Origin of the sequence: Pedobacter sp. UYP30, assembly GCF_040547165.1 — a bacterium.
In the GTDB taxonomy this organism is placed as follows: domain Bacteria; phylum Bacteroidota; class Bacteroidia; order Sphingobacteriales; family Sphingobacteriaceae; genus Pedobacter.
On the sequence record NZ_JBEPPD010000013.1, the window covers coordinates 1 to 115,343 of the forward strand.

The 115,343-nt window shown below is 36.6% G+C and carries 99 protein-coding genes, 2 tRNA genes and 2 pseudogenes (1 of these 103 running past the window's edge); 34 read left to right on the forward strand and 69 right to left on the reverse strand.

From position 1 onward, the window contains the following. Positions 1-68: 68 nt before the first annotated feature. The 5 genes from ABIB40_RS14130 to ABIB40_RS14150 form a co-directional block, all read right to left on the reverse strand. Positions 69-407: a JAB domain-containing protein gene (locus tag ABIB40_RS14130; RefSeq protein WP_354360031.1), complete on the reverse strand. Its 339-nt coding sequence runs from the start codon at positions 405-407 to the stop codon at positions 69-71. Positions 408-739: 332 nt separating this feature from the next. Next, entirely contained in the window at positions 740-1,777 is a 1,038-nt protein-coding gene (locus ABIB40_RS14135) for a DUF932 domain-containing protein (RefSeq protein WP_354360032.1), read from the reverse strand. A gap of 4 nt (positions 1,778-1,781) precedes the next feature. Further along, positions 1,782-1,910 carry a hypothetical protein gene (locus ABIB40_RS14140; protein ID WP_354360033.1) on the reverse strand — a complete coding sequence of 43 codons (129 nt, stop codon included), beginning with the start codon at positions 1,908-1,910 and terminating at the stop codon, positions 1,782-1,784. 60 nt (positions 1,911-1,970) lie between these two features. Beyond that, a complete protein-coding gene (locus tag ABIB40_RS14145; RefSeq protein WP_354360034.1) occupies positions 1,971-2,483 on the reverse strand; it encodes a hypothetical protein in 513 nt (170 codons plus the stop codon). Between the two features lie 1,367 nt (positions 2,484-3,850). Beyond that, positions 3,851-5,536, reverse strand: a complete 1,686-nt coding sequence (locus ABIB40_RS14150; RefSeq protein WP_354360035.1) for a glycosyltransferase family 32 protein — start codon at positions 5,534-5,536, stop codon at positions 3,851-3,853. 217 nt (positions 5,537-5,753) lie between these two features. Here ABIB40_RS14150 and ABIB40_RS14155 point away from each other — a divergent pair, with 217 nt between their 5' ends. Beyond that, entirely contained in the window at positions 5,754-6,491 is a 738-nt protein-coding gene (locus ABIB40_RS14155) for a LytR/AlgR family response regulator transcription factor (RefSeq protein ID WP_354360036.1), read from the forward strand. A gap of 224 nt (positions 6,492-6,715) precedes the next feature. After that, the gene (locus ABIB40_RS14160; RefSeq protein ID WP_354360037.1) at positions 6,716-7,846 is read left to right on the forward strand and encodes a sensor histidine kinase; all 1,131 of its coding nucleotides are present in this window, start codon (positions 6,716-6,718) and stop codon (positions 7,844-7,846) included. Here ABIB40_RS14160 and ABIB40_RS14165 read toward each other — a convergent pair. The 18 genes and pseudogenes from ABIB40_RS14165 to ABIB40_RS14250 all read right to left on the reverse strand — a co-directional run bounded on the left by ABIB40_RS14165 (position 7,835) and on the right by ABIB40_RS14250 (position 31,661). Further along, positions 7,835-8,785 carry an FkbM family methyltransferase gene (locus ABIB40_RS14165; RefSeq protein WP_354360038.1) on the reverse strand — a complete coding sequence of 317 codons (951 nt, stop codon included), beginning with the start codon at positions 8,783-8,785 and terminating at the stop codon, positions 7,835-7,837. The two genes, ABIB40_RS14160 and ABIB40_RS14165, sit on opposite strands and share 12 nt — an antisense overlap. Before the next feature lie 11 nt (positions 8,786-8,796). Beyond that, entirely contained in the window at positions 8,797-9,948 is a 1,152-nt protein-coding gene (locus tag ABIB40_RS14170) for an alpha-mannosyltransferase (RefSeq protein ID WP_354360039.1), read from the reverse strand. 79 nt (positions 9,949-10,027) lie between these two features. After that, positions 10,028-11,404: a glycosyltransferase gene (locus tag ABIB40_RS14175; RefSeq protein WP_354360040.1), complete on the reverse strand. Its 1,377-nt coding sequence runs from the start codon at positions 11,402-11,404 to the stop codon at positions 10,028-10,030. Positions 11,405-11,416: 12 nt separating this feature from the next. Then, positions 11,417-12,724, reverse strand: coding sequence for a beta-barrel domain-containing protein (locus ABIB40_RS14180; protein ID WP_354360041.1), 1,308 nt, complete (start codon positions 12,722-12,724; stop codon positions 11,417-11,419). A 12-nt stretch (positions 12,725-12,736) separates the two neighbouring features. After that, complete coding sequence (locus ABIB40_RS14185; RefSeq protein ID WP_354360042.1) at positions 12,737-14,944, reverse strand: peptidase domain-containing ABC transporter; 2,208 nt, start codon at positions 14,942-14,944, stop codon at positions 12,737-12,739. Between the two features lie 28 nt (positions 14,945-14,972). Continuing rightward, on the reverse strand, positions 14,973-15,857 hold the full coding sequence (locus ABIB40_RS14190) for a beta-1,6-N-acetylglucosaminyltransferase (protein WP_354360043.1): 885 nt from the start codon (positions 15,855-15,857) through the stop codon (positions 14,973-14,975). A gap of 68 nt (positions 15,858-15,925) precedes the next feature. Beyond that, complete coding sequence (locus ABIB40_RS14195; RefSeq protein WP_354360044.1) at positions 15,926-16,861, reverse strand: lanthionine synthetase LanC family protein; 936 nt, start codon at positions 16,859-16,861, stop codon at positions 15,926-15,928. Between the two features lie 25 nt (positions 16,862-16,886). Further along, positions 16,887-18,596: a galactosyltransferase-related protein gene (locus ABIB40_RS14200; RefSeq protein WP_354360045.1), complete on the reverse strand. Its 1,710-nt coding sequence runs from the start codon at positions 18,594-18,596 to the stop codon at positions 16,887-16,889. Between the two features lie 604 nt (positions 18,597-19,200). Continuing rightward, positions 19,201-19,725 carry a hypothetical protein gene (locus ABIB40_RS14205; protein ID WP_354360046.1) on the reverse strand — a complete coding sequence of 175 codons (525 nt, stop codon included), beginning with the start codon at positions 19,723-19,725 and terminating at the stop codon, positions 19,201-19,203. 20 nt (positions 19,726-19,745) lie between these two features. Further along, positions 19,746-20,024 carry a DUF4369 domain-containing protein gene (locus tag ABIB40_RS14210; RefSeq protein ID WP_354360047.1) on the reverse strand — a complete coding sequence of 93 codons (279 nt, stop codon included), beginning with the start codon at positions 20,022-20,024 and terminating at the stop codon, positions 19,746-19,748. 1,114 nt (positions 20,025-21,138) lie between these two features. Continuing rightward, positions 21,139-22,329 (reverse strand): redoxin domain-containing protein, encoded by a 1,191-nt coding sequence (locus ABIB40_RS14215; protein WP_354360048.1) that lies wholly within the window; start codon positions 22,327-22,329, stop codon positions 21,139-21,141. Positions 22,330-22,759: 430 nt separating this feature from the next. Beyond that, a complete protein-coding gene (locus tag ABIB40_RS14220; RefSeq protein ID WP_354360049.1) occupies positions 22,760-24,343 on the reverse strand; it encodes a vitamin K epoxide reductase family protein in 1,584 nt (527 codons plus the stop codon). Positions 24,344-24,918: 575 nt separating this feature from the next. Further along, positions 24,919-25,611: a class I SAM-dependent methyltransferase gene (locus tag ABIB40_RS14225; protein ID WP_354360050.1), complete on the reverse strand. Its 693-nt coding sequence runs from the start codon at positions 25,609-25,611 to the stop codon at positions 24,919-24,921. Positions 25,612-27,369: 1,758 nt separating this feature from the next. Further along, positions 27,370-27,528, reverse strand: a pseudogene (locus ABIB40_RS14230) (JAB domain-containing protein); the annotation flags it as partial. A 190-nt stretch (positions 27,529-27,718) separates the two neighbouring features. Further along, on the reverse strand, positions 27,719-28,756 hold the full coding sequence (locus tag ABIB40_RS14235; RefSeq protein ID WP_354360051.1) for a DUF932 domain-containing protein: 1,038 nt from the start codon (positions 28,754-28,756) through the stop codon (positions 27,719-27,721). Between the two features lie 4 nt (positions 28,757-28,760). Beyond that, the gene (locus ABIB40_RS14240) at positions 28,761-28,889 is read right to left on the reverse strand and encodes a hypothetical protein (protein ID WP_354360052.1); all 129 of its coding nucleotides are present in this window, start codon (positions 28,887-28,889) and stop codon (positions 28,761-28,763) included. Between the two features lie 60 nt (positions 28,890-28,949). Continuing rightward, positions 28,950-29,465: a hypothetical protein gene (locus ABIB40_RS14245; protein WP_354360053.1), complete on the reverse strand. Its 516-nt coding sequence runs from the start codon at positions 29,463-29,465 to the stop codon at positions 28,950-28,952. Between the two features lie 1,284 nt (positions 29,466-30,749). Next, positions 30,750-31,661 (reverse strand): hypothetical protein, encoded by a 912-nt coding sequence (locus tag ABIB40_RS14250; protein ID WP_354360054.1) that lies wholly within the window; start codon positions 31,659-31,661, stop codon positions 30,750-30,752. Between the two features lie 172 nt (positions 31,662-31,833). On the opposite strand from ABIB40_RS14250, the gene ABIB40_RS14255 reads away from it, so the two are divergent. Both ABIB40_RS14255 and ABIB40_RS14260 read left to right on the forward strand, forming a co-directional pair. Continuing rightward, a complete protein-coding gene (locus tag ABIB40_RS14255) occupies positions 31,834-33,783 on the forward strand; it encodes an AbiJ-related protein (RefSeq protein WP_354360055.1) in 1,950 nt (649 codons plus the stop codon). Further along, a complete protein-coding gene (locus ABIB40_RS14260) occupies positions 33,780-34,622 on the forward strand; it encodes a hypothetical protein (RefSeq protein ID WP_354360056.1) in 843 nt (280 codons plus the stop codon). Before ABIB40_RS14255 ends, ABIB40_RS14260 begins: the two co-directional genes overlap by 4 nt. 91 nt (positions 34,623-34,713) lie before the next feature. On the opposite strand, the gene ABIB40_RS14265 is transcribed toward ABIB40_RS14260, so the two are convergent. From ABIB40_RS14265 to ABIB40_RS14325, 13 genes are all read right to left on the reverse strand, one after another. Next, positions 34,714-35,244, reverse strand: coding sequence for a hypothetical protein (locus ABIB40_RS14265; protein ID WP_354360057.1), 531 nt, complete (start codon positions 35,242-35,244; stop codon positions 34,714-34,716). A gap of 117 nt (positions 35,245-35,361) precedes the next feature. Further along, positions 35,362-36,411, reverse strand: a complete 1,050-nt coding sequence (locus ABIB40_RS14270) for a hypothetical protein (RefSeq protein WP_354360058.1) — start codon at positions 36,409-36,411, stop codon at positions 35,362-35,364. Between the two features lie 3 nt (positions 36,412-36,414). Beyond that, positions 36,415-37,197 (reverse strand): DUF4138 domain-containing protein, encoded by a 783-nt coding sequence (locus ABIB40_RS14275; protein ID WP_354360059.1) that lies wholly within the window; start codon positions 37,195-37,197, stop codon positions 36,415-36,417. A 10-nt stretch (positions 37,198-37,207) separates the two neighbouring features. Beyond that, positions 37,208-38,365: a conjugative transposon protein TraM gene (traM, locus tag ABIB40_RS14280; protein WP_354360060.1), complete on the reverse strand. Its 1,158-nt coding sequence runs from the start codon at positions 38,363-38,365 to the stop codon at positions 37,208-37,210. A gap of 262 nt (positions 38,366-38,627) precedes the next feature. Beyond that, a complete protein-coding gene (traK, locus tag ABIB40_RS14285; protein ID WP_354360061.1) occupies positions 38,628-39,242 on the reverse strand; it encodes a conjugative transposon protein TraK in 615 nt (204 codons plus the stop codon). 18 nt (positions 39,243-39,260) lie between these two features. Next, positions 39,261-40,469 carry a conjugative transposon protein TraJ gene (gene traJ, locus ABIB40_RS14290; RefSeq protein WP_354360062.1) on the reverse strand — a complete coding sequence of 403 codons (1,209 nt, stop codon included), beginning with the start codon at positions 40,467-40,469 and terminating at the stop codon, positions 39,261-39,263. Positions 40,470-40,479: 10 nt separating this feature from the next. Then, positions 40,480-41,106 carry a TerB family tellurite resistance protein gene (locus ABIB40_RS14295; protein ID WP_354360063.1) on the reverse strand — a complete coding sequence of 209 codons (627 nt, stop codon included), beginning with the start codon at positions 41,104-41,106 and terminating at the stop codon, positions 40,480-40,482. A 6-nt stretch (positions 41,107-41,112) separates the two neighbouring features. After that, on the reverse strand, positions 41,113-41,742 hold the full coding sequence (locus ABIB40_RS14300) for a hypothetical protein (protein WP_354360064.1): 630 nt from the start codon (positions 41,740-41,742) through the stop codon (positions 41,113-41,115). 1 nt (position 41,743) lies between these two features. Further along, positions 41,744-42,433: a conjugal transfer protein TraI gene (locus ABIB40_RS14305; RefSeq protein ID WP_354360065.1), complete on the reverse strand. Its 690-nt coding sequence runs from the start codon at positions 42,431-42,433 to the stop codon at positions 41,744-41,746. 17 nt (positions 42,434-42,450) lie between these two features. Then, entirely contained in the window at positions 42,451-44,940 is a 2,490-nt protein-coding gene (locus ABIB40_RS14310) for a TraG family conjugative transposon ATPase (RefSeq protein WP_354360066.1), read from the reverse strand. Then, the gene (locus ABIB40_RS14315; RefSeq protein WP_354360067.1) at positions 44,933-45,286 is read right to left on the reverse strand and encodes a DUF4133 domain-containing protein; all 354 of its coding nucleotides are present in this window, start codon (positions 45,284-45,286) and stop codon (positions 44,933-44,935) included. Before ABIB40_RS14315 ends, ABIB40_RS14310 begins: the two co-directional genes overlap by 8 nt. Positions 45,287-45,289: 3 nt before the next feature. Further along, positions 45,290-45,625, reverse strand: a complete 336-nt coding sequence (locus ABIB40_RS14320) for a DUF4134 domain-containing protein (RefSeq protein ID WP_502931064.1) — start codon at positions 45,623-45,625, stop codon at positions 45,290-45,292. A gap of 10 nt (positions 45,626-45,635) precedes the next feature. Beyond that, a complete protein-coding gene (locus ABIB40_RS14325; RefSeq protein ID WP_354360068.1) occupies positions 45,636-45,908 on the reverse strand; it encodes a hypothetical protein in 273 nt (90 codons plus the stop codon). 334 nt (positions 45,909-46,242) lie between these two features. Here ABIB40_RS14325 and ABIB40_RS14330 point away from each other — a divergent pair, with 334 nt between their 5' ends. Continuing rightward, positions 46,243-48,492, forward strand: a complete 2,250-nt coding sequence (locus tag ABIB40_RS14330) for a S41 family peptidase (RefSeq protein WP_354360069.1) — start codon at positions 46,243-46,245, stop codon at positions 48,490-48,492. A 36-nt stretch (positions 48,493-48,528) separates the two neighbouring features. Here the strand turns inward: ABIB40_RS14330 and ABIB40_RS14335 are convergent, their stop codons facing one another. The 9 genes from ABIB40_RS14335 to ABIB40_RS14375 form a co-directional block, all read right to left on the reverse strand. Next, the gene (locus ABIB40_RS14335) at positions 48,529-50,127 is read right to left on the reverse strand and encodes an RICIN domain-containing protein (protein WP_354360070.1); all 1,599 of its coding nucleotides are present in this window, start codon (positions 50,125-50,127) and stop codon (positions 48,529-48,531) included. Between the two features lie 324 nt (positions 50,128-50,451). Continuing rightward, positions 50,452-51,309: an RteC domain-containing protein gene (locus ABIB40_RS14340; protein WP_354360071.1), complete on the reverse strand. Its 858-nt coding sequence runs from the start codon at positions 51,307-51,309 to the stop codon at positions 50,452-50,454. A 210-nt stretch (positions 51,310-51,519) separates the two neighbouring features. Then, on the reverse strand, positions 51,520-52,437 hold the full coding sequence (locus ABIB40_RS14345; protein ID WP_354360072.1) for a response regulator transcription factor: 918 nt from the start codon (positions 52,435-52,437) through the stop codon (positions 51,520-51,522). 4 nt (positions 52,438-52,441) lie between these two features. Beyond that, entirely contained in the window at positions 52,442-53,023 is a 582-nt protein-coding gene (locus ABIB40_RS14350; protein ID WP_354360073.1) for a GNAT family N-acetyltransferase, read from the reverse strand. Between the two features lie 95 nt (positions 53,024-53,118). Continuing rightward, positions 53,119-55,119 carry a conjugal transfer protein MobC gene (mobC, locus tag ABIB40_RS14355; RefSeq protein ID WP_354360074.1) on the reverse strand — a complete coding sequence of 667 codons (2,001 nt, stop codon included), beginning with the start codon at positions 55,117-55,119 and terminating at the stop codon, positions 53,119-53,121. Positions 55,120-55,133: 14 nt separating this feature from the next. After that, positions 55,134-56,372: a relaxase/mobilization nuclease domain-containing protein gene (locus tag ABIB40_RS14360; protein WP_354360075.1), complete on the reverse strand. Its 1,239-nt coding sequence runs from the start codon at positions 56,370-56,372 to the stop codon at positions 55,134-55,136. Next, complete coding sequence (locus ABIB40_RS14365; protein ID WP_354360076.1) at positions 56,327-56,749, reverse strand: plasmid mobilization protein; 423 nt, start codon at positions 56,747-56,749, stop codon at positions 56,327-56,329. Before ABIB40_RS14365 ends, ABIB40_RS14360 begins: the two co-directional genes overlap by 46 nt. A 322-nt stretch (positions 56,750-57,071) precedes the next feature. Next, positions 57,072-57,311, reverse strand: a complete 240-nt coding sequence (locus ABIB40_RS14370) for a hypothetical protein (RefSeq protein ID WP_354360077.1) — start codon at positions 57,309-57,311, stop codon at positions 57,072-57,074. 2 nt (positions 57,312-57,313) lie between these two features. After that, positions 57,314-57,655, reverse strand: coding sequence for a helix-turn-helix domain-containing protein (locus ABIB40_RS14375; protein WP_354360078.1), 342 nt, complete (start codon positions 57,653-57,655; stop codon positions 57,314-57,316). A gap of 132 nt (positions 57,656-57,787) precedes the next feature. On the opposite strand from ABIB40_RS14375, the gene ABIB40_RS14380 reads away from it, so the two are divergent. The 4 genes from ABIB40_RS14380 to qatD are packed head-to-tail and all read left to right on the forward strand — an operon-like array spanning position 57,788 to position 62,518. Beyond that, on the forward strand, positions 57,788-59,686 hold the full coding sequence (locus tag ABIB40_RS14380; protein WP_354360079.1) for a KAP family P-loop NTPase fold protein: 1,899 nt from the start codon (positions 57,788-57,790) through the stop codon (positions 59,684-59,686). A 2-nt stretch (positions 59,687-59,688) separates the two neighbouring features. Next, positions 59,689-60,429, forward strand: a complete 741-nt coding sequence (locus tag ABIB40_RS14385) for a Qat anti-phage system associated protein QatB (RefSeq protein ID WP_354360080.1) — start codon at positions 59,689-59,691, stop codon at positions 60,427-60,429. 2 nt (positions 60,430-60,431) lie between these two features. Then, a complete protein-coding gene (gene qatC, locus ABIB40_RS14390; RefSeq protein WP_354360081.1) occupies positions 60,432-61,790 on the forward strand; it encodes a Qat anti-phage system QueC-like protein QatC in 1,359 nt (452 codons plus the stop codon). Then, positions 61,787-62,518, forward strand: coding sequence for a Qat anti-phage system TatD family nuclease QatD (gene qatD, locus ABIB40_RS14395; RefSeq protein ID WP_354360082.1), 732 nt, complete (start codon positions 61,787-61,789; stop codon positions 62,516-62,518). The genes qatC and qatD overlap by 4 nt, the downstream gene beginning before the upstream one ends. A gap of 25 nt (positions 62,519-62,543) precedes the next feature. On the opposite strand, the gene ABIB40_RS14400 is transcribed toward qatD, so the two are convergent. The 4 genes from ABIB40_RS14400 to ABIB40_RS14415 form a co-directional block, all read right to left on the reverse strand. Further along, positions 62,544-63,572 carry a PDDEXK nuclease domain-containing protein gene (locus ABIB40_RS14400; RefSeq protein WP_354360083.1) on the reverse strand — a complete coding sequence of 343 codons (1,029 nt, stop codon included), beginning with the start codon at positions 63,570-63,572 and terminating at the stop codon, positions 62,544-62,546. Continuing rightward, on the reverse strand, positions 63,572-64,831 hold the full coding sequence (locus ABIB40_RS14405) for a site-specific integrase (RefSeq protein ID WP_354360084.1): 1,260 nt from the start codon (positions 64,829-64,831) through the stop codon (positions 63,572-63,574). Before ABIB40_RS14405 ends, ABIB40_RS14400 begins: the two co-directional genes overlap by 1 nt. Before the next feature lie 292 nt (positions 64,832-65,123). Further along, positions 65,124-65,200 (reverse strand) — tRNA-Pro (locus tag ABIB40_RS14410). Positions 65,201-65,812: 612 nt separating this feature from the next. Continuing rightward, positions 65,813-65,886: transfer RNA gene (locus ABIB40_RS14415), tRNA-His, on the reverse strand. 172 nt (positions 65,887-66,058) lie between these two features. Between ABIB40_RS14415 and rnhA the strand changes: the two genes are divergently transcribed. Further along, positions 66,059-66,541, forward strand: coding sequence for a ribonuclease HI (rnhA, locus tag ABIB40_RS14420; RefSeq protein WP_354360085.1), 483 nt, complete (start codon positions 66,059-66,061; stop codon positions 66,539-66,541). 95 nt (positions 66,542-66,636) lie between these two features. Here rnhA and ABIB40_RS14425 read toward each other — a convergent pair whose 3' ends face one another. From ABIB40_RS14425 to ABIB40_RS14435, 3 genes are all read right to left on the reverse strand, one after another. Next, positions 66,637-67,020 carry a VOC family protein gene (locus ABIB40_RS14425; protein ID WP_354360086.1) on the reverse strand — a complete coding sequence of 128 codons (384 nt, stop codon included), beginning with the start codon at positions 67,018-67,020 and terminating at the stop codon, positions 66,637-66,639. A gap of 349 nt (positions 67,021-67,369) precedes the next feature. Continuing rightward, entirely contained in the window at positions 67,370-67,861 is a 492-nt protein-coding gene (locus ABIB40_RS14430) for a metallophosphoesterase family protein (protein WP_354360087.1), read from the reverse strand. A 130-nt stretch (positions 67,862-67,991) separates the two neighbouring features. Then, positions 67,992-68,702 (reverse strand): tRNA1(Val) (adenine(37)-N6)-methyltransferase, encoded by a 711-nt coding sequence (locus ABIB40_RS14435; protein WP_354360088.1) that lies wholly within the window; start codon positions 68,700-68,702, stop codon positions 67,992-67,994. 128 nt (positions 68,703-68,830) lie between these two features. Here ABIB40_RS14435 and purL point away from each other — a divergent pair, with 128 nt between their 5' ends. From purL to ABIB40_RS14450, 3 genes are all read left to right on the forward strand, one after another. Continuing rightward, on the forward strand, positions 68,831-72,532 hold the full coding sequence (purL, locus tag ABIB40_RS14440; protein WP_354360089.1) for a phosphoribosylformylglycinamidine synthase: 3,702 nt from the start codon (positions 68,831-68,833) through the stop codon (positions 72,530-72,532). Positions 72,533-73,236: 704 nt separating this feature from the next. Beyond that, on the forward strand, positions 73,237-75,411 hold the full coding sequence (locus tag ABIB40_RS14445) for a glutamine synthetase III family protein (protein ID WP_354360090.1): 2,175 nt from the start codon (positions 73,237-73,239) through the stop codon (positions 75,409-75,411). A 1,217-nt stretch (positions 75,412-76,628) separates the two neighbouring features. After that, positions 76,629-77,825, forward strand: a complete 1,197-nt coding sequence (locus ABIB40_RS14450; RefSeq protein WP_354360091.1) for an AIR synthase related protein — start codon at positions 76,629-76,631, stop codon at positions 77,823-77,825. Between the two features lie 47 nt (positions 77,826-77,872). Here ABIB40_RS14450 and ABIB40_RS14455 read toward each other — a convergent pair whose 3' ends face one another. The 3 genes and pseudogenes from ABIB40_RS14455 to ABIB40_RS14465 form a co-directional block, all read right to left on the reverse strand. Then, entirely contained in the window at positions 77,873-78,283 is a 411-nt protein-coding gene (locus ABIB40_RS14455; protein ID WP_354360136.1) for a pentapeptide repeat-containing protein, read from the reverse strand. 12 nt (positions 78,284-78,295) lie between these two features. After that, a pseudogene (locus ABIB40_RS14460) lies at positions 78,296-78,460 on the reverse strand (pentapeptide repeat-containing protein); the annotation flags it as partial. A 240-nt stretch (positions 78,461-78,700) separates the two neighbouring features. Beyond that, the gene (locus tag ABIB40_RS14465) at positions 78,701-81,991 is read right to left on the reverse strand and encodes a TonB-dependent receptor (protein ID WP_354360092.1); all 3,291 of its coding nucleotides are present in this window, start codon (positions 81,989-81,991) and stop codon (positions 78,701-78,703) included. A gap of 414 nt (positions 81,992-82,405) precedes the next feature. Between ABIB40_RS14465 and lpdA the strand changes: the two genes are divergently transcribed. After that, positions 82,406-83,794, forward strand: a complete 1,389-nt coding sequence (gene lpdA, locus ABIB40_RS14470; protein ID WP_354360137.1) for a dihydrolipoyl dehydrogenase — start codon at positions 82,406-82,408, stop codon at positions 83,792-83,794. 186 nt (positions 83,795-83,980) lie between these two features. Then, entirely contained in the window at positions 83,981-84,820 is an 840-nt protein-coding gene (locus ABIB40_RS14475) for an MBL fold metallo-hydrolase (protein ID WP_354360093.1), read from the forward strand. 144 nt (positions 84,821-84,964) lie between these two features. Here ABIB40_RS14475 and ABIB40_RS14480 read toward each other — a convergent pair whose 3' ends face one another. From ABIB40_RS14480 to ABIB40_RS14495, 4 genes are all read right to left on the reverse strand, one after another. Continuing rightward, positions 84,965-85,765, reverse strand: coding sequence for a M48 family metallopeptidase (locus ABIB40_RS14480; protein WP_354360138.1), 801 nt, complete (start codon positions 85,763-85,765; stop codon positions 84,965-84,967). A gap of 90 nt (positions 85,766-85,855) precedes the next feature. Further along, on the reverse strand, positions 85,856-86,503 hold the full coding sequence (gene plsY / locus ABIB40_RS14485; RefSeq protein ID WP_354360094.1) for a glycerol-3-phosphate 1-O-acyltransferase PlsY: 648 nt from the start codon (positions 86,501-86,503) through the stop codon (positions 85,856-85,858). A 49-nt stretch (positions 86,504-86,552) separates the two neighbouring features. Next, the gene (gene nadC / locus ABIB40_RS14490) at positions 86,553-87,398 is read right to left on the reverse strand and encodes a carboxylating nicotinate-nucleotide diphosphorylase (protein ID WP_354360095.1); all 846 of its coding nucleotides are present in this window, start codon (positions 87,396-87,398) and stop codon (positions 86,553-86,555) included. Positions 87,399-87,472: 74 nt separating this feature from the next. Then, complete coding sequence (locus ABIB40_RS14495) at positions 87,473-87,874, reverse strand: DUF4783 domain-containing protein (protein ID WP_354360096.1); 402 nt, start codon at positions 87,872-87,874, stop codon at positions 87,473-87,475. Positions 87,875-88,035: 161 nt separating this feature from the next. Between ABIB40_RS14495 and gpmI the strand changes: the two genes are divergently transcribed. Then, entirely contained in the window at positions 88,036-89,559 is a 1,524-nt protein-coding gene (gpmI, locus tag ABIB40_RS14500; protein ID WP_354360097.1) for a 2,3-bisphosphoglycerate-independent phosphoglycerate mutase, read from the forward strand. Beyond that, a complete protein-coding gene (locus tag ABIB40_RS14505) occupies positions 89,559-90,089 on the forward strand; it encodes a hypothetical protein (protein ID WP_354360098.1) in 531 nt (176 codons plus the stop codon). Before gpmI ends, ABIB40_RS14505 begins: the two co-directional genes overlap by 1 nt. A gap of 249 nt (positions 90,090-90,338) precedes the next feature. On the opposite strand, the gene ABIB40_RS14510 is transcribed toward ABIB40_RS14505, so the two are convergent. The 3 genes from ABIB40_RS14510 to ABIB40_RS14520 all read right to left on the reverse strand — a co-directional run bounded on the left by ABIB40_RS14510 (position 90,339) and on the right by ABIB40_RS14520 (position 95,375). Continuing rightward, positions 90,339-91,364 carry an SMP-30/gluconolactonase/LRE family protein gene (locus tag ABIB40_RS14510; RefSeq protein WP_354360099.1) on the reverse strand — a complete coding sequence of 342 codons (1,026 nt, stop codon included), beginning with the start codon at positions 91,362-91,364 and terminating at the stop codon, positions 90,339-90,341. A 530-nt stretch (positions 91,365-91,894) separates the two neighbouring features. Beyond that, on the reverse strand, positions 91,895-93,655 hold the full coding sequence (locus ABIB40_RS14515; RefSeq protein ID WP_354360100.1) for an ABC transporter ATP-binding protein: 1,761 nt from the start codon (positions 93,653-93,655) through the stop codon (positions 91,895-91,897). Beyond that, complete coding sequence (locus tag ABIB40_RS14520) at positions 93,639-95,375, reverse strand: ABC transporter ATP-binding protein (protein WP_354360101.1); 1,737 nt, start codon at positions 95,373-95,375, stop codon at positions 93,639-93,641. Before ABIB40_RS14520 ends, ABIB40_RS14515 begins: the two co-directional genes overlap by 17 nt. 202 nt (positions 95,376-95,577) lie before the next feature. Here ABIB40_RS14520 and ABIB40_RS14525 point away from each other — a divergent pair, with 202 nt between their 5' ends. From ABIB40_RS14525 to clpB, 11 genes are all read left to right on the forward strand, one after another. Continuing rightward, positions 95,578-96,414 carry a CvfB family protein gene (locus ABIB40_RS14525; protein ID WP_354360102.1) on the forward strand — a complete coding sequence of 279 codons (837 nt, stop codon included), beginning with the start codon at positions 95,578-95,580 and terminating at the stop codon, positions 96,412-96,414. A gap of 190 nt (positions 96,415-96,604) precedes the next feature. Further along, positions 96,605-96,955 (forward strand): hypothetical protein, encoded by a 351-nt coding sequence (locus tag ABIB40_RS14530; protein WP_354360103.1) that lies wholly within the window; start codon positions 96,605-96,607, stop codon positions 96,953-96,955. Positions 96,956-97,157: 202 nt separating this feature from the next. After that, positions 97,158-97,946: a TlpA family protein disulfide reductase gene (locus ABIB40_RS14535; protein ID WP_354360104.1), complete on the forward strand. Its 789-nt coding sequence runs from the start codon at positions 97,158-97,160 to the stop codon at positions 97,944-97,946. A 62-nt stretch (positions 97,947-98,008) separates the two neighbouring features. Then, on the forward strand, positions 98,009-98,548 hold the full coding sequence (locus tag ABIB40_RS14540) for an NADPH-dependent FMN reductase (protein ID WP_354360105.1): 540 nt from the start codon (positions 98,009-98,011) through the stop codon (positions 98,546-98,548). Positions 98,549-98,811: 263 nt separating this feature from the next. Beyond that, positions 98,812-99,099, forward strand: a complete 288-nt coding sequence (locus ABIB40_RS14545; RefSeq protein WP_354360106.1) for a hypothetical protein — start codon at positions 98,812-98,814, stop codon at positions 99,097-99,099. Between the two features lie 67 nt (positions 99,100-99,166). After that, the gene (locus tag ABIB40_RS14550) at positions 99,167-99,673 is read left to right on the forward strand and encodes a hypothetical protein (RefSeq protein ID WP_354360107.1); all 507 of its coding nucleotides are present in this window, start codon (positions 99,167-99,169) and stop codon (positions 99,671-99,673) included. 141 nt (positions 99,674-99,814) lie between these two features. Beyond that, complete coding sequence (gene cls / locus ABIB40_RS14555) at positions 99,815-101,266, forward strand: cardiolipin synthase (protein ID WP_354360108.1); 1,452 nt, start codon at positions 99,815-99,817, stop codon at positions 101,264-101,266. Positions 101,267-101,579: 313 nt separating this feature from the next. Next, positions 101,580-102,152, forward strand: a complete 573-nt coding sequence (locus tag ABIB40_RS14560) for a Crp/Fnr family transcriptional regulator (RefSeq protein ID WP_354360109.1) — start codon at positions 101,580-101,582, stop codon at positions 102,150-102,152. 150 nt (positions 102,153-102,302) lie between these two features. Continuing rightward, entirely contained in the window at positions 102,303-102,830 is a 528-nt protein-coding gene (locus tag ABIB40_RS14565) for a GlcG/HbpS family heme-binding protein (protein WP_354360110.1), read from the forward strand. 24 nt (positions 102,831-102,854) lie between these two features. Beyond that, positions 102,855-103,262, forward strand: a complete 408-nt coding sequence (uraH, locus tag ABIB40_RS14570) for a hydroxyisourate hydrolase (protein ID WP_354360111.1) — start codon at positions 102,855-102,857, stop codon at positions 103,260-103,262. Between the two features lie 322 nt (positions 103,263-103,584). Next, positions 103,585-106,188, forward strand: coding sequence for an ATP-dependent chaperone ClpB (clpB, locus tag ABIB40_RS14575; protein ID WP_354360112.1), 2,604 nt, complete (start codon positions 103,585-103,587; stop codon positions 106,186-106,188). Positions 106,189-106,258: 70 nt separating this feature from the next. On the opposite strand, the gene ABIB40_RS14580 is transcribed toward clpB, so the two are convergent. Further along, positions 106,259-106,975, reverse strand: coding sequence for a TylF/MycF/NovP-related O-methyltransferase (locus ABIB40_RS14580; protein ID WP_354360113.1), 717 nt, complete (start codon positions 106,973-106,975; stop codon positions 106,259-106,261). A 190-nt stretch (positions 106,976-107,165) separates the two neighbouring features. Here ABIB40_RS14580 and ABIB40_RS14585 point away from each other — a divergent pair, with 190 nt between their 5' ends. The 5 genes from ABIB40_RS14585 to ABIB40_RS14605 all read left to right on the forward strand — a co-directional run bounded on the left by ABIB40_RS14585 (position 107,166) and on the right by ABIB40_RS14605 (position 111,486). Beyond that, positions 107,166-107,573 carry a cupin domain-containing protein gene (locus ABIB40_RS14585; RefSeq protein ID WP_354360114.1) on the forward strand — a complete coding sequence of 136 codons (408 nt, stop codon included), beginning with the start codon at positions 107,166-107,168 and terminating at the stop codon, positions 107,571-107,573. A 9-nt stretch (positions 107,574-107,582) separates the two neighbouring features. After that, a complete protein-coding gene (locus tag ABIB40_RS14590) occupies positions 107,583-108,359 on the forward strand; it encodes a class I SAM-dependent methyltransferase (protein ID WP_354360115.1) in 777 nt (258 codons plus the stop codon). A 167-nt stretch (positions 108,360-108,526) separates the two neighbouring features. Beyond that, a complete protein-coding gene (locus ABIB40_RS14595) occupies positions 108,527-109,177 on the forward strand; it encodes a hypothetical protein (protein WP_354360116.1) in 651 nt (216 codons plus the stop codon). A gap of 99 nt (positions 109,178-109,276) precedes the next feature. Then, positions 109,277-110,155, forward strand: coding sequence for a polysaccharide deacetylase family protein (locus ABIB40_RS14600; protein WP_354360117.1), 879 nt, complete (start codon positions 109,277-109,279; stop codon positions 110,153-110,155). Positions 110,156-110,319: 164 nt separating this feature from the next. After that, the gene (locus tag ABIB40_RS14605) at positions 110,320-111,486 is read left to right on the forward strand and encodes an RsiV family protein (RefSeq protein ID WP_354360118.1); all 1,167 of its coding nucleotides are present in this window, start codon (positions 110,320-110,322) and stop codon (positions 111,484-111,486) included. Positions 111,487-111,516: 30 nt separating this feature from the next. On the opposite strand, the gene ABIB40_RS14610 is transcribed toward ABIB40_RS14605, so the two are convergent. The 6 genes from ABIB40_RS14610 to ABIB40_RS14635 form a co-directional block, all read right to left on the reverse strand. Beyond that, positions 111,517-111,978, reverse strand: a complete 462-nt coding sequence (locus ABIB40_RS14610; RefSeq protein WP_354360119.1) for a 3-oxoacyl-ACP synthase — start codon at positions 111,976-111,978, stop codon at positions 111,517-111,519. Between the two features lie 29 nt (positions 111,979-112,007). Next, entirely contained in the window at positions 112,008-112,589 is a 582-nt protein-coding gene (locus ABIB40_RS14615) for a HEAT-like fold family protein (protein ID WP_354360120.1), read from the reverse strand. 18 nt (positions 112,590-112,607) lie between these two features. Further along, positions 112,608-113,123 (reverse strand): GNAT family N-acetyltransferase, encoded by a 516-nt coding sequence (locus ABIB40_RS14620; protein WP_354360121.1) that lies wholly within the window; start codon positions 113,121-113,123, stop codon positions 112,608-112,610. A gap of 227 nt (positions 113,124-113,350) precedes the next feature. Further along, positions 113,351-113,725, reverse strand: coding sequence for a hypothetical protein (locus tag ABIB40_RS14625; protein WP_354360122.1), 375 nt, complete (start codon positions 113,723-113,725; stop codon positions 113,351-113,353). 68 nt (positions 113,726-113,793) lie between these two features. After that, a complete protein-coding gene (locus ABIB40_RS14630; protein ID WP_354360123.1) occupies positions 113,794-114,024 on the reverse strand; it encodes a type II toxin-antitoxin system HicA family toxin in 231 nt (76 codons plus the stop codon). A gap of 5 nt (positions 114,025-114,029) precedes the next feature. Further along, positions 114,030-114,413, reverse strand: a complete 384-nt coding sequence (locus tag ABIB40_RS14635; protein WP_354360124.1) for a hypothetical protein — start codon at positions 114,411-114,413, stop codon at positions 114,030-114,032. Positions 114,414-115,083: 670 nt separating this feature from the next. Here ABIB40_RS14635 and ABIB40_RS14640 point away from each other — a divergent pair. Next, positions 115,084-115,343: the 5' end (the start) of an ABC-F family ATP-binding cassette domain-containing protein gene (locus ABIB40_RS14640; RefSeq protein ID WP_354360125.1), read on the forward strand. Its footprint extends 1,363 nt past the window's final position; only the first 260 of its 1,623 coding nucleotides appear in the window; the start codon lies at positions 115,084-115,086; the stop codon falls past the right edge of the window.

A 115,343-nucleotide genomic window follows, 5' to 3' on the forward strand; every position in this document is an offset into this window, starting at 1 on the left:
TATGTAAAGTGATATAACCAAAAATTATGCAGTAACGCCCAACTAAAGCCGCATTATTGTTTATCACTTTACATAACTAATTGCTTTGCATAATGACTTAGAATTATTCCGCTAGCACAACATTTTAAAGCGGTGCTAAAAATTAGCTTTGGATCAGCTAATGTACCTGCCATTCCGCCAGAAGAAACTTCATAAATCCCTATCACTCTATTCGCTCTGTTTAGCAATACAATTTTAAACTGTTCTTGAAGTTCCAGTCTATCTAAATCCCAATTGTTATATAGGATATTGAAAACGTCTTTTGATGAAGACACTTTTGGTCTTTCAGACGCTTTAAACTTTGGTTTGTAACTTACGTTGATTTCTGATACTTGAAATAATGAAACTTGATCAATGCGCTTTTCCATAATTTTTGAATTTTAATAGTTAAAAATTAATTATGGTGAGCCATAAGCCTATATGCAACACTAAAGGCAAGGTGGAGATTTTAAAAATGTGGAGGCTCCCCTTTCTTGGGATACCCATTTTTTAAATACTACCTTGATGCAAATGAACATGTGTGGGGCATAGAGGCTAAATTGTACGATAATTGATGCTTACACAACTCGCTTTACATTTTCAAAAGAAGTCCTCCACTCTAATCAGCCCCGCATTTTTCGTTTTTATGAACTCATAAGCAATAGCGAAAAATGCGGGGCTCGCGGCGATTTTTTTAAAAAAAAGGGCTCTCGCCCTTCTCTCAATTATTCAGATATAAACCATGCTCATTTTTAGCAAAGCTTTGGCAAAGTTTAAATGCCTGCTGGGTTTTATTTAAACCTGTACCAAACTGTATCGATTTAAATTTACTTTCTTCATTCTTAAATTCCTTTACATTTTGGTAATAGCCAGTTATGGCATTATAAGCGCCAAATAATGTTCCTTTAGTGGTTGGCGTTTGTTGGGTCTGACTAGAAAAAGCGTATTCACACACATTAGAACAAACATTATTAAAATAAGTAGAGTATTCATTTTCATTACCATCTAACACATTTTGCAAAACTTCTTTAGATGGCGCCATTGCTTTTTGGATTAGCTTTAATACTTCTTTATCTGTTATCCTAACTTTTGCCCAATGGTTAAAAATTTGACTTAGTTCATCAGAAAGGCTGTTTGTTATACCCATAACTTTATGCGCTTGGCGCAATTTATCTTGTGCACTCTGCGTATGCCTAATTTTAATGCAATTGGTCATATTTGTTAAAGCTGCGTTTAAGGTATTGTTGCACACAATCCTAACTGGGGTAAATGCGGCTGTAATACTTCCCGAACCGTCATGCGAGGTGGTAAGAAATAAATATTTCTCAATTAAATCATCATAGCCTACGCGGATATAATCGGGCAATTTCGCGGTAATAAAAATTCGTTCGCCTTTTCCTAAAGCCCCCGCGGTTTCATAAAGAATACCATCTTTACCACCTACAATTGAATCGAAAAAAGTAAAAGCATCTGTATTCTGCACCACCTCATAATCTGGGCCTAATTTATCGCCCAATATTTCAAGGCTATCCGTTCTATAGGTAAAATAAGAAGCGTTTGAAATATCAATTTTTCCATCTGGGAAATGATGTCTGTTAGGCAGTTTTAATACCTTGTAGTCTAATCCTGCAAATTTAATTGCTTCCGCACTGGTCGGATAATCAGCTACCACTTGTCCTAAGTTGTGCCAGGCTTTTTCTTTGGTAGAAAAAAAACTGTGTTTTCCTGTTTGCTCGTTGAAATTTATGTTGTGTGCCATCGTCTTAAAATTTATACTGTTTTAAAAATTCGTCTAACTCCATTTGAAATCTTTGCGGATCGTTCTCTGCAAGTTGTTCTGCGTAACCTTCCCAAAAAATTTGGTTTGTTACTTCTATAAATACTTCAATCATTGCTATCTGCCTTTAATATGAGTGAAAAAATGCCCCGACAGAACGCCGGGGCGAAGCCTTTTAGGGGCGAGGAAAAACAATATTTGCCTCTATCTCACCTAATTTTGCAAGACAAGCTGAATGAATAAATTCAGCGACTAATCTTATTAAACCTGCGGTTCGGGTTACAAATTTTCTACCCTTATCATCGCTAATAATCAACTGGCAACCTTGAAAATGATTTGTTTCCAATTCGTCACCCTCTTCAATTAGGGCGATTTCAAAATCTTCTAATTGATTTATTCTGCTTAATAAATTAACTCTTTGAATACTCCTGCGGTGTAAATCATCAACTACTTTTAAAGTCGCTTCAAGATTTAATACTGGCTTAAATTCTTTTGACTTTTCGGTTTCCTTAACTTCGTTGACTACCTCCACTTTTTTACCCTCTGCCGCTTTCACAGCATCGTTTTTACTTTTGGCTTCGATTGCTCCGTTTGGACTTTTTCCATTTAATGAAGGATTTAAAATCACTTCATCTTTTCTTTCTGTGGTGCTTTGCACACTTCCGTTACTTTTTTCTGCTACTTTCATTTTTTTAAAGTTTTAATTGTTAAAAAATCTGTTATACCAATTCGGCAAAACCGCCCATTTGGCTTTTGATAGAGGCAGAAAAATTGTGCGTTGGACTGGTGAGGCAAGGCTTTGAGGCAAAAAAATACTACCCGCAGCGAAGCAAGGTGTGGAGATTTATTTGTCCAAACCCGAAGGGTGCGGCCTTGCCTGCCGAAGAGGTTTAAATTTGCCTCAGCAAAAGCCAAAATGAAGTCTTATACAATGATGGATTTACAGCATCGCTGTTGAGTAAAGTCTAAATTTTTCTCATTAACTCTTAAATGCTGAGAAAAGTGAAACGGAAAGAAGTTTTTAAATGGCAGTCTTAGCCTTTCCATCAAAACTGCTTATTCCAGCATAGGCTGGAACGCAGCACCCGAAGGGCTAAAATTTCTTTGAGGCACGAAAAGTGATTTTTGGTTTTGGATGGAGAGGTGGAATAATAAATCTAAGAGAATGATCAATCTATATCATCGCTGTTAAGTAAAGTCTAAATTTTTCTCATTAACTTATAAATGCTGAGTAGAGTGCAACGGAACGAAGCTTTTAAATGGCAGTCTTAGCCTTTCCATCAAAACTGCTTATCCCAGTGCAGACTGGAACGCAGCATCCGAAGGGCAAAAATTTCTTTGAGGAACGAAAAGTGATTTTTGGTTTTAGATGGAAAGTTGAAATAATAGATCTAAGAGAATGATGAGCTTATATCATCCTTGTTAAAAGAAGTCTATGGATTATTGCCATACATGCTGAGAAAAGTGAAACGGAACAAAGCTTTTGATTAGCGCTCTTAACCTTTCCATTAAAACTGCTTATTCTAGTGCAGACTGGAACGCTGCACCCGAAGGGCAAAAACTTCTTTGGCGTAGGAGAAGTTGTTTTTGGTTTTGGTTGGAAAGGTGAAACAATAGATCTAATGCAATGAGCAAATTATATCAGCTTTGTTAAAGAAGGACAAAATAGTTCCTGATATTCGACATTGAATGTAAAACGTTTTATACTGATTTGAAGCATTTTAATGTGGCATCTACGGTCTTTTAGTAGCCATATTTACTTATCGTCAAATAGGCTTTAATGCATCAGGACTATTTCCAATTTTAATTAAATTCCTATCCACGCGAAACGCAGCCATTTTGCTGTCGTCACAAGGTTCCATTAAGTGAATGATTTCTGGTTGAAAAGCCCGATTCTAAGTAACACATTAAATTCGGTGTGAACGATACAATCTACAAGGCGGGCAATCGGTTGTTATTTATTAAATCGGTAACTTTGCGGACATTCGAAAATCAAAATGCATCAATAATCATTACTGTCAAATTTAACTAATTATTCCCATTCTTTTGAAATTATCAACTAGTTTCATGCTTTTCTATGATGTATCGCATTTGCTGTTGCGTCTCTCCTATTTCAAATCTATCTTCTATATATCGACTGCCTTTAGCAGCTAATTTTGCATAATAATCATAATTTCGATAAAATTCTTCTATGAGCTGAACCATCCTATTTGCATTATAAGGTTCAAGGTTTTGATGGTTCCAATTATGCCAAATATAATACTTACGCAATCTAGTATCCAGAAAGCTTCGGTCATTTACGATAACTGTTGGTATAGCGAAATGCAGTCCGATCAAATGTATATTTGATAATCTCTCTCCATGTGGTAAATCAATTACGCAATGCACATCTCGATACCATTTTGATATCGATTCCTCACGACTCATTTTCCCCCTAAAAACTTTTAGTCGTCGGCTAGTCGAAATATCTGAATTATTATCTAACAGATGGAGCTTTATTCTGATTTCCGGAATTGCAGATTTTGATAATCTTTGAACAGCTCGGATTATTGTCTCTGCATAGCAAATATTTTCATCAAAGCATACAATTGCTATGGTAAAATACGGACTGTCTATTTCCTCATAAATATTCCGAGCATATTTAGGAAACCCTAATGTGACCATTGAAATAGGAATCTTGACCCCATCTTTTAATAGTAGTCTGTAAGAAGTTTTATCGGCGACAACGCAAAGGTCATAGTTAGCATTTATCGTTTTTGCCCATCCAAAAACCCTATCCTTTTCATAATAAACGGTATAGAGAATTCTAAGAGTATTTTTATTAGTAAATTTTGAAAATGTGGGATTCCCAACCACAATTAACGTTCTTTGGGTCACTTTTGAATTCATCATATTTGATATCGATTCGAATAATATCTGGAACTCACTGTTTTCAAAATAATTTCTTTGGATAATGATACCGTTTCGTCTATTATCATTTTTTTTTAGCAAATCATCAATATAAATTTGTAAGCACTTCAATTGCTCAGGTGATGAAAACTCTTTGAAAATCGATTGACTGATTTGTCCGCCCCCCCACCGCCATGTTCCCTGATGGAGATGTGCTGCAAAATTCCCAAAATAACATGAAACCTGCCTGTGGTCGGGAAGCATGCATATCCTATCCTTGTTCGACAGAACCAACAAGTCTCCATATTCCTTCCTGTATTTGGAATACAGATTACTCATAAGTCCAGGCCCCGTATTTTCCAAGATGTCATTTTCTGTCTGTATTTTCTCTGAGTGTTTTTCGATAGAATGCCTTATAAAAAGAAGCCAGAAACTGTAGCCAGGCCGACTCCCAAACATATAATTCGCAATCCTAAGACGATGCTTTAGATTGAGGGTTTTAGCTTCCATAACAGAAACCGTCTTTTCCTCTGCTATCACTGCGCAGTTTGAACAAAGTTCATCAAGTGGTTTAAGACACAACATATCCATATCAAGGTAAAATCCTCCAAATAGATAGACGAGCAATACCCTTAATATATCTGCTCTTTGCACAGTGTGGGCATAACTCATATAAATCGGTAAGAGTTGAGGAATGTGTGACCGAATGATTTCTAGCGCGTTATCCTCATTATAAAACCTGATATCCCATGATGAATGTAGTCTCTTTATTTGAAGAATACACTTTTTAAAGACATCTGGGTAAATTTCGTTCTTATTTAAAAAAACAAGATGTATGATTTTTGGAATCATTTATTTTCGGTTTTAGTTGAATTATGAATAGAGACAAGACTTTTCGCCTGAAAATTAGAGCGGTTATAAATTTCTTTAATTTTTATGTCATTTGCATGCATTTCTTTCGATTTTTCTAGTACCTTTAAATCAATCAAACAATCTCTCATGCCAAGTAACCTTCTTATAATTAGACTATTTTCTTATTTTACTATTAAAATCAAAATCTCAAAACACTATGCCCTTTAACTGTATTGTTATAGATGATGAAGTTGCAGCTATTGAAGAAATCTCGGAGTATATCATTGATAGCCCTCATTTAGAATTATTAAGAGCGTTTACTATGCCTCAGGAAGCCTTGTCTTTCATCAAGTCTACTTCCAATATTGACATAGTCTTTTTAGATATGAACATGCCTTTTATGAACGGTAGCGAACTTGGGTTTTTGATTAGAGAGAATACTGATTTATTGATTTTCACTACATCACATGCTAAGTCTGCCCTAGATGCTTTTGAGGTTAGCGCCGACGCATTCTTGTTGAAACCATTCAACTTTCCAAAGTTCATTTCAGTCGTTCAAAGAGCTTGCGACCGGCTTGATTCGAAGAGAATTAAGAATGATAGTCTGGAATATATTTTTGTCAAGAATAAGGACGATAATCTAAAACTCGTAAAGATATTCCTAGCTGATATTGTTGCTATCGAAAGCTTGTTAAATTATATTCGAATTTATACTTTGCACGGAAAACTAGTTACTCATCTTAGCCTAAAAGAGGCTAAAGATTCATTCAACCTCAATAGAGGCTTTATCCAAATGCACCGAAGCTTTATTATTTCGGAAAGACATATCGTATCACTTGAAAACTGTAAAGTTACTATGAGCGATGGGAGCACTTTTAATATTGGGAACAACTTTAAGAATCAGCTCAACGATATTCTAACAAAACATCTGCTCAAATCAAGCCATAAAACCTAGACGGAAGAAATCTACTTTGTCATTTTGGAGGGCGCCCTGTGACTGTAAAGGTTAAGGAAGTAAACGTCGGATCAGTGTCTTCGGTTGCATGTCGAACTTTTCTTTTAAATACAAAGACAGTGCGCTTGATAATCGTGTTATTTCTCATAATATTAATTTTCAATGAAATTAACATCCTCAATAACAATAGAAAAATGGTTGGGACTTACTAATAAATAAATGGTATGGAAAGATATTTTTTTAGGACGAATACTATCCGCTTATGGTTGTTAAAGAACCGCTATCACGTCATATGCTGGGTTAGTTATGTAACTTACGAATCTGTTCTCACAGGTATTTTTGCAAATGAATTTGGAGCGCTCGAAAACTATGTAGTACATTATAGCTTAAATATCGGGCTTTTTTATTTCCACTTATTTGCTATGCAAAAACTCGATTTATGGAAAAACCGGCTTACTTATCTTCTATTGATTCCAACAATCCTATCGGAGATCTTATTGTATATTGTGTTCTTGGCAGTATTAAACCATTACTTTACCAGTTACAATCATGAAAGTTTTTCTGAGCTTTTCGGTGTCAATCCCCATTTTATCATCGGCGCCATTTATAGATCATTCTTTTTCATCATGATATCCTCAGGCTACTTCTTCCTTAGGAGTTTTATCCGGGAACAGCGAAACCTCCAGGAACTGACGGTTAGAAGCTTAAATGAGCGTATTTTAAAAGACGCTGTTGAAAGAGATTTAGTAAAAGCACAGAATGCATATCTCAGAGCACAAGTCAGCCCACACCTGTTTTTCAATGCTCTAAGCTTTATCCATCGAAAAATTAGAAAAATAGATCAAACATCTGGATATATGATTGTGTGCTTGGCCGATATGATGAGATATGCAATAGATAACACCAGCCATAGAAATATTTCAACTCTTGATGAGGAAATAGAACAGGCGAAAAATTTAGTTCAAATCCTTCAAGCCATTCATCAAGAAAAACTAAACCTCGACTTGGTATATGATGGACCTCAGAATAAAGGCTTATATATTATCCCGATGATACTAATCACGTTAACTGAAAACATGTATAAGCATGGTGATTTAAGCCGCCCAGAATTACCTGGCAAAATCAATATTCTGGTTCAAAATAATATTATCACCATAACTACAGAAAACCTTATTTCTAAGAAATCATCCACGCCAACCTTAAATACAGGTCTTTCAAATCTAAAAGAGCGGCTGGAGAATTTCTATAAAGATAACGCTGAGATTTTATGGCAGGAAAAAGAAAATATATTTTATCTAATCCTTACCTTGCATTCCGCTTGTAAACCGGTAAGCTATGTCAGTTCAACTAAATGATTTCTTTTGCATAATAATCCCATCCTCACAAATGTCCTGATCATAAAGATATGACAGAAGATAGCCGAAATCGACTTTTGCCACCTTTATGTTCCTCAAGGGCCAGAACATGGTATCGAAAGCGGCCAACATTTTTACAAACTCATCTATGCTTACCCCACTAACATTACGGATATGGTGGGGGACAAATTCGAATATAAGATTTTTTGCTAGACTAAGTATTTTCTGCATCCCCTTCATTGCGAAATATTCTGAACCTTCTATATCCATGAGGATTAAATCAAAACACTGCTCACCGAGAAAACCGTCAAGCGCTTTTCCATCAACAGAAACTTCTTTGGGATGATCGTAAATGTACATGTATTTATTAGCTATAGGCTTTCTTTTGCTTCCACCTGAATTGACCGTATTTAATAAAAAGCTAAGCTTACCATCATCGTCACTAGCCGCAATATTGTAACATTCACAGTTTAAAATATTGTTAATCTTCAAATTCATCTCAAGCAACCTGAATGTGTCAGGATTAGCTTCGAATGCGGTTACTTTATTTACGTTTTTAGCTATCGGGATGAGCAGCGCGCCAACATGTGCACCGACGATTAATACGCTGCTACTTTTATCTACTATCGACAAAATTCGCTCCAATTCTACGGTTCCATACTCCCCTGTGTTTCTTAGGGTAAGCCCTACTCCCTGGTCCCTAATATCGACATTAAGCAGGCCATTTTGGCTGTCAACTATTATAGACCTGGAGAAGTCGCCCAGCATGATTGCAGTAGCTTGCGAATCGTTAACAGAGTTTGAAAGTTGCTCTGAAACCACTACATCTTCTGAATTTCTGCATGGCAATTTTTGATACATTGCAAAAAAAAGTTCGGTCTGCTCTTTTGGCGATAATGTGGCAACATTTTTCAGTATACTTAAAATTGCTTTTTTCATAATCATAATATTTACATAAAGGATTTTGTTTTATAATGTCGAAATCCTTTCAAGGAAAAAACGACATCGTGCCTGAACCTGTTTTTAGACAAGTGGCTATATAAAAAAAGATCTTGATAACCTTGTGTCGACCGCCAATAGCTTAAAATAGACATACACTCGTCTTCCATGGCAACGATATTTTGATCGCAATCCTCTAAGGTAACATCTTCTTGAAGATCCAATGCGAGACCTCCATTTGGACCAGGTTTTAAGATTACTTTTTTATCTTTAAAATCGTGATTTAGATACTTTATTTGTTTCCAGCATCGTTCATCGTCTGATGTAATGTCCCATTTTAAAAGATTTCGATGAAGAAAAAGCAATTCTCCTTTTGGAGAATACTGCACCATTGTCGTACCATGAAATTCTCCAGCATGGAGATATCCACATGAAGCTACGTCGCTCCTTATCATATGAAAAGAAGTTTTGGTAGCGAGCCACGCAAATTTAAAAGTATCCTTATCACCATGAAGTATGAGATAGTAAAATTCTGATAATTTATTAAAGTATAGGCAGAGCTGGAGCGCGTTCCAGCATTTTCTCTTATCGACTAGAATCTGCCCACTTTCTTGTTCAGGATCCGAGTTTGCGATGGTCTGGGTTATAGCCCATATCGGATTTTTTCCATCTGTCCTCCAATAATCTGGCCAAAAAAGCGCCCCGTTGCAAAGGTACTCAGCGCAGTCAAATAAGAATGAAGGATCTGTTACACAGTTGTTATCTGCATCCAAATATAATACTTCTTGAAAAGAACTGTTGATTATTGCCAACGGTTTCAGCATAACGCCTGTGAGATTGCCATCCAACTCCAAGAAATCTCTGAACTCAACATTAAGGGAACTAAACGAGTCCATGATTTCTTCGGGAATTTCATTCCCTCTATGCCAAATTTCTACGGGTAAATCACAACCCAGTCTTCGAAGATACGTGATTGATACATAGGCACAGGTTATATATGAAACTCCTCCTGCAGTATACACAATTCCTCTCCCAGAAAATGATTTACTGGGGTAGACATTTCGCTTTCTGGAAAAGGATTTCCAGTCACTTTTTAATATTTCAATTTCCTTTTTTTTAAAGGTGTGTTCCGAATAGCGGATCCCGCTAACTTCAAATCTCATAATTTATGGTTGCTAGATAAATTTTTAATATGCCATTCTCTGTCAAAAAGAGAAATATAATCGTAAAAAAACTATAAGTTTAAGATATGTTAGAATACCAAGTTCCAAAGAAATAGTGAATTGCATAAGCCTTATCTATCTTTTCCTGCATATGCTCATCCACATCTTCATCAAACGCTCGCCGTGCCTCATTAACGCTAAGAGGATACACAGTTGCTGATGGTAAGATCGTTATTTCCTTTTTATCGGTATATTCATCATAGATTCTTGTCAATGCAAATGGCCCTGTCGAGGAGAGAATTTCCTCTATAAAGTTTTTTCCAGTAACTATGGATGGTCGCATTGAATCACAGACCTTCCCCATAAAGTTATTGCCAGGACGACAGGCCATGAAAGCATTGCAGATTATTTTATCCATCCCAAACTGTTTACAATGGTCGTCAGGCTCCATTGCAAAAACAACCTCACATCCCCGAATTATGGGTTCGATATTTTCGACACATTCAAAATCGGCATCAACGAATACTCCACCTATCTTATACATAATAAAATATCTGACTGCGTCTACTCTTTGGATATTTGATTTATATGAATCGTAACATACTAGAAAATGAGGAAAATAAGCCGAGATAAACGCCCTGTTCATCTCATCTGTCCAAAGTAAATAAGCCCAGTCAAGATGACGTTCTTTCCACGTTTGAGCTAACAATTCTAAATCGTCCGGTAATGGTATTTCCTTCCAAGTCTGATGGATAATTTTAGGTATTCCACTTGAAGTGTAGGGTAGAGAATCAAGAATGACTGCTAATGAGTGTTTTATTTCAAGAAACTTCCGGGGATGGTGTATACCTTTCGTTTTCCGACCGTCAACAAGCTCTTGCGTGTTCCTCCAGCTTATTGATCTACTCACTACCGGATTTGTGATGGGTTCGAAGCCGAGCATCACTGCGACAGTCGCGAACCTAAGTTCGCTATTGAGGCCGAGATAGCATGGATTCAAAATCTCTTCACAGATTTTGTCCATTGCTTTTTGAGAAACCATTATGCCGCAAAAGGGAACAATACCTGTGGCATAAGGCTGTATTTCCATAGGCATCTGGCTAATGGTACTAAACCAATACCACTCATCTCGCTTTGGATATTTAATGCAAGGGCCAACAACGTCACAATCCCATACTCTTTTAAAATAGTCGTGGAGATTTAAATCGCACCAAGCATCCCATTCAACGAGAACAAAACGTTCACATACAGGCCTGTTCAAGGCATACCAGTGGAAAATTGACAAGTCTGTACTTAACCAAGCTTGGTTCGGCTCATTAAAGTGACTCATCACAGTTATGACCTCAACACCTGGGTTACTCATCTTAAAAGTACGTTTGTTCTGTTCAAAGCAAACAATCTTGCCGATGTCCGATTCCTGATGCCAAGCAATCAATATTGTAAGGTCTTTTTTCATTTTTAAACATTGCTAATTACTGTTAAGCATCTTTGTAAAATTTCTGAGAAATCTCTCTAAGAGTGAGCTTTCTTCGGTAATTATTTCCGCACTAGCCAACATGCCGTTCTTCAGCACTATTCTGTGTGCAGTGTCCCTATTTTCAAATTTCTCGAAATTAACTTTTGCAACAAATACACTGTCATGGAAAGCAACATCTGAAATATAGCTGATTTCCCCTCTAATTAGACCATATTGTTCATATGGAAAGCTTTGCATCTTAACCAGTACCTTTTGGCCTACATTAACCCTACCCATATTGTACTGAGGAATGAGTACCTCGCCAAAAAAATTAAGGTTGGATGGGTTAACGACGAAAACTTCTTGATTGGCGAGAATTGTTTGATTCTCCTGAATGACACCTGCATAGCTCAATTTCCCTGCTAATGGAGCCGTCAACACGTATTTGGCTTGCCATGCTTTTATCTGGGATAGCATATTGCTTAAAGACTGTCGGAACTTAGCCCTAACCTCGGCTATAGTGTGCTTAAGGTCTAAGATATCCTTGTTTTTCTGGGCAGAAGCATTGCCATTATCTAACAAGACTGTTGTGCTTTCCAGCAAGGGGTATTTTCCAGAGAGATAACTGTTTTCTTGTTGCCTAAACTCATTGCGAGAAATTATTCCTTTTTGGTAAAGTTTTTTATAAGCTTTAAACTGCTCCTCCACATTACGAAACTCCTGCTCACGTATTTGTTGTTGTATCCTAATTTGCCTCCTGAGGATTTCTAATTGCTTGAGATCCTTTTCCAAAAAATTACGCTGTCCAATAAAATATCCATCATTTTCGGTAGCAGTGTATTCAAGATAAACAACAACGAACTGCTGATAATCAGACTGTAGTTCACCCAAATTCAGACCGACAAGCTTTAATGAATGAAGTTTTTTATGGTCGATCAAACTGCGGTTCATTTCTTCTAGCGAATCTCTTAACATAAGGACATCATTATGAGTGGCTGTGCTCTCAATGAAAGCCAAAGACTGCCCTTTGCGTACCACTTCCCCCTCTTTGGCTAGAATTGTTACAAGCTTTCCAGATTCCTTCGAGAATACACCTTTGGGAGCATTAAGCGAGTTAACTTTAAGCCCGGTCTTAATCACATCTGGATACCTAATTAAACGTGATATCATTACAATTATCAATAAAATAGAGAATACAATTGTGATTCCCCACCTTAATATCCAAGATGGAACAGCCGTTATAATGTCCTGTACTTCCTCACTATTAATCTCATGACCATCAAGTGTACTTAGAATCTCTTCATTTTGTTCAGTTTTCATAAAATGTTAATATTAGCCTCCTAACTCCAACTGGTTTTTAACGAGCTCAAAGTATGCACCCCTTGCATTCGTGAGCTCACTATGGCTACCTTGTTCGATTATTACACCTTTCTCAAGCACCAATATATTATCAGCATTCTTAACTGTGCTCAACCGATGTGCCACCACCACCACAGTCTTCCCAAAGAAGAAATTCTCAAGGTTCTGCATAATGACCCGTTCATTATTTGCATCTAGGGCATTCGTTGCCTCATCAAAAAATATATATTCTGGGTTCTTATACACAGCCCTCGCGATCAATAATCGTTGTCTCTGCCCTTGGCTTATCCCGTTTCCTGCTGCTCCAATCTTAGTATTCAAGCCTAAAGGAAGTTCTTCTATAAAATCACTAATATTTGCTACCTTGATCGCATGCATAAGTTTGGTAATATCAGGATAGTCGTCAGCGATGGCGATATTCTTAGTAATAGTATCTGAGAATATGTACCCATCTTGCATCACAATACCGCATTCGCCCCTCCAAAACCGATACCCTATCTGCTGTAGGTTTGTATTACCTACTTTTATATCTCCCTTTTCCGCTTCGTAAAATCTAAGCAAAAGTTTAAGAATAGTCGTCTTGCCACTTCCACTCATCCCCACTATAGCTGTGGTCTTTCCTTCGGGGATATTGATAGTAATATTGTCCAATACAGGCTCGTTTCCTGCACCAGGGTAGGTAAACGTAAGGTTTCTGATGCTGATACTCTTACTGGCAGGAAGCTCCATCATAAAATGCTTGTCAATAGGTTCTTCGTTTTTTATCTCATGAATCTCGTTTAGTCTCTCAAGGCTTATTTTTGCATCTTGTAATCCTTGAATAAATCCTAACATCTGTTCGATGGGGCTATTCAACTGACCAACAATGTACTGTACTGCCATCATTGCGCCGAGTGTCAATTGTCCGTCAATAACGGCCTTGGTAACTATAAACGTAATAAGTATATTTTTTCCCTCATTGATGAAGAATGTTCCAAATTGCTGATATTGTCCCAATTTTAGGCTCCTTATACTGAATTTGAACAACGATGCTTGTATCCTCTCCCATTCCCATCTTTTTTGTTTTTCACAGTTGTTTAGCTTAATTTCTTGCATTGCATTTATCAATTCCACCATTGCACTTTGGTTCTCGGAAGAGATATCAAACCTTTTGAAATCTAGCTCTCTGCGTTTTCTCAAAAAGAAAACCACCCAACCTGAATATATGACGCTACTTATCGCGAATATGATGAAGATTTGTATATTATAATAGATTAGCACAAATGCAAACACAAAAAAATTGAACAGGGAAAAGATTGTGTTGAGTGAGGATCCAGTCAAAAAACTCTGGATACGTCCTTGATCGTTCATTCTTTGCATAATGTCTCCCGTCATCTTTGTTTCGAAAAAACCCATGGGAAGCTTCATTAACTTGATAAGGAAATCAGTAAGAATGGAAATATTAATTCTGGTGCTCATGTGCAGAAGAATCCATGAACGAATAAAATCGACGCTTAATCGTCCCAAAAAAAGCATGGTTTGTGCTATAACGATAATGTATACAAAACCTAGGTTACGCGTATTGATACCTATATCTACCAACGATTGGGATAGAAACGGCAAAATAAGTTGGAGCAGGCTGCCAACTCCAAGTCCTACAAAAAGTTGAGCTATCATCCCTTTGTACTGGATGAGATAATGCAGCATATATCCTAGACTTAAACCCTTGTCGGGATCTCCACCAAGTTCGTAAAATTCCGGGGCAGCTGATAGAGTAAGTACGATTCCCTCAGGCTGGCCGTTTGCCTTGGTACTCAACCATAGTCTAAGAAATTCTGGTTCTGTATATTTAATTTTTCCTTTTCCAGGATCCGCGATGAAAAAATTCTTTCCCCTTTTACCTTTTTCCTCCGGAGCATCGTAGAGCACTACAAAATGATTTTGTTTCCAGTGAAGGACACAGGGTAGTTCGACTTCTAACAGTCTGTCAAGTGTTATCCTAACCCCGGTGGTTCTAAGTCCGATCTTCTCAGCCGCTTCACTGATTCCCAACAAGGATACGCCTGCTCTGTTTATTCCAGCAATTTCACGTAGCCTCTGTAATGAGTAATTTCGGCCAAAATGTTTGGCAATCATACGCAAGCAAGTAGGGCCGCAGTCCATTTGATCTGGTTGCCTAAAAAATGGAAATATCTTGCCCATATTAAATTATTAATATTTTCATCTGCTTTCAATAAACTATTAAGTTGTTACCATCATTTTTTTGTTTAATGGAGAACTCAATTAGGTCAAGTATTTCCGAATCCTGCTGGTTATCAAACTTCCTCGCCCAAAGTTTACCCGAAGACTGCAAAGATTTTAAGCAACTCTTTTTTAATGTCTTAGGGTGAGAGCTTCCTTTTTCGAAATCTATGTAACGCAAGTTATCATTGACAATTCGATCCCTATATAATGAATTCAGTAAAATCGTTTGAAAAAAAAGTTCATCAGGAATAAGTGTAAGTTCAAAATAATTGATAATCACACGATTTTTTTTTATAAATTTCAAGACATAGCAAATACATTCATAAGTTAAACACCACCATTGTGATCCTCCGAAAATTGGAAAGTCGAAAAGCCCATTGCGCACGAATCCATTTATTTTCTGAAGGTTAGCAATGATTGTACTCTCATTCAACCCAATCTTATCAATAAACCAATATTGTTCTATCCTGTTTCTCCCCCCATAAGCCCATTTTTTATAAGGCAAAGGCCAATATTCAATGTATTCTAAACCATAATTAGCTGATAGTTTGTTGAATATTATTTCTTTGGACATTATCGGAAAATCTTGTCCGCTTATCAATACGTGATATCCCTTGTTTTTTGATTTGACCGATTCATTTATAAGTTCAATAGTTGCTTTAACCATACTAAATCCGCCCCAATTCACTGAAAAGCTTTTTGATATAATCTTAACATTTTCAGCTGTCAAAAAATCACATTTCTCTATTGACCTGGAAAAGTCTCTATCAACATGAACGTAAAAAAAAACACCGTTTCCATCGAGCGCCTTTATCATCCGATCAAGTTGAGAAAAGTTTTTGTGGACCAGTATCAAATAATTAATGATCATGACAAGTTGGTTTTATTTAATTGTTAATGAGATTTTTATAGAAAAATATTACATTTATGAAGTAAGTACTACTTCCAAAGCAATAATTCCGGAAGCGTATCATTATCCAATAAAACTAAATCTAAAATGCTTGCGACGTTTTTCTTTTTGTATTCCCTGGTATAAGGAAAATCAAAAAAACAAGCCAGTTCATTTTGTATAAAATCAATCACAGGATCTATGTTGTTTAAATTGGAATTCCTTAGAATATCACTATAAAGCTGTTCTGATTTACGCTGCCAAATAGGATCTTGCAATCTTCTTCCCACAAGCGCAAAGGAATAAACTAACTGAAGATGCGATAATTTAGCTTGTCTTTTAAAATTTAATTTTTCTACAAATTTGTATATGCCACAAAGTGTCTGTTTAACACACTCAAGATTAGTGCGATCCACCAAGAGCTTTTCAAATAAAATTAAGACATGTGAGACTATTCCGAGGTCGTCTTCAGACATATTTTTCATTTTTTTAAGTAAGAGACCTGTGTTTTCTTCTAAAAGGTATTCACTAAGTTCATCCGACAGTAGGATTAAGCATTCTATTAGGCAGATTCGTTTATATCGATTCTGATTAGGATTTTTTGCTTGTAGTCTTTTATGAAAATAATGAGCCTTTCCAAGAGTTCCATAAAAAAGATCCTGAACTTTATTTTTAGCGTAAACAACACTCTTATAAAGTTCATTATCAATTTCCTCAAGCAACTCATCAGTGTTTTCGTCCAAGTATCCATTCTGTGACAGCCATTCGATTCCGAACCCAATCCCCGCCAATCCATTTGCATAATCAAAACTATCTACAAACGATATTTGTTCCGCTACTTGTTCAAGAAGTTGCTCCGCAAATTTTTCAAGTTCAGGGTCTTTGTTTTTTCTAGAGAGATAGAATTTAAATATGGTTTCTCCCATTAACCCATTAATCAGACCGTAATTTGTAACCTTTGGTTTTAATTGCATTTTCTCAGTCATTTTTTAAATTATTAACTAAATCCTATTAAACTGTTATCCAAGCCCATGTTTTGACATATTCTTCCAAATCGCTCCTTTTAAATTCGCAGATTTTGAGATATTCCTCCATTAGTATGATGTTATCAAGATTGCTCTGATAACCACTATTTTCTTTTCTGGAATGATGTAGATGATATAACACACCTTGTATACGCTTATATTTATGTCCTAAAATCTTCATTCTTTTAAAGCGTTCCACATCATCAGGACCCCAAGATGTAATATTTTGATTTTCTCCACCACTATTTACATAGCACATGCGATCTAAAAATATACAGCCCCCGACAGCACGTCTTGAGTAAATCGTCTGCTTATCATAATTTGAACTTAAGAACTCTTCGTCCATAATCTTAATAAACATAGCTTTTAGCAAAATATCTACACTCAAACATCGTCCATCGAACGGAAACACGATTTTATAATTACCTTGACGAAGAAGTTCTACTGATTTAACAATTTGATCGATAGGTAAAACCACATCAATATCATAGAGCGCAATAAAAGAAGTGTCACATTGTTTAATTAACTTATTATTATATTTTGTTCGATGCAATTTCGGATTTTCATCAAACTGATATATATACTTCACATCTGGATGGATCTTTTTTAAATCAATGTGCTGCTTACTATCTACCTCCATTAGTATGACATTGGTTTTAAAATTATTGCATAAATAATTGGTTACTGCAAAGGTATTTTCTAATCTATCAATAGAGTCTATGCGAACAATGATTAGAAATGAAATATCAACCAAAATTCTTCTTTGTTCCGTACAAGTTCTTTTAAATTCTGAAATAAGTTGTACCAAGGGGTAGCTACATGTGTTTTGATCGATATTTGAAAAGCTACTAAAAAATGGTGAACACGATGAAAAACTTGCCTTTCTGAAAATCTTTTCATTGTCTGACATAACACTTCCCGTATAATGCAAAATTGCTTTTGTATCCCATTCACTTACAGGGCTTGTCGCCCAGCTGAAATCCAATTGGGATGCAATTTTAAACTTCCTTTCTTCTGCAATTGCACTCCACCAAAGAACCCACATATCACTATACCATGGGCTAACAATGGATGTTGTATTACAAAAACCCTTTTTTAATTTACTCTCATTGAGAAATTCAAAAAGCTTTTCACAACTTACCTCGATTTTTTCCCAGAAATTTACAGAACAATCTTTCAATAAGTATTGTGCACCACCAGCATTTTTGTCTTGTTCTTCCACTTTTTTAGGGTCTACTTCCAAAATTCTGCACATGTCTAAAAAAAACTCATTCGATGAGTTTTGAATTATATAATTCATATTTGTATATTCTGCAGTTTCTGATGCATACCAAATATCATCGTCCAGTAGATCTGAAAAATCTGGCAACCTGCTAAAGACAATGTCCGAGTCATGGTAAAATAGAGGCTCATTTTGCAACTTTGGATACTTTTTAAAATGTTTTGCTAAAATGTGCGGACGTATTGAAGATAAATATTTCTTGGAAATCCTTGAATCCTGATATTCATTAATATTAATATCAACATATTTTTTCTTAAACTTTCGGAATTCTTGAGATGGTCCCGATTGCGGATCATAGCCTATTAATATATGGATATCATTAGCACTAATCCCTAATCTTCTGAAATTGAAAATAAGTAGTTCTAACTGCCACAAAAAATAGTATTGGTCCGGTTGAGCTGAGATGAATATCATTTTTAGGCTTAGGTTAGATTTTTAATTTTAATAGAGATTGACAATACAACTTTAAAATATTGACGTTAAAATGACCATATTTCCTTTAATCTTTTATTTGGACATCATCGAACTGCTAAAAAATACCAGCTTTTATTACTTTTATTTAATATTCCATTGTACTGATTATTATTGGAGTGCCTCATTTTTATTTATTTCCCAGACAAAATATTTTCTCTCATTACGTTTTATCCAACACTTTCCTAGTCTAGGTCAAAGGCCAAGCGATGAACGTATAAATGAGTCAAGCTTTTTCATTTCATCACTTCCGCTTCCTTCATTCCTATAAACTATCACGCCTGATCTATCTATGAGCAAAATTGTGGGAAACAAACCAATAGCAAATCTGTCACAAACCTGTTTTCCGCGCTCGTTGATAATGTCATGTGCTTCTCTCATGTTACGCCACCGCCCAATCTTTGACTTCATAACATCTTTTTCCCATAAAGATTTATCGAGGTCGGAGGAGATAGTGATTTCAAGGCCATCTTTGCCATATTTGTCTTAAAGAATTTTCAGATAGGAAAGTGCTCATGACAGGGTGGACACTATGATGCCGAAAAATTCAACAACACATATTTCCCCCCGCATATTCTTCACTATTTATCGATTTTCCACTGATATCTATTGCATTTAGCGCCGGGGCGCGACTACCTACGGCTATTTTACGTTTTCCATTAAAAGTCATTTCTACAGTTTTTCCAAGTACACTGTTTTTTACAAATTGGGGGAATTTATTGTAAAATATTTCTACAGAATCCAATGGTATCGTATGTGCATCCATCATCCTAAGTAGCAGAAAGGCACTTACAGCTGAACCGCCATTTGCTCTCAAAAATCGATAATTGTTACTTATCGAGCTTGCATAATTAGACCATCTAGAATTAAGATCGCCAAATTGATCCTGACGATCTTTTGATTTTCCCAGCAACATTTTTTTTTTATTTAGGGAGTCTATTTCTTTTAAAAACATAGGCTGCTCGGCGATTAGAGGGCGTTCCGTCTCTATAAATTTTTTATATTCGTCCTTCGTAATTGATCCTATTACCATTGCCGATGAAAACTCATCGACAGTGAGCTCTACCTGCATTGGACCAGGCTTTAGAACAATCATGATCCTATTTCGATCATCCATTGATCTTGAGGTAATTTCCCCCCTAAGTTGGCTGAGGTCGGACCATTAATATTACCCGTGAATTTAAACCTGCCTTGCTTGACATTTGCAGAATCAGTGAATCTCTTGCCAGAACTGTCAATATAACCAATTAATATCTGTTTCGATACCTTACCACTTATCTTGCCGCTCAATGCGAAGTTTCCCCCTGCCTGGAGTTGCGATGCAAACAATGGCAAGCTGAAAAACAATTGGATAAATAGAAAAAATCTCATAGTGCGCATGGTTTAAGTTTTATTGTTAAGCGCTACAAAAACCGCTCTCAGTCGGATCGTCGCTTTGAATAACGCAGTTTGGACATGAGTAATATTTACAATCTGAACTGGTATTACACGATGCGCTTGATAAGCAGTCAGATGTGCTGGTAATCGCCTCACTTCCCCCCAATACCCTTTTCAGCTGGGCTCTTGAGAGGACCTCCCGCCCCGAGAAGGTTGTTCGATTCAAAATTAGTTTTTTCATTTTACTTTAAATTAGGTCAACGGGTTATTAACGCTTAGCCTGATTCAGCGTGATGTTCGAACGCATGATCGTTATCAGCAATCTGTTTGCAACCAGCAGCCAATTTTATTATAGGCCTTGCCAAAACAAAAAGTCAAGTATTCAGTCCAATAGGTATCCTTAAGTTTCCTTACTGCCAGGCTATTTTTCCGTTTTTCTATAACTAAAGATATAAAAGCTAATGGAGTAAATCTAGACACAGCGGCTTCCAATAACGATTTTAGGGATGGACTCGTGTTCTTTTGCCGCGCACTAGACTAATTTTGGGACATAAATTATTATCACGATTCTCAGGCGGGTCTTGTTCTGTCCAAGATAACTCCCACTAGATAACACCATTTAGAGAAGGTGTCTTCACAGCTATCGGACAAAGCAGACATTACGACGTCAAACTGGGTTTTAAAGCTAGCCAGCGACTCTGGTGTTTTCCGAAGAATAATGTAAATCCAGGGTCATCAAGCGTATTGCCCGCCCAATCAGAAAAAGACCCTCATTTGCAGTAATCATAGAGTTTCATTTTAGATGTAGACGGCTTGCTATTGTTAGAAAATCCTGACTAAACCGCTGTCGATGGTATTGAAGATCAGGAATATTGGATTAAAGTCTGAACTAATGCCAAATAAGACAGGAACTCTGAATTATAAACTTTTTAGGAAAATTCGAAACAGTATATCCAAATCTTATTCTATGAAGTCGGCGCAGAAAATCCAGACGTGTAGAAAATGAATTTATAGTATTCTGTAGAGATTTTAATCCATTGATAATTATCTAAAAATTCAATTGTAAACTTGCTATTTATATTTTATTGAAAAAAACTTCACATTGCAATTAATTAAGACCCTTTGCGAGGAGGTCATCAATTTTTTTGAATTCCTCAGCTCCACCAAATCCATCTATCCTATATTCTATAACTCCTTCTTTGTCAATAACTAGCAATACGGGATAGACCCCAACAGAAAACCTGACATCCATTTTTTCTGCACCTGGAGTCGCAATATCATCCATAATTAACATATGATCCAATCTTTCAATTTTATCCTTGATGATAGCCTTCTTCCATATATTCCTATCTCGATCTGCAGAAACACTAATAATCTCCAATCCTTTTTCCTTATACTTATCATACAGTTTATTAAGATAGGGTGCTTGATCATGACACGGGCCACACCATGAGGCCCAAAAATCTAAGAGAAGATACTTTTCTCCCTGGTATTGTTCGCTAGAAATTATTTTCCCGTTAATATCCTTAGCTCGAAACTGTGGTGCAATATTGCCCATTGTCGCCGCTTTTCTGTCAGCAATTAAAGATTTCACATTTTTTCCTAAGGCACTGTCTTTTACCTTCTGTGAAAAGGAATTAAAAATGCTCACGGCAGAATCAAGGGCAATCTTCCTTGTGTCTATGAAGAAAGGCAATAAATAGGCACTTACTACGGAGCCCGGGTTTTCTAACATAAAATTAATCTTCACACTATCAGAATTATTGTTATTCTGCCTCCACTCAAATTCAGAATCAGCAACCTCCTTTTTAAGGCTACCCGTGCTTTCATTTATTTTAATTAATTTATCCAAACTATCAATACGATTAGCAATTAAACTATGCTTAACAGTATAGGGAAACTGAGATGAAATATAGATGGTATACCCCTGTTGAGTTTTTGAGCCCGTAAGCAGTACCTCACTAAATTTACCTTCCACCAATTCCATCTCCATTTTTCTAGGTTCCAAAAATATGACTGTCCTATTTGGGTCATCCATAGAACGAGTTGTGATATTCCCTATCAAATAGGCCATCGTTGCCTCAGAAATTGCACCGCTGAAGGAAAATTTACCATCCTCTATTTTGGCTCTCTCCGTATTGAATTTTTGATTCTTGTTCAGATAAGACAATGTTAAAGTCCCGGTATCTCTCCCAAGTATTTTTCCGGAAATGAAGAACCTAGATTGTTCATTCTGTTGAGAATGGGTCGCTGTCAGCACTACAAACTGAAAGACGAAAAGCAGGCATATATATTTCATCTATTAATTCTTTTGATATTCATAAACGTTAAGATAGGGTATTCCAATTAGAATACCCTATTAATGTTACAACCTTTAACTACAGGCTCCTTTTTCAGTCGCGTCTCCTCCTTGATTTGCGCAACTAGAACATCTAGAATCAGGACAATCGCTGGAATTATTGCACCTTGGACAATAAGTATGACTAGTTGTAAATGCCTCACTTCCTCCCAATACCCTTTTCAGCTGGGCCCTAGAGAGAACCTCATGCCCCGAAAAGGTTGTTCTGTTCAAAATTAATTTTTTCATTTTATTTTAAATTAGGTCAACGGGCTATTAACGCTTAGCCTGCTTCAGCGTCATGTTTGAACGCATGATCGTTATCAGCAATCTGTTTGCAACCAGCAGCCAATTTTATTGTATACCCTTGCCAAAAAAAAACGGCAAGTGTTTAGTCTAAGAGGTATCTTACATCTTCTAGACGATACGGCAAAGGGAGTTTATGGCCATTAACGAAAATTGTGGGGGTAAAGGCAATATCCACTATCTCGCACCATTGTTTTTGATTTTCTAATATGTGGCTGACATCCTTCTCGATTGTCAAGGGAAACCTGGCACTCCAAGTATCAAAGTCTTTATTGGCCTCATACCAGTCCGAGAGTGCTATCTGGGCAACTTCGCTATTTTCTATGTGAGAAAGGGAAATAATATGTCTAGCAACCTTTGTACGTGGATCTAGATCATTGTTCCCGGTTAGAAACACAACTTTGAGCTGAAGGTCATCTCTGGTGGAAAGCCATTTTTCAATAATTTTATGGGCAATACCACAGGGATTGCAGTAAGGGTTGCTGACCATGGTTATTACGTTACCACCCTCAGAATCTCCTATTGTAATCGGTTGAAGATCATCTCCCATTGGGTACCTAGGCTGGCTCTGAAGTGTGACTTGAAACAAGTTACTATCATATTTAAACCGGCTCAACTGCTGGGTTGTCGGTGTTAGTTGTGCCGCTCTATTAAAAAATGGTTTAAGAAATGCCCAGATTGCAATCGGCGCAAGAAAACTTAAGGTAAATGGGATAAAATTGTACTTAAACGTACCTAGCTGGGAGAAAGGGGCATAGCCATGGGCTAAAAAGACACTCGCCTCCAGCAATAGGAGAGCCTGAACAGTGCAACAAAGCACGCACCACGTCTTTGCCCTAACCTGATAGCTTATTGAATAAATTGTATAGGGCAAGGCCAACAAGTTGATATATGCCAGATAAACCATATTCGTCGGATCAGAAAGCAGTGCCAAAAAGCTACCCCCAAAATAAAACATCCCCACTTCGCTCCAGGTCAGCCAGCTCGTTACATTAGCCGCCTCTGATTTTAGTATTGCGTTACAGTCGTTTTTTATGCCTAAGCCGCAAAGATTTTGAATGAATGGGTTTGCGCTATTAACACTATGCATCAAAAGAACAGAACTCACAACTATCCCCGCCAACTTTAGAAAAAGTATCAAATAATAAGTGACGGGCTGATTTGGGGACATGCACATAAAAATCGTTGCCAAAAGTAAACTGGCCATTAGAGGAAGTCGTAGAGAATTAAGCCAATCTTTTAAAAGTGCGCTCCGGTAATTTTCCTCACCGCTTTCCGGCGTCGCCTCCATAAACAGGATAACCCCGTCCCACATATGATAGAATTCGTCCTGTGGAACAACAACCCCAGAGTTTTCATGATTGCTATAGGTAACGTCCCCGCCAGAAATGTCATCTACCCAGACAAACTGTCCACCTAGTGTGTTAACGTGGGCCACAAAACCACCCTCAAGTTCACTAATGTTGAAAGTTTTTTTGTCCATCTGGAAGGCTTCATTATGAACTTTCCATGAATATAAACAATCGCTATAGGCTAGTAAGCTAGGGTAATTCGGATGAAGCATCACTTCATGTTCTACCGTAAATGAACTCACTTTCACCTTAATTTTCCTTACTGCCAGATTAAGAACGAATGCAGCATTGTCTCGAATTGAGAAAGGGTTTTTCATAGCAGTGTGTCGTAGTTTGCGGATTATCGGGTAACCTCTAATTCCGGCTATTTTTTCTTTTTTCTACAACTAAGATACATAAGCTAATGAAGTAAATCTATACACAGCGGCATCAGATAACGATTTTATGGATGGACTCGTGTTCTTTTGCCGCGAACTAGACTAATTTCGGGACATAAATTATTACCAGAATTCTCAGGCGCATCTACTACCGTTTGATATAGCCCTTGGCCGTCCATAATAATCATTTTCGGAGAAAACACATAAACAACGAAATACTATTATAACTGAAAACAAATTTTAAAGCTAAGCGACAACTTGGGTAAATCTTAAAGAATGTCATGCAAGTTCGCATCATCAAACACGTTCCTCTTCCTATCAGAAAGTAGCTTTTTAAGATCTGTATATATCTAAAAACGGGAAACAGTGAAAGTACAGGAACGGTAAAATCGATTAGAAAATGAATAAAAGAGTTAGCTGTAGGTTGATTGTCGAAATACGTAAACATTTAATAAAAGATGAAGAATAATTCAATTGATAGCTTTGTAACCATAATGAAAAAGTATCCGTAAGAATCAGTTTACTATGAGGAAAGTATTTACGTAGGCATCTAAGTTAATCTGTGCTTCAAAAAAGCTATAGATTTTTTCTTTAATATCACAGTTAAATGGAGGTTTTTCAAGATAGACCCCTGAATATAGTATAACGCGGTTGTAGGAGTCAGTTTTTTTGTCTTTATTGAAAATAATTTTTTCGCCATATTTATTTGAAATCTGGTGTTCTGTCACAATTATAAATTTATAGTTGGAAAACTTGCTGATGATTTTGGTAATGGACTTGTTATCTAAATGCTGTAATACCTGACGAATTATCAGTAAATCACCGCTAACGATTTTGCCATTTACCGCATCCTTTACTTTAAAACTAATCTGCTTCGAAGGATATCGTAATTTATTGCGGTCTACTAAAGCTTTAACAACCTCATAGCCAGTATATTGGTAATGTATTTTTCCCCTATCGAGCCTAGCGAGCATTTCCCCACTTACGTAGAAGTCTCCACATCCTATTTCAACAATGCTAGAAATCCGATTGTCTCCTATAAAATCGGTTATTGCATTGACATAGCCGTCAATATGATCGTTATGGGATCCAGAACCTGAGTAGAAGTCTCCTTTATTTCCGCCCCAAACGTTTCTGGTATAAATCTCAGTAAAAATTGAAGAGTTATATAAACGTTTGTAGGGTGATTTGGTCTTTTCTGTTTTCATTAACTCTTACAATTAGTGCCGATTGATATCCAATGCAACCTCCAAAAAATTACCCTCCAGATCAACAAAATTGTAACTCCCATGTCAGCTTGGAAGAATTCGTTCAGATTCGATAAATTTTGACGATCTGGATAGAGTAATAAGCGTGAAGAATTCGGGTGGAACATCACCGCATTCCTCCCCGTAAATTCACTTACCTTAAGTGTTCTCATTCCTAATTGCTAATAAATGTGCCCTTATCAGGGATTGAGAGATGAGTTTTCATTAAAACGAATTTTAATTTACAGATTATCATTAAGTTAAATTAAGTTACCTAATTGGTTTTTTGTGGCTAAAGATATATAAGCTGACAGATCAAGTCACTATAAAATGTTTCCAAAAAAGATTTCAGGGATAGATTGATAGTTTTTTGCTACGAACTAAACTCATTTTAGGACACCAATTATTCCATTAGCGGGTAGGTATGCACTTTTTTGTTCTTGTTTGGTTTTTATAACTGCCAAAATTATACATTTATTTCTTTGACTCCAATGCATCCTTTAAAGTTGCTGAAAATAGATGTAAAAATCCTACCAAGCTTAGATTTATTCAAGTTTTAGAGATTCCAGTTGTCAGGCAAAGATAATTGACATTCTTTCCAATATCGAAGAATAAAAACTCCTAAAAGTTCCTATATCTATCTTTTAATATCATTATTTTTCTTGCCAAAAGAAGCAACAATTTTATTTTTCTCCACTGGATGATTTTTCGACTGGCCGATAGCATATTCAAATTTTTCAATATCATCGGTTCTATTTAAATCAAATTAATTGAGATATGGAGATTAGGTCCAAAGTTGAATATGAAGCTGGCAGATCAGTATTCGATATTGAAATCCTCACACCAGAAAAAATAGATAAGGTCATGTTAAAATGGCAAGTGACGCCCCCAGTTTAAATATTCTATATTTACAAGAACTAAATTTACTAGGAGATAGAAAATGAAAAACATTGTAAGTTTAGTTGGTTTACCAATAAGCATGCGGTTTTCTACGATAGGTCTGAATAGTCTTCTCGCTTGAGTTCAATTATACTCAGGTTTTCAGCAAACTTAAAAGCGTATGATAAATGCAAGAAAAAAAATTGATTCACGGGCAAGGATATCTATCTTGGAATGGATCTCCACCTAAAAAACTAGACAACTAGTCAGCATCATTGTACCACAACAGTTCTTTTTTAAATGGTTTCCAACACCTGCTGATGCAGATACGCTGGTTTCACATTTTACAGAAACTTTATCCTAACACAACGTATCATTGTGCCTATTAAGTGAGTTTTTTGGATGCAGCGTTCCTTTAAAAAAAAGTCTTAGTTGTCTGGTTGTTAACCCTGCGGATGTTCCCCAGGCAGATAAGAATTAACGGATCAAAACAGGTTCAGATGATTCCAAACGGACAGGCAGGGTATCGTAAGGTTGCCATTTGGAAAAACTAAAAAGCAACATCTGCCACTGACAGCCCGTTTTGACCAAGTAGTGGATGGCATCCCAAATAAGCTGGAGGAAATGCCTTCGATTTAAGTCATTATAGTTCAAATTCTCCTCTATACATTGACTATTGCTCAGATCGCCAGGGTAGCACCTAATTGATTCAGTTTGTTGTTATTCCATTTATTTTCCGGTTGGCGAAGCTCTTTTTTTCAACTTATCAACACATAACAAATTTATTCACCTATTTTTAAACGGGCTCCTATAATTAGCACAGAAAAGGGGTTTCCCCCTTTAAATTACACCTTCTTCTGCAAAGGAGTAATAGCCTTCGCTGGTTATTATGAGGTGGTCATGAATTCCAATATCCAAAAAGCTTGCTGCAATTTTTAATTTATGCGTCAATGCAATATCGACTTGACTTGGTTTTAGATTTCCAGACGGATGGTTGTGACTTAAAACACTCCGCTTGCATTAAGACTAAATTGTACGATAATTGATGCTTACACAACTCGCTTTATATTTTCAAAAATGTCTTCCACTCTAATCGGCCCCGCATTTTTCGCTTTTATGAAATCATAAGCAATAACGAAAAATGCGGGGCTCGCCGCGATTTTTTAAAAAAAGGGCTTTCGCCCTTCTCTCAATTATTCAGATATAAACCATGCTCATTTTTCGCAAAGCTTTGACAAAGTTTAAATGCCTGCTGGGTCTTAATTAACCCTGTACCAAATTGTATCGATTTGAATTTACTTTCATCATTCTTAAACTCCTTTACATTTTGGTAATAGCCAGTTATGGCATTGTAAGCGCCAAATAATGTCCCTTTAGTGATCGGCGTTTGTTGCGTATGACTAGAAAAAGCATATTCACACACATTAGAACAAACATTATTAAAATAAGTAGAATATTCATTTTCTTTACCATCCAGCACATTTTGCAAAACTTCTTTAGATGGTGCCATTGCTTTTTGGATTAGCTTTAATACTTCTTTATCTGTTATCCTAACTTTTGCCCAATGGTTAAAAATTTGGCTTAGTTCATCAGATAAGCTGTTTTTTATGCCCATAACTTTATGCGCTTGGCGCAATTTATCCTGTGCGCTCTGCGTGTGTCTAATTTTAATGCAGTTGGTCATATTTATTAAAGCTGCGTTTAAGGTATTGTTGCAAACAATCCTAACTGGCGTAAATGCGGCTGTAATACTTCCCGAACCGTCATGCGAGGTGGTAAGAAATAAATATTTCTCAATTAAGTCATCATATCCCACACGGATATAATCGGGCAGTTTAGCAGTAATAAAAATTCGTTCGCCTTTTCCTAAAGCCCCTGCGGTTTCGTAAAGAATACCATCTTTACCACCTATAATAGAATCAAAAAAAGTAAAAGCATCTGTATTCTGCACCACTTCATAATCAGGACCTAATTTATCGCCCAATATTTCAAGACTATCCGTTCTATAGGTAAAATAAGAAGCGTTTGAAATATCAATTTTTCCGTCGGGGAAATGATGTCGGTTAGGTAGTTTTAATACCTTGTAGTCTAATCCTGCAAATTTAATTGCTTCCGCACTTGTCGGATAATCAGATACCACTTGTCCTAAGTTGTGCCAGGCTTTTTCTTTGGTAGAAAAAAAACTGTGCTTTCCTGTTTGCTCGTTGAAATTTATGTTGTGTGCCATCGTCTTAAAATTTATACTGTTTTAAAAATTCGTCTAACTCCATTTGAAATCTTTGCGGATCGTTCTCTGCAAGTTGTTCTGTGTAACCCTCCCAAAAAATTTGGTCTGTTACTTCTATAAATACTTCAATCATTGCTATCTGCTTTTAATATGAGTGAAAAAATGCCCCGACATAACGCCGGGGCGAAGCCTTTTAGGGGCGAGGAAAAACAATATTTGCCTCTATCTCACCCAATTTTGCAAGACAAGCTGAATGAATAAATTCAGCAACTAATCTTATTAAACCTGCGGTTCGGGTTACGAATTTTCTGCCCTTATCATCGCTAATAATTAACTGGCAACCTTGAAAATGATTTGTTTCCAATTCGTCACCCTCTTCAATTAGGGCGATTTCAAAATCTTCTAATTGATTTATTCTGCTCAATAAATTAACTCTTTGAATGCTCCTGCGGTGTAAATCATCAACTACTTTTAAGGTAGCTTCAAGATTTAAGACTGGCTTAAAAAATTCCTTTGGCTTTTCAGTTTCCTTAACTTCGTTGGTTGCTTCCACCTTTTTAACTTCTGCCGTTTTCACAGCATCTTCTTTACTTTTGGCTTCAATGATTCCGTTTGAACTTTTCCCATTTAATGAAGGATTTAAAATCACTTCATCTCTTCTTTCTGTGGTGCTTTGCACGCTTCCGTTACTTTTTTCTGCTACTTTCATTTTTTTAAAATTTAAATTGTTAAAAAATCTGTTATACCAATTCGGCAAAACCGCCCATTTGGCTTTTGATAGAGGCAGAAAAATTGTGCGTTGGGCTGGTGAGGCAAGGCTTTGAGGCAAAAAAATACTACCCGCAGCTGAAAGCAAGGTGTGGAGATTTATTTGTCCAAACCCGAAGGGTACGGCCTTGCCTGCCGAAGAGGTTTAAATTTGCCTCAGCAAAAGCCAAAATGAAGTCTTATCCAATGATGGAGTTATAGCATCGCTGTTAAGTAAGGTCTAAATTTTTCTCATTAACTGACAAATGCCGAGAGAAGTGAAACGGACCGAAGCTTTTGCATAGCAGTCTTTAACTTTTCCATCAAAACTGCCTATTCCAGTGCAGACTGGAACGCAGCACCCGAAGGGCAAAAATTTCTTTGACGAAGGAAAAGTGGTTTTTGGTTTTAGATGGAAAGGTGAAATAATAAGTCTGATGAATTAATCTACTTATATCAGCTTTGTTAAAAAAGGTCTGTGGATTATTTTCATAAATGCTGAGAAAAGTGCAACGGCACGAAGCTTTTGGATAGTAGCCTTTAACCTTTCCATCAAAACTGCTTATTCCAGTACAGACTGGAACGCAGCACCCGAAGGGCAAAAATTTCTTTGAGGAACGAAAAGTGATTTTTGGTTTTCGATGGAAAGGTGGAATATTAAATCTACTGGAATGAGCAATTTATATCAGCTTTGTTAAAGAAGATCTATGGATTTTATCATAAATGCTGAGAACAGTGCAACGGAACGAAGCTTTTGGATAGCAGTCTTTAATCTTTCCATCAAAACTGCTTATTCCTGAGTAGTCTGGAACGCAGCACGCGTAGGGCAAAGATTTATTTGAGGAACGAAAAGTGATTTTTGGTTTTGGATGGAAAGGTAAAATTATAAGTCTAGTGGAATGATCGAATTATTTCAGCCTTTTTACGATAAGTCTATGCATTATTATCTTAAATGCTGAGAAAAGTGCAACGGAACGAAGCGTTTGGATGGCAGTCTTAGCCTTTCCATCAAAACTGCTCATTCCAGAGTAGTTTGGAACGCAGCACCCGAAGGGCTAAAATTTCGTTGACGAAGGAAAAGTAGTTTTTGGTTTTAGATGGAAAGCTGGAATAATAAATCTAGTGGAATGATCAACTTATTTCAGCGTTGTTAAAAAGCCTAGGATATATCTGATAATTAATAAATGTGGAAGATAGAAAAAAAGCACTATCTACATTCTCCAAATAGAAACTTAATACCTTTACATCAATCAGATAAGCTAAATACTGAAGTGAAGAATGCATTAGTTTCGGCTGCTTGTCTAGCTTTTGCTTTTAGAGCGTCCACTAAAGACATTCTCCCTTCAAGAATAAAGAAGATATCCTGCGCATCCATACCAATCAAGTTTGTTGATTTCCCACGTGCAAAGGCTTCTAAACCTTGAGTGGTGAAACCTGCATAGCTTATAAATAGTCCTCTCGACCACATGGCCTTGCCACCAACTTTTCCGCTGAATACTAATAGTTCACTTTCAGGAGATTGTCTTGATTGCCATTTTGCTTCCATTAAATAGATATCAGACCCGAGTTCAAAACTTCCATCTATTTCTTCGCCAATAATCCTAAAGGATTTTTTGGCATTCAAACCAAATATATTGAACATCTTATTTAAAAAATCTTGAAAAGCATATCCTCTTGCTTGCGCATCAAAAGATGTTAACCCAATAAATTCTTCTTTCAACTGAAGTATCTCATTTGACCCAATTTCGCTTTTTAAAGGTAGATTTGGTTTACTACTAGGTAAACTATGAAGGAATTCGCCGTTCCAAAGTTCAGGTATCTTAAAGCCTAGCTCAGCTATCTTTTGATTAACTCTCTCTATTTCTTCCCTAGTCAGAGGGGTGCCTTTGTTGCCTCTATAAATTAAAGATGTTTGAACTATACAAAGCATTAACTTACAAAAGCTACTCCTTGCCTGGCCTAGAGTATTATGTAGTAAATTTGATATTGCTGTTTTTTTACTTCCTCCTGTCCACAAGTTACCAATACCGCTTTTTACTGCGCACCCTGAGAAAGATATTGATTGATCTGCATAAGGATGGGGATTAGCGGGAAGGAAATCGTACAGGGATTGAGAAAGTTTGGATAAACTTTGAGTTTCTTTTAAACTTACTGGCATATCATCATTAAAATTAAGATAACGAAAAAGTAACGGGCAAAAAAGAAAGACTAACTTTCACCTTTACATCTAACAAACATAGTGGAAAAAAAATGTATCATTATATTTGATTTAAATCTAACATAAATCACTTAATATTAAAAAGATAAATGGACCTAACTTATAAGCTAACGTGGTAAAATTCTCCAAATCAGTACAAGTTAAAATTTTTAAATTACTATTAGGAGAATGGATAAGAATTTCTAATCAGGCTAATTTTGAAGATGGAATGAGCGTGCTAAACAGCATATGGGATTTACGAGCTATGCCTTCAGAAGACGACCGTTACAGTGACGCTTACGGAGATATAGTTCAGCATACTATTAACAACCAAGATTGGTCAGATGAACAATTATTCATTGACCGGTTAAAAATATATGATAATCAGGAGACCTTTAGAAAATTCATTGAAACCTTCCTAGAACCAAAATATTATAGTGATGAGGAACAACTAAGCTTGGTCAGCTTAGAAATTGATAATGAGTTAGCAAAAGACAAGCTCAGACTTGTAATCGAAGAATATAACGATGTTGGCTTACCAGTTCAAAAAATTTATCAACAGGAGGAAATAAATGATTTGCCTGCTGGCATTAAGAAGAATAATGTACCCTTTTACGTTTTTAAAAATGGATCTCAAGGTAACATTGAAGATAGTGAATATTTTACTTTAGATCCAAACAAGGGCTGGAACGATTATAGTGTTGTATCTGGTTTTGCGTTGGATTATTTTAGTAAAGTTAATGCAAAACAAAGAATAGGTTACCTTAAACTTATCCATAAAGAAGAAATGAAGACTTATCTGGAATTACCGGATAAGTTTTATACACTTTCTCAAGATTTCTGCTCACTCGGAACAACAGAAGACTACTATTTCAATCTACAAAAGATCCTTGGGAGCAAAAATATGATAAGCATTTTAAATGCACTCCAAGACGCTGCTTATTTTACCGAGATACACGATAGTTATGAAAAAAATTCGAATTTCACTTCCTCATTAATTCGAGATGATGAAGCCGAAAGACTTCTTAGGGAAATCAAACCCAAATTAGAAGGCCGAAGTCTAGAGGACTTATATAGTTTTTCGTATAAATTTAAACCAGCATATAGCAATGAAGAAATAAACATTGAGTTTGAACTTAACGATAAAAAACCAATATCGAATCGAATCTTTGCGATAATTGGTAAAAATGGGACGGGAAAAACGCAGTTCATGACGTCTCTACCAAATAACTTCGCTGAAGGAAATAAAGAACTATTTTCAGGAAAAATGCCCGTATTCAGCAAAATCATAGCAGTTTCATATAGTGTATTTGATAATTTTTCCATACCCAAAAAAAGTGCAATCTTTAACTATGTTTATTGCGGACTAAAAAACCAAGAAGGTGAAATAAGAAATAACAAAAGTTTAGTCCTTAGTTTTCATCATAATTGGAAACGAATCATTTCATTGGAGCGAAGTGAAAGGTGGAGAGCAGTATTGTTGAATTTTATAGACCAAAATATTGTTGATAGTTTTATCATCAAAAGAGAAATTTTTAGCATCGGAGGAGATACCTACGATGTAAATTTACAGGGCTTTAATTCAATAAAGAATAACTTGAGTTCTGGTCAAAGTATTATATTATATATTATTACAGAGGTCGTTGCAAATATCAGATTAGATTCCTTGATACTATATGATGAGCCTGAAACACATTTACATCCTAATGCAATTGTGCAATTAATGAACACGATTTACGAATTGGTAAACGAGTTTGAATCTTACTGTTTAATCGCTACTCACTCTCCTTTAATAGTTCGCGAACTGTTTTCCAAAAATGTTTATATTATGGAGCGCGATGGAAATATTCCATCCATTAGACGAATAGGCTTAGAATGCTTTGGCGAAAACCTAAGTGTTATTACTGATGAAGTATTTGGCGATAGAGAAATTCCAAAGCAGTATAAAAAAATAATTACTGAACTCGTTGATCAGGGTAAAACATATGACGAAATAGTTAAATTGTTAGAATTTGATGAATATCCCCTAAGCTTAAATGCAAGTATATTTATCAAAAATATTATAAAATATAGACTAGAATGATAAATGTTGATTCATATAATAAAAATGCCTTTGAATTTTACAAAAAAGTTTGCCAAAAAAAAAGAAACCCAGATGTAGATCCAAATTATAAAAACCGCTTGCTTGAGCTAGATGTCAATATAGGTCAATTTTTTGACAACTATGATTTAGCTTTTTCAGGAAATCTTTTAGAAAATCTTAATCCATATGGATATGTAAATCCCAACGCTGATGATCTCTGCAAACTCTACAAATATAGTAGCGCTACGTTACAGAAGCTAAAGACTATTGTAACAACCACTAAAAACGGGAGAAAAGTTCAGTGTCAGAACTGCACAATGAATGAAGTTAACTCTTTAGATCACCTTCTGCCAAAGGAGAAATTTCCCGAATTTGCTGTTAATCCTAAAAATTTATTTCCATGCTGCTCAAAATGCAATAGTTACAAAGGAGATTTATGGCGAGATAATGGAGTCAGAACCTCATTAAACCTGTACATAGATAGCTTACCACATGTACAATATTTGTTCGTAAATGTGGAAATAGGGAATTCCTATATGGAAACAGATTTTTTTCTTGATAACAAAAACGGTATTAATGAAAAACTTTATGAGCTAATCTCTAGCCACTATAACAATCTACACCTCTTAGAAAGATTTTCTGAAGCAGCAGATGATGTAATAACTTCATTCAAACATATAGTCGAATCGGCAAGAGACAAACTCACTCTATTAGAAACCAGGCATTTATCGAAAAGTATTATCGAAAAAGAAAAAACTGCTTTCGGCTCAAATTACTGGCAATCTATACTGAAACTTGCTTTGATCGACAATGATGATTTTTTAATTGAATTCGATTAATTAAAGTAAAATATTTAATGATTAATTTCTTAAAAAATATTTTCCGAGATATAAAACCTTAAACTCTAAAATCATAGATTAATTTGAAACATTAAAGTGCATGAACTAAACTCCATTCTTTATCATCAAATATAAGGTTCGCTTTCAGCGAACGTGTTCGATCTAATTTCATTCTAGACAATTCAGAAAATGGCGTTAAATTCTTAAACGAAATTTCGTATGTAACCACCGCACTTTTACCATCTTCTTGGATATCAATGTTCGTGACGGCATTAACAACTTCCTCAGCAACTTTAACCCGTTGAACCTTGCTTCCCTTATCGTCAGCGGTTTGTGGAAGTAAGTAGAGCGATGCTTTATCAGTGAAGGTTATAAATGGTTCACCAATATCTTTTGATGCTTGGGTTAATTGTACTTTTAGCATCCCAGATTTCTCCGAACCCAAGTCAAGCATTCTTTTTGCCTCTTGAGGATCTGCCGTATAGATTTCATAATCCACAACTTTTGGATACTCCTTTCCTTTTTGTATTAATTCGAGCGCTGTTTTTGAGTCCAACGTCTCATTAGACTTACACGAAACGATGAGCAAAGCGAAAATTAATAAGTTAAAAAAATTTCTCATAACAATCAGTTTATAAGTGGGTTAGATAGCCTTGAATAGTATTAAACGCATCAATTGTAAAAGTATTACAATTTTTCGTCAAAAAAAAAGAGCCTGATTAAAGGCTCTTTTCTAAATCTAAATACTCATTTTTCTTCTTTTTGCTTGCTTTTGCTTGGGTTTTTCACCATCCGCATCGGCCTTTTGTTCTTGTTTCTTTGCTGGCTTAAGACTTGGCGAAGTACTTTTTTCAATACCGTCACTAACCTTTTGTACACTCTGCCTCTTAACCATGTGCATTTTTTGATCGTAAACATTTATATTCTTATACTGAGGAACAGCTTCAATGTAATATTTAGCATCTGCACCATCTTTTTGAATAGTGACTTGTTGCGCATTTCCTTTTTGTAAGGAATTAAGAAGTTGTGTCTTTTGCTCAGTATCCCCTAATTCCTTTATAGGGTAGTTGCTCAGGGTTTTTTCTAGATAATAGCCATATTGTTCACTAAACTGCTTTAGCTTAAAGTTACCCCTATCGTCGGAGTTATCAAAGTCAATCTTTAACCAGGCGCTGTATTTCTGACCTTCTTTATTCAACAGGTCTTTATGAACCGATCTTCCCTCCAAAAGATTAAAAGCTTCTTTTGCTGTCACGCCATTCCCTTTATTCACATAAAACGATTGGATTTTATCTAACTCCGGCTTCCCATTTTGCAATGCAGCATCGTAACGATTAAAAAAATACATGTCCGTGCTGTCGGACTTTTTAAAATGGAGGGTGTAATCCATTTTATTGTTAAAATGTGGAATTTCAATTTTGAGTTGAAACTCATTTTTTTGATCCTTGATGTTTTTTTCCAAAGCTTCGTTAAGCTGGTCTCCGAATCCAAAATACTTTAAATTGGATTGTAAAAATTCTAGATTTTGTGCATTCATAGCATTGTTATTTATTAAGTGTTGAAAATTATATTGCAGTGCATTTTTTAAAGAAAATTTCACCATGTTATCAAAGACAGTGGTATTGTCGTGTACAAATTGATCTGCATCAAATTCTTTCCTAAAGCAGTTTAAATCTGATGAATACCGTATGTCACTGCCCTCTTCCACAACTACCCATTTTTTGCCTAGTTCAATTTCTTCCATTAGGAATTCTTGAATCTTAGTTGAGTTTTCAATCGAAATATTCATGTGTTATAAATTAAGAGGTTTTGCATCCTCAATGTCAGCCTGCTTAACCTTTAAGTATAATTGCCTTCCACCATTTCTCTCATATACCTCTACAAAAAGGGCTTTATCTTTTGCCATGGCGAACTTTTTCAAACCAAAAACGTATCGTTGAGACTGCTGCCCAAAAACAGTTTTGTTTTCGATACCATAGGAATATACCGGTGAAATCTCTTGTTCTTGTGTAACTGTACGTTTTGCTGTTTTAAGATCGCGTACATAGAAGCGGATGAAATCTACATCATAATTGATGTTCGATCCATTTTTAAGATTTAGTCTAAAGAATAGCACATTATCAGCAATGGTTATGTTTCCTAAATCAGAACTTACCTTCCCGCTTTTAGTCCGTGCAACTATTTTAAGTCTCGTTTCTTCGGCAATTTTTTCACTGACTATAAACAGAGGATTTAAATCTGCAACCTTAGGAATTTCATTAAAAACAACAGGCTTTAGCTTTTTTGTCCGACCGGCTCTTCCGTAAGAAAATGCTATCGGAAGCTTGTAGATACCTCCATCCATCGTATTAACCTCTAAATTTGTAAATTGAAATTCCTTGTCAGTAGCTTTCAAAAGCAATAAATTTCCGTGTTTGATTTCAGCTTCTATTTTATTCCCAACTAATAAAGGGCTTTGAATTTCAGACGAAAATTCTATAGAAGTAATTTTATTATGGTTGACATATATCGTGTCTTGAGCGAATGATACTATTGGCAAAAGGCTCACTGATAGAATGATTTTTAATATTTTCATGATGTAGTAATTATTGGTTTCGTAAATTATTATCTCTAAGCAATAGCTGATAGCCTGCTTTCACTTTCACCCTTACTTGCTTAACTTTTCTCCCAAAAAGTCCTTTTGCAGCGGTTATACCTGCACCTGCTACCTGGGCGGAAACAGATGGATCCATCGTCATAATCTGTAAACTTTGAATAGCGTCATCTACACCTTTTTTAGAAGCGTCGCGAGTGATTGCACCAGGAATATATAACCCTTCCAATCCATCTAAATCATAAGCAGAAAGAGAAACTGGCAGAATAGAATTTTTATATCTAAGCGTGGCAATGTTTATTTTTAATCGTTCATCGTCCACATTTGCAATACCGTAGATAAATTCATTTTTAGGAATCAGTATTCCATGAACCGTTATGCTGTCTAACAGCCGTAATTTCACAACTGCACCCGATACAATGTCTTGATCTTGATGTACCGTTGCCTGAATCGCATTCCCTATTACAGCATGGTCATTTACGTTTGAGGTTAGCGCAAGTAAATTTTCATTTTCCTTGCCATCGATTACGCGAACTGCAAAAGCATTATTTGATTTATCACTTTGCTTATTCGTCATTTTTTCCCTAGCTCTATTAGGATGCTGGATATCTAAAATCTTTTCTAAAACGGCATTTAACTTTGTCATCTCCATTTCGTCACCCTCACCGTTATTTAGATTTTCCATAAGGTTTTCGAGTCGATTCACATCATTACTCATATTTTCCGAATGCTTAGATTTTTCGATCTTAGTTGGAGCATAGCTGCTTTCTGAACTATTTTGTCTGTTCATTTCAGCATTAATTAATGACAGTCTTTCGTTAATTTTTTGTTCGTTAGGATCGGTTATGCTTCCATTAGAAGCTGAAAATGCTAAAGGGTTATACGCTTCATCACTTCGAGCTTCGTCTTTTTGCTCTTTTGCAGAAGCTTCATAAATGCTAAATTTATCCTGCTTTTCATCAGCATTGAATTTTGCTTGAGGAAGCTCCGTATTATATCCTTGTTTTGGTCCAGGTAGATTGTTAATATGTAAACCTTTCCCCCCACCTAGAGCCCAAAAGGCCATACTCACAAAAGGTAGAACTAAGAGGGGTAATACCATTAAGAACTTTCTTGTCTTTAGCGTTTCCGCTGATTTTTGATTTTCCATAATTTGAATTTTTATTGATGTTTATGAACTAATTGAGTGAACTGAATAGTAAGTACAAGCTAATCGCACTAAAAAAGATGCTTATCCCAATTAGAAGGATTTGCTTTTGTCGTTTAGAAAAGTGTGCAGTCTTTTTATTTAAATAGGTGGCGACATTAAGTTGCGACTGAATTATTTTATTAGCGATTTTCTTTGCAATCAATTCTTGATGTAAAGTTTCCTTAATCGCTTTTGATGGTCTTTTTTTGAACAGCATAATATATTAGCGTTGAATGGTGGTGTCCCTGTTATTTATTGTTTTCCAATTTTCAATCAGAAAACCATGCGGATTATTATCAGACCTACTTACATTTCTGATAAAACCCTCTGTTACGAGGTTCCTTGTGGTAGTTGATGTTGCTCGAATGAGCTTTTGCGAGGCAAAACATTTGAAGAAGTATGGGTATTGATTAATGTCTAATTGGACACTATCCACATTAATTTCTTGGCTAATATTTGCCGCTATTAGATTGGAATAATATCCATTTTCCCTTAAGTTATCATATTGAGCTTTAGCAGATCCATCAGCTAGATAAAGCGCTTTACTAATGTTTGTTTGTATTACCTTTTCGTCCGGGTCAAGTGTAAAGAAATATTGGTGAAAAGTCTTTACATGGTCTTTGGCTTCTACCTGAACATTGTCTTTTCTCCCTGCGGAAAATGCTTCGAGGGCTTTTCCATTCGCTAGAATGTACACTCGGTTTTGTGCAGTTTGTACGGCTTGAAAACTTTTAGCTAATGCGAAGCATGAAATGATGAGACACACAACAATGACCACAATGCTGAATAACTTGATGTGCTTAAATGCGCTATCGATATTTTTGAGTTGCTGAAACATAATTTTGATTTTAGAGATTTACTTGCCTGATAATTTATCTACTTGGAACTTGGATTGGCTTGCGCCACCTTTATCGAAATAGCCTGAAGAATTTCCATTGCTAGCCATTCCTTGAGTAGTCTTTCCGCGCTGGTCTCCCAATGAGTCTGCTACCATTCCTGATGCTGCAGCACCCGTTGACATGATTTGGTTTGTCGAACTACTCACGATAGAATTAACTTTTTGAAGAAGTCCGTTTCCGCCGCCAGCATGAACGATATAATTGGCTACTCCCGGAACAGTAAAATAACCGACTATTCCAATAACCATAAAAATGAGATAGGCTGTATCATTGGCGCTAAAAAACGTATCGCCAGAAGATTGAACTTGAGAGATGTCAAGCTTTAACATATTTTCTTGAACTTTCCCTAGAATAGAGCCGAATATATTAGCGACAGGAAGCCACAAAAAAACGTTTACATATCGGGCTAGCCAAACTGTTAACGTATGTTGAAACCCATCAAACACGGCAAAGCCAAAAACTAAGGGACCAAGAATGCCTAGAACGATTAAGTAGAATGTGCGTATGGTATTGATGCATAACGCAGCAGCCTCATAAAGAACTTGCAAAATCTCGCTCATCCACTGCTTGATAGAGTTTCGGAAATTATAGGATTGCTTATCCATCCAAAACTTAATATCGTTTCCTAAACTTTCCATTACGCCTTCATCGGATGCTGAATTTTCGGGATGGGTATATTTATACCATTTTTCTCGATTGCCACTTCCAGTTTCTCCTTCATACATATTCCACGCTTTAGAATTCTTTACAGCATCTTGTTTCTTTTTCAGCAGCACGGAAATTGCTTTATTTGAATCGTTTACCATACCGCCGGTTGCACTTACTACGGGTTGAAGCACTCCATTCATCACTGCCAATACTGAGGGGAAAAGAAGAATAGCCAACCCCAATGCAAATGGACGAAGCAGAGGGTAAAAATCTATTGGTTCTGCAGCTGCGATTTGTCGCCAAACCCTAGATGCGATGTACCACAATGCTGCAAACCCTGCTATTCCCCTTGCAACACCAATTAGTTTACTGCATAAGGGAATCATATCTTTATACACCTGATCTAAAACAGATTGCAATCCATTTATATCACCTGCCACCCCTTGCGCAAATATTTTTTCAGGCAAGAAGCTCCCAATAACCACCAAAATGATGGTCATAAATTTTAAATTTTTCATACAATCTGATTTAAGGTTTTATCTGATAGAGTCTGATTGATGTTTCTACGTCTCGTTTCTCTTTAGCTCGCTGAAGTACTAAAAGATTTGTATTTCTGTTGAAATCCCTCAAAAACTCAAGCTTATTCTCAGTTTCGTCGAAAATTCTATCTATGGCAGAGAGACGTTCGTCATCACTCATGCTCAGTTTTGAAGAAGTAATAACCGTTGCTAATTCATCTAGCTGTTGAAGACTACGATTGAATAGATTACTATAAACGTTTCCTATATAACCAATTTCTTGCGGCGTGAAAGTTCCACTGTGCTTAAACTTGTTGAAGGCTTTTTTATATTCAGTGATAATGTTTTTCTGATAGTTTACAATATCTGCAACACGTTTATAATTCTTAATTGCCGGACTAACAGACATCAGCCCATCTATAAAAGCTTCGTGAAGGTTGAAGTTGCCTTCGGATATATTTTTGATGGTTGAGTATCCTTTGCTGACAATTTGATATCCTTTTTTCATATCTGTAAGGATATTTTTAAGCTGACTTAACTTTTCATAGTTTAAGATGAGCTGTTTAACCTCGGCTGATTGTGCCCTAGAGAAGCTTGCTGTGCAAACTATAATCAATATGATCCATATCTTTTTCATGGTTTATTAATTAATGATTTGATAAAGTTCTTGAGAAGATTTAGCGTTTTTTAGTTCCTGCTGCCGTTGTAATTTCAAGGTTTTGATATCATTAAGAAATGATTTTGTAAAGCGAAGCTTGTCCTCCATTCTCTCATGAATGCCATCCAAACGTTCGATCCTTTCATCATCCTTCATAATAACTTTACCCGATGTTATTATCAATAATAATTCGTCCAAATCGAGATTACATTCTTTGGATAGCTTAGCTCTAACATCCCTGAAATAGCTTTTATCCTCGGCGGAGAATCCGTTTAAGGTGTTTAATGTATTCAGATCAATACTGATCGTGGCTTGCCACTTTATAATTTCAGCGATCTTTCCATTTTTTGCAATTGCCGGATTGACATTTTCTAAAGAGTTGAAAAAATCTTGATGTAAGTTGAATTCTCCTTTTGAAAAACTCTTAATACCGTTAATTCCTTTGCTAGCGATATCATATCCTTTCTTTAAATATCCGCTGTAAAGTTTTAAGGCAGCTAATTGCTGAATGAGATACTTTTCTTGTGTTTTTTTCTGACGAAAAACTTCATCCCAAGTCTGGCTTTTGGCGTTCAATGAAATGCAAGCCAATATTATAAACAACATCGTTTTCATATCAATTCACTTGAATTCCATACAATTTTTGAACATCTTGGATTTGTTTCACACTCCTAGATCGTTGTATGCTCAACAGCATATTCTGAGTGTTAAAATCTTTCAAATCGGCATAATTCACATCTATACGATCTGCGGCAAGATTGATTAATTCCAGCCTTTTTGCATCAGTCATTTGTGTTTTAAATGAGTTTACCACGAGGAGTATCTGATCGAGATTTTTAACACTTTCATTTAAAATACCCGAATACACGTTGAAAATGTATTCTAACTCTTGAGCTGTAAAATTTTTATCCTGTCTGGCTAAATTCCATGCTTTTCTATATTGTTCAACCAGAAAAACCTGCTTGGTGGTGATGTCTTTTATCCTTTGGTAATAAGTAATTGCTGCTTTTACTTTCCATAAATCGGTATAATATTTACTATAAAGATCTTTTTGTCTTTCCGACCAGTCCGATATTTCAGTTAGCTTTAGTTTTGAAAGTTGATTTTCCATTACTTTCTGCGCATTTTGAAGCCATATTGTTTCATTTTGCATTCGTTGTATTTTAAGATCGACAGCTTTCACTACCTTCTTTACTCCTGCTTTAATTACTTCAAGAATTGCTACTTGGGCATTTGCCTGGCCGATCGGTAAGGATACCATCAGAATAATCATGCTTGCTGGCATGTAAATCATAAATTTTTTCATATCATTTTTGATTATAGTTAATACTTAGTTCTTTGTTCTAGAGCGAGTGCGGCTATTCCTTTCTGAATACTGCCATATTTTTTAGTGTATTCCTGCACCACCATTTTTTCGCTTTCTTCGGTTGTGTAGGTCAAGTACTCTTCGGGGCTAACCTCCGTACGATAAACTTTACTAACCTGCCCACCTAGACTTATAAATACTTCCTTATATTTTAATTTTGGGTCATTAGCTTTGTTAACAGACAGAATTTGCACTTTCTCTTTGTCCGTTAACCCCAGTAGGTCTTGTATTAAATCGAACTTGTTCTGGTATTTCGATTGATCCAAAAGAATTTTGCAATCAGAATTATTGATAATGGTTTCTTTAACTATGGGTGAACTTATAATGTCCTCTACCTCCTGAGTAACGATAACAGCCTCACCAAAAAATTTGCGAACTGTTTTAAAGAGATACTTGATGTATTCGGCCATTCCTTCTTTAGCAATTGCTTTCCAAGCTTCTTCAATAAGGATCATTTTTCTCACCCCTTTTAGCTTCCTCATCTTGGTAATGAAAGTTTCCATTATAATTAAAGTCACCACAGGGAAAAGAATAGGATGATCTTTTATATTGTCAAGTTCAAATACAATAAACCTTTCTTTTAAAAGCTCTAGATTTTCGGTGGCATTTAACAAATAACCAAACTCTCCATCTTTATAAAAAGGCCGTAACACATAAAGCAGATTATCCAAATCAAAATGCCGTTCCTTTACATTGTCAATTTTTAATTGCGCAGCAAATTCATTTTTCAGGTATTCATAAAAAGTATCAAAGCATGGAAATAGATCAGCGCATCGTGAAACTTTTTCATAATATCCTTGCAATGCATTGGATAAAGCCACATATTCTGGACGTTCTAAAACTTCATCTTCTTTTTTCCAAAGCGCGAGTATCAAACTTTTTAAGCTTTCTTTTTTCTCTGTATCAAGGGTTGCGCCATCACTTATATAAAATGGATTAAAACGTATCGGATCAGCCTCGTCGTAAGTAAAGTAATAACCACCTACCAGATCGCACAGCCCTTTATAACTGTGACCCACGTCCACTAGTAAAATATGGGTTCCCTGTTCATAATAACTTCTAACCATGTGATTGGTAAAAAATGATTTTCCCGAACCTGATGGGCCTATTATGAATTTATTACGGTTGGTGCAAATGCCCAATTTCATTGGCTCATCTGAAATATCTACGTGTATTGGCTTTCCTGTCAAACGGTCTCCAAGCCGAATACCTATTGGGCTGATGGATGTTCTGTAATTTGTCTCGAGATTAAGAAAACAAGAAGCTTGTTCTGCGAAGGTGTTAAACGTATCATTCATTGGAAAATCAGACTCATTACCCGGCAAACCAGCCCACCATATTTGAGGTGCACCATCAGTTTCCTGTTTTGCAATAGCATCCATTTGCGCCATGGCGGATGAAATACTTGTTCTTATCTCTTTTGTTTCATTAGGATTATCAGTCCAAGCAAGCACATTGAAATGAGCCTTAACAGGTAAGCGCTGTTGACCTATCGCTTCGTTTAAAAAATCTTGTGTAGCATCTCTACCAATCGCATTTTCGCGAGAATATGCAGACAACGATTGTAGCCTAAGTCGTTTTGCCTCTAACTGTTTTAGCGTTTTTGCCGCATCATCTATAAAAATATACTGATTAAAAATGTGGTTGCAATTGAGTAACTGTCCGAGTGGAGAGGAAAAACCAATGCTACTTTTGGTTCTATCTGTACTGTATTTGTCGTAATTAATTCGTGATCCACACAAAGCAGGCAGATTTTCTGCATCCGCTAAACTGTATAATTGACAATAATTTGCGCCAATCTTAATTCCATCTTTTAGATGAATATCCCTTAACGTAGCTTGTTCAGATTGATCTAACAAAAAACAATAGCGCTCAATCAGTCCCGTTTTCTTATCAGTACCTGCAAGTTCGTCAACAGACAAACGTTTCATATTTACAAAGCCACTGTCAAGCATTATGCGTTCAAACTGATTAGCTTTATCGTTAAAATCATCGATAAAGTTTGCCTTTAGCATTTGATTGGGTACAATCGATTTCCTAAATAAATTTGAAAATGCTGACGTTGAATTTCTTCTTCCTTCTGGCTTTTTAGATAAAAAGATATAACCACTATGTTTTAGAAATGGCCGTTCGTTAAAAAACTGTTCGCTTGCACCAGATAGAAAGCTTGCCTTAACATCCTCCAATTGCGATTTACCTAAGAAGTCTGCGTTATAGGTATCTTTGATAAACCAATCTTGTTTGTGAAAACAGGAATGTTTCGGAAGAACACGTATTGCCTTTACCCAGGCCTGATGAAATGCCTCATATTCGCTGTTTGAAAGTGAGAAGATTTCTGGAAGACTTACCTCATAAGCAATAGTTAAATCGCCGAATACAGATAAGATGGAGTTGTCTTCCACTTTATAAATTGGAAACATTTTCTCTATATCAATTGCGTTAGCCATTGCTACCCCCTTCTTTTTTAGTTTGATAACTGCTACTTAGATGAAGGAATATTTTTCTGGATTTGAACCTGATAAAGTTTGGAATGTATCGCTTGGCAGCTTTTTTCAATAAACCATATTCACCGTACTTGTGGCTCAGCGCATATACCTTGATAAATAAGACAGATCCGCAGAGTACTATTATCCCAATACAAAGCAAAAGGTTAAGGCCAATAATATACATTGTCGCAAAAAGGACAAGAAGAACTACTAAGCCGATTGCCAGATAACTAATGTATTGGGCTTTTAAGCCTTTAAATTCTATAGGTTTATTAATTCCCTTGTTGATTTGATAGATGCTTGCCATAGCCTAAATTCCAAAAAATGATTGAAGAACAGTAGCAACTATTACCAAGAACACACAGCTTCCAAACCATGCCGAAGCAACTTTACCAGTGTCATGATCGCCCCCATTCCACTTTTGGTAAACTTTAATTGCACCGACTAATCCTGATACAGCACCAATGGCATACATAAGATTGGTTCCAGTACTAAAATACCCCTTAACTTTATTAGTTGCTTCGTTTATACCAGCATTACCATCTTGTGCGTAAAGAGATGTTGTTACAATTAAAAGAATCATTATGACGGCGGTGCACGTTACTGCTTTGTGATTAGTCTTAAAAAAATTTGAATTAGTTTTCATTTTAGTTGGTTTAAAAATTGTCATCATTAAATACATCGGCATCTTCCGAACTGAATCTTAATTCATCAGCCGCTAAAGTGCTCTCATTGGGATTATCCTTTGTTTCACCAAGGATGTTTTTTTGAATGGGCTCCGAATCAGAACAATCCGAGTTTGGCTTTTTATGATTAATGAGCGAAACGATTTCCAACCTATAATAAGTAAGAATGACTATGGAATAATATCCGGTGACCAGAATGGCCAAGGCTGAAAAGTATTGCAGCCAAGAAATTGATGATAACATAAGCCTGTATTTAAATTACAGCTTCAGTGCTGTAACGAAGGCAAATGTGGATGGAATTGGGTTTGTGCTTTCACACCTTGAGGATGAGGTGTGGGTTTTTAGAGGGGAATTAGATCGTATAGCTTGTTTATCAGAAAAACGACAGGTTAATGAGAATAAAAATCATCTTTTATAAAGCTTGTCTTATCGAGGTTATTTTCAAAAAGCCTATATAAAGCTATAGCTCAAAAAATTGCTTTTATTAAACGTTGTAATGTTTTTAAACCCTTGAAGCTGACCGTGATAAAATTTTAATATGTATTTTCGGACGAATTTGTACATTCTATTACCGACTATGAAAAAATTACTTCTAGCATTCGCAAATATCTTTTCCCAATTCGCTCATGCTCAAAAGCAGACGCAATTAGATCTCGAGAAAGTAGACCAAAAAACAGGAAATCCAATTGGGTGGAAATTGTCATTTTATCCAGGTCAGGAAAAATCATATAAAATACAGCTTGACAGTACTGTTAAACAACAAGGCAAGCTTTCAATAAGTATGGAGAAGATTGCCAACGATTCAAATTATGGCGCCATCGATTTTCCCATAAATGAAGCCTTCGAGGGCAAGGAGATCACTTTAAAAGGCTTTGTAAAGATTGAAAATGTTAACTCTGGGTATGCAGGTTTATGGATGCGTTTTGATGATGCTCAAGGGAAAGCTAGAGCGTTTGAGAACATGAACAAAAATGGATTAAAAGGCACAAAATCTTGGCAACCCATTTCTATCACTTTACCCTATGATGGAAATTTTGCAACCTCTTTGCATTTTGGGGGCATATTGGTGGGAGATGGAAAGGTATGGTTCGACAATTTGAAGGTTTTTATTGATGGAAATCCAATTGAGAAGGCTAGGGTGAAAATTTTCCCAAAAGCAGTAACAGATACATCGTTTGCTTCGTCTTCTGGAATTAAGGTAATAGATTTGAGCGAGCAACAGATTAAAAATTTGACTATTGCTGGGGAATTTTGGGCTTTCTTAAAGTATTACCATCAGAGTGTTGCTGCTGGGGAATATAATTGGGATGCGGAACTATTTAGGTTGCTGCCTCAGGTAATAAAGTCTAAAGATAATAAGATGCTTAGCTCGGCTTTGGAAATATTTCTGGATAGGCTTCCTAAACCAAAAGTTTGTATTGATTGTGCGAAGCTATCACTAGCAAAGCAAGAGATTAAGCCAAATTACGGATTCTTGTTGGATGGGAAAGTTCTCGGCACCTCGCTTACTAAAAAACTTAATTATGTTAAGGACAATAGAAATACAAAAACTAACTACTATGTAAGCCTATTGCGTATCGGTAATCCAGATTTTACTGTCGAAAAACCTTATTGGAACATGAGCTATCCCGATGCAGGGTATCGAATACTTTCACTCTATAGATACTGGGCGATGATAAATTACTTTTACCCTTATCGCGATGTGATTGGTGAAGATTGGAATAAAGTCTTATCGTCTTCTTTGCCTGATTTTATAAATGCTAAAAACGACCTTGATTATTCACTTGCAACGTTAAAAATAATCTCAAGAGTTAAAGACACACACGCGAATATTTGGGGATATAATAAAGCAATGGACGATTATAAAGGTAAATACGCTGCACCTTTTCAGGCAAGATTTATAGAGAACAAATTAGTAATTTTAGCTTTGCACACTGATACCCTTGATGTTAGAAAAGTTCTTGTATTGGGAGACGTAATTTCTAAAATAGACGGAATACTGGTAAAGGATCTCGTTAAAAAATATTTGCCGATTGCTGCCGCATCAAATTACGATACCCAATTGAGAGTTCTATCCACAGACTTTTTGCTCAGGAGTAATCAAAGCAAACTTAAACTAACAATACAACGAGGGAGCAAAATATTTGACTATGATGTACCAATGGGAAGCATATGGTTAGCCTATAAAGACGAACTAAGAGATAAGTCTGTTGCCTATAAAGTATTCGACAATAATATTGCATTGGTTTATCCCGGGAAGTATAAAAACTCAATGCTCCCTGAAATAAAAGAAGACTTTAAAAAAGCAAAAGGTATGATTATAGACATGCGTTGTTATCCTTCTGATTTTATGCCTTACAAGTTTGGAGCTTACTTGAAAGAACAACTAACTCCTTTCGCAAAATTCACAATCGGATCGCTATCTTTTCCAGGATCATTTAGATTTTCAAATCCGGTCGAGAATGGTGGATCGCAATCAGAATTAAATAGGGAAATCGACCATTTTAAAGGAAATGTGGTAGTAATTGTGAATTCAACTACCCAAAGCCAGGCTGAATTTACCACCATGGCATTCCAGAGTTCCCCAAAGGTTAGGGTAACTGGCAGTACTACCGCTGGCGCAGATGGAGATGTATCTCAAATAATCTTACCAGGCGGTATCTACACCATGATATCTGGTATTGGAGTTTATTATCCAAATGGTACACCTACGCAGCGGGTGGGTGTGAAAATTGATTACCCAATTTATCCGACCATAAAGGGAGTTGCGGCCGGGAAAGATGAGTTGATGGAAAAAGCTATCGAAATTTTGAAAAAGGGATTTTAAAACAGTTCAAAATCATATCTCGACGTTAAAATAATGCTACTTTAATTTTTTTAGCATCCATTGCTGGCCAGAGGTGCCTTTATCAACCAAAAGCTTTAAATTGTCTCGACCGTCCAATTCATCATTTGTGCTCAACAAAAACGTTGGGGAACTACTCGGGAGAATCTTATAATTTCTTGAATTTGAGGGTAAAATTCGCCATTGTTGAACATATGTATCTCCACTTTCGCTAATCTGAACACCAGTTGCGAAAAAATTACTTTTATCAATGACTTCTAGCACTTTTTTATTTGCGCTTTGGGGTGCTATCTTATAATTACCATTGCCTGTTTCCGTAATTTGCCAACGTTGATTTTTACCATTACTATCAGTATACACCCCAACTTTATCTTTATCCCTTAGTTCACCCCCATTGACGTTTAGACTTCCACCGGAAGGCCTAGCCGATACTATTTCATAAATACCATCGGTTAACGATTTAAAATTAAAATTGATTACCGGCTTTCCATTATCAAAAACATATGGATAGGAAAAATTGGAAACGTTGCCATTACCCATTATTAGGCCAATTCTTAACACATAGCTTCCAGATGGAGTTTCGAAATCGCTGAGTGGCATGGATATCCTAAAAGAATTACCTTCTGGCTTCCTAGACCAAGCAACGGCATCATAATCATTCTCGCGGGAGTCAGGATCTTGATAAATGTTAACATCAGTTACAACATCAGTTGTCGAAAAAGTTCCGGAAATAATAAAATCCCCATTATCTACCCTTCCATCTAATGAGGTTAGCGCAGCATCAGAAGCCTTGTAAAATGTCTTCTTAATTTTTGAAAATATCTGACACTTATCAAGAATAGCGGCTCCCGCCCTATTTATAAAAGTTGGGTCTGAGCCAAACACATAATTACCGGTACCTAATAAGTTTTTCCCTAAAGTACGATCTTCCGTTTTTGTCTCCTGGGAATGTGGCAGATTTAGACCGTGTGCTAACTCATGCATCATTCCACCAAACCATTTCGCTACTAGTCGACCTTTAGAATTATCTTGTCCAAGATATTTAATATCAAATTCAGGATAATCTAGCGCATAGCAGAATTTGCCTAAACCGTAAAAAGGCGCATCCGCGTGATCAATATCATTAACAGAAGAAATAACGAGATAGTGATCTCCGGTTGCTATTGTTGGGTTTGCCGCAAAATAGTTTTTTATTTCTGCTTCAATTGTCCCTTTGTATTTATAGGTATAACTGCTTGCGGTGTAGGTGCCGTGAATAACAGTAATACGTACTGATGAGGTATCGGTGCATTTTACCGAAAGCCCAAATGTATTGTTAAAACCGTTTCTTATCATGTTCGATCTATAGTATTCTTGTCCATATCTCAAAAATTTACTTAAACGTTCTTGATAATTAGGTAAAATTGACCTGTCTGTCGGTACAAAATAAACAACATTCAAACTATAAGCGTTTTCTGAGATGTAGTCATTGTTCTCTACAATCGGCGTATTTAAAATGATGTTCTTGCTAGTAGCTAAGTTTGTAATTTTGTTTTGCGGTTCGTTGTTACATGCCGCTATGAGTATAGTAAAACATAGTAATGATGTAGAAATATATTTTTTGAAATTACATGTCATATTTTATTAGCTCTTATAATTTGACCTATTAAAAGTACGGATAGTTTCTTTCACTTTCCATAAACTCCTTGATATGATCTCTCAAAGTACCCCCGTTTCTAGAGATTTTGAATTACCAAAATTCAGTAGTCTTAAAAATCTTTGCAAAAGCCGCTGTTTGATAAATGAATTTTTCATCAGATTATCGCAAACTCATTCCATTAATCAAATGGTAACTTTAGTTTTTGATAATAAGTAAATAATGTTTTAAAACACGCTTGTTCTAAGTGCTAATCTTGATTCGTCTTTGATGATTTTAACTGATGAATTTTTAGTATAGTTAATCTAAGAAAACTGTATCCGCTTCAACTCTGGTTTATCCAATTCTAATTTGCTATCCATCTTTTTTGTTAGAGACGTTTTGAGGCGATCCAAAAAGACTGTTCTTTCCTTTTTTCTGTTAGTGATGTCAGTGTACTTGTGGTAGTAATATTTTAAATCGACCTGCAAAATATTTTGAAAATAAAGAATGACACTTTTCATCTGTACATTGCCATTGTTGAAAGACCCGCTTTCTACCAAAGCATATAGTAGTTCTACCAGATCGGTTTGATTGCCTGTCCATAAGACCGGAGAATCTACTTTAATTGCACAATCCCCATTCGCTTCCTTACATTTTGTTAATAAAAATTCCTGAAACTGCTCATTTGCTAGTAGCTTGGAAACTTTATAATCATGACTTGTGGAAAATCCCTCATCCCCTTGAAAATCATCAATTTCGGTGTAGATTTCAAAATTGCCTCGAGTAAAATAAAAGCTATCTGAATAATTAGAATTTGAGCGATAGTATTGGTAAAATACCTGATTCATATCGAAGAACCGTTTCAAGTCTGCTAATTGAATCGAAATATATGCTTTCAAAATTTCTTCGCTTCCAGTTGGCTTTTTAATGTGGAAGTTATAAATACTGATGTAGTAAATGTATTTGCTGTAAAATTTAGGCTTAATGTATTTAAAGAACTCTATCTCGTCATCTAAACTTTCAAAAAAATACCCAGAAATGTATTTCTTAAGTATGGCTAACGCTTTTTTACATAATCCAATGGCATCCTGTAAACGCTTACACTCAGGAACCTGTTGTAGAGATAATTTATAAAGTTCTGTTTCGAGCGCATGAGATAACCTTTCTGCAAATGATTTCATAAATATTACTTAAGTGAGTTCTGCAGTGCCTGTTCACTGGCTTCCTTAATCACATTTGCAGAACGATAGTAAAGTTTTATCCATTTATCGGTAATTGGGACAACAAAAATCGGCAAATAATGGATAAACGAAATACCTTAAAAGTGGTATATGCCTACCTCAAAAGAAGTATATTATGGCTTAATGACTTGTTAAAGAGTGTTTAAGTGATTATTCCTCTAAAATATGTAACACCTCCACCCTATTTGAGGCACCGGTTTTTTCAAAGACATTTCTGAGGTGTGCTTTAACTGTATGTGTAGAAATAAATAGCATTTCTCCAATGAGTTGATATTTATAACCATGCTTTATCAATCGAATTATTTCAACTTCTCTATTGGTTAAATTATACCTGCCTGCGTTCTTATCAAAAATATCAGTTCTGTCGTCATTAGCCGATATTTGACTTAGCTGCTCAAATTCAATTCTAGCTTTAGTTACCGATCTACAAATAAATAGTATCGTTATAACCAAGAAGCCACAGTTGGTAAAAAGAACTTCAGTGAGTTGTCCCCAATTGAAATATGCGATTACAGAAATCATCAACCAAGGAACGACAGCTGCATATACCGCAGTAATCTCCACTAATTTATTTCGACTTTCATGTTCACGATATTTAATTTTGATAGCTCTCAAAATTGCCCAAAGAACAACGAATGAATAAAAAAACGGTATGATCATTCCGTATTTAACGGCAAATTCTAGATTTTGGTCGAACGAGTAGACAATAACAAAAAATATGAGAAAAGGCAATATCAAGAATAACGGCACTCCATAAAGCGAGTGGAATCTCAGTCTTTCTAAACCAAAGCCTTTATAAAAATAATAAGGAAAGTAAGAAGCCATTAAAAACCCACTTCCATAAGCAAGCACATTTTGTGCGACTATCGGCATATTAATTGATTCATCAGGAAAAAGTCCTCCGGCGGTATTGTACAATAGTAACAGAAATAATAGTATGAGGTAATATAGCCTTTGCTTATCCTGTGGTCTAGATAAAAAATATATAAATTGATAAAAAAACATCACGGTTTCGAGAACAACGAAAATGAAGGTGACAAGCAGCATTTCTGTTCCGAACACTCTCATAACGTTAGAGTCTAGTGAAATTGCGTTTTAAAAAGAAGAGCTTATAAGTTAAAAGAAGCTCATCATAAACCTCAAAACCGAATTTCTTGTACCAAGGGATATTTAAAAGTGTAGATGTCTCCAAATAAATAGGTCGCTCCAGTTTTTCACATTCATCAATGATATCAGCCATTAATTCGGATCCTCTTCCTAATCCCTGAAATTTAGGATCAACACCGATAAACCACAAATAAGTCATCAATTCATTTGGTTGAAGTTTTTTAATCTTGGATTCTCGATCTATGGCTTTGCCGATATTTAAGACGCCAATGCAGTTTATAAGCAGTTTAATATCTAGAATTATTGATTTTACGGTAGTCTTTTTTTTATCGGGATATAAAATTAATGCGCATGCTGAATTATCATCAGACAAAAAAGCGGCTCCAAAGCGATAGCATATTTCGAAAGAGTAATTCATTAGAGCGTTGACTCTTGCCAACCTACGACTATCTTGCTTCGCGATGTAGTTTACGCTTTGGTTACTTTCAAAAGACTGCGAAAGAATACTTATTACTCGCTTTTTATCATCATAAATTGCTTTCCTCATAAGAAACCCCTCCTTGACGAATTTTAAAGCGCAAAAATCATACCACGGAACTATTATATCTATTGTAAGTCAGCGAGTTGAAAATATATTGACTATTAAATCTTAATATTTTTCATTTTTTTTGGTACCCCTGATATTGAACCAGACATTTCAGTTTGATTGTCGTCAATTGTAGAATTAAGTTCAGCCGCAATTAATTCTTGTATGTCCTGTTTAATCTGGTAATAATTCATTTGTACAATTTCCGAATCAATGGTTCGGATTTTAGGTATGGTTTTGTATTGAAGTACTTCCCTATTAATCGCATCATGATCATTTAAAATTTCATTATGGAAAACTTTCAATTCAATCTTCTCCTGCGGATCGTCGGCAACCATACCAACAAATTCTCCTGAGGATAAACTAGAAATTTTAGATGCAGGGATCGCAAAGTCTAATTGGGTTGATCTACTTACAGAAGTATCAGAACTGTTGATCGAAACGCTTTGGCGTTGTTGCTGAATTTTACCAAACCTTTCGGACAATTGCTTTGCAGTATCGCCAGTAACTTGTCCCGCTATAATGTTGCCCACAATATTAAGAATAACCTCCGCCTGTTCCCTTCCATAGTCTTTTTTCAGTTGACTATAATCTTGAACGGCCAACGTTGTAGCAACTTTATTAGATCTCGCGGTTGCAATTAAACTGTCTATGTTGTTGAAGTATATTGTTGGAAATTCATCAAATATTAAACTACACTTCTGTTTATCTTTCTGATTGACGAGCTTAATCATTCTTGAAACATATAAACTTAATACAGCGCCATAGACCTGTTGCTTTTGTGGATTATTACCAACACAAATAACTTTAGGCTCATCTGGATTATTCAAGTCAAGTGTGAAATCATTGCCGGATAGCACATAATACAATGATGGCGAAGATAGTCGCGCCATGCTAATCTTTGCGCTTGCTACCTGCCCTTCCAATTGGTCGTAAGCTTCATTTTTCCATGCAGAAATAAATGGATTAATGAAAACTTCTATTTCTGGCTCTAGATTGAGTACCGCAAATAGATATTTGTATTCTATCTGCATCAATTCTATTACGTGTGGTAAGGTGCAAAACACTCCATCTTTATATTTCCTTAAGTACCATATAATTCCGGTTACAAAATTGATTGGGGATTCGACAAAGAAATCCCCTTGTTTTTTTATCCATTCGCGATTTAACCCTAGCATAATTGTTCTTGCAGCTTCCGTTGCATCTGTAATGTCCGTCATGCTATTTGGATCAAGTGGATTGCATCGGTGTGACCTAGAGAGATCTTCAAAATTGATTACATAAAATTTTGCTGAATTTTTATCCGTCAGCAAAGTGTTATAGGCAATGTTCGTCAAATCATCGTATTTAAAATCATAAATAAACATGCTAAAACCTTTTTTGATGTGTTGCGTAATAATATGGCGTATTGCAAAATAAGATTTTCCCGAGCCGGGCGTTCCTAAAACCAACAATCCCCTAAAAGGATTAATGATATTGATCCAGCTTTTACGAACCCTTCCTTTTAAGGAGTAACGAGCAGGCAGGTTAATTGAAAATTCGTTTTCAAGTTTTCTTTCTTCTTGTGGAAACGTTTCATTCAGTTTATTAAAAATATCTCCAGTTAAGTTTAACTTCAACAGTCTAGATAGTCTTGTTCCACTAGTTAAAATGAAAATGTATCCAAGACACGAAAAACCAATATAAAAAGTAGCCAAAAATTCGTTGCTCAATCTTACTTCGAATAAAAAGCCACTGCCCAGATAAAGAATGATACCAATAAAAGCGTAGCTGATTAAAACCTTCCAATTAGTGTTTTCGTCTTTTCTGCCCTTAGTACCAAGCAATGAAATTAGCAACAGGAGTAATGAACTCAGTTTTGCAACAATCATACTTTTAAATATTCCATTGTTTGAAATATTCAAAAGTATTCTGTCAGTAATAGTCGACGAAAAGCCAATTGCCTTAAAAATAAGATAGCAACTGAGGTATAAGTGGATGGTTAATATTGCAATGGATAACATTCTAGTGAAATCCATTATCTTTCTCAATGCTTGTTCATTTTCTCCAGTTGCCATTTCATTCTATTTAATTAATTAATTTTTTTACGTTTTTTCTTCCGCTTGTTCTGAGCCATTCCCAGAGACATTTGTCCTTCTTGAAGGTCAGGATTCAATAATTCGTCAAGTAATGATCTTCCTGTAGAAATTTCCCCTTGATTATTAATGCCTGTATTTTCCCACTTCAATAATGGTTTTGTAGCTGAATGGGTATTCTTTTGGGCAGACTGCGATTTTATAAACCATGTACTTAAGGCCGTAGCACTATATGCTTTACCTAAATCGCTTCCGTTAAAAACAGCTTTAGCTCGGTGATCTATAAAAGTAACACCATACAATCGACCTTGCTGATTCGTGCGAAGTACCACATCAATACCTTTTGCTTTCAATGCTTGTGTAAAACCAATACTGCTCGATCTAACTTTCATTACATGATCAATGGAATGTTTAAGCTGCTCCCTGTGCTCCATTCGCTTTTTATAATTCACATCAAACTTCAATTCTAAATTTTTTAGCGTTGGCGAACCATAAATACTGCTTGCTTTAATTGGAACGCCTACTTTATTGCCCTTTGCATCAAGAGCCCAATAGATCAGTCCATTTTTACTAAACATTCTTGATTCTTTCGATCCGAGATCTGCAACAATATTAAACTGGCGAAGCACCGCATTCAATTCAGCCACACTAGTGAATCTATATTGGTTCGTTATTATGCGAACAACATTAGAAATGGCTCTTTTCGTATCAACTTTACCATATTCAACTTTTGCTAAACAAACGACATCCTGCGACTGGTTCTCTTTTTTTTCAGCTCGCACCAGTTCAAATTGTCGTTCAACAAGTTTTCTAGCTACTTCTGATTTTGTCCTTCCCAAATTATGGAGGCTAATTCTCTCTCCGGAAACCATAATGTTTGTGCTAACTATATGCACATGGGGATGCCCAGCATCTCGATGTAAATAAACCAAATAGGGCTGATTACCAAAACCAATGTTTTCCATGTAAGTAGTTGCAATCTCATTCAGTTTTTCGGCGTGTAGCTTTTCACCAACTGCAAAATTCAAAGAAATATGAACGGTGTTCGTTTTTGTTCTTTCATTTCTAATAGCCAAATCTTTCAGTCTAAAAAGCTTATCATAAAAATTAAGCTGATGAATATCCTTATGAAATCCACTTTGCCAGATTAAATCTGCTTTGCCTAGCGCAACTTTTTTTTCATTGTAATTCAATGCTCCACTAAGACTTTTTCCACTGATAATCTTTGCGACCATAACTCAGAATAATTATTCAACCTGTTTTTAATCTGCTCAATGGAGGGTTGCAACTCATCTCTCAAAACGGTGAGCATCGCTTCCCATAATTCAGCATCAGGCATGTCATGCACACTGTTCAATTTTCTAACCGCTTGATTAAAATTGTTCCCAATAAAATTGAGTTCCTTTCGTAACAGAATGAGTTCCTCCAAAATATCATCCATTGATTTATCTCTATGGAAAACTGTGGTAGATTTTTCAAACAATACATTTCTTGTGTATTCACTTAGTTTACGAAATATGGACTTTTTAAATCTACTTTCTATCAGTGCAAACTCTTGTGGCTTTAAGCGTATGATCAATCTTCTAGTTCGATTTTCTTCAATCTTCATCATCTTAATCAATCTTTAAAAATTCCGACTTTGGAGGATTTTTACTTTTACCCAAACCGACTTTGGAGGGATGGCAAGATCCGTTTGTATGACAAACGTACATCTTGCTGACTGCTTCAACGAGGCAGTCTACTCCCTAACCTGAGTGCGATTAATAATTGCATTATAATGTTGTTTAAGCTTGCTTAATGGAACTGATTTGCGTTAACGATTGAAGCGACATCCTTTTTGGTTTTTCACCAAAAAGATATAGCAGAAAGCGTGTTAAAACACCCAAATCATATTTTCAACAATTTAATTATCAGGCTCCTAAAATAGCTCGAACTTATTTAAACATCAACTTTTCTTTGGCTCTCAAATAGGGTCGGTCTTTTTGTAATCGCCACATCCAATCTAATGCTTTGGCTCGCCAGTTTTTCACAGTAATACCTCTTCGACCCCTCCAACCCCTGCCGCTGTATTCATCATAAAAAGCCTTGGCATCTTTTAAATCGAAACCTTTTTGATCAAAAAAAATATTGATTTGGAAGAACGAAGGGTCACAATTATTTAGGGAATCTTCCATTGCTAAACCACTGCATACATATCTTCCTTACTAGATTTCTTGCCTGCCATCATGGAGGCAATATCCTCGTAATCATAATAGATTGCACCACCGATCTTCGTAAAGGGTAAAGTGCCCGTGTCTCGAAGCGTTTGTAGAAATCCATGCGATATTCCTAAAAGAGATTTGACCTCGCAAGACTTTAACCATTTCTTTCCGGGCTGTCCGTTGCTCTCTTTTACAATCCGTTTAATTTCAATGAGAATTTCGTCTTTGAAAATTTCCAAGTCGCCTAAGGTTAGCAACTGGTCTTTGGTAGGAATAAAAGATTTTACTCCTCTACTTTGTTGGGAAATAGCAGTCATAATTAAAAGTTTTGAACTGCAAAAAAAGGTTTTAGGATCTTTTCAAATCCACACCTTACGGGGGAGTTGTGTGGTTTCTTAAAAATTTTATATTTTTAGCTATTAATCTAATGTTAATTTCAGACGTAATATATGTGGGCAGATAACGAAACTTCAGAGGACCTTTTAGGATTTAAAGTACACGCAGATTTATTAGTTAATATTATTAACGACGAATCTGTGTTGCCGATTACAATAGGTGTTTTTGGCGATTGGGGAAGTGGAAAGTCCAGCATTTTGCAAATTGTTAAAGAGGAATTTGATAAGGAAGATGATGAGGATTCGCTCTGCATATATTTTAACGGTTGGACTTTTGAAGGGTATGACGACGCTAAAGCGGCATTGCTCAATTCAATTCTTAGAGAATTGGAAGACAATAAAAAAATTTCCGCTGAGATAAAGGAAACAATAAAAGAAAAAGTAAAGAAACTTTGGAAATCTGTTAATTGGATGCGTGGTGCAGGGATGGTAATGAAAAATGTTGCCCTGCCTGCTGTTTCTGCATATTTTACTGGAGGGATTAGCTTAGTTCCTTTTGCAATTCAGAAACTAACTGAATGGGGAGATAATCCGGAAAAAATAATTGAAAAACTTCAATCGAAAGAAGGAAAAGAAATATATAAAGCTTTTGTAAAAGAAGGAAAAGAGAAAGATAAAAATGTCACAAATGCGGTAGCAGAATTTAGAAAAGATTTCGCTGAACTCTTAGAAGCAACAAATTTCAAAAGGTTAGTAGTAATTATTGATGATTTGGATAGGTGTAGTCCCGAAAGAATTATTGAAAACCTTGAAGCTATTAAACTTTTTCTAAACGTACCAAAAACAGCGTTCATAATTGGAGCAGACCCTCGTATTGTAAAATACGCCATTGAATATAAATACAAAAACAATAAAGAGATTGAGGAAGATAACAATAGGATTGTTATAGATTACTTGGAAAAGTTGATACAGCTTCCATATTCTTTACCACGACTTTCGGAATCTGAAGTTGAAACTTATATATCAATGCTTATTTGTAAAAAAGAGATTGGGGATACTAAATTTAAGAATATACTTGATGAATTTAAGAAGTATAGATCAACGAATAAGTATTCTGCATTTGGACTATCGAATTTTGAGAAGATTTTGGCGGCTGAAGATTTTCAGAAAGTTAAAGACAATGTAATTACAATTCCTTCATTAGTCCCGTTAATTACAAATAGTTTGTATGGTAACCCTAGACAGATTAAACGGTTTTTAAATACTTATACTATTAGAAAAAGACTTGCAGAAGTTGCCTCGTTACAATCCTTTAATGATTCAGTTCTTGCGAAGATGATGATACTTGAATACTCTGAACCCAAGTTGTTTAAAAAATTATTTGAGTGGCAAACTATTCAAGACGGAGTGCCTAAAGAAATAACAAGTATAGAGGCTATGTGCAAAGAGAAGGGAATTGAAGATGTTCTATCAGAAATAAGGGATTCTGATTTCAAAGAGTGGAGTAAATCCAAAATAATAAGATGGTTTCAAATTGAGCCGTTATTGTCAGGAATTGATTTGAGGGATTATTATTGGATTGCTCGTGATAAACTGGAAAATTCTATCACAGCTACTAGTATGATTCCACCAGTTGTTAGAGCATTCTTTAACGAATTATTGCCCGATAATATGACATCAACAGTTACAAAATCTCTACTTTCCGAAAAATTTAAGCCGTTAAGCGATCTTGAAAAAGATGCATTTTTTAATCTCCTATCTTCAAATTTAAAAAGGAATCCCAAACAAAAAAGGCTGTATGACATTTTCAATGCTATGACAGAAAATAAAATCGAAAATACAGTTTATCACTATATGGAGACTCTTAAAATAATTAGCGTGTCTGATATTGAACCTGCGGTTGCTACGAGATTAGCAGATTTTAAATCAGAGCTAGAAATTGGAGATTTTTTGAATGATTATTTCAATGATGGAAAATCGAAAGCAAGCAAAGCATTTAATTTAAAAAAATAAAAATGGGAACATCTAAATCATTTTCTGATGTAAAACACTCAATGGTTCCGAATTGGGGTAAACTTAGTTCTTCACTTACCTCAAATTGTGATTCTTCTGCTCTTCCGACTCAAAAGCTACAGACTATAATGGGAAATTTTGTTTCAGCATTGGGCGGAGCATCCACAGGTGGACGTGGCGGTTCAAAAGCAGGAGGAAGAAGCAGCATCAGAACTGCAAAGAAAATCGGAGGAATCTTTTCAAAGTTTATTAGCTCTGGTAATAATATTAGAGAAACTCTTGAATCTACCGGGTTATCTGATATTGATAATAAAACAGTTGGTGATGTAATTAATCATTTAATTGAGTATTGTTCCGGCAATGCCACATCAATTGATGATAATGCTGCGAAAGAAGCTACAAGACTATTATTAGAAGAAATAATGGGACAAGCTGAATCCATCGATGAAGTACAAAATTTACTACAAGAAACTTTTGAAGCTAATACTTTGGAAGATGTAGTAATAAAGTATTTCGGGTATTACATCAATGAGCTCTTATCAAAGTGGTTCTATGAAAACTTAATAAAAAACAAGAATGAAAGTGATTGCAATAATCTTTTCAACCAAATAAAAAATTTTATAGTTGAAAGAGTTGGCGATATGCACAAAAGAAATCCATTACATAATATTGATTGGAGTTCCGAAGAGGCAGATAGGCTTATAAAAAATATTCAACAAGATATATTAACCGTATTTGAATAATTATGAGAGTAAATATAGTCATTGTTGATGCAGATTACGGCAAATTTTCAGATTTGCAGCTTTGTTATACAGATAACGGAGTAAGTAGAAGTGTTCCTTTATCTTTTTTAGGGTATGAAAGGGTTTTTGATTTTACGAATGATTTTACCTCTGTAAAATTTGACTTTTTTCTTGTGTCTGCAATAGTTTATGGTGTAGATAACCTACTCAGTCGCGCTATTTATTCAAATGATGGTTGGACAAGAGATATAGAAATAGAATTTCCAGTAAACAATTTAGCCGTTTGGAATGGTAAGGAAGAAAAAGTAAAACAGATTTTAGATTTCTTGACAGGCGATAACTGGCATATTTCTTTTCGAAAAATAGAAGATGTCAACTTGTTCCATCCACGTACCAACAGAAGGAAAACTCCACATTATGAAAAAGATACTATCAAATCCGTAAGTTTATTTTCTGGAGGATTAGATTCTTTAATTGGTGTTATTGATGAGTTAGAAAAGCTAAGAAATAATGAAAGAATACTTTTAGTGTCTCATTTTGATTCAAAGTCACCAGGGCCAAATGGAGACCAAAAAAAGTTATTGAGGCATTTAATGACCCAATACCCAAATAAAATATATTGGGTACAATCGAAATTGGCGTTATCAAGGAAAGACATTGATGGTGAAAGAGTTATTATTGAGAAAAATTATCGAAGTCGTTCACTTTTTTTTATTGGCTTAGGTATTTATCTGTCACCTACTGATGAACTAATAATTCCCGAAAATGGCACAATTTCAATTAATTATCCTCTTACACCATCTAGAGTAAGTTCCTTAAGTACAAGAACAACTCATCCATATGTTTTAAAAACTACTCAAGAATTATTTGCAGAATTAGGTTTGCATACGAAAATAGATAATCCCTATTCATTGAGAACTAAAGGAGAAATGATTATTGAATGTACAAACCCAAGATTTTTAGAAAGTGTTTATACAGATTCGGTTTCTTGTGGTAAAAGAGGTTTTAGACAATTTCATTTTGATAATCCTAGTGAAAAACATAATTGTGGAAGATGTATGCCTTGTATATATAGACGAGCTGCATTGAATAAAGCAGTTTTGGACAATGAAAACCATTATGGTAACTTTATTACAAAAGTGTCATCGGTTGGAAAAAATGATTTGCCCGCATTATTCAGTTATTTGAAAAGAAATATCCCGTTGGAAAAAATGAAAAGAGATTTGTTAGTGAATGGTAATATAGATATTGACAGTCTTACGGGTTATGCAGAAATGGTGTTAAGAAGCAAAGCCGAAGTTTTAAAATTGTTTAACGATAAAGGAAACAGATTTGTAAAATCTGAGTTGGGGATAAGATGATTATTGATACACATTGTCATATAGATTTATATTCAAATCCAAGAAAAATTTTGCAGGATTGTGTAAATGCTGATATGACTGTATTAGCAATGACTAATCTGCCGAGCCATTTTGAAATGGGATATGCTCATTTTTATTCATTAAAAAGAATAAGACTGGCTTTAGGAATGCATCCTCTAATGGCTAATTCACATAAAATCGAGTTTAATTCATTCTTAAATAATGTTAGTAAAACATCATATATAGGAGAAGTTGGCTTGGACTTTTCTAGAGAAGGTATTTCTACTAAAGATATTCAATTAGATACTTTTTCTAAAATATTAAAGATTATTTCGGATCAAAAGAAGATCTTAAGTATTCATTCCCGAAAAGCGGAGAAAGAAGTTTTAGAACTCTTAGTACAAAACAATATACATTCTGCAATTTTTCATTGGTATTCAGGAGGTTTAAGTTTGATTGACGATATTGCAGAAGAGGGATATTTTTTTTCTATTAATCCGGCAATGGTGAAATCTATGTCTGGCAGAAAGATAATTTCTAAAATACCAAGGGGTTTAATTTTGACAGAAACTGATGGACCTTTTGTTACTGAAAGTGGTGTTCCTTTAAACCCGGGTGAACTCAATACCGTAATTTGTTATTTATCAGAAAGCTGGAATATTTCAGATGAGGAAGTTACCAATATAATTTCGTCAAATTTTAAAAATCTAATATCTACTTTCAAATAACTCTACCCTTATAACATGGTCAAAGTTATTCCAATTGCTTCTTCAAATCATCCTTACTCGGCAAATAAAGTTTATATTCTTTCGCAAAAATCTGTTTATTACCTTCTGGTAGAGTAAACTCTACAACGGCTTTGTTCTCCTCCTTACATAAAATTATTCCGATGGTTGGGTTTTCTTCTGGAAGCTTTAGTTTACGATCATGATAGTTTACGTACATCTGCATTTGGCCAATATCTTCATGTGTTAATTTACCAATTTTCAGATCGATTAATACAAAACATTTAAGCAGCCTATTATAAAATGATAGATCAACGTAATAATGATCACCTTCAAGTGTAATCCGTTTTTGTCTGGCCTCAAAAAGAAAACCTTTACCAAGTTCGAGCATGAACTGTTCTAGCTTATTAATGATTGCTGTTTCAAGATCATTTTCAGAATATTGATGCTCTTCCCTTAGACCAAGAAATTCAAGTACATACGGAGACTTCAAGGTATCAAATGGATTTACACCGATTTCATTTCTCTTAGAACTTGAACTAACACCATTTTTATCATTGCTTAGTGCCAGACGCTCATACAAAGACGAATTATATTGTCGTAACATTTCGCGAATTGACCAATTGCAACTATTTGCTTCCATTTCATAGAACTTTCGTTCCTGCGCATCTTGGATTTTGAGTAGATGAAAATAATGGGTCCAGCTTAACTTAAAGGTATCCTGAAATAGTGAAAACAAATCCTTTGCAGATTTCCGAATCAGTGATTCGGAAATCTCCGGGCTATAAACAATATAGAACTTTCTGAATTTCTCCAGATTATCTACTGAATAACCTTTCCCATATTCTTTGTTAAGTAGATGGCTCAAGTGCTTTAATGTTTCCTTAGAATAAACCGCACGATCTAGTCCATTCTGTTCATCCTCCACGATCATTTTTCCAATATGGAAATAAGTGAAGACCATCGTGGTATTTACATACCTTACAATTGAATTTCTAGATTCCTCAATTACTTTTTTAATTGACTTAAACAGATTATCATTTAATAACTCGCTCATTATTTTGCCCTCCTTAATATTAATTTACTTTTTTCATTGTTATCCAATATATTTCTAAGGTTAAGCATGTCTTTACTAACCTTTTGTTCGATGACCTTTGCATAGATCTGAGTGGTTCTGATACTGGTATGTCCCAACATTTTACTTACCGTTTCTATAGGCACTCCATTGGAAAGCGTTACAGAGGTTGCGAACGTGTGCCTTGCTAAATGGAAAGTTAAATTACTTTTGATGCCACAGAGATCAGCGACTTCTTTTAGATAGGAATTGAGTTTTTGGTTTGATATGATTGGAAAAACACTTCCTTTCGCAATTGATCTTGGATTGTTTTTATACTTTTCTATAATTAAAGCTGCTTTCGGCAAAATCGGTACGTTAAAAGACGTATCGGTTTTTTCTCGCATTGCTTTAATCCAATAATTTCCATCCAATCCGAGAATTATATTTTCAGGTGTTAATTGCATCACATCTATATATGCAATGCCCGTATAGCAGCTAAATACAAAAAGGTCTTTTGCGTACTGAATTCGTTGCAGACTAAAAACTTTGTCCTCAATAGAAGCAAGTTCGTCGCTTGACAAAAAACCACGCTCCACTTTTTGTAACTTAAGCTTAAAGAACTCGAATGGATTTTTATCTATCCAACCAAGCTTAGTACCCAATCGAACCATTTTCTGAAGCCTTTCCAAATGTTTCATCACTCCATTGTTCTCCATTCCCTTATGATGGTCTGTTGGCTGATAAGTTCTCAGAAAGTATTCAAAATGGGTTATAAACTCATAATTCAGTTCTGACAGATACAAATCTTGTTTTTTGAAATGTTTAAGAACAAACTCTTTGAGATATTTAACAGTGGTATAATAGTTTTTAATGGTTCCAGGCGCAAGAACTTCTTTCATGTGGAGATTATGGTAATCCATAAGGGATTGAAGGGTATTCTCCTGTTGTTCGATTCCCAAAAACCTGTTTTTAATTAATACTGCTGTAACCAATGTATTTCCGACGCTCAAGTTCTGGTAGATAGAGGAAACCATACCACGGGCTTTTTCCAGATCGTTGTTCAGTGTCTTGAGTTCAATAGTCTTTGGTTTTGCCAAACCCTTAATATTATTCCAATCAATGATTTTAACTGTTTTGCGCAAAGACATTTCGATTCTCTCTCCATTTACCGAAATTCTAGCATAAATAGGTGCACTGCCATTTTTGGCTTTGTTCATCCTTAAAATAAAATGAACTCCGAAGCTGTTAGTTGTTCTCATAATCCTTATTTTTAAATTCACATAAACTGATTTGAACTATTTTATCAAAACAGGAGTGAGAAAAAAACTAAAGGCAATTCATATTGATCTATATCAGTTCTTATTTAATGCCAACAACTAATTGCAAATCAAAACTTTAACCCTTAATTGAGAACTAATATAAAAATAAAATTAGGTCACCTTTTAGTTCTCACGACAGATGGATTGAAAAGGATTATGATAGACTACTTAAAAGCAAAAAACCCTCTAAATAATGATATTTAGAGGGTTTAGCATCCAGACGGACTGGAAGTGGTCGGGGTGGCAGGATTCGAACCTACGACCTCCTGCTCCCAAAGCAGGCGCGATACCGGGCTACGCTACACCCCGAAAAACAATTTAGATTTATATTGAGATAACAACCTTTTGTTTTTTGATGCTGCGAAGATAAATCAAATTTAGCATCCGTGCAAAAATAAAATCAAAAAAAACGGCCAATTCATTCTATCAGAAGCTTAGACACAAGATTTACAGCACTTTAATTTTCTGTTTTATTTTTAAATAATTATGCTTTTAAAATGCATCTCCTTGCATTAACGAACTTTCTTAATTTGTTCCCGTATTTTTGTGTGCAACATGCTTTACACTAAACGTCTTTGATAGTTGCAATAGCCAGGCGCGCCCTCTTTTGGCCTTTAACAATAACAAACTATCATCTCGCCGGTGGGTTGTTGAAATTGAAAAGGCTATTGAAGTATTTTTTGATGATGTCTTTGTCGGTTACCGTGCAAGATAAATTCAGGAGGTGTTAAAATCTCTGATCCAAACTTCACCATATCTATCTAAAAAAATTATCAGCTTATAGCGAGATAGCCCTGCAAGGATTAAAGTAGAGAAATTAAGGGAATGACGGATATTTGACTAGGAAAATAAAAACGAAGAAATCTACTTTGACGTTAACCAAAAAAAGCAGCTCTTTGCAGAACTGCTTTCAAAACTCGGGGTGGATGATGGGGCTCGAACCCACGACCCCCGGCACCACAAACCAGTGCTCTAACCAACTGAGCTACAACCACCGTGTTTTTTTGTGATACAAAAGTACGACTTTTAAAATCTCTTACAACTATTTTTTAATATCCCATCGCAAAATTCATGTAAGCGCTTAACTGTCAATAAAATGATTTTTATGTCAACCTTTATTAAAAATACTTAGGTTGTTTTGATTATCAATCTTAGTTTTGCAACAGCATGATAGAAATTTACACCGATGGCTCATCTAGTGGCAACCCCGGTCCGGGTGGCTATGGCACAATTTTAAAATCTGGAAGTCATTACAAGGAGCTAAGCGGGGGTTTTAGAAAAACCACCAATAACCGAATGGAACTGCTTGCCGTTATAGCCGGACTGGAAGCTATTAAACAACCAGGTGAGGAAGTGCAGATTTTTTCTGATTCTAAGTATGTGGTAGATTCAGTTGAAAAAAAATGGGTTTTTGGCTGGGTAAAGAAAAACTTCGCCGGAAAGAAAAATAAAGATTTATGGCTTAGATTTCTTGCGCTCAACAAACTCCACAAAGTAAAATTTACATGGATTAAAGGGCATAATGATCATCCGGAGAACGAGCGTTGCGACCGACTGGCGGTTGCCGCTGGGAAAGACACTAAAAATTTAAAAGTCGACACTTTTTTCGAAAACGAACAGCAAAACCCTGCCACGCCAAAAATGTGGTAAAGTTAAGTGGAGATAAATTTTAGCATCAAGTACCAAGTATCAAAACAACCAACGCCTAAAAAACTAACCTACTAAACTCTAACCTCCTGCCCCTATCACGCCATAGAATGTAAACCAAATATATTCCCCTCTGTATCCATTCCGAGACACATGAAGCCATATTGGCCTAACGATTCTTTGGGTCTAAAAACCTTGCCGCCCGCAGCAACAATTCTACGCTCTTCTATTGCGCAATCTTCACTCCTAAAATAAACCGTAGTGGAGTTTCCACCAGCGGCTACTCCATTCATCTTTACCAAAGTGCCAGAGGCACCCACGCCTTCCATATCCGAAGGAAATGCCCACATTTCCATACTCTCGTCATTTGGATTTCCCAGTGGGTTTAGTGAGATTTTCAGCACTTCTTCGTAAAATTTCTTAGCCCTACTCATGTCATCAACATTAATCTCGAACCATACAATTGGATTCTTAGTTTCCATGATTTTAGTTTTTTGTTATTTATCAAAAATAGGATTAATGACTCTGCTTCTACTTGGCTTATGACAAGAAATCAGCTGTCGAAGATTTCTTTATTAATTCGGCTCAAGGATTTATCGATAACTTTCATTTGTGATCTCTGACTCTTTACCGCTTTCCCGAAAAGCCGGGAAAGAACCGTACCTCGCTATAGAGTGGCCACTATAGGGCAGTGACGACATTGAGAGCCTTTCGCTCTGCTCTTTAAGCTTAAGGTTTTGAACTACCAACTTTATGCTTTGGCGTTTCAACTTGGTCTTTCAGCTTTGGTCTTTTGACTTATAACGTATAAATTACAACGGAAAACTCCATCTACCTTCCTGCCAACTCAATCACTTCTAAATTTTCTATTTTTTCTCCGTTGATAGTAAAGCGGATGAGTGTGCGTACTTTATGCCAACCTTGTTTACCTGCAGCACCTGGATTGATGTGAAGACATTTTATCTTATCATCGAACATCACCTTTAATATATGGCTATGGCCGGTAATGAACAATTTGGGCGGATTATTATAAATTTCGGGTATTACATTTTTGCTGTACCTACCGGGATAACCACCAATATGTGTCATCCAAATAGCTACGTCTTCGCACATAAATCGGTTATGTTCTGGGAAATCAGAAGTAATTTTCCTATCATCTATATTTCCAAAAACTCCACGAAGCGGCTTAAAAGCGGCCAATTTCTCGGCAACATTGGCACCAAAATCTCCGACATGCCAAATCTCATCGCATTGTGCAAAGTGGGTAAAAACAGCCTCATCTAAAAAACCATGAGTATCAGAAATCAATCCTATTTTTTTCATTGTAAAATTGTTGTATTGCTAGATTTAAAATATCTAGATTTTGATATTTTCACATTACTAAATTGTTGCCTTCCTAAACACCTTACCGCCCCACCAACTAAACCCTAACCTCTAACCCTCTAAACTCTCATCAAAATGCCAAAAAAAAATCTTTCGGTAAAGCCTTATATTCCGCTGGATGCACATTTAGAGATTCATAAATATAAAAATTACGCTCTACAATTTTCGATTGCTCGCGACTAAAACACAAAACATTCCGTACTGCTGCTTTTGAATTATCAGAACAAACCCGAACCTTTTGCGATACGAATAGTTTTTCCTTCAATCCTAGGTTGATGAGTATTTCCGCTTGCTTAACGGGCAAAATCACCCAAAACAAACCAAATTCAGATAGAAGCTCAGATACTTTTTTTATCAAGTGCTCAAAAAAATCTTCCTCTGCATGCCTAGCAATTTCCTTTCTTTTATCTACATTTTTTAAATCGTTTACAAAAAATGGCGGATTGGAAACGATTAAATCAAATGTTAAATCAGTTTCAAATGCTGCTATCGCGATGTTTTCGACCTTTAACCGATTATTAAAAGTAGAATTTTTAAAATTTGCAGCCGCAGTTGTCGATGCTTCTGAATCGATTTCTACCGCTTTGATAGAAGCACTCGAAAATCTTTGTGCCAACATTAAAGCAATAACGCCAGTGCCTGTGCCTATATCCAAAATGTTTTTTGGATCAGAATGATTTGCCATTGCGCCAATTAACACCCCATCTGTATTGATTTTCATTGCGCAGCCAGCTTGGCTCACCTCAAATTGTTTAAATCTAAAAACGCCTTCGTTCTTCATATCACCAAATCTGCGAATACTTTACGCATCTTACATTCCACTTTAAGCCCAAAAGTAAATTGAATAAATAGAAACTGAAAGGAGTTTTAAAATTTAAAATCGTAAATTTGCCTCTTCAAAAAAAAGCCATGATTCACTTTTTCCTCGACGATAAAAAAACCGTTTTTCTGGTTCAAACAAGCGAAAACTTTCCTGATGCTGACGTAACAAAGTTAGAATGGTTGTTCGCTGGTGCTAAGCTCCAGAAAGCACAAGAACTAATTGGCAGTTTTGTTGGCCCAAGGGCGGCAATGATTACGCCCTGGAGCACCAATGCCGTAGAGATTACGCAGAACATGGCCATTGTTGATATTATAAGAATTGAAGAGTTTAAGCAAGTAGATGCAGATTTCTCTGAATACGATGCAATGCTTTTTCAAAAATACGAAGGCTTGAATCAAGACATATTTACGATACATATTCAACCAAAGCCAATTTTAGAAATAACAGACATTGCTGCCTACAACAAGCAAGAAGGTTTGTCTTTAAGTGAAGATGAGGTAAATTATCTGACTGATTTATCTACCAGAATAAAAAGACCATTGACCGATTCTGAAGTTTTCGGGTTTTCACAAGTAAATTCGGAACACTGTCGGCACAAAATTTTTAATGGCAAATTCGTAATCGATGGTGTAGAGCAGCCGAGTTCACTTTTTAAACTCATACGCAAAACATCAGAAAAACACCCAAATGGTATTGTTTCTGCCTATAAAGATAATGTGGCATTTGTAAAAGGCCCGAGGGTGCAGCAATTTGCCCCAAAACGGGCAGACGTGGCAGACTTTTACGAAACAAAAGATTTCGATTCAGTTATCTCTATCAAAGCAGAAACACACAACTTCCCAACTACTGTAGAGCCTTTTAACGGTGCTGCAACCGGTGCTGGCGGCGAAATTAGAGATCGCTTGGCTGGCGGACAAGGCTCTTTACCTTTAGCTGGAACAGCAGTTTACATGACCGCACTTTCTCGATTAGCAGACAATCGCCCTTGGGAAAATGGAGTGGAGGAACGGAAATGGTTGTATCAAACGCCGATCGATATTTTAATAAAAGCCTCAAACGGTGCAACAGATTTTGGAAATAAATTTGGGCAACCGCTTATTACTGGTTCTGTACTTACTTTCGAATATGATGAGCGCTTAGATGATTCTCAAAACCCACGAGTGTTAGGTTACGATAAAGTAATTATGCTTGCCGGTGGCGTTGGTTACGGCAAAGCAGATCAGGCACAAAAGAAAAAACCACAAGAAGGCGATAACATTGTTATTCTTGGCGGAGAAAATTATAGAATAGGAATGGGCGGTGCAGCTGTTTCCTCTGCAGATACTGGTCAGCACGGCAATAGCATTGAACTGAATGCCATCCAAAGATCAAATCCAGAAATGCAAAAACGCGCAGCAAATGCGATACGCGGTATGGTAGAAAGCGACCATAATCCAATTGTGTCTATTCACGATCATGGCGCAGGCGGGCACTTAAATTGCTTGTCAGAATTGGTAGAAGAAACTGGCGGACTTATAAATTTAGACAAACTTCCGGTGGGCGATCCTACCCTATCTGCAAAAGAAATTATCGGCAACGAATCTCAAGAAAGAATGGGTTTGGTTATTGGAAACGACGACCTCGATACTTTACAAAAAATTGCAGATAGAGAACGTGCACCAATGTACACCGTTGGGAAAGTAACGGATAACCACCGTTTTACCTTCAAATCTGAAACTTCGGGCATTATACCGATGGATTTGGCCATGGAAGATATGTTTGGCAGCTCGCCAAAAATTGTGATGGAAGATAAAACCATCGACAGAAAATATGCAGCACTAACATACGATGCAACAAAATTAAACAGCTATTTAGAGCAAGTTTTACAACTTGAAGCTGTTGCTTGTAAAGACTGGCTAACCAATAAAGTAGATCGTTGTGTAGGCGGACGCGTTGCAAAACAGCAATGTGCCGGGCCCTTGCAATTACCACTTAACAATTGTGGCGTTACGGCATTAGATTTTAACGGAAAAGAAGGCATTGCAACCTCTATTGGGCACGCACCAATTTCTGCGTTAATTGATCCCGCAGCGGGCAGTAGAAATGCCATCGGCGAATCTTTATCTAACTTAGTTTGGGCGCCTTTAAAAGACGGACTTGACAGTGTGTCTCTTTCTGCAAACTGGATGTGGGCGTGTAAAAACGAAGGCGAAGATGCACGTTTATATAAAGCGGTTGATGCGTGCGCAAATTTCGCAATCGATCTGGGAATAAACATCCCCACAGGGAAAGACTCTTTGTCGATGAAGCAAAAATATAAAGATGAAGAAGTAATTGCACCCGGAACGGTAATTATTTCTGCAGCCGGCAATTGCAACGATGTGAGAAAAGTAGTAGAACCTGTTTTGCAAAAAGATGGCGGAGCAATCTACTATATTAACCTTTCTAACGACAGCTATAAATTAGGCGGCTCTTCTTTTGCACAAATTTTAAATAAAATTGGCACCGAAACGCCAGACGTTAAAAATGCTGATCAATTTAAAAAAGCATTTAATACTATTCAACAGTTAATAAAAGAAAATAAAATTCAAGCAGGACATGATGTTGGGAGTGGCGGTTTAATTACCACCCTCTTAGAAATGTGTTTTGCAGATCAAGATTTGGGCGCATCTTTAGATTTATCGCCTTTGGCAGAACAAGATGTTGTAAAATTGCTTTTTGCAGAAAATATTGCAATGGTTTTTCAAGCAGACGCTTCCGCCGAAGAAATTTTGAAAACAGCAGATATTGAGTTTTTTAAAATTGGCGAGGTAAAGTCTACAGCTTCATTGGAAATAAAAAACTTCGACGAAACTTTAAGTTTTGATATCGCATACCTTCGTGATGTTTGGTTTAAAACATCTTATCTATTAGACGAAAAACAAACTGGTGCAGGTTTGGCAAAAGCCCGATATGCCAATTATAAAAACCAACCGTTAAAATATAATTTCCCAACGCATTTTGATGGAAAAAAACCAAATTTGAACAACCTCGGTAAACAGGGAGAAAGACCAAAAGCGGCCATTCTTAGAGAGAAAGGTAGCAATAGCGAGCGCGAAATGGCAAACGCCATGTATTTGGCTGGCTTTTATGTGAAAGACATCCACATGACGGATTTGATTAGCGGCAGGGAAAATTTAGAAGACATTAAATTTATAGGTGCGGTTGGCGGTTTCTCTAATTCTGATGTGTTAGGATCGGCGAAAGGTTGGGCGGGCGCATTTTTATACAACGAAAAAGCCAAAACGGCGTTGGAAAATTTCTTCGCCAGGCCAGACACTTTATCGGTTGGTATTTGTAACGGTTGTCAGTTATTTGTAGAATTGGGCTTAATAAATAAAGACCATATTGAGAAACCTAAAATGCTGCACAACAAGAGTGGCAAGCACGAAAGTATTTTTACCTCTTTAATTTTACAAGAAAACAATTCGGTCATGCTTTCTAGTCTGGCCGGAAGCACCTTGGGCGTTTGGGTATCGCACGGCGAAGGACAGTTTTCTCTTCCTTATACCGAAGATAAATATAAGATTGTTGCCAAGTATGGCTACGAAAGCTACCCTGCAAGTCCAAATGGATCTGATTATAACACTGCTATGATGTGCGATGAAACTGGCAGACATTTAGTGATGATGCCACACATTGAACGCTCTCTTTTTCAATGGCATTGGGCAAATTACCCAAAAGGCCGCAATGATGAAGTTTCGCCGTGGATGGAAGCTTTTGTAAATGCAAGAAAATGGGTCGAAGGGAGAAAGCCGGTTAGTTGTTGAGTTGGTTAGTCGTGGAGGTGTTCAGCCGTGGTGGTTTAGAGTCGTGGAGTTATTGAGTTGTTAAGACGTAAATCAAAAGCCGTAAATGAACTCCCCTCCTTTTTTTTAGGAGGGGTCGAGGCAATGTCGTAAACTTGAGGAAAAATCGATAAAATGGTGTCATCCAGAGCTTGTCGAAGGACAGCCATTTTTATTGGTTTTTGCCATTTGTCTGGTCTTCGACAACTTGTCCCGACCATTCGGGAGGCTCAGACTGACAGAAAATTAGCTTAACTTTATGACATTTGGGGTCGGGGGTGGTTCGCAAATCTTAAGTCGAGTTTGGCTTGTAACCCAAACTTCCCTCTTTTTTAAGGGAGGGCTGGCGCATTGAATTCGTCCTTTCGACCGCAGGGAGAAATCTCACACGCTTGGAACAGTTATTTATCATAAATCCTACAACGCAGTAACACCTCTCCTATCGTCGAGGCACGCTGCGTTGTGCTTAACTTTTTGAAATAATCAGAATCCCAAAAATTTACAAAACTAAAGTAGAAAGGTTAAGTTCGGCACAATAACCAAGAATTCTACTTACATCAACCGAAACCAAAACGTCAAAAAAATCTATTTTCAATTTCATTTTTCTTAAAAATTATAAAAAAACATCAATTTTTATACAAAAAACAAGAAAATATATTAATTTTGACAAAAAAACTTGTTAATTAATGACAAACCTAAGAACTATCGCACTAAAAGAGGCTCAAAATAGAACCTCTCCTGATGTTAAATCATCTTTTTCGAAAATATCTGATTTTTTCGGGCAAAATGTCTTCGACAAGAAGAAGATGCGCGACTACCTTTCTAAAGAAGTTTACGAAAAATTGCTTTCTTCTATAGACCAAAGCACTTTGCTTAATAGCGATGATGCCAATCAAATTGCAATTGCTATGAAGGCATGGGCCATGAGCCATGGCGCAACCCATTACACCCATTGGTTTCAACCGTTAACCGGCACAACTGCAGAGAAACACGATTCGTTTTTTGAACCTAGCGGCGATGGTCCGATAGAAAAATTTGCAGGAAGCGCATTGGTACAACAAGAACCAGATGCATCTAGTTTTCCAAATGGCGGAATTCGCAACACATTCGAAGCTCGTGGTTATACTGCATGGGATCCATCATCACCAGCATTTATAATGGAAAGCAAAGCAGGCAAAACCTTGTGTATTCCAACAGTATTTGTTGCCTACACTGGTGAGGCGTTAGATTTTAAGGCTCCTTTATTAAAAGCCTTGGCGGCTCTTGATAAAGCAGCGGTAGATGTTTGTCATTTCTTTGATAGAAGTATTACTAAAGTAAACGCTTCTTTAGGTATAGAACAAGAATATTTCTTAGTGGACGAATCTTTATTTAATGCCCGTCCAGACTTGGCATTAACTGGTCGTACATTATTTGGCCACATGAGTGCCAAAAACCAACAATTAGATGATCATTATTTTGGTTCTATTCCAGAGCGTGTTTTTGCGTATATGGTAGACTTTGAGAATGAAGCGCTTAAATTGGGAATTCCATTAAAGACAAGACACAACGAGGTGGCGCCTTCTCAGTTTGAGTGTGCACCAATTTACGAAGAGATTAACCTTGCCATAGATCACAATCAATTATTGATGGATTTAATGGAAAAAGTAGCTCATCGTCATCATTTAAGAGTGTTGTTGCATGAAAAACCTTATGCGGGTATAAATGGGTCTGGTAAACACAATAACTGGTCGCTTATTACAGATACAGGCAAAAACTTACTTGCTCCAGGCAAAACGCCTAAGAATAACTTAATGTTTTTAGCATTCTTTGTAAATACCATTAAGGCAGTTAGCGAGCATGCAGATCTATTGCGAGCAAGTATTTCTTCTGTTAGTAACGACCATAGGTTAGGCGCTAATGAAGCTCCTCCTGCTATTATTTCTATCTTTTTAGGTTCGCAACTTAATGATGTGTTAGACGAGATAGAACATTCTCGCATCAGCAAAAAAATAAAAGAAGACAATGCACTTTGGTTGGGAATCCCTAAGATCCCACAAATTTTATTAGACAATACAGACCGTAACCGTACTTCGCCATTTGCCTTTACAGGTAACAAATTTGAACTGAGAGCTGTGGGATCTATGTCTAACTCTTCGTCGCCAATGACTATTTTAAACGCTATAATGGCTGATCAGTTAACCAAATTTAAAACAGATGTTGATAAGCTGATAAAGAAAGGTGATAAGAAAGACATTGCTTTGTTAACCGTTATTAAACGCTACATTAAAGAATCTAAAAGCGTTAGGTTTGAAGGAAATGGTTACAGCAAAGAATGGGAAGATGAAGCTGCCACAAGAGGATTGGCAAACGTTAAAACTACTCCAAAAGCGCTAGATGCTTACTTGACTGACAAATCTTTAGAATTATTTGCTTCTACAGGCGTTTATAGCAAAAGAGAAATTCATGCCCGTCATGAAATTATGCTAGAGAGTTTCTACAAAAAGCTTCAGATAGAAGCTAGGGTAATGGGCGAAGTGGCAAATACCTTCATCATTCCGGCAGTTGTAAAATACCAAAATGAACTTATTGCAAATGTTAAGGGCTTAAACGAAGTTGGCGTAGATTCTGGCATTCCTTTAAACATCATCAAGGAATTAACAAAACACTTAGAGATTGTTAAAACCGACATTGATGCGATGTTAGAAGAACGTAAAGTAACCAACAAAATAGAAGATACCAGAGACAAAGCAATTGCTTATGACGAAAAGGTAAAATCTTATTTCGATTCCATCCGCTATCATGCTGATAAATTAGAGCAGATTGTTGATGATTCTGTTTGGCCTTTGCCTAAGTTTAGAGAGTTGTTGTTTATGAAATAAAAATTTCTAAAAAAAATAAACTTTAAGGTGTGGATTTCTAATCTGCACCTTTTTTTGTACCCTATTTTGCCATGTTACTAGCGCTAACGATCGGAATTTAGTGTAAAAATCCCGCGCGTGCGGGATTAAAATGCCCAGAACCGCCCCCAATGTCATAAAGTTAAGGGAAAACCTACAAAATGATGTCATCCTGAGCTTGTCGAAGGGTAACTATTCTTTAGGTTTTTGATTATTAAGAGGTCTTCAACAAGCTACCATTGACGTTGTTTATAATCAATTAATTATCAGAAGATTATAATATTATCTGACTTCTATCATTCCTCCGTGCAGCCTTGCCAAAAACGACCTACGCTCTGTCTCACGCTGTGCTAGCCGCACGGGCTTCAAACTTTTTTCTTGATAAAAAAGTTTACAAAAACCGAGCATTTCTGCGAGCTCATGAATGCAAATAAAACAATAAACACTAATGAATAAATCAAGGCTGGCATCTCTTTGGGCAAAAATTCGCCAAGCTGTTTAATATCGATGCTTCGAGGCCTTTTCCCTCGCTCTTAACGCCGCCCACGGCTGCGAATCCTCTTCGTAGCTGCAAATTGTCCGGTTTCTGCAAGCAGCTTTAGGCGTTTTTTCCTCCAAATTGCTGCTAGGCCGGGACTAGCGAGAAGGCTATAGCGAGTTAAAAAAGCGTCACTTATATTAATTTATATGAAATATATTAAACCTCAGCCTGACAGTAATTTAGCTTAACTTTATGACATTGACCCCAACCCCTCCTTGAGGAGGAGGAGAGTCTAATTTACGAAATCAGCTAATCTCGATAAATGTCTGATTGCCGACTTCTGATCTCTGACTTCGATTTTAGATTGACGATTTACGAACACCAAATTCATCCTTCGCTTTCTAAATACTAAGATCAGACTACTAAATATTTTTAAGTGAATTACGATTTTAGATTTACGAATCACCCCCCAACCTCTCCTAAAATAAGGTGGGGACTTATTCGACTATGTCAGGCTTTACGTCTAAACGACTCTACGACTGACCAATTCTACCGCTAACCAACTAAACTACTAAGGAACACGCATGCTAACTATTAAAAACTAGCTACGGATTTACAAATTACGATTGCGCAATACCGTTCTTTCTCACATAAACCGTCTCATTATCTCCTATCTCATATATAATGTCTTCCTACTAAATTGTATCTTTGCGCCACCATGAGCGACAATAGGTATAACAAACGCGGTGTTTCTGCCGGAAAAGAAGATGTACACAATGCCATAAAAAACATAGACAAGGGCATTTTTCCAAAAGCTTTTTGCAAAATTGTACCAGATATTTTGGGCAACGATGCCGAATATTGTAACATTATGCATGCAGATGGTGCTGGTACAAAATCTTCTTTAGCATACGTATACTGGAAAGAAACCGGCGACATTTCGGTATGGAAAGGCATTGCCCAAGATGCCATTATTATGAATGTGGATGATTTGATTTGTGTGGGTGCAACCCAAAATATTTTACTTTCTTCTACCATTGGCAGGAACAAAAATTTGATTCCGGGCGAAGTTATTGCAGAGATCATTAATGGTACAGAAGATATTTTGGCGAATCTACGAGAACTTGGCATATCCATACATTCTACAGGTGGAGAAACAGCCGATGTGGGAGATCTAGTGAGAACAATTATTGTTGATTCTACGGTTACCTGCCGTATGAAGCGCAGCGACGTGATCAGCAACCATAACATTAAACCCAGAGATGTAATTGTTGGACTTTCCTCTTCTGGCATGGCCAGCTATGAAAATGCTTACAATGGCGGCATGGGATCTAACGGATTGACCTCCGCCCGGCATGATGTTTTTAATAAATCGGTTGCCGAGAAATACCCTGAAAGCTTTGACCCTTCCGTACCTTATGATTTGGTTTTCTCTGGCAGCAGGAAATTAACTGATGATGCGGCTTCGCTCGATGAAAAAAAAGCCATACCTGCAAAGACAACGATTGGTCAGCTGGTGTTATCTCCAACAAGAACTTATGCGCCAGTAATCAAACAAATTTTAAATAGCTATCGCGATAAAATTAGCGGGATTGTACATTGTAGTGGCGGCGCTCAAACTAAGGTGCTTCATTTTATAAACGATGATGTACATGTAATCAAAGACAATTTATTTCCAATTCCTCCCCTATTTCAATTGATTCAGGAAGAATCTAACACCGACTGGCAGGAAATGTATAAGGTTTTTAACATGGGCCACAGGATGGAACTTTATGTACCAGGGGAAATTGCAAACGATTTGATTGCTATATCAAAAAGCTTTAATATTGACGCACAAATTATTGGGCGTGTAGAAAAGGGAGACAAAAAACAAGTTACAATCAAAAGCGAACAGGGAACTTTTGAGTATTTTTAAGTAACGTGCTTTAAGGTTTATTAGCTGTTTGCATTCATCGTTCTTTTTTAGTTGTCATATTGAATGTCTAACTGATATTTCAAAAGTAGTCCTTCCAATTGAAATGCAGAAAACTTTGCTTTTTTCAATGTATTAAATTCAGGGTCTATAGAAATATTTGTTGCGCTTTTAAAATCAGCTTTTTCAAGCAAGGTCTTGGAAAATACTGCTCCTGTCAAATCTGATTTAGTAAAAAGAGCAGAGGTTAAATCCGTTTCAGAAAAATCTACTTCTTTTAATGAACACTGTAAGAACTTGGTTTTTTTTAGCTTTGTTCCATAAAAAGTACAATAATCCATTATACAATTATCAAAGCTAAAGGAAAACATATATTTGTTACACCTGGTAAAATCAACACCTAAAATTTTACAATTTTTAAAAGCTGCATTTCTAAATCCAGTATCATAAATTGAGGTCATCGAAAAATTGCAATTGTCGAACGAACAATCTTCAAAATTATTAGCTTGCAAGTCGCTTTTGGTAAAATTGCACCCATCAAATCTACACTTATTAAAATCTCTGTTTCTCAAGGTCTTTTCTGTATAGTCGATACCTGTAAATGTTTTTTGATCGTGAAATATAGTTTCGTCACTCATTTTACTCGTTTTTTATTTGCCATAAAGTTATGAAATGATTTCCAAGGCATCTGGACAAACTAACACTTATAATGGTTGCCTTAGGCAATTTCTATTTAGTGCTTCGCATGTTTTTATTTTGCTGATATCCGCTTTAGCGCATAGGTCACGACAAACTAGCACATCAATGCTAACCTCGACAAGATGAAACAAAAAAGCCCCGACGTTGCTGTCGGGGCTTTTTTAAATTAAAGATTTGTATTAATTAAAAAAATACTTTAATCCAATTTGAGCAGTCCATCTTGATGAATTATATGATGAAAAGTCCCGAATACTAAATGCATTATCTTTTGCGCTTGTTACAGTTGGCAAAAAAGTGTAGGTTGGAACCTTATTTGCGTCTAGTCCTTTGTAAGCTATTAATTGATAATTGTCATTTGGCAAATAGTAAAATCTACCCCAATCTTTATTAATCAAATTACCTAAATTATTAATATCAAAAGAAACAGCTAAATGTTGTTTCGAATTCCCTATTGTTATAAATAAATTTTGTTCTGCATGCAAATCAAAATTATCTACCCACGGAAGTCTCCCTCCATTACGTTCTGCAAAACTACCCTTCTTAGTTTTTAAATAAGGATCGTTATTAATGTAATTGTCAAAGGCAGTTTGTTGTTGCTGTACTGAGTACGTTGTCGATACCTTATTGACCGTAACAGTTAATGGAACGAATTTTAATTCTGATGCAGAACTTGGCACATATATAACGTCATTGCTACTTGTAAGTCCATCATCACCCAAAATACTGTTGTTGTACACATAAGTAAACCTAGAGCCGGATTGACCTGTGTAAAATATACCTATTGACGAACCACCAAATTTAAACCAATCTTTAGTATAGCTAACGTTTGCTTTAATTAGACTTCCAAAATCAAAATCAGAATTTGATAAAGTAACACTATTTTTTCCATAAATGGTTTCCATATATTTCCATTGCGAAGAATTTTGGCTACTTGTTGGCTCATTTAACACCATTGATCTGCTATAGGAGTAGGTGCCAAAAATATCGAAACCATTGCTAAATTTCTTTGATAAGGAAGCAGAAAGATTATATGATCTGCCTGCTTGACCACCATTTGTAATTAAATAAACACTACTGTAAGGGTTTTGTACACCGGCTTTTGTTGGATCAAAATCTACTTTGGTTGTGGTATAAATTGGGCGACTGCCTGGCCCAGCGGTTTGGTCTGTTGAGGGAAGAATATTTACACCAAAATATTGTGTTTGATTGATGTTAAGGTTGTAGTTAGCCTCTAACGTTGCTACGAAACCCCCAGGTAATTTTTGATCTAATGCCAAATTAAATTTCACAATTTTAGGTGATCTGTAATTTTTTGCCATGATATCAACCTCGCCAGATGGTGAAGCAGTTGTGGCTCCGAAAGCTTCAGCCCTGTACTGCGCATTTGGGTCTCCAACAAATGGAAGTGGAGTACCATCAGGCAGTTTAGGATTATTATAATTTGAATACCCTCCAATTAGAGTACCACTGTTTGAATACATTCCACCTGGAGTAACACCAGTTAATCTAGCTTGAAATAAACCAATTCCACCTCTAATTTGCGTAGCATCACTTATTTTATGCTTTATTGCAAATCTAGGCGAAAGTGAAACATACGCATTAGGCGCTTGGCCTGAACGAGCTCCATCTAAGTTGTAGTAATTTTGTATATAACCTAAGGCTGTATTGTTAAAATAGCTATCTGTATTAGGTTTTGTAGCGTAGCCTATTAAATCAGCTCTTAAACCCAACAATATAGTGGTTGATGGTGATACATCAAACTTATCTTGCAATGCCAAACCAGCCCTGTAAGTTTTAAATTTAGCCGCAGCAGCAGAACCGTCTCCGGCAATATTATCAACCAAAGAGTAAGAGTAGTTGTATTGAGCTGGGCCTTTATCTGCATTAAAATCTGCTAGGCTGTTATATACATAAGCACCATAAGCCTGGCGAATAAATAAATTGTAATAATCATTATATTCTACATCTTCAATTAATGATAAGGTGTGCGCACCTGCAAAAAGTTTTGTCTCGTTAATTATGCTATAGGTTTTTTGCTTTAACTGATTTGCAGTACTAAATGCTTCTGTTCCAAAATAAATGCTTTTAGAACCGTCTTTAATTTGAACACTCGGAAAATTTTGCCCTAAACCGTTTCTATCATCAAGTACATTAGTATAAGTTGCTAGAAGACTATTAGAAACCCTGTTAGAAAAAGTTGACTTTAGCTCAGCGGTAAGCTGATGCGTTTTATTGGGATAAACGACTCCATCATTATAAAAATTGATGGCATTTTTTGAACTCGCCGACGTGTTAACGTTTTTTGCATCAATATAGTTATAGAATAACGAAAAGTGCTGTTTTGAACTAATGTTCCAATCTAGTTTGGCTGTAATGGCCTTCCTATCAAGGCTCGCTGCGTTGTTTGTATATCCACCTGGATTATAACCATATTTAGACTTGAGTGAGTTAGAAAGGTTTTCTAAATCGGCCTGTGTTATGGTTGAACCATCAGCATAAGTAGCAAAATTAAAAACTTTAGGTGTTTCTGATTTTTGATACTCTCCTGCAACAAATAAAAATAATTTATCCTTAATTATTGCCCCACCTAAATTAGCGGCATAGGTTTTAGAACTAAATTCTGGTAACTTAATCCTATTAAAACCTGCATCATCTGTAGGTGTTTTTCCGGCTAAATTTTGATTTCTAATGTAATAAGAAAAACCACCAACTGCCTTATTTGTACCTGATTTAGTTACCGCATTAATAGCGCCACCTAGAAAACCAGAATATCTAACATCAAAAGGAGTAACATTAACTTGTAACTGATCAATCGCATCAACAGGGATTGGGGATGAATTTGCTTGACCGCCATTAGTACCCGTAGCAGCTAAGCCAAACTGATCATTAGATGGCGCTCCATTTATACTTACCGAGTTGTACCGATTATTCTGTCCGGCAATAGATATTCCACCATTATAATCTACAGTGGCTTGAGGAGTTTGACGAACCAAATCATTTAAATTACGGTTGGTAGCAGGAATAGAAGCCAATTTAGCCGCATCGTAAACAGTTGTTGTGTTAAGGGTATTTTTACCAAACACAGAATTTTTGTCACCTTTCACAGTCAATTCGCCAAGATCGTTTGCCGAATTAGAAAGTTCGAAATTAACTTTAGAATCCTCTCCTAAATTCGCAATTATACCCTCTTTCGTTTGTGATTTAAACCCAACAGAAGTTACGGTTACAATATATGGCCCTCCAACATTTATATTCGAAAACGTGTAGCGTCCATCATTTCTGGTTGAAGTACTGTACTTAGTGCCTGTTGGCTTGTGTATTGCCGTTACTGTAACGCCAGGTAATCCGCCCTGTGCATCTTTTACAAGGCCGCTAATTGTAGATGTGGTTACCTGCGCTTTAGAAACAGCTGTAAATCCTACAACCGCAACAACAATGAGTAAAATTTTAAAAAGTAGAGATCTTTTCATACTTGTGTGTTTGAATAAATAAGTTATATGTTTAATGCCGCAAATGTAGGGAATACTTTTTAACACATTTTAACATCTCATGTTAAATAATCGTTAACAGATTGAGTACTTTTCAACACAATCTACCTACAAACCAATAATTACTAACAAGTTACGTTAGAGAGCAAGGAAGATTGACTTTTGAAAAACAAATATTCGTTATCCAACCAGAAACCATTGCAATCTATTTTTTTGTAATCGTTTTTTGAACTGTCGTTTAATTAGAAACATTTTTTTAGTTTTGGAAGTTGACGAATTTTGGTCATCAAGCGATGGTTATCATTCAAAAAAAAAACTTTCGCCCAGATGGAATTCGTTAAATTCTCCAAAAATGTTTTGATGGAGGCATTGTAAATTTTCTTTTAATTTTATATGATGAATTACGACGTTATTATATTAGGTAGTGGCCCAGGAGGTTACGTAGCTGCCATAAGAGCTTCTCAACTTGGTTTAAAAACTGCAATTGTAGAGCGAGAATCTTTAGGAGGCATTTGCCTAAATTGGGGCTGTATCCCTACAAAAGCACTTTTAAAAAGCGCACAGGTTTTTGAATACATCAACCACGCCGCAGAGTATGGCATAACTACTTCAGAAGCCAAGGCAGATTTTTCGGCCGTGGTTAAACGTAGTAGAAATGTTGCAGATGGCATGAGCAAAGGCGTGCAGTTTTTGATGAAGAAAAACAAAATAGACGTGGTAATGGGTACTGGCACTTTAAAGCCTGGCAATAAATTATCGGTTAAAGATGCAGATGGAAAAGAGCAAGAGCTTTCTGCAAAAAACATCATCATAGCTACAGGAGCACGTTCTAGAGAATTGCCAAATTTAAAACAAGACGGAAAAAAAATTATTGGTTATCGCCAAGCGATGGTATTACCAGAAATGCCAAAAAGCATGGTGGTTGTTGGCTCTGGCGCAATTGGGGTGGAGTTTGCTTATTTTTATGCAACCATGGGCACCAAAGTTACCTTGGTAGAATTTATGGACAATGTGGTTCCCGTTGAGGACGAAGACGTTTCTAAACAACTTCTTCGCAGTCTTAAAAAGGTGGGCATAGAAGTAATGGTTTCATCGAGCGTGGAGTCTGTTGATACAAGCGGCGCTGGCTGTAAGGTGCAAATCAAAACTGCTTCAGGAATGAAGACTATAGAGGCAGATATTGTTCTTTCTGCAGCAGGTATTGTGGCCAATATAGAAAACATAGGCTTAGAGGCAGTCGGCATTAAGACAGAAAAAGGCAAAATAGTGACTGATGAATTTTACAACACTACCGTAAAAGGTTATTACGCCATAGGCGATGCAGTTGGCGGACAAGCGTTAGCACACGTAGCATCAGCCGAAGGCATTATCTGCGTGGAAAAAATTGCTGGTCAGCACGTAGAGCCTTTAGATTATAACAACATTCCAGGATGTACGTATTGCCAACCAGAGATTGCTTCTGTAGGATATACAGAGAAAGCGGCAAAGGAAGCCGGTTATGAATTAAAAATTGGCAAGTTTCCGTTTTCTGCCTCGGGCAAAGCAAGCGCAGCTGGAGCAAAAGATGGTTTTGTTAAACTTATTTTTGATGCCAAATATGGCGAATTGCTAGGTGCACACATGATTGGCGCAAACGTTACCGAAATGATTGCAGAAATTGTAGTGGCAAGAAAGCTAGAAACTACCGGCCACGAAATGATTAAAGCAGTACACCCGCACCCAACCATGAGCGAGGCCATTATGGAAGCCGCAGCAGATGCGTATGGAGAGGTGATACACCTATAGGTTTAGGATTTAGGATTTAGGAAAAACAAAACGCTTAAAAAATTGCCTTAAAAAGAACTAAAAAATCACCTTACAGAATAAAAAATAGTTGAAAGAGCTGTCTCAAAATAAATGAGACAGCTTTTTATTTGCGAAAGAAGGTTAAACCTTATACCTTCAACCTTTCACCTTAAACCTTTTGCACAAATGAAACTACACACCATAAATACCGGTTTTTTTAAGTTAGATGGCGGGGCAATGTTTGGCGTGGTGCCAAAGGCAATTTGGCAAAAAAGCAATCCCGCCGATGCAAACAACCTTTGTACCTGGGCAATGCGCTGTCTGTTGATTGAAGATGGCGATAGTTTGATTTTGGTAGATACTGGCATTGGAAACAAGCAAAGCGAAAAATTTTTTAGTCATTATTTTTTGCATGGAGATGATACCATGGAAAAATCTCTGGCAAATTTAGGATTTGGCGTAGAAGACATTACAGATGTATTCTTAACCCACCTTCACTTCGACCATGTGGGTGGCGCAGTGCAAAGAGTTGACGAAAAATTTTTACCAACATTCAAAAATGCAACTTATTGGAGTAATGAAAAACACTGGCACTGGGCAACAGAACCTAATGAGCGAGAAAAAGCGTCGTTTTTAAAAGAGAACATTTTGCCCCTACAGCAAAGCGGACAACTTAAATTTATCCCGGAGGAAGAAGACTTGGAATGGAAAACAGGCATTAAAATCGATTTTGCCTACGGCCATACCGACGCCATGATGTTGCCAAAAATAAGTTACAAGGATAAAACAATTGTTTACATGGCAGATCTTCTGCCTTCAGTTGGGCACCTTCCTTTACCCTATGTAATGGCTTATGATATGTTCCCTTTAAAAACCCTGACGGAGAAAAGCGCATTCTTAGAAAAAGCGGTAGCCGAAGATTGGGTTTTAATGTTAGAACATGACCCTATAAATGAATGCTGTACGCTGGAAAGAACGGAGAAGGGAATACGTGCAGCAATAACATTTAAATTAAGAGATCTTTAAAATTTCCCCGCCAAACGTTTTAACAAGCAGTAATTCTGAAACATTTTTGCCCGAAAGCATTAAAAGCTCTACACTGCAATAAAATTCAAAAAAAAGCCCAACGCTGAAAATAATCAGGTTGGGCTTTTTCGATAAACTCTCTATTTATTTTCTATAATATTTTCTCGCCTCTGGCAAATAACCCTTTATTTCAGAAATACGTCTAGCATCACTTGGGTGGGTACTTAAAAATTCTGGTGGTTTTTGTCCATTACCGGCAGCTGCCTCCATACGTTGCCAAAAACTTACCGCATCTGCAGGATTATACCCGGCCATCGCCATAAAAATTAAACCTAGGTGATCGGCTTCTAATTCTTGTCCGCGGCTAAAACTTAACATAGCTAATGGTGTACCTACTCCATATAATGTATTAAAAACAGATTGTGCTTTCGGATCTTTGGAAAGCGCTACACCGCCAATAGTGCCAAGTCCTTGAGCTACCATTTGCTGAGACATCCGTTCTGCGGAGTGTCCTGCAATGGCATGCGCAATTTCGTGTCCGAGAACGGTGGCTAATCCAGCATCTGTTTGCGTAACAGACAATATTCCTGTATACACTACAATTTTACCTCCGGGCATACACCAAGCATTCTTCTCGTTATTCTGAACAACATTTACTTCCCACTTATAACCCTCTATTAAGTTTGCATAATTATGAGAATTCATATAACTTGTTACGGCGGCTATAAGCTTGTTACCAACTGTTTTAACACGGCGAGTTTCTGCATTGCTTGTAGGAAGCACCTTATTTTCACCTAAAAATTGGCTGTAGGCTTGAAAAGCCATAGGCAAAACTTGCGCGTTGCTCACCAAATTAAGTCTACTTCTACCAGATAATGGCACCGTAGAACAAGAATTAAATAACAAAGCTATGGAAAGGCCGAAAACGGCAAAATATTTTTTCATCATGTTCTTACTAATTCAAAAGATAAAATTAAATCTAATTGGGGATTAAACAACTATTATGCCCCGATGTTTTTTTGGTGGGAAACCGACTTATTTAATCTTCTTTTTAAAGAGATAAACCTTAGATTCCTTGCCTTTTAATAAGCGTTCTAAATTTTTCTGGTGGGTAACGAGTATGAGAATACAGACGCACATACCGTAAAGTACCTCAGATTTAATAGACGATTGGAAGATAAAAACGACACTAAGTGGAAAGGTGAAACCTGCACAAATAGAACTGAGAGATACATAATTTGTGATAAGGAGCACCACCACAAAAACCAATACACAAAGCAGGGCGGCCTCATAATTTACGGCCAAGATCATGCCAAACAGCGTAGCAACGCCCTTCCCTCCTCTAAATCCGGCAAAAATTGGAAACAAATGCCCCATTACCGCAGTTACACCCAAGGCGAGTTCGTAATTTACATATTGTGCAGAATGGTGTGGACCTGTTATAGAAAACCCTATAAAAGCAGCGAGTTTGGTTGCTGTAAATCCTTTGGCAATATCTATGGACATAACCGCGATCCCGGTTTTTTTTCCCAACACCCTAAACGCATTTGTAGCACCAGCGTTACCGCTCCCATACTCTCTTACGTCTATTCCGTAAAATGCTTGACCCAACCATACGGCCGTGGGTATAGAACCCAATAAATAGGCAAATAAAAGTACACCCAGCGAATAAACCGTAATCATAGCCTACAATTATACAAAAAATAAGCAATCATAAATGCTGCAATTTAACTTAAAATGCTTTTAAGCTCATATCTAAGCTCTTAACAGAGTGTGTAAGGGCACCAACAGAGATAAAGTCTACGCCACAGTTAGCATATTGCCTTACCGTGTCTTCTGTAATTCCACCAGAGGCTTCTGTTTGATATTTACCTGCGATAAGCGCAACGGCTGCCTTTAAATCTTCAAAATTAAAATTGTCGAGCATAATTCTGTTAATACCGCCAGCTTTAAGTACTTTTTTTAACTCTTGCAAATTCCTTACCTCTATCTCTATTTCCAGCTGCTTCTTATTATCGACAAGATATTTTTTAGCCGCATAGATTGCATTTTCAATACCTCCAGCATAATCTACATGGTTATCTTTAATCAAAATCATATCGTATAAACCCATTCTATGGTTTACACCTCCACCAATTTTAACCGCCAATTTTTCTAAATACCTAAGTCCAGGAGTTGTTTTTCTAGTATCTAACACTTTTGTATGTGTACCTTTTAGCAAGGCAACAATATGACTGGTTTTCGTTGCGATTCCACTCATGCGCTGCATGCAGTTTAAAACTAAACGTTCTGCTAGTAAAATGTTATGGGTATTTCCAATTACCGTTAATGCAATGTCTCCAACGCTTACCGCGTCTCCATCATGCTTTAACACCTCTACAACTAATTTCTTATCGATGTATTTAAAAATAGCTACCGCAAGTTCTACGCCTGCCAAAATTCCATTTTCTTTTATAATTAGCCGTGCTTTCCCATTTGTGTTTGTTGGAATGGTTGCCAACGAGGTATGGTCACCATCGCCTATGTCTTCGGCAACAGCATTCTTAATAAAATCGTTAATTCCTTGTTCGTCTATCATGCTATGCAAGCAAAAATATAAAATATTTACGAGCTAGCAACTAAGGAGTAATGGAACTGGAGTAAAATTAAAGGCTATTCTTCTTTTGCAGGCTCTATCCTAAGCTCTGTAACCAAAAAATCTTTATCAATTTTCTTTAAAGTAATCGAAATTCTAAACACACCTTTGGTGGTGGTAAGTGTTAAAACACCAAACCTATAATTTTGGTTGTTGTTTATTTTGTGTATTACAACGGATTTAAGCGGTGGATATTTTAGAAAAAAATCTTTAATAATTTGTTCGCCCTGCACCTTAGAGTATACATCTTCTTCGTCGATTAAAATAAGTTCTAAAGTCGGCGCAAAGTTCTTGCCGATTTCTTTTGCATTTCCTGCTTTAAAATATTGGGAAAGCCCGTCAATAACGTCCTTTTGGACTTGTGTAGGTCTGTAAAACGTAGAGATACCAATAAATAAATATAGTAAGCTTTTAATCATTCCTGTAGTTTATACGGAAACAATAGCTAAAATGATGCCACTAAAGTCAGAAAAATAAACTTAACAATTTGCTTTCTGGCTAGATACATTATATTTGCAAAAACTTCGACAAGAACACCTGCTGTTAAAAAAGGTTCTATAAAAACTATAAATTTTAGACAATGAAAGAAAACAAAAAAGTGGCTTTAGTAATATTAGATGGATGGGGCTACGGAAACAAAGATGAATCTGATGCTGCATTTGTTGCAAACACGCCTTTTTTCGATTCTATGATTGCAAATTATCCCAATTCAAAACTAGAAGCTTCTGGCGTAGCTGTAGGATTGCCTGCCGGCCAAATGGGCAATTCTGAGGTTGGCCACATGAATTTAGGTGCAGGCAGAACCGTTTATCAAGAATTGGGCAGAATTAATAAAGCCATTGAAGAAGGCAGTTTGCAAAAAGATAAGACCTTGGTCGACGCGTTTGACTACGCGAAAAAAAACGGAAAATCGGTTCACTTCATCGGTCTGGTTTCAGACGGAGGTGTACATGCCCACATTAGGCACCTTAAAGGTCTTTGCGATGCTGCCAAAACCGCAGAGGTTGAAAACGTTTTTATTCATGCTTTCTTAGACGGACGAGATACCGATCCAAATTCGGGCTTAGGTTTTATAACAGCATTAGAAGACCATTTAAAAATCTCTACGGGGAAAATTGCTTCGGTCATCGGACGCTATTATGCTATGGATAGAGATAACAGGTGGGAACGTGTAAAAGAAGCTTATGATGTAATGGTGAACGCAACAGGCAACAAAACCACCAATGTTCTTCAATCCATACAAAAAAGCTATGATGATGGAATTACCGACGAATTTATAAAACCTATTGTTGCAACCAACGCCGATGGCGAGCCTGTGGCCACCATTAAAAATGGCGATGTGGTGTTGTGTTTTAACTTCCGCACCGATAGAGGAAGGGAAATAACCCAAGCGTTAACACAAAAAGACTTTCCAGAGCAAGACATGCAGAAGCTAGATCTATACTATCTAACCATGACGACTTACGATGAAAGTTTTAAGAAAGTAAATGTTATTTTCACTAAAGACGACCTAAAATCTACGCTCGGAGAAATTTTAGCCAACAATCATAAAAACCAAATTAGAATTGCTGAAACAGAAAAATATCCACACGTTACCTTCTTCTTTTCTGGCGGACGAGAAGCTGAGTTTGAGCATGAAAAAAGAATCTTAGTGCCTTCGCCCAAAGTGGCTACTTATGATATGCAGCCAGAAATGAGCGCACAAGAAATTACCGAAGCCATTACCAAAGAGATGGAAAGCAAATGGGCAGATTTTATCTGCTTAAACTTTGCAAATCCAGATATGGTTGGACATACAGGCGTTTTCGCTGCCGTAATTAAAGCTGTAGAAACTGCCGATAAATGTGCAGAAATGGTAATAAACAAGGGAATAGAAAACGGATATTCGTTCATTATCCTTGCCGACCATGGCAATTCTGAGTACATGGTAAATGGCGATGGTTCTGCAAATACCGCCCACACTACTAATTTGGTACCTTGTATTTTAATCGATAAAGATTTTAAAAGCATAGCTGATGGAAAACTCGGCGACGTTGCACCCACCATTTTATCATTAATGGGTATCGCCATACCAGAAGAAATGACTGGAAACGTATTGCTATAATGGCAAAAAAATTATATGTACTTATTTTGTCCCTAGCCGTTTTTTCATGTAGACCAGAAAAAACGGCTAAGGCGATAAGCAACAATGCTTATTTTGATTTGAAAGGCTATTTCGAAAAAGAGGTAGAACGCTACAATGCCAAAAAACCAACTGTAGAAAAAACAGTTGCTATAAACGGCAAGGCCGAGATAAAAAGACTAGTGATTAAAGATTGGCAAAGAGAGCTAGCTATTTTTACTGATGCAGACATTAACAAAAGCGCATGGCAGGGAGCTTTTACAATTGAAAAATCTGGTAGCGATACTCATTATACCAGCGAAAACAAAAAAATCCCTGTCAAAGAGGTTTTCATATCTAATAAATTTGGCAAAGTGGCAAAGGTTGAGGTGATTATTGCTAACGTTAACCTCTTATACCATTCTAATGACACCCTTACTTATTACCCAGACAGTTTATACCAAATTGTAAAACAACAAAAAATTAAATTAATGGGCGTAAAAAGGTATAAGATTGTAGGGAAAATAAGGTAGGACGAGCGCAAATAAGGAGCAAGGTAGCAGACTCAACGGCTTTATAGTATCAAGGAGTTAGTATCAAGGAGTTAGTATCAAGGAGTTAGTATCAAGTATCAAGTATCAAGACACAAAATACCCAAACAACTAGCCGATTTATCGCCCAAACAACTAAACCCCCAAACAACTAGCCGACTTATCGCCCAAACTACTCAACAACTAAACGAGTCAACAAACAAACGCCTAACAACCTCACAATTTTCGGATCTACTCCACCCCCTTTGCGGCCATTTTAATTTTATAGAGCGATTTTGAGGCGGTAATGAATAACACATCTTTGTTTTTACCACCAAAACACAAGTTACCCACCCAATCTTCGGGCACGTTGATGTGTCTGATTTTAGTGCCCTCCTTATCAAAAATATTTACCCCTTTTCCAGAAAGATAGATGTTGCCTTCTGCATCTAGCACCATTCCATCCGATCCCTCGCTAACAATCAATTTACGACCAGTTAACTTGCCCTTTGGAGCAATTGCATATCGGTAGGTTTTACCAGCACCAATATCGCTTATGTACAAAAACTTGCCATCGGGCGTACCAACTATGCCATTAGGCTGGTTTAAACCATCGGCAACCAGCACTGCTTTTCCAGAATTCTTGGCAACATAATAAACAGATTGATTTGGTAATTCAGCTGATTTTCTGGTCCAATAATCGCGCTGATAATACGGGTCTGTAAAAAATATACCGCCTTTGGCATCAATCCAAATGTCGTTCGGTCCATTTAAATTTTTCCCTTGATAATCGCTAAGCAAAACTTTAACGTTTTTATGTTTGTCTACAGACCAAAGCTGGTTATGCTCGTCGGCACAAACAATTAAATTGCCTTTTTTATCGAATATGGTTCCGTTTGCCCTTCCTGCAGGGCTTAAAAAAACGCTTAATTTCCCATCCGTGTTGTACTCCCATATTTTATTGTTTGGCTGATCGGTTAAAAATATATTTCCATTCCTATCTACAGAAGCGCCCTCGGTAAACCTAAATTGATTAGAAATGAGAACTAAGCTGTCTTGATTGAAAAGAGATTTTTTTGCCGTTTGTGCAGATGAGGAGAATGTAAGAAGAAAGGCCAAGACTAAGGTTAAGGTTGAGGTTAAGGCGTGGCGATTAGAGGTTAGAAGTTTAGGGGCTAGTCCGTTGGCGGTAAGTTGGTATAAATCGATTTCCGACTTCCGACTTCCGACTTCTTCTTTCTGGTTGCTCTTTACTAAGGTTGAGGATTCTTTTTTCATTGGAATAGAAATATTTAATAAGGATTTGTGTTAGAAAGCAAAAATATGCTTTAAAGATAAACGTCTTTTTTAGGTTAACGTTTACAATTTAGCTTTTTTCTTTTGGAGGAAAATGTTTTTGGCAACTCGCTAGCGCTAAGGATTGCAACGACACCATTTCACTACGCGCTTTAGCGCAATGAAAGATACAGTGAAAAGCCTGCAAAAAGCGCCCAAATGAGTTACGATTTTAGAATGACGATTTTAGAGTGACGATTTACTATATTCGCTTCCCTTCCAAATACCGTCATCTAACTATTCCTTAAAGATTTACGAATCAAACCAAAAAAATCCTAAAAGATGTTTATGAAGGTTATAGCGCTGTTTGGATTAAGGCCAAAGCGGCAAAATGACCGACTTTTGTAGGCGGACAATCAACTGCTAAAAATTTCCGACTTTTGCCTTCTCCCGCCGCCGGCTTCCTTTTATAAAAACTGAATGTTGATTTTGGCTGCTGATGCCTATTACCTAAAACCTATTTCCACCAACTCTCAACTCGCCCTCTTCTCTTTTACCAGCATGTTTAAAGCCTCATCAAATGTTCCTGCCCGCTGTGCCATGCCATCATTTATAAAATAGATTTCGTCGGCATTTTCTATGGTATTCAACCTATGTGCAATAATAACTAGCGTAGTTTCTTTAGCCAATTTACCTAAAATACTACTTAGCAATTGTTCGGTTATGGTATCTATATTTGCTGTAGCTTCATCTAAAATAAGTAAATCTGGGTTGCGCAATACAGCGCGCATAAAGGCAATGAGTTGTTTTTGACCCAAGCTTATGTTGTCAGATAATGGATTGACTTCGGTTTTTAGTCCCTCATCAAAAATGGCCAACAAGGCTCCGAGGTGCGCATCTGAAATAACCTTTTCCAATTCTGCATCGCTCGCATCTTTATAGTTGCTATTGCCATACAAAATATTGTCTTTTACTGTTCCCGAAAATAAAAACGGCTCTTGCAAAATAAAACCAATTTTTTTGCTCCGTTCCTCGGCAGAGTAGGTTCTGATGTCTTTTCCATCTAAAAAAACAGTGCCCTTTGTGGCATCGTACAACCTAGAAATGAGTGAGGCTGTTGTTGTTTTTCCGCCACCCGTTGGGCCAATTAGCGCATAAGTTTTTCCTTTTTCGAACTTTAGGTTTACATTATGCAAAATTTCTTTAGAATCGTTGTAGGCAAAATGTACGTTTCTAAATTCAAGCAAAGCTTCAGATTTTTCTGTTTGTGGCGCAGTAATTTCTTTTAGGTTAGTTTGCAATAACAAAATTTGCGAAATTCTGTCCCAGCTGGCCATTGCAACCTGGAAACTTGTCCACAAAGCTGCCAATTGCCTTAATGGGTTGTAAAAACTTGTTGTATAGGCGATGTAACTTACCAGCAAACCAAGCGAAAAACTTCCAACAGAAATAAGATATATGCCAAACAGCAACACTATTAACTGCGCAGCACCAGAGAAAAGTCCGTAAACTGGCAAAAAAATATTGTTGGAAAGCCCAGCTCCAACCGCCATTTTATAGTTTTCTTGATTGGCTTCATCAAAACGTTCTCTAAAATAATCTCTCCTGTTAAAAGCAATAATTACCTTAAAATTGTTTAGGCTCTCTTGGATTTCGGCGCTTAAACCGCCAACACTTTTTAAACTTTTAGCATTTTTCCTTTTTACCCATGGCGATAGAACTGCGGTAAATAGGACAATAAAAACAGCAGGCACAAGCGCAGCCAGTCCAAGTTCTGTATTTATAGAAAGTAAGAAAATACCGGCTCCGATAATGGTTGCAATGGCGCCTATAAACTGCATAAGCGATTGCGAAAAAAACTGGTTGAGTTTATCAGTATCGTTGTTAACCCTCGAAATAAGATCGCCTGCCTTGTTTTCGTTAAAGAAAGAAACGGGCAGCTCTTGCAATTTGTTAAATATAGCGTTTCGCAACGTGTAGAGCATCCGTTGCCCAACGCCACCCATCAATTTTGTTTGTGTGTAGCCCGTAAACATGGCCACTATATAAATTCCAAACAACATACTGCCAGACATAAGCACCCCATTAAATTGCTTGGTGCGGATGTAAGCATCCACCGTGTGGCCAATAATAAGTGGACCCAGCAGTAGCAAACCAGAATTAACGAGAATGACTACTAGCCCAATCCATAGTGTTCGGCGTTCTGCCGAAATGAGCTGGAGCAAACGTTTTACAGCCTTTAAAGTCGACTGTTTTTCTAGCCCAGCGTTTATATCGTTAAGATTGTAGTTCATAGTTGCTGGTGCTTTGTTGCGAATTGTAAATTTGTACGTACTCGGGGCTAGTTTCCAAGAGGCTTTTATGTGTGCCCTCGGCAATTTTATCGCCCTGCATTAAGAGTATTACTTTATCGTAATTTTCTACCGAAGCAATTTTTTGCGTAACAGAAACAAGGGTTAAATCTGAATAGTTTGTGGAGATTTTCTCTAAAATACGTTGCTCGGTATTGACATCTACCCTTGCGGTAAAATCATCTAAAAACAACAAAATTGGATTAATAGCCAAGGCCCTTGCTAACATAATACGTTGCTTTTGCCCGCCAGACAAACTGCTTCCTCTCTCAGAAACGATGGTATCTAATTTTTGCGGCAAGGCCTCTACAAAATCTTTCAGCTCGGCAGTTTCTATTGCCTTTTCTAAAGCTGCATCGGTTACGGTTTTGCTAAAAGCGATGTTTTCCCTCACACTCATGTTAAAAATGATGCTGTCTTGAAAAACAAAACCTACATATTTGTGAAAGTTTTCTTGGTTGTACGCCTGCAAATCAATACCATCTAGTAAAACTTCTCCATTAGTTGGCGAAATTAAACCAGCTAAAACGGTAAGTAGTTGCGTTTTTCCGGCGGCAGTGGGCCCAATAATAGCGGTTTTTGATCCAGCCTTTATGGTAAAGGAGATGTCTTTTAAAATTGGTTTTTGTCCGAAACTTAAATTGACATCTTTAGCTTCCAAATTACCTCTTAAAGCATCTTTATTGGTTCCAGGATGATCAATTTTTGGTGCAGATAACACGCTTTCTATCCTTTTAAATGAAGCGGTAGCTTGTGCAATCACATTGCTCATAAAACCAATAACTAAAATTGGGAAAATAAGCATCGAGAGATAACTGCTAAAAGCTGTAAACTCACCCAGCGTCATGGCGTTTACAATAACAAAATGCCCACCAAGCAGCAAAATGGTTAAGCTTGCCATATTGGCTACAAAAATAATGATTGGGATTAGGGCAGCAAAAAGGCGCAAAATAGAAAGCCCAATATCTCTAGCCCTGGCATTCGCCTCAATAAATTTGTTGTATTCTAAGGTTTGAGAGTTAATTACCCGAATAAGTGCCGAGCCCAAAATGCTCTCGCTAATTACCTTATTTAACCAATCTATAACCCCTCTACTTTCTATAAATAAAACCTTTACTTTTTTTAACACAAAGAAAAATGCAAAACCTATGATGGGCACAATGGCGATGATACAAAGCGCCAACTTCCAATTAATCATCAGCAACAAAATGCTAGCCCCAAAAATTATAAAAATAGAAGAGGCAATGGACATAATGGCCTGAGACACAAAAAGTTTTATAGAATCTACATCAGAAGTAAGGTTGGTAAGCAACTTAGAAGGGTTTGCCTCTAAAATATACGCATGGCTTTGTCTGGATATTTGATCTGACAATTTGCTGCGCAAATCTTTAGCAACGCGTTCTGATGCAAAGGTTTGAACTATACTTTGCAAATAGGTAAATATAAAAACCAGCACAATAGCAACTAAAAACTCTACCATAATCGGCTTAACCTCAAACGTTTTAGCCGTATATGAATCTATTCCCTTAGCAATTATTTTGGGGATAATAAGGTTTAAACCGTTGCTGAGGAGCGCAAAAATTAAGAGCAAAAAAATTAAGCCTTTGTAAAGTCCGAGTAGACTGAAAAGACTCGGTTTTTTTGACTTCTTGGTTTCTTTCATTTTTGTTGTGTCCTATTTTATTGACCCCTCAAATTTAATTGAATTATCGAGAAATCCTGTATCTTACAAAATCATTTGACTGTTATCAAGTCATTTTGACGCCTAAAAACAGGAAAAATCACTCTCCATCAATCTTTCTCAGCTCCACCTAGATTTAAATTTACTTAACGTAACTTTGCACCGAAACATTTTGCACGAAAATATGAACATTGGAAGCTATAACGAACTACGCATTGTAAGCAAAACCGAGGCAGGGCTCAATCTAACTGACGGCGATAAGCTGGTTCTGTTGCCTTATTCGCACGTACCAAAAGATGCAGAAATTGGCGATAATTTAAATGTATTTGTATTTGTGCAAAAAGACGGAAGGCTTACGGCCACTACCCAAAAGGCCTACGCAAGCGTTGGAGATTTTGCCTTTTTAAAAGTAGTTGCCGATGGAGAAGAGGGCGCATTTATGGACCTTGGAATCGATAAAGATATATATGTGCCGACAAAAGAGCAATTAAGACCGATGCGCATGGGAGAAAAGCATGTAGTTTTTCTTTTTTTAGACGAAGGAAACGACAGGCTTTTAGCTTCGTCTAAACTCTATGACTTTGTGGAGAACGAAACCTTCGATTTTGAAGAAGGCGATGAGGTAAATTTGCTCATTAGCGAGGAAACCGATTTGGGCTATAATGCCATCATCAACAATAAGTACATTGGCTTGCTTTTTTTTAACGAAGTGTTTACAAACGTCAAAGTAGGCGATAGGCGTAAAGGCTGGATAAAGAACATTCGTGTGGATGAAAAAATAGACCTTACGTTACAGCCCAGCGGTTATAGTCATGTAATTAGCTCGAAAGATATGATTTTGGCGGAGCTAAAAAAACACGGCGGCATTATCCCGCTAGGAGACAAAAGCCACCCAGAAGATATTTATGAGCGTTTTCAGATCAGCAAGAGCGTATTTAAAAAAACCATCGGCGCACTATATAAAGAGCGTATAATTAAATTATCTGACGATGAAATTGTACTGATTGCCGGGGAAGACTAATTGTTGTTGAGTTGTTGAGTTGGTTAATCGTTGAACCATTAAGTTGTTTCGACGTAAAGCCTAACATCGTGAAACAGCTTACCCTCTTTCGTTAGGAGGGCTTTAGTAGTTTGCCTTTATTCTTTGCGCTTTTTTCCTTCATCCTAAAAAAATCCGTAGCTTTAAAGAGCTAACCTTAACCGGAAATTTTATGGAACGCTTATGCACAGATTGCGGCGCCGAGCTGAGAGGCAGGGCCGATAAGAAATTCTGCGACGACCAATGCCGCAGCAATTACAACAACCGCTTAAAAGCAAACGATCAAAGTTTTTTAAAACAGGTAAACCAAATTTTAAAAAAGAATCGAGACATTTTGGTTGATAAAAACCCAGATGGCAAGGTAAAGGTAAAACGCGAGGAACTATTGCGTAAAGGGTTCGATTTCGGTTACCATACCCATACCTACGCTACACAACGTGGCATTACCTATATTTTCTGCTACGAATATGGCTACCTCCAGTTAGAAGATGACCAGGTTTTACTGGTACGAAGAGATTTTTAGCACTTATTGAATGATAAAAGAATCGAATGAAAATTACAGATAAACAACCAATCTATAATTCAGCAGGGATTTAAAAATTTAAAACACACTTATCATCTACTCCTAATTTTAAGTACTTGCCAATAAACAAATGAGTAACTAAAAAATTAGGTTTAAATTTTGGCAGATTGAGATTAAGTGTCTAAATTTCCCAAAAAAAAACATGAAAGCTACTCTTTTTCTTCTCCTCTTACTATGCGGATTTAGATTGTCTGCACAAGAAAAACCAATTCCCAAGCCGGAATATGTAATTATAGCCAATGACAAAATCATCACCATGAAAGAAGTCGAAGACTATGGCAAGCGAGACTATGTGAAGTCGATGAGCAAAGGTGTGTCTGAAGAAATGAGGAACGAGCTTGCAAAAAAATTTGGAGAAAAAATTGGAGAAAAAGAATTTATCATCATCATTGATCTCTTTACTGAAAAAGAACATGCAGAGCGATTAGCACAGGCATCTACGGCGCCTATAGATACCAGTTCGAAAAAAAATCCAGTAGATGAATTTAAGCTAAAAGTTGGCGACACGGCAAAAGATGTTGCAATAGAGATGGTTGATGGGAAAGGTTTTAATCTTTCTGATCTGAAAGGAAAGGTGGTGCTGCTAAATTTCTGGGCAACATGGTGCGCTCCATGTTTAATGGAATTTACAGAAATTCCAGAAAAAATCCTTGTGCCCTTTAAAAATCAAGAGTTTATTTTTGTCCCGATATCCATCGGCGAAAGCAAAGAAGTCGTTTTAAAAAAGATGGATGATTTGAAAAAGTACGGCGCTCACTTCAACTCGGGCATTGATCCAGAAAAGAAAATATGGAACCAATACGCCACCAAATCTATCCCAAAAAGCTGTATTATAGATAAAAAAGGCGTCGTTAGATATTTATCGGTTGGTAACGCAGAAGGAAATGTTGATAAGTTAGCCGTAGAGATTAAAAAGCTTTTAAAAGAATAGCAGCGATAAATTTGAATGTTTGATCGGCACGCATCGCCTGCTCAATCCAAAAATTTTAAATAATGATAGAGAAAAAAAAGGTTTTTGTAATTATTGGAAGCGCGAGCAATCATTCTACCAACGAGAAATTGATAAATTACTTTGCAGACCTAACCAAAAACGTGTTCGATTTAATTATTTTCAAAGAGTTAAAAAAACTCCCTCATTTCGACCCGCAACTTTCGGAAAACAATCCCCCAACAGAAGTTATAGAGTTTAGGCGCAATATAGAAGAATCGGATGCCGTACTAATTTGCACGCCCGAATATGTCTTTAGCATTCCCAGCGGCCTGAAAAATGCTTTTGAATGGTGTGTCTCGACCACTATTTTCTCAGAAAAAATTACGGGTATTATAACTGCTTCGGCAGATGGCAGAAAGGGACACGAAGAACTGCAGCTGATTTTAAAAACCCTTATGGCAAAAATTAATGAGCAGACTTGTTTGCTCATTCAAGGCATTAAAGGAAAAATTAACAACGAAGGAGTGGTAATAGATCAAAAAACCATTAGCGATCTATTAAAGTTTATAGAAAACTTTAAACATGCTCTGAAAGTGAAATAAGGCATCAGAGAGTAAATTCGGTTAGCAATAATGTCATAAACAAGTTTTCAAAAAATAAAATTCAACAATTACTTACGAAATTAAGTTCGTGTAAGCTTGAGGTTCAGATTTAGGTAAAGATTTTAAATCCTCTATCGCCTTATTTTAGAAAATTAATTTATACGTTTTTCAAAAGCAATCAATTATGAACTGTTCTTCAGTCTAAACTAAAAATTACTATGAAATATATTCTACATTACGAGGGCTTATAAAATTTTTAATTGATGGATTGGTGGCACACATTTACGGTTTGGTTTTTAGCACTTGGAGCAAAATACAATGTCAGCCCCGTTATTTTTGGCATAATTTACATTGGCGCAATCCCGTTCTTTTTTGCCTCGCTCTACTGGACAATTAGCAACATCAGAAATAAAAAATCCATGCTCGTACCTGTACTGCTTTCTTTTTTATATCAGCCTATTTATATCTCATCATCGTGGGGCAAAACATTCCTGTTTGGGTATATCTTTTTATTGGGGCAATGGTGGTGTACGGTGTGTACTCTACAGTAAATAAGATTAAAGACAAAACCAAGTCGAAATAATTGAGGGGATTTATTTATTTGAAAGAAATTTAAAAATGAAAATTAAAAAGTATTATCTTATTGCCGGTCTAATAATTCTACTAATTAGCGCTCTTGTGATCTTCCCAATAGAATCAGCCAAAACTGATTTTATTATGGGTTTAGGATATACCTATTTAACGGCAATTATCGGCGTTTTAGTGACAATGTATGGGTTAATGGGAAACAAATTTTTTAAAGGATTACTGTTTGTGTTCTGCAGTGCAATATTTAGTTTTTTTATCTGCATCTTTTTTTTCGTAGTAATTGCCCCTGATGTTAATTTTTTCTCAACCATAATTGCAACATGGATTGCAATACCCATCGGAATACTTGCGGCAGTTATATTTCTATTCGTTAATTATAGGTTTATTGCGGATGAAAATAAATACAAATTGTTTTTTAAGCGCTTAATTTGTTATCTGTTAATTCTAGCAGTACTGGGTGTCTTATTTTTTAAAGGAAGCGATTGGATTTCCTCCGTTTCTGAATTTATCAAGGGAAAAACATTGCCAATTCCGTAAGTTCGTACGTTGATACTTAGTGCCATTTGATGACCAGCATGGTTGGCTCTTTTTAGATTGAGCTATCTCTGAGAAGAAATCTTCGTAAACACCCCTCTGAACACTTAAAATAAAACCTATTTTGTAAAAACTTTCTTGTGTATGGATTGGATTTTAATTCTCGAACTACTCTACCTAATATTCATCATCTCGGTGTGTTTACGCATCATTTTTGATACTGATAATGTAAGCAAGACATTGGGGTATTTACTTGTGGTCATCTTTTTGCCAATTATCGGCGTTTTTATCTATTTTTCTTTTGGGGTTAATTACAGAAAAAACAAACTCTACACAAAGAAAATAACAAAGGACAAAAAGCAACAGAAATTAATTATAGCGAAGTTAAACGAATACAACACTCAAAATGAGAAGCTGTTAGAAACCAATAGCAATTTCTCACGTCTTGCAAAAATGTTGTACCAAACGGATAGAAGCCCACTTACCTGTAATAATTCAGTGGAGCTTCTCATTAATGGTGAAGAAAAGTTTCCAGCAGTCATCCAAGAGCTTAAAAAAGCAAAAAACCACATTCATATAGAATATTACATTTATGAGGATGACGATATTGGTAAAAAGATAGAAGAAATTTTAATTTCAAAGGCGCAAGCTGGCGTAGAAGTTCGGTTTATTTATGATGATTTCGGCAGCTCCTCCATCAGGAAACATTTAGTAAAACGATTATTAAAAGGTGGCGTGCGCGCCTATCCATTCTATAAAATAAAGCTAATTCCTTTGGCAAACAGAATTAACTATAGAAATCACCGTAAAATAATTGTGATCGACGGACTAACCTCTTTTGTGGGTGGCATAAACATCAGCGATAAATACAGCAACGCGACCATTGGCAATAAACTATATTGGCGAGACACCCATTTAAAACTCAAAGGACCAATAACCACGTTGCTTCAACGCACGTTTATAGCCGATTGGAATTTTTGCAGCTCAGAAACCTTACCTATCGAAGCAGGTTATTTTCCTGCTTTCGACTCCCTTCCTCCAATCGGCGATAAATTGGTGCAAATCGCAGCGAGCGGACCAGATTCAGACCATCCAACCATTTACTACTCTATTGTAGAAGCGATTTTATCTGCCAAAAAAGAGGTGTTTTTAACTTCTCCATATTTCATTCCAGGCGAAACCATTATGGACGCACTAATTATGGCTTCGCTATCAGGTGTAAAAATTAAGCTGTTGCTGCCGGGAATTTCCGATTCGTTTTTTGTGAACGCTGCCTCCAGATCTTATTTTAAAAATCTTTTACAGGCTGGCGTAGAAATCTACTTGTATCAAAAAGGCTTTGTGCATGCAAAAACCTTGGTGGCAGATCGCTGTCTATCTATCGTAGGAACAGCAAACTTAGATTATCGCAGTTTCGATCTAAATTTTGAGGTCAACGCAGTTATTTATGATGAAGAAATGGGCGAAAAACTTGCGCAAGTTTTTGAGCAGGACCTGTTAGACGCCAAAATAGTTGATTTAGATAGATGGTTGAAACGACCAAAAATGAAGCAGCTTTTAGAGAAAACGATTCGATTGATATCGCCGCTGCTGTAAAAAATAATAAGCTTAATTAAAAGTAAAGTTAGAGAACTGGAATTATTATATGTTAGTACAATCTTAAATCATACAGCGAGCTCCCCTCCTATTTTTAGGAGGGGTCGGGGGTGGTTTTGGGCGCCTTAACACGCCATCCGTTATATCTTTTAGCGGCAAAAAAACCGCTAAAAGGATGCCACTTCTGTCGTTGGCGCTAGCGTGTCGTCCAATAATCTCAGTGCTAAACCCTTTCGAAAAAAGGAATCTCCCAAACTTTCTGCTGCTTTTTTTGTCTAACGCATGAAATTAATCATTCAAGGGATAAAATTAAATGTTTGCCACACTAACCAAGTTTTTAGATAGTAAAGCTTCATTTAGCAAAGACCAGTTAGAAGAAATCTGCAGTTTTTTTAGTCAAATTAAAACGAAAAGAAACCAAATTCTACTAGGTTTTGAAGATGTCTGTAAATACTATTACTTTATCAATAAAGGTTGTGTTCGTCTTTACACCTTTACTGCAGATGGAAACGAAAGCTCTAGATACTTTGCTTTCGAAGGCAATTTTGTAACTGCTTTACCAAGCTTTATAGATCAACAACCGGCAGAAGAATTTTTACAGACTATTATCTCCTCTGAACTTTTATCTATTAGAAGGGAAGATTTTTATCGCTTGGTCAAAACACTTCCGGCTTTTGCCAAAATTTACACTGAAATCTTAGAACTTGGATTTATAGTTGCGCAAAAAAGAATCTACGGCTTTCAAGGATTTGATGCTTTGGAAAAAGTAAAATGGATCATCAAACATCAACCAAAACTTCTAATCAGCGTCTCTAATAGAATGGCTGCTTCTTACCTCGGCATTGCTCCTGCCACGTTAAGTAGGGTAAAGGCGAAGCTCAATTAGTAGCGAGTAGCTAGAATCGAGTATCAAGATGTTCCAGACAAACAACTAACCACCAAACCAACCAAAAAACTAGCTATCCGCTACTCAAAACGTTGACATACATCAACATTTTTCATGATGTTGAACCGTAAATTTGTTAAAAATAAAAGCATGAAAACATTAGCATTAATACTTACTCTAATATCATCTGCCGCTTTCGCACAAGTCAAAACCGAATCGGAAACAACTCAGGCTGCAACTAAAGCGTACGTTAAATCTGTAAATACTTTGACAACAAAAGCAGCCTTCGAACTTGCAAAACGCGCAACCGAAAAGGCAACGAGTATGGATAAGGTTGTTTCTATCGCAGTATTAGATGCGTCTGGTACTACATTATTATTGGTTCGCGGAGAAAATGTAGGCCCGCACAACACAGAAGCATCGCGCAGAAAAGCATATACTGCTCTTTCTACAAAAACACCAACCCTTATGCTATTACGCAACGTGCAAAAAAGCAAAGACACCGAAAACCTAAACACATTGCCCGAATTATTGTTGATGAGCGGCGGAATACCAATTTTTTATAAAGGTGAGGTAATTGGCAGTATAGGAATATCTGGAGGTGGAAGCGCAGAAAACGACGACCTCATTGCAAAGGCAGTAGCCATACCAGAACTTGGATTAACAACAGCAAAATAACTTTAAAATTTAAAAAACACAATTATGAAAAATTTAGCATTCACTTTTTTAATCGCAATGTTTGCCTCCGTAGCATTCGCACAAAAACCACAATATCAATTGTCGAGTCATATTTTGGATATTACCAAAGGCATGCCGGCAGCTGGAGTAAACATCAAGCTTGAAAAATATACCGAACAAAATAAAACTTGGAGTTTCGTAGCTGAAAAGATAACTGATAAAGCAGGAAGAATTCCAGATTTTCTACCTTCTGATAAATCGAACTTAGGAATTTACAGACTTACCTATTTTACAGCTCCGTACTTTAAAAAGAATCACGAAGAAAGTTTTTATCCATTTATAGAAGTAGTATTCCAAATTAAAGACGGGCAGCATTATCATGTGCCAATTACTTTATCTGCTTTTGGATATTCTACTTATAGAGGAAACTAAATAGGGAAATATTCCCAGTAGCACAACCATTAAAATATGGACGTTAAACAATTGAATGTCCATTTTTTTTGTTTTCAAACGTTGGCACGAAAGCGCTAACCCTAATGCATAAAAATTTTCACGATAATCAAACTATATCGCGCTTTTCAAACCTATATTAAAATCAGACAAATTTTCATGCAAAAAACTAATTATCAGCAACTTATTCAGGTTTTTTATAATTTACCCGACAAAATTTCCGAAATCTAAATCAAATTCTTGGTGGCACTTGTTTTGATTACAAAGCAAGTATAGAAACTTAAAATAATTTTACCACAAGAACATGAACTTTAACAACTTTACTATAAAAGCGCAAGAGGCAGTTCAAAAAGCTTCAGAGATTGCGCAGGCCAATCAGCAGCAGGCCATTGAACCGGCACACCTTTTAAAAGGTTTACTTACGGTAGATGAAAATGTGGTTTCGTATGTGCTGAAAAAACTAAACGTAAACCTAAATGTTCTCAACAATAATTTAGATGCAGAAATAGCAAAATTCCCTAAAGTTAGCGGAAGCAACATTTACATGTCTAGCAATACCAATGCGGTTTTGCAAAAAGCAAGTTCGTATTTAAAAGAATTTAAAGACGATTTCGTATCTGTAGAGCATTTGCTATTGGCCATTTTATCTGTTAACGACAATACTTCAAAGCTTTTAAAAGAACAAGGCGCTACAGAGAAAGACCTCAAAAAAGCAATTGCAGAGTTGCGTGGAGATAACAAGGTAACAGATCAAAATGCAGAAGCTACTTACCAAGCCTTAAGTAAATACGCTCGAAACCTCAATGAGTATGCGGAAAGCGGGAAATTGGATCCTGTAATCGGGCGAGACGAGGAAATTAGAAGGGTGATCCAAATTTTATCTCGACGCACAAAAAACAACCCAATTTTAATTGGCGAACCAGGTGTTGGTAAAACGGCCATCGCAGAAGGCATCGCGTTTAGGATTATAAAGGGTGATGTTCCTGAAAATTTAAAAAGCAAAATCGTTTATTCTTTAGATATGGGTTCTCTCATCGCGGGAGCAAAATATAAAGGCGAGTTTGAAGAACGGTTGAAAGCAGTTGTGAAAGAAGTTTCTCAAAGCGACGGAGAAATCGTTTTATTTATCGATGAAATTCACACCTTGGTTGGAGCTGGCGGCGGCGAAGGCGCCATGGATGCTGCAAATATTTTAAAACCGGCCTTGGCTCGTGGCGAACTTAGGGCAATTGGTGCCACAACGTTAGATGAATATCAAAAATATTTGGAAAAAGATAAGGCTTTGGAGCGACGTTTTCAAAAAGTAATGGTCGAAGAGCCAGATACCCAAGATGCCATTTCCATTCTACGTGGCTTAAAAGAGCGTTATGAAACGCACCACAAGGTAAGGATTAAGGACGAAGCAATCATCGCCGCTGTAGAAATGAGCCAGCGGTATATTTCAGATCGGTTTTTACCAGACAAGGCCATAGATTTAATGGATGAAGCAGCTTCTAAATTACGCATGGAAATGGACAGCGTACCAGAGAATGTAGATGCGCTTGATAGAGAAATTATGCGTTTGGAAATAGAACGCGAAGCCATAAAACGAGAGAAAGACGAAAAGAAGGTAAAAGATTTATCTGAAGACATAGCAAATTTATCTGCAGAACGTGATGAATTAAAAGCCAAATGGCAGAGCGAAAAAAACTTGGTAGACAACATGAATACTCAATTAGAGCAGATTGAGCATTTCAAATTAGAAGCCGAGCAGGCGGAACGCGCGGGAGATTATGGCAAAGTAGCCGAAATAAGATATGGCAAAATTAAAGAAGCACAAGATAAAGCTGCGCAATTAAAAGTAGCGCTAGAAAAACAGCAAAGCGACGGCAGCCGGATGCTTAAAGAAGAAGTTACCGCTGATGATATTGCTGGAGTAGTTGGCCGTTGGACCGGTATCCCGGTAAATAAACTGATAGAAAGTGAGCGCGTTAAATTACTGAATTTAGAAGACGAACTCCATAAAAGAGTTGCAGGCCAAGATGAAGCGATAGAAGCCATTTCTGATGCCATCCGCCGATCTAGGGCTGGTTTACAAGACAAGAAAAAACCAATTGGTTCCTTTATTTTTTTAGGAACAACTGGTGTAGGTAAAACAGAGCTTGCAAAAGCGTTGGCAGAGTTTTTATTTAACGACGAAAACGCCCTGACAAGAATAGACATGAGCGAATACCAAGAAAGACATGCGGTTTCTCGTTTGATTGGAGCGCCTCCAGGATATGTAGGCTACGATGAAGGCGGACAACTTACCGAAGCGGTACGACGGAGACCTTACTCGGTAATTTTGTTAGATGAAATAGAAAAAGCACACCCAGATGTTTTTAACATTTTATTGCAAGTGTTAGATGATGGCCGACTAACCGATAATAAAGGCAGAACGGTAAACTTTAAGAACACCATAATTGTAATGACCTCGAACATCGGCGCGAACATGATTCAGGATAATTTTAAAAATTTGACCGACGAAAACCGAGACGAGGTAATTGCTAAAACAAAAAGCGAGCTTTTTGAGGTATTGAAACAAACCATCCGTCCTGAGTTTTTAAATAGAATTGACGAGCTGATTATGTTTACCCCACTAAACCGCACAGAGATTAGAGCTATTGTAGACTTACAATTTAAACACGTGCAAGATACCTTAGCAGAAATGGGTATAGAAATGGATGCAAGTGCAGAGGCTTTAGATTGGTTGGGAGAACTTGGTTACGATCCACAATTCGGTGCTCGTCCGTTAAAAAGAGTTATCCAAAAACGAATTTTAAACGAATTGTCTAAAGAAATTTTGGCAGGAAAAATAAACAAAGACAGCAAGATCAAATTAGATATGTTTGATCATAACTTCGTCTTTATGAATTTGACGGAGCAGTAAAAAATATAGAAACATAAAAAAGGCGCAGATTTGTTCTGCGCCTTTTTTTTAAATACAACAGTTTCTTGCGTTAGGTTTTTCTAAAAAAACCGTGGCAATGGTCTTTAGCATATAAAGAAATAATATATTCGGGCTTATCTTTTAAAAACACATCACAGGCAAGTTTAACGCCGGGGTTAACACTTAGTCCAGGGTCACCATCTTCATCATTATGATAATCCATAAGCATACAAATTGCACCTTTGCTTAATTTTGGATAAATATTTTCCAAACAGTAAATCATGACGTCTCGATGCGCAATGGTATCGCCACCGAAGCCGCAATCTATATGCACAAAAGCTAGCTTGCCTGATAATTGCGTTGGCAACGTCTCATTAAAATAACCTTTATGCAAAACTGGAGGCCTTAGCTTTGCCAACTTAAAGTTGTTTAAAAGTTCTTCCTCCACATTACCTGTAAAAGCAAATTTTGTCTCGAAACTATCGTACAGATGCAATTTTTTTAACGATTGGGTTTGTTCGATAACTTTTTCAAAGAGCATAGCACATTGCCCCGTAAAACAACCTAATTCGGCAACATCTCCCTCTATCTCATTTGAGATTACAGAATCTAATAAAAGACAGTAGTTCATCCGCTGCTCCACAGAATTCATATCGACCATACCATCTGGCAAACGCTCTAACTTATATCCATACCCAAGCTTTTTAATCACCCAATTGATGTAGTTAGCAAGGCGAGATTTTCTGGGTTTGGCAAAAGGCGATTGAGTAATGAAGAAATTATTCATTTTTACTTTTTAAATTGAAACAACAACTCCTTAAAAGTAAAGAAAATATAGTTCATCATTCAAAAAAACTAACTGGCAACTCCGATTCTGTTTAAAAATCGAAAAAATACTTAAACTTGATTAGTTAAATATAAGTACCAAACATTATTTCTAAGTAGAAACTGCACAACAAAGTCATATCCCTTTAAATATGATCAAAATCATTTTCGTTAGATTAAACATTATTTACATTGACAACATCAGAAATAATAAAAACATGAAGACAGCATCGATTTTAAAAGAATTAAATTTTAACGAAACAAAACCTGCTATTTCGGTTATGATGGAAACCGACTTTACCAAAGAAATAAGGATACTTTTTAGAAAAGACCAGTTGATGAAAGAGCATAAAGCGCCTTTGCCAATTGTGGTAGAAATTGTAGATGGAGAGATAGACTTTGGCGTAAATGGAGAAAGTTTCCATTTAAAAAAAGGCGAACTTATTTCCTTAGAGGCCAACATGCCACATAACCTAACCGCACTTTCAGAAAGTATTGTGAGGTTAACGCTATCTAAGGGCGATCACGCCAGCAGAGTAAAAGAGGTAACAACTAGCTAAATTAACGAAATGGAAAATCATAAAATTGATAAAATTCCTGGTTATGAATTATTTGCCAGCATTGGCAAGAAAGTATTGCGACCCGGCGGCGTTGAGTTAACGCGCCGTTTAATCAACGGACTAAATGTTAACAGCTTGGATGCTGTTGTAGAATTTGCACCAGGTTTGGGCAAAACAGCAAAACTGGCGTTAACACATGCGCCAGCATCTTACATTGGCGTAGAATTAGATGAACAATCTGTCGCACTTTTGAGAAAAAAATTAACGGGCAACAATATCAAAATTATTAGCGGAAACTCTGCAAAAACAGGCTTGGCAGACAGCTCTGTAACTAAAGCCTATGGAGAGGCAATGCTTACCATGCAAGCCGACCATAGAAAAGCAGAGATTATACTAGAGGCACATAGAATTTTAAAGCAGGGCGGTTTGTACGGCATCCACGAACTTGCGCTTTCTCCAGTAACTATATCAGACAGCGCGAAAGCCGAAATACAACGCGCCTTAGCAAAAGTGATGAACGTAAATGCAAGGCCGCTTACCATTACAGAATGGAATGAACTGTTAGATGCAAATGGTTTTAAAGTATTGAAAACCGAAATCTGCCCGATGAAACTACTTAGCCCTCGACGAATAATTGCCGACGAAGGTTTTTTTAGGGCTTTGAAAATTGCCCTAAACATAATTTTAAGTCCAAAAAAGCGCAAACGCATACGTGCGATAAAAAAAGTGTTTGAAAAATATGGCGAAAATTTAATTGCTGTGGCGATTATTTCAGAGAAAAAGTAGTTAACATACGGAGCAAACACAGCTATCTATAAACCAATTAATTACAGTTGGATTACTTAGAATAGACGTTTTTGTGTTGTGGCGATTTTGATGGAAACCTAAGAATTTTTTTGTTTTAATTCTAGCAAAAAAAACCTAATTTTAGTCCACACACAAATACACACAACATGAAATCTATTCTACTATCGGCGGCACTGCTGTGCGCCCTCGGTTTAGGCTGTTATGCCCAAACTGAAAAAGGCAATTCTATGGTTGGCGGAAGCTTTAGTTATTCTAGTGACAAGCTCCAATCTTATGGTAGACGAACCAATAATTTTTATCTAGCGCCGCGCTATGGCTATTTTTTAAAAAACAATCTTGCAATTGGATTAGAATTGCCTTTTAATTTATCGCGATTAAATTTTAAAAGCTACCAGACCTACAATAACGAAACGGGTTATTTTGAAAACAACTCAGCGCCAAAGGAGTTAAGCATCGGATTTTCGCCATTTCTAAGAAAATATTTTATCACGCAATCAAAAATCGGCTTTTTTGCACAGGCTAACCTTTTAATGTTGGTAAATTCCTTTAATGTAATTGAGGACGGTTACCTGCTTAGAACTGATGTACAAGTGAAAGGATTGGGCGCAAATTTAAGTGCGGGTCTTTCTTTAAATGTTTCAGCAAATACCAAAATAGAATTCAGCCTACCATTTGCAAGCTTTTTCCACCAGTCTTACTATGATGAGCATTCGGAATATAATTACGACAAGAAAAACAACTTCAATGTATTCCCAAATATTTTAACGCCCACACTTGGCGTAAATGTATATTTTTAACAATCGACTTATGTTTCCACATAAAAAGCACAAACGTTGATAAATTACTGCATAAATTATTTTTCGATTTCATAGTTTTGCGACAAACAATTCATTATCATGAAAATTAAAATTCCATCACTTTTTTTTATCGCAGCAATTCTATGTGCAAGTTGCCAGTCTAAATCTCAGCAAAAAGAAAAAGAAGGCTCAGAAAAATCAGATACCACAACCGTTGTCGATAACAATCCCACAGAAAAAATAGATGTCTCTAAAATTAAAAAAGCAGATGCAGCAACCATTTTGGCGCGCAAGCAGGTGCCAGTTCTTTGCTATCACCAAGTACGCAATTGGATAGAGCGAGACGGCAAAGTGGGTAAAGACTACATTGTGCCCATCCAAAATTTTAAGGATCAAATGAAAATGTTGGCAGATAGCGGTTACCATACCATTTTACCCGATCAACTTTATGCGTATTTAAATACTGGCGCTAAACTACCAAGTAAACCTATTATGCTTACGTTTGATGACACCGATGAAGATCAGTTTACAATAGTTCGTCCCACTTTAAAAAAACATGGGTATAAGGCGGTTTATTTCATCATGACGGTTTCTATCGGCAGAAAAGGGAAATTTGTAAATTATATGAGCTCAGAACAAATTAAACAACTTTCTGACGAAGGAAATATCATCGGCAGCCATACCTATGACCATAAAAACTTTAAGAAATACACTGGCAAAGATTGGGAAGAACAATTGGATAAACCAACAAAAAAGCTAGAAGATATTACCGGTAAAACTATGACGGAATTTGCTTATCCTTATGGGCTTTGGAACTCGGAAGGTTTTCCGGAATTGAAAAAACGTGGATTTAGAATGGCTTTTCAGCTCAGCACAAAAATGGATCAAAAAGACCCACTTTTAACCATTCGCAGAATAATTGCGAGTGGGTATTGGAGCCCTAAAACGTTGAGCAACAGCATTAAAAATAGTTTTTAATTCCCTCTTTAGTAAAAAGTTGCACGAAGTATTTTTTTAAAGATAGCGCTAGTTTTTGATAAAACTAGCGCTATTTATTTTAACGGTAAAACGATTGATAAAACCAATTTTGCAAACAAACGTTAGAGTTTCTGTATTTTAATATAAATCAACAACTTTGTACAATGAAAAATAGCATCATCGCCAGCATTGCAATGGCAACTTTATTTGCTTGTAACAATCCAAAAAGCAGCAAAACTGAGACAGAAAATAATGCGAGCATGGATACCGCAAAAACAACTACAGTGCTTCCAACAACGTTTTACAAAAGACTAGAAGGAACTATTGCAGGCAAAGCCATAATTATGAACTTGCAGCGCACAAATGAAGGTTTTTCTGGGGGATATTATTATAACGGCCCTTGGTTAGATTTAGCAAGCTATGCCAAAGCAACTAAAGACAGTGTTTATTTAAACGAGCGAAATTTATATTCCTCTTACTTTGGTCTAGATTCAAAATATCCTAAATTAACTATGGGCTGGAATGGCAACGGTTTCAACGGTACTTGGATTAGTGGCGATAGCACAAAAAGATATCCCATAAAATTACAAGAAAAATATCCAGAAGGATCTTATAAATTTAGTACTGGCATGTACAATGATTCAATTGCCGCAATTCCAAAAAATCCAAAATCGCCCATGGCGCAAATTGATTTTACTTATTTGAAACCCGAAGGCAATACCGATAATATCAAATGGCTTGATGCAAAACTTAAAAAACTTTCGGGCATTAAAGAAACAAGCACCGGCCGACAAGCAGGCTTTGAAAATTTAAGTGCCGATTATTTTAAAAACTACACAAGTGAAGTAAAAACACTAGGCAAAAAAACCGACATTACAACTTTAAATTATCTTAATTACTATAGAAATAATTATCAATCCATCGCTTTTAACAATAACGATTATATTATTGTCGAATCGCTAAATGGGGAATACGCCGGTGGCGCACATGGCAATTATGCTACTTTAATGGCATGTTTAGATGTAAAAAACAAAAAGGAACTTAAATTGAGTGATGTAGTAAAAATCGACTCTAACACATTCCAAAAAATAGTAGAGAAAAATTTTAGAAAGTTATACAACATCAAGCCTAATGGCGATTTAAAATCTGTACTTTTCGATAATTTTATCAAACCAAATAACAACTTCTATTTTAACCAATTTGGTTTGGCTTTTATGTACAACCCGTACGAGGTTGCAAGTTACGCTCAAGGACAAGTGGCGGTGTTTATTCCTTTTGCAGAGTTAACGCAGTACTTAAACCCAGAATTTAAGACGAGAATGGGGCTTTAACCCTACCTTTTTTGGCAGACGTTGTGAGGCTCAAAAAATTTCTTGTATTAAAAATTTGTTGCCATTAAAAACGAACTCCTCTTTTTTGGTCTTCCCAATTAACATTCTCCCTATCGGCGATGCCTGAGAAACCGCAATATATTTATCAGTGTCTACCGTTAGTTCGCCCGCGCTAATGCTGAGGTAAAAATTACCTCTCGAAGTAAAAACCAAGCTGCCATTTTGAACAGATGATGAGACGCTTGTGCGCTCTATCTGCTGCAATGCCATCTTTTGCATGCCCGCTTCATAAAGCAACTTGTTGTTTCTGTCCATTTCTTGCTGCATCATTTCGCGCGTCGTTTCATATTTATCGCCCGCGCTGCTCTTCGTATCATCGTTAGATGCCTGCCTAGCTTGTGCCAGCGAATGCTCGATGTTCTCTATACGTTTTTGTATAAACGCCAAACACAGCTTATGGAGTTGAAACTTGAGGGTAGAAGAATTAATCATAATCTAAATGAATTTGCAAGATGCGCAAACTATTCAAATTTTCTGTTCTCTCCAGTTAATTGCTTCCTAATTTTCTTTACCCGAGCAAAAAAACCAACACTTTCTTTTGCCACCAGAAAATCCATCGTTTCTAGCAATTCGGTTTTTATCCAAATATGTGTTGTGCTTAAATTTGCCAAAATATCTAAGCAGAATGCTTTTGTTGCCACTGGTGTAGCTTCATCAATAAGCCGCCTAAAAACGGCCGAAATAATAGCATCCAAATTATATTCAGCCAATAATTCTGCAACCTCAATGCTTGCGCTTTTATTGGTCATAGATGTTAGCATCTTTACGTAGTGCCGCAAGGCAGACAAATTGGTCTGATCACAAAACCGATCTAAAAAATAACGGGTGTAGGACAAAAATCTCTCTTGATGATTTGAATAAATGTTTTCTAAAATCCAAGCCGCCCGAAAGCCAATTTTCTTATCTCGATCAAGCGTCAAATCGATTAAATCTTTTACCCGAAAATCTTTACCGGCGAGCGCCGCAAGTTGCCGCACCTTCTTTTTCTGCAATGTTTGCCTTATGGCCTCTAAAAGTATAGCTCCGCTTTGATTAGACATCATAACCTCGAGGTTGTTTCTTTATAACGCCATTGTTTCTTCTGCGCAATTTCTTTGCAGCACCATATTAAGGGCACTCCATATTTTCCCATTAACGCTAGCTTCGCCAATTTTGCTATGGTTTATTTTAAAACCCACTTTTTCGTAACATTTAATCGCGCCCTTATTCCAGTCAAACACATTCAAATCGACCTCATAAATTTTCGGATCCCGAAACACAAGTTCGACCATACAACGCACTATTTCTTCTCCAAGTCCTTTCCCTCTAAGCTCGCTTTTGCCAATAATAATTCTCGACAACCTAGCATTCCCGTGCTCAAAGTTTAGTTCGCAATGGCCAATTGTTTGCCCTGTCGACTTTAACACAACCTTTAGCACAGTTCTATTGCCCATTTTAATATAATTTGTTAGTTGGCCATCAGTTAGCGGATAACTAAATATTTTACCCGCAAACTGAAACAACTCTTCTTCACTCCCCACCCAACTTTTCAGCGTCTCAAAATCGAGTTCGGTAAAGGCTTTTAAATCAATCCTCATTCTTTTATAAATATTTTTTAAAAAAAGATTTGGGCGTGCCCCAAGCTGCGCAAGGGTCGGGTCATCCGCTACAAGTCCTCGCTTCCCGAATCAAAATCGGGACAGGACGTTCCTCGCTGTGGGCTTTTCGCTTCTACCCCTCACGCAAGAATACTAAAACCACAAATTTATCGATTTTGACTACTTTGATACAACACATTTATACTTTAGATAAGTCTTCTTCGTGTTTATTTAATTAGAATCGGTATTGCAAAAATTATTGCTCCCAATAAAAACACAATTGTCAGAATGTGTATTTTATAGTTGTTCACTCTAAAAAAAACAAACTGCTGAAAGGTTCTGATCAACCAAAATAACGAAGTGGCGCCCAATAAAAAATTACCAAGTTTAGTGCTCAACAACTCCGTTGGAAACACAAAACACATAAATGCGGTAAAAAAGAAATAGAATATAATCTGAATATTCAGAATCTGCATAATCCCCTGGTTGGCGAAATTTAATTTTTTCAACGCTACCTTCCAGTTAAATATTTTCCAGAAACCAAGGTGAAACAAAGCCAACGCCAGACTATAAACTCCACAAATATAAATTATCGTTATCATTTGGTGTTATAAAAAGTTTCTTTAAACCTAGACAAAACCTGGGCCTTAGGTCTTGCTAATCTTACTTGCTAAATCCAATCTAAGAAATCCTTCTTCGAGAGTCCAAGTGTTCTCAACCCATTCTTAATAATAAATTCTGGAACTGGATCAATATGGTTTTGAATGGTAATCGGCCTCAATAAATCGTTTCTTGTCCAATGTTCATGTCCTCCACATGTTCTGGTGCATACACAACCTTTATCTGTCAAAAAATCTCGATATAATTTTAGGGGAATATTTCTAAGATGAGCGCCAGCCATAAACGCTAAAGTGAAAATTCAACTTTCTCTCGGGAAACTTTATAGTTCTTATTATTAACAATATCGCTGTACAGCGCATTCGAATTGACTAAATCTGAATCCTTGGGGGGACTAAATTTTAGGTTTTCTTTTGAGCCTTTTATCGACCATCCAAGATCTTTAAGCACCTTATCAAAGGTATTTTTATCAATCGTGTATCTAAAAAATTCTTCTATAACTATAGCAAAAGAACTTTTTGCTTCATCTTCGGTTTTGCCGTAGCCGCTCAAATCTAATGCGGGAGAATATACAATGTTAACATCGTCCTCAACAAATTCTATCAAAGACAACCCAACATGGAATTTTCCGTTGCTAACGCCCGAAGGTGCTTTTAAGTGTAAATCTGACATACAATCCTTCTTATACCCAAAATTAAGTAAATTATTCGAGTATTGTAGTTTGACCTTATCTTTAAATATTATACAATCGTTCTTTGATTTCATTGTCCATAAACGAGCTGCCTGTGTGTATTTAGTGTTTTCCTAAAATAGGGGTTTTTGATTGCCCTTTCTTCCAATAACTCTATTGGCCTTTTCAGCACATCTTGTAGGTAAAACTTAAAATCGAAGTAATTGTCGGCATAATCTTCCAATGGAACTTGAGAAAATCTATAATTATGTCAATATCCCTCTAATTGTTATATTTATCTGTTAAAATCGATTCAAAATCACATAGACTTTTTACCTTGTCTATTTTACAAAGCGCTGCGATTGCAGGTTGAAACGCCTTAATTTTTTCCATTTTACCAAATATAACAAAAAGCAATAACCTGTCGCGCATATATACAACCTTCAGAACCACCCCCCCTTTCAAACATAAACCCGATGGAAACGGCAGCCTGCGAGGCACGAGCGGCTATAGTGTACAGCGGGGCTGCTGCAACCTAAAAGCACAGAACCCTTCGTTTTCAAAATAATTAGCGGAAAGCGCAAAGCCGAAAGCTAAAAGCAAAACACATCTAAACCCTAGCTTTTTACCCTCGGCCTTTTTGCGTACCTTTGCAGCTTATTTTTTAAATGCATGATTTCAGTTTCAAATTTATCTTTACAATACGGCAAACGGGTTCTTTTTTCGGAGGTTAACCTTAAATTTAACCAAGGCAATTGCTATGGCGTTATTGGGGCCAACGGTTCTGGAAAATCTACATTCCTTAAAATTTTATCGGGCGAGGTGACTCAAACTACTGGTTCGGTGGCTTTTACGCCTGGAGAGCGTATGGCTGTTTTAAAGCAAAACCATTACGAGTTTGACGAATTCACGGTACTTGAAACCGTAATGAT

What these genes read in the sequence shown, in the direction of transcription:
- nadC (WP_354360095.1), bottom strand. Translation starts at nt 87,398, where the DNA reads ATGATAGACGAACAAGGAATTAACGATTTTATTAAGAATGCTGTTGCC.
- ABIB40_RS14270 (WP_354360058.1), bottom strand. Translation starts at nt 36,411, where the DNA reads ATGAATATTTCGATTGAAAACTCAACTAAGATTCAAGAATTCCTAATG.
- ABIB40_RS14430 (WP_354360087.1), bottom strand. Translation starts at nt 67,861, where the DNA reads ATGAAAAAAATAGGATTGATTTCTGATACTCATGGTTTTTTAGATGAG.
- ABIB40_RS14335 (WP_354360070.1), bottom strand. Translation starts at nt 50,127, where the DNA reads ATGACATGTAATTTCAAAAAATATATTTCTACATCATTACTATGTTTT.
- ABIB40_RS14350 (WP_354360073.1), bottom strand. Translation starts at nt 53,023, where the DNA reads ATGAGGAAAGCAATTTATGATGATAAAAAGCGAGTAATAAGTATTCTT.
- purL (WP_354360089.1), top strand. Translation starts at nt 68,831, where the DNA reads ATGATTCACTTTTTCCTCGACGATAAAAAAACCGTTTTTCTGGTTCAA.
- ABIB40_RS14325 (WP_354360068.1), bottom strand. Translation starts at nt 45,908, where the DNA reads ATGTTATCATCAATTTCTTGGCTGCAATACTTTTCAGCCTTGGCCATT.
- ABIB40_RS14170 (WP_354360039.1), bottom strand. Translation starts at nt 9,948, where the DNA reads ATGAGATTTGAAGTTAGCGGGATCCGCTATTCGGAACACACCTTTAAA.
- ABIB40_RS14445 (WP_354360090.1), top strand. Translation starts at nt 73,237, where the DNA reads ATGACAAACCTAAGAACTATCGCACTAAAAGAGGCTCAAAATAGAACC.
- traK (WP_354360061.1), bottom strand. Translation starts at nt 39,242, where the DNA reads ATGTTTCAGCAACTCAAAAATATCGATAGCGCATTTAAGCACATCAAG.
- ABIB40_RS14190 (WP_354360043.1), bottom strand. Translation starts at nt 15,857, where the DNA reads ATGATCATTAATTATTTGATACTGGTCCACAAAAACTTTTCTCAACTT.
- ABIB40_RS14515 (WP_354360100.1), bottom strand. Translation starts at nt 93,655, where the DNA reads ATGAACTACAATCTTAACGATATAAACGCTGGGCTAGAAAAACAGTCG.
- ABIB40_RS14435 (WP_354360088.1), bottom strand. Translation starts at nt 68,702, where the DNA reads ATGAAGAACGAAGGCGTTTTTAGATTTAAACAATTTGAGGTGAGCCAA.
- traM (WP_354360060.1), bottom strand. Translation starts at nt 38,365, where the DNA reads ATGGAAAATCAAAAATCAGCGGAAACGCTAAAGACAAGAAAGTTCTTA.
- ABIB40_RS14200 (WP_354360045.1), bottom strand. Translation starts at nt 18,596, where the DNA reads ATGATATTCATCTCAGCTCAACCGGACCAATACTATTTTTTGTGGCAG.
- plsY (WP_354360094.1), bottom strand. Translation starts at nt 86,503, where the DNA reads ATGATTACGGTTTATTCGCTGGGTGTACTTTTATTTGCCTATTTATTG.
- ABIB40_RS14365 (WP_354360076.1), bottom strand. Translation starts at nt 56,749, where the DNA reads ATGATGAAGATTGAAGAAAATCGAACTAGAAGATTGATCATACGCTTA.
- ABIB40_RS14175 (WP_354360040.1), bottom strand. Translation starts at nt 11,404, where the DNA reads ATGAAAAAAGACCTTACAATATTGATTGCTTGGCATCAGGAATCGGAC.
- ABIB40_RS14605 (WP_354360118.1), top strand. Translation starts at nt 110,320, where the DNA reads ATGAAAAATAGCATCATCGCCAGCATTGCAATGGCAACTTTATTTGCT.
- gpmI (WP_354360097.1), top strand. Translation starts at nt 88,036, where the DNA reads ATGAAAGAAAACAAAAAAGTGGCTTTAGTAATATTAGATGGATGGGGC.
- ABIB40_RS14600 (WP_354360117.1), top strand. Translation starts at nt 109,277, where the DNA reads ATGAAAATTAAAATTCCATCACTTTTTTTTATCGCAGCAATTCTATGT.
- ABIB40_RS14525 (WP_354360102.1), top strand. Translation starts at nt 95,578, where the DNA reads ATGAACATTGGAAGCTATAACGAACTACGCATTGTAAGCAAAACCGAG.
- ABIB40_RS14620 (WP_354360121.1), bottom strand. Translation starts at nt 113,123, where the DNA reads ATGAGGATTGATTTAAAAGCCTTTACCGAACTCGATTTTGAGACGCTG.
- ABIB40_RS14380 (WP_354360079.1), top strand. Translation starts at nt 57,788, where the DNA reads ATGTGGGCAGATAACGAAACTTCAGAGGACCTTTTAGGATTTAAAGTA.
- ABIB40_RS14245 (WP_354360053.1), bottom strand. Translation starts at nt 29,465, where the DNA reads ATGAAAGTAGCAGAAAAAAGTAACGGAAGCGTGCAAAGCACCACAGAA.
- ABIB40_RS14545 (WP_354360106.1), top strand. Translation starts at nt 98,812, where the DNA reads ATGGATTGGTGGCACACATTTACGGTTTGGTTTTTAGCACTTGGAGCA.
- ABIB40_RS14475 (WP_354360093.1), top strand. Translation starts at nt 83,981, where the DNA reads ATGAAACTACACACCATAAATACCGGTTTTTTTAAGTTAGATGGCGGG.
- ABIB40_RS14405 (WP_354360084.1), bottom strand. Translation starts at nt 64,831, where the DNA reads ATGAGAACAACTAACAGCTTCGGAGTTCATTTTATTTTAAGGATGAAC.
- ABIB40_RS14250 (WP_354360054.1), bottom strand. Translation starts at nt 31,661, where the DNA reads ATGCCAGTAAGTTTAAAAGAAACTCAAAGTTTATCCAAACTTTCTCAA.
- ABIB40_RS14590 (WP_354360115.1), top strand. Translation starts at nt 107,583, where the DNA reads ATGGAAAATCATAAAATTGATAAAATTCCTGGTTATGAATTATTTGCC.
- ABIB40_RS14145 (WP_354360034.1), bottom strand. Translation starts at nt 2,483, where the DNA reads ATGAAAGTAGCAGAAAAAAGTAACGGAAGTGTGCAAAGCACCACAGAA.
- ABIB40_RS14510 (WP_354360099.1), bottom strand. Translation starts at nt 91,364, where the DNA reads ATGAAAAAAGAATCCTCAACCTTAGTAAAGAGCAACCAGAAAGAAGAA.
- qatD (WP_354360082.1), top strand. Translation starts at nt 61,787, where the DNA reads ATGATTATTGATACACATTGTCATATAGATTTATATTCAAATCCAAGA.
- ABIB40_RS14580 (WP_354360113.1), bottom strand. Translation starts at nt 106,975, where the DNA reads ATGAATAATTTCTTCATTACTCAATCGCCTTTTGCCAAACCCAGAAAA.
- ABIB40_RS14530 (WP_354360103.1), top strand. Translation starts at nt 96,605, where the DNA reads ATGGAACGCTTATGCACAGATTGCGGCGCCGAGCTGAGAGGCAGGGCC.
- ABIB40_RS14305 (WP_354360065.1), bottom strand. Translation starts at nt 42,433, where the DNA reads ATGAAAAAATTTATGATTTACATGCCAGCAAGCATGATTATTCTGATG.
- ABIB40_RS14195 (WP_354360044.1), bottom strand. Translation starts at nt 16,861, where the DNA reads ATGACTGAGAAAATGCAATTAAAACCAAAGGTTACAAATTACGGTCTG.
- ABIB40_RS14565 (WP_354360110.1), top strand. Translation starts at nt 102,303, where the DNA reads ATGAAAACATTAGCATTAATACTTACTCTAATATCATCTGCCGCTTTC.
- ABIB40_RS14625 (WP_354360122.1), bottom strand. Translation starts at nt 113,725, where the DNA reads ATGATAACGATAATTTATATTTGTGGAGTTTATAGTCTGGCGTTGGCT.
- ABIB40_RS14310 (WP_354360066.1), bottom strand. Translation starts at nt 44,940, where the DNA reads ATGGCTAACGCAATTGATATAGAGAAAATGTTTCCAATTTATAAAGTG.
- ABIB40_RS14535 (WP_354360104.1), top strand. Translation starts at nt 97,158, where the DNA reads ATGAAAGCTACTCTTTTTCTTCTCCTCTTACTATGCGGATTTAGATTG.
- ABIB40_RS14240 (WP_354360052.1), bottom strand. Translation starts at nt 28,889, where the DNA reads ATGATTGAAGTATTTATAGAAGTAACAGACCAAATTTTTTGGGAGGGT.
- ABIB40_RS14635 (WP_354360124.1), bottom strand. Translation starts at nt 114,413, where the DNA reads ATGTCAGATTTACACTTAAAAGCACCTTCGGGCGTTAGCAACGGAAAA.
- ABIB40_RS14520 (WP_354360101.1), bottom strand. Translation starts at nt 95,375, where the DNA reads ATGAAAGAAACCAAGAAGTCAAAAAAACCGAGTCTTTTCAGTCTACTC.
- ABIB40_RS14615 (WP_354360120.1), bottom strand. Translation starts at nt 112,589, where the DNA reads ATGATGTCTAATCAAAGCGGAGCTATACTTTTAGAGGCCATAAGGCAA.
- ABIB40_RS14385 (WP_354360080.1), top strand. Translation starts at nt 59,689, where the DNA reads ATGGGAACATCTAAATCATTTTCTGATGTAAAACACTCAATGGTTCCG.
- ABIB40_RS14320 (WP_502931064.1), bottom strand. Translation starts at nt 45,625, where the DNA reads ATGAAAACTAATTCAAATTTTTTTAAGACTAATCACAAAGCAGTAACG.
- ABIB40_RS14315 (WP_354360067.1), bottom strand. Translation starts at nt 45,286, where the DNA reads ATGGCAAGCATCTATCAAATCAACAAGGGAATTAATAAACCTATAGAA.
- ABIB40_RS14265 (WP_354360057.1), bottom strand. Translation starts at nt 35,244, where the DNA reads ATGAGAAATTTTTTTAACTTATTAATTTTCGCTTTGCTCATCGTTTCG.
- ABIB40_RS14560 (WP_354360109.1), top strand. Translation starts at nt 101,580, where the DNA reads ATGTTTGCCACACTAACCAAGTTTTTAGATAGTAAAGCTTCATTTAGC.
- ABIB40_RS14360 (WP_354360075.1), bottom strand. Translation starts at nt 56,372, where the DNA reads ATGGTCGCAAAGATTATCAGTGGAAAAAGTCTTAGTGGAGCATTGAAT.
- ABIB40_RS14295 (WP_354360063.1), bottom strand. Translation starts at nt 41,106, where the DNA reads ATGAAAAAGATATGGATCATATTGATTATAGTTTGCACAGCAAGCTTC.
- ABIB40_RS14425 (WP_354360086.1), bottom strand. Translation starts at nt 67,020, where the DNA reads ATGGAAACTAAGAATCCAATTGTATGGTTCGAGATTAATGTTGATGAC.
- ABIB40_RS14465 (WP_354360092.1), bottom strand. Translation starts at nt 81,991, where the DNA reads ATGAAAAGATCTCTACTTTTTAAAATTTTACTCATTGTTGTTGCGGTT.
- ABIB40_RS14370 (WP_354360077.1), bottom strand. Translation starts at nt 57,311, where the DNA reads ATGGAAGATTCCCTAAATAATTGTGACCCTTCGTTCTTCCAAATCAAT.
- ABIB40_RS14165 (WP_354360038.1), bottom strand. Translation starts at nt 8,785, where the DNA reads ATGAAAAAAGCAATTTTAAGTATACTGAAAAATGTTGCCACATTATCG.
- ABIB40_RS14150 (WP_354360035.1), bottom strand. Translation starts at nt 5,536, where the DNA reads ATGATTCCAAAAATCATACATCTTGTTTTTTTAAATAAGAACGAAATT.
- ABIB40_RS14130 (WP_354360031.1), bottom strand. Translation starts at nt 407, where the DNA reads ATGGAAAAGCGCATTGATCAAGTTTCATTATTTCAAGTATCAGAAATC.
- ABIB40_RS14225 (WP_354360050.1), bottom strand. Translation starts at nt 25,611, where the DNA reads ATGAAAACAGAAAAGACCAAATCACCCTACAAACGTTTATATAACTCT.
- rnhA (WP_354360085.1), top strand. Translation starts at nt 66,059, where the DNA reads ATGATAGAAATTTACACCGATGGCTCATCTAGTGGCAACCCCGGTCCG.
- ABIB40_RS14275 (WP_354360059.1), bottom strand. Translation starts at nt 37,197, where the DNA reads ATGAAAATATTAAAAATCATTCTATCAGTGAGCCTTTTGCCAATAGTA.
- ABIB40_RS14160 (WP_354360037.1), top strand. Translation starts at nt 6,716, where the DNA reads ATGGAAAGATATTTTTTTAGGACGAATACTATCCGCTTATGGTTGTTA.
- ABIB40_RS14550 (WP_354360107.1), top strand. Translation starts at nt 99,167, where the DNA reads ATGAAAATTAAAAAGTATTATCTTATTGCCGGTCTAATAATTCTACTA.
- ABIB40_RS14180 (WP_354360041.1), bottom strand. Translation starts at nt 12,724, where the DNA reads ATGAAAACTGAACAAAATGAAGAGATTCTAAGTACACTTGATGGTCAT.
- clpB (WP_354360112.1), top strand. Translation starts at nt 103,585, where the DNA reads ATGAACTTTAACAACTTTACTATAAAAGCGCAAGAGGCAGTTCAAAAA.
- ABIB40_RS14300 (WP_354360064.1), bottom strand. Translation starts at nt 41,742, where the DNA reads ATGAAAACGATGTTGTTTATAATATTGGCTTGCATTTCATTGAACGCC.
- ABIB40_RS14215 (WP_354360048.1), bottom strand. Translation starts at nt 22,329, where the DNA reads ATGAAATATATATGCCTGCTTTTCGTCTTTCAGTTTGTAGTGCTGACA.
- ABIB40_RS14540 (WP_354360105.1), top strand. Translation starts at nt 98,009, where the DNA reads ATGATAGAGAAAAAAAAGGTTTTTGTAATTATTGGAAGCGCGAGCAAT.
- ABIB40_RS14205 (WP_354360046.1), bottom strand. Translation starts at nt 19,725, where the DNA reads ATGCAGGTAGAGCTCACTGTCGATGAGTTTTCATCGGCAATGGTAATA.
- ABIB40_RS14595 (WP_354360116.1), top strand. Translation starts at nt 108,527, where the DNA reads ATGAAATCTATTCTACTATCGGCGGCACTGCTGTGCGCCCTCGGTTTA.
- ABIB40_RS14210 (WP_354360047.1), bottom strand. Translation starts at nt 20,024, where the DNA reads ATGAGATTTTTTCTATTTATCCAATTGTTTTTCAGCTTGCCATTGTTT.
- ABIB40_RS14135 (WP_354360032.1), bottom strand. Translation starts at nt 1,777, where the DNA reads ATGGCACACAACATAAATTTCAACGAGCAAACAGGAAAACACAGTTTT.
- ABIB40_RS14340 (WP_354360071.1), bottom strand. Translation starts at nt 51,309, where the DNA reads ATGAAATCATTTGCAGAAAGGTTATCTCATGCGCTCGAAACAGAACTT.
- ABIB40_RS14185 (WP_354360042.1), bottom strand. Translation starts at nt 14,944, where the DNA reads ATGGGCAAGATATTTCCATTTTTTAGGCAACCAGATCAAATGGACTGC.
- ABIB40_RS14220 (WP_354360049.1), bottom strand. Translation starts at nt 24,343, where the DNA reads ATGAAAAACCCTTTCTCAATTCGAGACAATGCTGCATTCGTTCTTAAT.
- ABIB40_RS14330 (WP_354360069.1), top strand. Translation starts at nt 46,243, where the DNA reads ATGAAAAAATTACTTCTAGCATTCGCAAATATCTTTTCCCAATTCGCT.
- ABIB40_RS14375 (WP_354360078.1), bottom strand. Translation starts at nt 57,655, where the DNA reads ATGACTGCTATTTCCCAACAAAGTAGAGGAGTAAAATCTTTTATTCCT.
- lpdA (WP_354360137.1), top strand. Translation starts at nt 82,406, where the DNA reads ATGAATTACGACGTTATTATATTAGGTAGTGGCCCAGGAGGTTACGTA.
- ABIB40_RS14235 (WP_354360051.1), bottom strand. Translation starts at nt 28,756, where the DNA reads ATGGCACACAACATAAATTTCAACGAGCAAACAGGAAAGCACAGTTTT.
- ABIB40_RS14495 (WP_354360096.1), bottom strand. Translation starts at nt 87,874, where the DNA reads ATGATTAAAAGCTTACTATATTTATTTATTGGTATCTCTACGTTTTAC.
- ABIB40_RS14585 (WP_354360114.1), top strand. Translation starts at nt 107,166, where the DNA reads ATGATCAAAATCATTTTCGTTAGATTAAACATTATTTACATTGACAAC.
- uraH (WP_354360111.1), top strand. Translation starts at nt 102,855, where the DNA reads ATGAAAAATTTAGCATTCACTTTTTTAATCGCAATGTTTGCCTCCGTA.
- ABIB40_RS14155 (WP_354360036.1), top strand. Translation starts at nt 5,754, where the DNA reads ATGCCCTTTAACTGTATTGTTATAGATGATGAAGTTGCAGCTATTGAA.
- ABIB40_RS14630 (WP_354360123.1), bottom strand. Translation starts at nt 114,024, where the DNA reads ATGGCTGGCGCTCATCTTAGAAATATTCCCCTAAAATTATATCGAGAT.
- ABIB40_RS14480 (WP_354360138.1), bottom strand. Translation starts at nt 85,765, where the DNA reads ATGAAAAAATATTTTGCCGTTTTCGGCCTTTCCATAGCTTTGTTATTT.
- ABIB40_RS14140 (WP_354360033.1), bottom strand. Translation starts at nt 1,910, where the DNA reads ATGATTGAAGTATTTATAGAAGTAACAAACCAAATTTTTTGGGAAGGT.
- qatC (WP_354360081.1), top strand. Translation starts at nt 60,432, where the DNA reads ATGAGAGTAAATATAGTCATTGTTGATGCAGATTACGGCAAATTTTCA.
- ABIB40_RS14450 (WP_354360091.1), top strand. Translation starts at nt 76,629, where the DNA reads ATGAGCGACAATAGGTATAACAAACGCGGTGTTTCTGCCGGAAAAGAA.
- ABIB40_RS14345 (WP_354360072.1), bottom strand. Translation starts at nt 52,437, where the DNA reads ATGAGAGTGTTCGGAACAGAAATGCTGCTTGTCACCTTCATTTTCGTT.
- ABIB40_RS14260 (WP_354360056.1), top strand. Translation starts at nt 33,780, where the DNA reads ATGATAAATGTTGATTCATATAATAAAAATGCCTTTGAATTTTACAAA.
- ABIB40_RS14505 (WP_354360098.1), top strand. Translation starts at nt 89,559, where the DNA reads ATGGCAAAAAAATTATATGTACTTATTTTGTCCCTAGCCGTTTTTTCA.
- ABIB40_RS14455 (WP_354360136.1), bottom strand. Translation starts at nt 78,283, where the DNA reads ATGACCTCAATTTATGATACTGGATTTAGAAATGCAGCTTTTAAAAAT.
- ABIB40_RS14400 (WP_354360083.1), bottom strand. Translation starts at nt 63,572, where the DNA reads ATGAGCGAGTTATTAAATGATAATCTGTTTAAGTCAATTAAAAAAGTA.
- cls (WP_354360108.1), top strand. Translation starts at nt 99,815, where the DNA reads ATGGATTGGATTTTAATTCTCGAACTACTCTACCTAATATTCATCATC.
- ABIB40_RS14610 (WP_354360119.1), bottom strand. Translation starts at nt 111,978, where the DNA reads ATGATTAATTCTTCTACCCTCAAGTTTCAACTCCATAAGCTGTGTTTG.
- mobC (WP_354360074.1), bottom strand. Translation starts at nt 55,119, where the DNA reads ATGGCAACTGGAGAAAATGAACAAGCATTGAGAAAGATAATGGATTTC.
- traJ (WP_354360062.1), bottom strand. Translation starts at nt 40,469, where the DNA reads ATGAAAAATTTAAAATTTATGACCATCATTTTGGTGGTTATTGGGAGC.